We start from the raw sequence: 109,396 nt of genomic DNA on the forward strand, positions 1-109,396 counted from the left end.
GGCAGCGTGATTACACGCCGACACCGAACGGCCCAAGTACTGCGCCACCCAATGCAATCCATGGTCAGGCGCAGGCCTATCAACAATATCTGCGCGATCAGGTAAAACCCTTCATCAACGCTCGCTATCGGGCGGCCCCTGGCAGAACAATATTTCTGGGCCATTCCTACGGCGCACTGCTTGGGACGCAGATCCTTTTCACCGAACCTGGCTTGTTCAGCAGCTATATCCTCGGCAGTCCGTCTCTCTGGTACGACAAGCGACATGCCTTGAAGCTCGAAGCCAGCTACGCCAAGCAGAATCAGGACCTGAAGGCGAACGTCTATCTATATGTCGGCGCCTATGAAGCCTTGCGAAAGGGTGATCGACGCTATAACCAGACTGTGGACATGGTTGCCGACAACCGGGCGTTGGAAGCGGCGCTGCAAAGCAGAAAGTACCCGAGCTTGAAACTGAAGTCAGCGGTCTTGAACGACGAGGATCATCTCACCGTCGCGCCGCGAGGTTTTATGCAGGCGATGAAATATCTACTGCCGGCACGCTGACCCATCACATAGCGCCGAGATGTCGCTTCGAGGCTTTGCTGACAATGGCCACCCGCTGCGCGCAGCGGGTGGCCCGCTTTGGGTCGGAAGCGGGCTTTTGCGATAGCTTCGTTCCGGCCATCCCGAGACGAACCGGAAAATCAAAAGGATGATCGGAGCTTCACAAATACAAGTTCGGGGTCGTTGTCATCCAGATTTTCAATCCGACCGCTTTCGACAAAGCCAAGGCGCTTGAGCAATTGGCGCATCGCGATATTCGACGTATTTGTCGACGTGAACAATTTTCCTGCGCATTGCGACTCCAGCGCGGTCATGATTGCGGTAGCCACCCCACGGCGACGTGCCGAGACCTTGACGACGATCAGCGGGACGAAGTTGTTCTCGAAAAAGGACTTGTTCAGTACCCCGTAACCGATCAGCGCCGAAGCACCCACCGCTTCTACTGCGACCCAGCATTGGCCAGCGGCCACCGCATCGGCGATAAACACCCTCCTACCCAGTTCCCGCTTGGCAATCGGATCCTGCTCAATGATCGAATCGATGTCTTCACGAGAGGCGGGCCGGACGTTGATTTGGGAAAACATAGTGGCCACATATCAGAATGGAAGAGTGGTGAGTCTATCGTGTGAAGAATGCTAGGTCTGCGTCGGGATTAGAAGCGGTCAGCTGTCAAGGATTACTCCCGGCCAGAAGCGGCCGGTCGGCCAAGCCGGAGAATTTAGTCAATTGCGTCCGCGTGATTAGCCATCTAACAATCGCACACTTCAGCGGAAGCGTTTCCAATTGATGACGGTCATTCATCGATCAGAGCCTCTTGCACCCATCAGACCGCGCATGGCAGTGGCCAGCACCAAAAGCGCCAAGCCAGCGGCGGTCAGGGTTGCCGCCGTGTAGAAGCCGATCAGGGCCCAGTAAAGGAGGGGCTGCTCGGCTGCATAGATGTCAGGTCCTTTGCGGTTGTTGAGCACCCCGGTCTGCAGGCTTTCCACCACTTCGGTCGCTCCCACAAAGCAACCCCAGCCGATCAAGGCCGCGACGGCGAGGGCCACCATCGACGGTATGCACGGCCGTCGGCGGCTCGGGACATCCGGACGGCCCGTCATGTGCTCACTGCGTTGGTAAACGTCAGGAGGAAGGCGGTTCGGGGCGATGTCTTAGGCATGGCAGTTCGCTGATGCTGGCGGGAAAAACGACTTTACTCGAATGCCCTCTTTTGGATTTAGCGCCCGGCTGCTTCCGGCACTTCTCGATGGCCCGACAGCCGGCTACAGTCGGCCAGGAGCAGCCCCTGGCATCACCCGCTCGGCTGTCCGCATCAGGCTGATTGCAGCCGTTCGCGATCGTCCGCCCGAACGTCCTGTCTCGCCAGCAGCCGACGTCCAAGCGACAGCTCTCTCCGCCGCCTATTCGAAGTGTGGACGTAGACCTGTCCAGCGGGAACGCCGGGGTTGCACACGCTTAGCTGTGCCTGAATTGCGCTGTCGCGTTCAGCCAGTGGTCGATCAGTCCAAATCCACGGTCTTCGCCAAACTTCCTTGTGCCTCGGACCGTACCACCGAATGCTCTGTTGGACTTTCGACAGGGTCGCGCGTGCCTGTGCTGACAGTCCATCTTTTATTTTCCAACATAGCTCAAGCCGAAAGGAGCAATGGCGCGGTTTTCCCGCTGCCCTTGAATAGCCTGACTTCGCGTGGCGGGCGGTTCGCCAAAGAGATCAAGGTTTGCGCCTAGGTGGCCGCCGCTATCATGGTTCGCTGAACAATGGCGCTACGCTCAAGCGAGTATTGCGCCAAACAAGTATTTCAGTAGTTCGTCGCTGAGTTCACGGACGCGAAGCGGTGACTGTGGCAACCCGGCAGCGGTGGAGATTGTTGTGAGCCGGTCACGTAGTCTATCTCCGATCGGCGTTCTCACGAGGGCAGGATCGAGGGTTCCGAAGACCAGTTCCAGCACGAAGTGCATCGCCGCTCGGCGCTCCGACGTCGCATCTTCAAACTCGATGCGTAGCCCCTGGCCTAGTTCAGAACGCAACGCCTCTCGGAGCATAGGCATCGCCTGTTGAGCGACCACGTTAAGTCGCTCGATCACGGCGTCCACGGGCGTCGCGAACACCCATTGTTGAATCTGCAGGCCGGTTTCGGTCTCCGGGTTGTATGTGAGCGGTTGAGTCATGTTGTTGCCCCTTGCTAAGTGGCGGTCGAGATTCCATCGTTCGAGGGATTCGGTCAGGATGTTCTCCGCAGGGGATAGATCCGGACCTGTGGAATTGGCGCTGCGATAAATTCGAAAGCGGGCGAAGAAGTCAATCAGTTGGGTGCTCATCAAGGAGTTGAATGAAAGATCAGTCAAAGCGCTTGCGTCACGCAGCAACCCCAGCACATCCAACCCGCCGAGCGCCGCTTCTTTGCGCTGAAGATCGATCTTTCTATTGATGGTGGCCACTCGGGTGGCAGCGATGAGGTCACTCTCGTAGAGGTGGACATAGCTGCTGACGTGACGCTGAACGCCACATGCAATACCGAGTCTATCGGCGATGAGATGCTGCAGAACCCGAAAGACAAACCAGTTGTAGGGTACTCCCAACCATAGATCGTTCGAACGATTGAACACCGTCATCTCCAGACGGCCACGCACGCGACGCAGAGTCACCTGCGTATTGCAGGGGATGTCTTTCGAATCTAGGCCGAGGTCCTCCGGAGCGTACAAGGTCATCACGACTCGACGAGATGCAGGGCTTGAAGTCAACTCATCGATCGCCGCTTCGATCTGATCGCGCTTGAAATGATGGCGCAAGCGGTATCCATATGCGCCGTGCAAAGTTTGACCGTCGTCCGAAAATCGGTCGTAGCTTCCGATGAACTGTTTAAGAGGCTTGACGTCGTTGCGCCCTGAGACGATCCACGCTGCCTCTATTATAGCGAAGGCCGGATTCCATCCACGGCCGGATAGAAAGATGGTGCGCCCGCCACCATCCAGTTCCACGGTGACCGCCCCCAGGTCCCTGCATGGACCTGCACGCGAGACTTCGAGCGGCCAATCGTGCTGTGTCGCGAGCGCAAGCAGCCGCCAATATGCCTCGTTCGGGGAAAGGCCACGAATGACAATCACGGCGCCCCCAAAAGCGGGAAGCGTTGCCGATTCTTCTCAAGCTTCTTGAGGTACTCGGATTCCAGATCGATGCCTGTCTGCGCCGCAATCTTGATCAAGTAGATGAAGGTGTCCGTCAACTCTTCGGCTAGGGCGGCCTTGCGCTCCTCGTAGGGCGCATCCCCACGTACGACCTTCTTGAGTTCGTTGGCAAATTCGCCGACCTCGCCAACCATGCACACCACAAGATGCTCAAGCTCCTGGAGGTTGTTCGAGGAGATCGGGACGAAGAAAGGCTTGGTCACCCCGTGACCCTTGTCGAAGTCACTCTGAAGCCGCACCAGGGTTGCGAAATCCATCGACAGCTCCTATTTCAGCAGTAGCGTTTCGCGAACATTGTTGACAGCGGTCTGGAATGCCCTGATCTTCTCCGCAGTGTAAATGCCGCGAGACGCGCCTTTGCGCGACGATGCTAAGTCCTTGCACGCGTTGACTGCCTGCATCAACTGGGGCACCAGGAGCCCTCGCTTACCTTCAATGCTGGCGTGCAGACGCGCGTTCTTTTCTATTTGGAAGATGCCAAGCAGCGTTGCGAGTCCCACTTCCGACACCGCGGTCGTCGACCGCGCCACCTCCCCAAGCAGCGTGTCGAGCTCGCGCACGTCACCTTCTTGCATCAAGATTAAGAGTTTAGGCATGAACATTACATTAATCTTGGGTCGTCTCAGTGCCGCGGCTGGGACACTGCGAACGTATGCGTGGAAGGCAAATATGTGCAGATGGACTTTTTCTATCGCCGGAAGCTCTTTGCAGATATCGACGAGATTCTGCCGAATCTCCTCCAGATTGATTCTCAGAAAGTTGCTGACCTCGAGTGCTCGAAAGGTCGCAGTGCAATACAAAACCTCCTTCTCGATCGAGCACTGAAAGGTCAGAAATGACGGTATCGGATTGTCGCCGGATTTGCTGATGTCCTTCTGCGCCAGCAATGAATAGAGCGCTCGATTGCTGGTGGGCTTGTGTTGGAGTTCGTCAACGATGTGTTGGATGCCGTCGCGATAGTACTCTGCATGCGTGAAGTACATGTCGGCCGCGGGGGTCGCTTGACGCCACTGTGCCGCCTCCACGGTGACGTCAGTCATCTTCACACTCTCCAGATCCGACGCGGGGATATCGACGGTCCAATGCCAGTTGAAGACTTCCTTGTTCGCGGTCTTTTCTACGCTGCCCAACATGTCGGCGTGCGCAGCATAGAGTCCATTCTCGTCCATCACAGTTCCTTGGCGTTTATCACAATTTCTTCGTGGATTTCCTGTGGAGGCCGAGTTGCATCAAGCACGAGTTTGCGGCCGGGATAGCCATCAATAATGCGCTCATAGTTTGCCGCGACCTGCGCAAGTTTGTCAGGCGTTTCGTAGCTGTCCAGCGTCGTTCGGGACTGCAGTCGGCGCAACGACTCGGCGACAGGGTTGCGCAGGTAAACCAAGAGGTCCGGGTTCGGGAAATCTCGGTTCAGCCGCTCAACTAGCGCCCAGTCCTCTTCGCGAGTGCAATGATAGGCGTAGGAGGAGAAGAAGTACCGCGTGCTGATCACGGTCGTTCCGCGCTCGAGTGTCGGCATCACGCCGTCCCATTCGTTGTAGAGATGGTCGAAGCGGTCTGCGGAGAACAGATGGGCCATCTGCTGATCAAACCGCTCCGATGCCTGAGCGAAGCGCAGCCGCCCCTTGAAAGCTTGACGGATCATCTGACCGACGGGACCGGCGGACGGCTCCGAGGTCAGATGGCATCGATGACCCTCGTTAACGAGGCGCCTCTCGAGCAAATTTGCCTGAGTCGACGTACCCGAGCCATCCAGGCCTTCGAAAACTATGAATTTCGCGTTCTGCATTTTTTGTTCGACTCAACAATTCTTGATGGATCTCAAAAGGTTGGGCGCGTCCTTGGAGATCGCATAGTGCTCGGAGGTGACCCGCTTGGACCCGTCGATACGGTAAACGGTCGCGCCGTTGACGAATCCCGGCGTGATATACCTGAACGAACCGACGCCGTGAACCTTCATCGAACCCACTCCCATGCCGAGTTCGAGAAGTGCGTGCTGGTGCCCATGCAGGACAAGCGAAAAGCCACGCTTGGCCAAGCGAGTGAGAACGTTGTAGGCGTTCCGGGTCGTGGAGGTGTCTTCGCGCGAAAACGGAATCAAATGATGGTGCAGCACGGCGACTCTAGGTAAATCGTGAATGGGAGTGGCATCCATGTCGGCAAGAACCGCTTCCATCTTTGTCAGGTCAACCAGTCCGAACTCAATGTCTCCGTGGTAGGCGCTGTTGATCAGCAAAAAGTCGACTCCAGGGAAAGTCAAACGGCGGCACGAGTCAGTACTGAACGCGCAACGCTTGTCACGGCGCAAGCTCGCGCTCCAAGCGTCAAAGGTCTCGAAAGGGGAAATGCTCGTTGCGTCCTTCACGACGTCGTGGTTTCCCGGGCACAGGATGACCCGATCGCGCAGAACCTTCGCCTCGTCAAAGACCTGAAACAGTGCGTCTCGTGCCTCCGCATAACCCTGAGCTTGACCCTTGAACGAGATATCGCCGGAAAGAACAACAAAGACATCAGGGCCAGCCTTGTGGAGCAAATCCAAGAGGACTTGTCTCACTTCCTGGCGACTTAGAACACCTTTCGGATCTCCGAAGTGCGGATCGGAGATGTGCAAAAGAGTGGTCGTCATACGAACGCCTCATCGCCTTCCGCGGGGCGGCGAGAAGGCATCGAGGTAGGAAATCCATTGGGGAAGGGCGTCATAGTCAAGGCGCGAAGAGGGGCAGCATAGGAAAAGCGTTAGAGTAACGCATGTTCCGGGGTGTCCTCCGGCGCCTGCATCATATGAGATAACCCATGACCAGCGCGCACAGTCCCAGGGAGGGTTTCGCGCTTTTGACTATCCAGGAAAGGCGATTATCCGGCAACCAGTTAGCGGGTCCTTAGAGCTGTCAGTAACCGCTCGCGAGCGTGTTGCGGAGTTCTCTCACACGGCAGCTAGCGCTCATGTATCTGCAGCAGGCCCTTGTTTGCACGCGCCTGCAGCAGACGGTCATTTTTGAAGACCGTCGCTGCCACGCACCAGGGCGAGCAGTGGCTGAAATTGGCGAAGAAATCGCACTCTGTCAACGGCGGCTTGCACCCTAGGCATCAAGCACATCGTCGCTAAAGACGAATCCTTCTATTACGACTCTCAGACTGACTGCGAGTGTCGTCAGGTGATGACAGAGTACCGCACCCGAGTCAGCACAGCCGCAGCAATGGCCTTCGGTGCGCGCGCAGCGTCGGCAAGGTCGATCCACATCGCGCAGGGCTACATGAGCAACGGAAATCCGTCAAGCACCTGTCGTTGGGCAGGGTGGGCATGAACAGCTGCAATCGCTGCAAGCAGCCATGGGCCAGGCTGGCTCCAACGGCTGCGATGGGTCGTAATCGGCCACTCACTCAGCGGCGGCTTTCAGCCCCCAAGCGGACGTTCGTTGCGCCGGATCTACTCCACCTTTGCAATCAGGCGAGTGCTTTGAGCGCTAGCCGGCGGCCCTTGCGGCGATACCACCACGTCAGCCCCGCCCATGCCAGTGCCCAAACGGCGAGGATCGCAGCGATGAAGGGCCAGAAAATGAAAGTGGAGACGTCGTCCCAGCCGGGCGCGGTACGCTTGAGGCCGATGGGCGCGCTGATTTCCAGTTCGATTTGCTCACCCTGAAGCGCCGGCCCGACCTCTTCCACCGTGAAGGTCAGGTGCGAAGTTCCCTTTGCCAGCTTGGGGAAGGGCGCTGCGGTCTGGGGCAGCGCACCGTCGAAATGGCTTTCAGGCCAGAGCTTGCGGTAGAAATGCGCCGCGCTGGCGGCGCTGCGCGGGGCCGCGGCCATCACGACGTTCAGCCCCGCGCCATCGCGCACACGAATCCGCACCGGCTCTCCGGGGTTGATGAAGCCGGGCGCGCCCACACGGCGGGTGTAGTCGCCCAATTCGGGCCGCTCGCTGCCGGTCGGGCCGCCGAAACGCGCCTCCATCCATAGGGGCGCTTCACGGATGCGGTAAACCTCGGCGTGTGCCGTCTGTCCGGCCGTAAGCGTGATCGGCGTTAGCGTCGCCTCGGCGGAAGGCACATACCGCAGCATGCCCAGCGCAAACCACGCCATGGCGGCCAGCCAGAATACCCCGCTCACCACCAGCGACATCTTGCAGATTGTGCGCCACATATCCTGCTATCCGGAATTTTCCAGCGGGAAAGCGTACCCGATTTCAGGCGTGAGATTTCGACGCCATACCGGTCCGGACCCGCACCGTAGCCCGCTGACCGCCGCTATACCCTGACAAGAAAATGGCCGGCCAACATCAATGACCCTGCGCCTATACCTCCGATGCGCCCTCGGCCTACAGGAACCCGATCCATCTGCCCGCTACCAGGCAGCCAGTCCATAGCAGCAGCGAGGCGGCGGCCTGGCAGCGCAGCGCGCCGGAAGGGCGGCCGCCCTGTAATACCTTGTCCCATGCTTTGCTCCGGCGCACGAACCAGGCGTTGATTGCGCCCGCGCCCAACAGGCCCATCTTCACTACAAATGCCGGATTTTGCAGGTATTCCTGCCCCCGCACGGTGAACAGCGTGGCGCCGGTCAGTACGGCCAGCGCAAGGCCAGCCGTGGCCGTGCGCGCCAACACAGGCGCCAGGAGCGCCAAGGAAGTGGGCTTGAGGACGCCGAGCAGCCGCAGGTCCAGCGGGACGATCGAACCGATCAACAGGCCGATGGCGCCGATATGGGCGGCGTTGACCAGAAGATAGAGCGTTGCCGACTGTCGCAGCCACAGCGTCGGCGGGAGGGCCGTAAGCTGTTCCAGGGCCAGGCGAAGCGGTTCGGGCATGGCTGAGGGCCGTGGGGTTCAGGGCTTTTTAATGCGGGAGGGATAGATGTCGTAGGTCTTGCCGCCCACCATGATCTGGACAGCCTTCATACGTTTGTTGCCGGCGTCCTGGTCGCGGTTGCCAATGGCGGTGATGGCGTCGCCCGGCTTGGCGGAACCTTCGACGAATCCCGCTTCCTTCGTCTGGGTGGGATTGCCCAGTTCGACCACCCAGACACCGTCATTGGCTCGCACCTTCAACGTGGGATGGGGCGGCGCGACCTGCACTTGCTCGACCGTGCCCTGCAAGGTCATCTGTTCGGATTCCGCCCAAGACCAACCGTGATGCGCCATGGCCGCGGGGGCCACTGCCGACAGCGCGGATAGCGCCAGCCCTGCCAATAACACGCGTTTGGATAGCTTCATGTCGATGCTCCTGGATTGCGGTTGGGCGGTCGCCATGGCCCGGCGCTGCGGCGTGGCGGCCAGTGAACCAAGCATAGCAGCGGGACAGCGGTTCCTGCCACGGTGGGCAGCGGCTATGCCTGACCCGCGTCGGACAACGTCCGCGCCGTGCGCCAAGCCAACGCAACACGCGCCGGCGCCTCAGTGCGTCAGCCGGCCGCCGCTGACCATCCAGCGCGTTCCAAACCGGTCCACCAGCGCCCCATACGCCTCGGCCCAGAATGTTTTTTGCAACGGCATGGTCACATTGCCGCCATCTGACAATTGCTCGAACACGCGTTGCGCATCCGACACCGTGGGGTAGGCCAGCGACAGCGCCATGCCTTTCTTGCCGGGATAAGGGTGCCCGGCCGTGGCGTCGCTGCCCATCAGGGTTTGTTCGTCCAGCGCCAGCCGCGCGTACATGATGCGTTCGGCGTCTTCGGCTGACAGGGCGGGCATGGCGGCGTCGGCGGGGGCGTCGGCGTAGCGGATCATGGCTTCGATCCGGCCGCCCAGGACGCGTTCGTAGAAATGCAGCGCGTCGGCGCAGTTGCCGTCGAAGCTGAGGTAGGCGGAGAGTTGGGGCATGATGTCTTCCTGGTGGGGCAGGGCAGGCGCCGGGGCAGCCGTTGCCGATCTATGATGGAAGGCCCGACTCGTGATGCCGAAGGAGCCTGTCCATGCAACAAGGTAGCTGCCACTGCGGACAGATAGAATTCGAAGTCGATGGTGACGTGTCGCAGGTGCTGGAGTGCAACTGTAGCCACTGTAGCCGCAAAGGCTATCTGTTGTGGTTCGTGCCGCGCGCCGTTTGGATTCGGGGCCAGCCCCCAAGGCGAAGAAACCGCGGCGGTGAACGCGCGCTGCCTGGAAACCGTGGACATCAATGCGTTGACGCGCATTCCCTGCGATGGCCGCCATGCGTGAAATCCCCCATCTGAAACCGGAATAACGTAAAGGAACCCACGCATGAGCACAGTCAAATTGCTGTCGGACGAAGAGGTCCGCAAAAGCCCCGAGGCGTGGGCGGTGTTCGAAGACATCCGCGCCACGCGTAAATCCGATTTCGTGAACAATTTCTGGCGCGCGCTGGCCAACGACCCGGCGCAGCTGCGGCGCGTGTGGGCGCAGCTAAAGCAGGTAATGATGGCGGAGGGCGAACTGTCGCCGCTGGTGCGCGAAATGATCTACATCGCGGTGTCCACGGCCAACGGGTGCTCTTACTGCGTGCATTCGCACACGGCGGCGGCCAAGGCCAAGGGCATGACCGACGGCCAGCATGCCGAACTGCTATCGGTGATTGGCATGGCGGCGCAGACCAACGCGATGGTGACCGCCATGCAGGTGCCAGTGGACGCCGCTTTCCAGGTCAAGTCTTAACAGGCCCCAGGAGGCAGCCATGGCGCTGATCCCGCTGTTCCCCTTATCCAACGCGCTGTTTCCCGCCGGCGTGCTGCACCTGCGGATTTTCGAGGTGCGCTATCTGGATATGATCCGCCGCTGCATCGCGGAAGGCAGCGAGTTTGGCGTGGTGGGGCTGCTGGCGGGCAGCGAGGTCCGTTCGCCGGAGGGCGTCGAGACCCTGGCTCCCGTCGGCACGATGGCGCGCATCGCGTCGTGGGACGCGCCGATGCCGGCGTTGCTGCAGGTGCGCTGCATCGGCACCGGGCGTTTCCGGCTGCTTTCCAGCGAGGTGGCAAAATACGGTCTTTGGATGGGTGGCACCGAGCCCATCGCCGACGATCCGCCCACGCCCGTGCCGACGGCCATGCAGGCCAGCGCCGATGCGCTGGGCCGGCTGGTGGCGCAATGGCAGCAAGACGGCGTGCCCACCGAAAGGATGCCTTTGGCGCCGCCGTACCGGCTGGATGACTGCGGCTGGGTGGCGGATCGCTGGTGCGAGCTGCTGCCATTGCCGCCGGACGACAAGGCCCGGCTGTTGGGCCTGACCGACCCGGTGGCGCGGTTGGCGGCCATTCAGGACTTGCTGCGCGGCCAGGGGCTGGCATAGCGGGTTGCCTGTCGGAAACGCCGGGCGAGTAACCTTTTTGGACATCATGGATATCAGGATTGACGAGGGCCTGCGCGCCTATATAGACCCCTTGACCGAGGACGAGCACGAGGCGCTGGAACGCAGCCTGCTGGCCGAGGGCTGCCGCGACGCGCTGGTGCTGTGGGGCGATCTGCTGGTGGACGGGCACAACCGCTACGCCATCTGCCAGAAACACGGCATCGAATTTCAGACCCGCCAGAACACCACGTTCAAATCGATCGAAGACGTGCATTTGTGGATGATCGAAAACCACTTGGGCCGGCGCAGCGTGTCGGACTTCCAGCGGGGCGTGTTGGCGTTGCGCAAGAAGGAAATCCTGCTGTCGCGCACGCCGCCCGAAGGTAGCGCGGCCCCGCAGGCCGCATCGCCTGACGCGGCGGCGGCCGACGGTTCTCCGCCTTGGGACGAGGATGCGTCGGGCGCCGATGCGTCGGGCGCCGCTGCGTCGGGCGCCGAAGGCGGGCCTCGCCTGCCGCCGAACATCTCGTGGACCCCGCCCGTGCCCAGCCGCCAGGCGTTGGCGCGCGCGGCGCGCATCAGCAGTAATACGCTGGGCCAGATCGAAAAGATCCAGAAAGACGCCGCGCCCGAACTGGTGCGCGCGGTGAAATCGGGCGCGATTTCCATCAACGCCGCCGCGGCGGTGGCGTCGTTGCCGCCCGAACGCCAGGCGGCGGCCGTGGCCGGCGGCAAGAAAGAACTGCAACAGGCCGCGCGCGAAGTGCGCCTGGCCAAGGCGCCGCCGCCCCGCGAAGCCCCACCCGAGGTGCCCATTGAAAGTATCGCGGACCTGCCGGCCGAAGTGGCGCGGCTGCGTGGCGTACTGGCGCGTTTGACGGATGAGCGCGACCAGTTGAAGAAGAAGGTGATGCACCTGACGATCGCGCTGGCGGAAGCCCGCAACGGCGGCAGCGCCGGCGACGATTAAGAAGGAATGCCGGGTGCATGCACGAATAAGGGATAACCCTTATTCGTGTTATGTACGAAAAAAATTCGTGGATCGTTGGGAATTTATATCGTTTTGAGGAAAGGCGTGGCGGGCTTTGTAATGCATGTTCGCTTAATCGCTTCACGCATTCACTCCTGACTTCCTTATGACTCCCATCGGTTACCGCATTCTTTCCCGGCCCGCGCCGGCCGTCGACGCTGACGTGCTGGCGGGCTTTGCCGGCATCGGCTCGGCTCAGATCAGCGACTGCATGAATCGCCTGTATGGCGTGTCGGGCCTGCGCCCGTTGCATGCCGGCACGCGCCGCACCGTGGGCCAGGCCTTGACCGTCAAGACCCGTCCCGGCGATAACCTGATGATCCACAAGGCGATTTCGCTGGGTGGCGCGGGTGACGTGATCGTCGTCGACGGCGCTGGCGACACCAGCAACGCGCTGGTCGGCGAACTGATGATGATGGACGCGCAATCGCGCGGCGTCGAAGGCTTCGTTATCGACGGCGCCGTGCGGGACCTGGACGTCTTCGCCCAGGGCGAGTTCGGTTGTTTTGCGCGCGCCGTGTCGCACAAGGGACCGTACAAGGATGGCCCCGGTGAAATCAATGTGCCGGTGTCCGTGGGCGGGCAGGTGGTCAACCCGGGCGACGTGGTCGTGGGCGATGCCGACGGCGTCGTGGTGATCCCGGCCGAATTTGCGGTGGCCGTGCTGGCGCTGGCGCAAAAGAAGGAAGCCGACGAAGCCGTGGCCAAGGAAAAGCTGCGCGCCGGCACCTACACCAAGCCGTGGCTGGAAAAGACCCTGGCCGAGAAGAGGGGGGCGGCAAAATGAGCATCGTCGCCGACCGTATCAAGCGCATCAAGCTGTCGCCCAGCGTCGCCGCGCGCGCCATCATCGCCGAACTGCGCGAACAAGGCCGCCGCATCATCGACCTGACGATCGGCGAACCGGATTTCTCGACGCCCGAGCATATCCGTCTGGCGGCAACCGCGGCCATGAACCGCGGCGAAACCAAGTATCCGCCCGCCCAGGGCACGGTCGCCCTGCGCCGCGCCGCAAGCGTCCATCTGCGGGAAGCGACAGGGGTCGACTACCCCGTGGCGCGAATCATCGTCAGCACGGGCGCCAAGCAGGTGATCTTCAATGGGCTGGCCGCCACCTTGAACGAGGGCGACGAGGTGCTGATCCCCGCGCCGTTCTGGGTGTCGTACCCGGACATGGTGCTGGTCAACGGTGGCACGCCGGTCGCCGTGCAGACGTCGCCCGCTACCGATTACAAAGTCACCCCGGAAGCGCTGGAGCGCGCGATCACGCCGCGCACCAAATGGCTGATGATGAACGCGCCCAGCAACCCGACGGGATCGGTCTATACGGCCGATGAGTTGCGCGGCCTGACCGACGTGCTCAAGCGCCATCCGCACGTGTGGCTGATGACCGACGACATCTACGCGCGCCTTAACTTCACGGGCGAGGCCACCGTCCATCCCTTGCAGGTCGCGCCCGAGCTGGCCGCCCGCACGCTGGTGGTCAACGGCGTGTCCAAGGCTTACGCGATGACGGGCTGGCGCATCGGTTACGGCGCCGGCCCCGACGAATTGATCAAGGCAATGGCCATCCTGCAGTCGCAAAGCACGTCGGGCGCATCGTCCGTCAGCCAGGCGGCGGCGCTGGAGGCGTTGTCGGGTCCGCAGGATTGCGTGGCCGAGTTCGCCCGCGTGTTCCGCGAACGCCGCGACCTGGCGATCGCCGAATTATCCGGCGCGCCGGGCTTGGCGATTGTCGTGCCGCAAGGCGCGTTCTATGTCTTTCCGGATTGCTCGGGCCTGCTGGGCAAGAAGACGCCCGCGGGCGATGTGATCGCCACCGACACCGACCTGACGCATTACCTGCTGCGCGAAGCGGGCGTGGCGGTCATCGATGGCCATGCCTATGGCGCGCCGGGTACCTTCCGGCTGTCGTTCGCCGCATCCCTGGACGATATCAAGCAGGGATGCGCGGCCATCCGTGAAGCCTGCGCCAAGCTGGCCTGAGGCCACGCCGCGCCTTTCATTCCAGTACGACCACCACACAAACAGACAAGGGGAATCAACCATGAAACGTCACTCTCTCTTCGCGGCCTGCCTGGGGCTGGCCACGTTGGCGCTGGGCGCCGTTGCCCAGGCCGACCAGGTCGACGACATCAAGGCGCGCGGCGAACTCGTCTGCGGCACGCTTGGCACCTCGCAGCCGTTCAGCTTCCAGGACGGCGCCACGCGCCAATTGGTGGGCTATGACGTGGACGTGTGCAAGCTCGTGGCCGACAAGCTGGGCGTCAAGGTCAATTACAAGCTGCTGTCGGTGGCGGCGCGCGTGCCGGAACTGAACGAAGGCCGCGTGGACATCCTGGCGGCCAATCTGGGCTATTCGCCCGACCGCGCCGAGCAGATCGCGTTCAGCCACGCTTACTACGTCAGCCCGCAGAAACTGTTGGTACGCAAGGACTCGGGCCTGGACTCGATAGAGGCCCTGAACGGCCGCCGCATCGGCGCTACCAAGGGATCCAGCTCGGAGCGCGAGATCAAGCGCATCCTGAACAAGTCGCAGGTCATCGGCTACGGCGACAGCTCGGCCACCTATCTGGCCTTGCAGCAAAAGAAGGTGGACGCGCAGTTCGCCTCGGAACTGGTGCTGGTGCGCCTGGTGCTGCAAAGCCCGCCGACCGCGCCCGTCAGCGTGATCGCCAAGTCGGTGTTCGACGAGCCGTGGGGCCTGGGCGTGCGCAAGTCGGAACCGCGCTTTCTGCAAACGGTGAACCAGGCGCTGGACGAAGCAGAAACCTCCGGCGCGGCCGCCACGCTGTTCAACAAGTGGTTCGGGCCCGATACGCCGTACAAGCTGGAACGCAGCTTCAAGATCGGCCCCATCGCCGGCTAGGCTGTCGGAGATCGATCGCTTTATGAGCCTACTTGACGCTTCCCAATACCAGCTGCTGCTAAGCGGCATGGTGGTCACCGTGCAGCTGTTCCTGGTTGCCTGGGTCATGGCCTTCACCATTGCGGTGACGCTGGTGGTGGTGCGCGCCACCAACCTGGCGCCGTGCCGCTGGGTGGTGGACGCTTATGTGGAATATCACCGTAACGTGCCGCTGCTGGTGCAGGTGCTGTTCTGGTATTTCGGCATGCCCGAATTGCTGCCCGAAGGCTTCCGGATGTGGCTGTACGAGCACAACGCCGAGATGTCGCTGGCGGCGATCGCGCTGGCGCTGGGGTCGGCCGCCTACATCGCGGAAGACATCCGCAGCGGGTTGCGCGCCATTCCCGGCACGCAGTTCGAAGCGGCCCGCGCGCTGGGCGCCAGCTACCTGCAATGCATGCGCTTCGTGATCGTGCCGCAGGCCGTGCGCATTTCGATCCCGCCGCTGGTGGGCCGGGCGCTGCTGCTGTTCAAGAACACCAGCGTGGCAATGGCGATCGGCGTGATGGAGCTGACTTATCAGGCGCGCGAAATTGAAAACGAGACCTACCGCACGTTTGCCACGTTCGGCGCGGCGACGATCATGTACCTGCTGGGATCTTTCCTCATCATGGCGGTCGGGTCGCGCATTTACGCCCGTTATCGTCTGAACCGCGGAGGCCACGGTGCTTGATCTGCTCTTGCAATACTGGCCGACGCTGCTGGTCGGGCAATATCCCAACGGTCCGCTGGGCGGGTTGGCGCTGACGCTTATCCTGGCGGCGCTGGGCCTGGCGATGTCGATGCCGCTGGCGCTGTTGATCGCGCTGGCCCGGGTCAGCCCGTTCGGCTGGCTGCGCGTGGCCAGCAAGGCGCTGGTCAACGTCGTGCGCGGCATGCCGTTGTTGATGCTGATCTTCTGGGCCTACTTTGTGGTGCCCAAGCTGACCGGGCAAGTCGTCAGCGGCTTCTGGACGCTGATCTTCGCATTGGTGGTCTACGAAAGCGCGTACCTGTCGGAAGTGATCCGCTCGGGTATCGAGGCGGTGCCGCGCGGCCAGATCGAGGCGTCGCGCTCACTGGGCGTGGGCTACTGGACGACGATGCGCAAGGTGGTCTTGCCGCAGGCGCTGTTCAACGTGCTGCCCAGCATGACCAGCCAGTTCGTGTCCACCATCAAGGAAACGTCGTTGGGCTACGTCATCAGCGTGAACGAACTGACCTTTGCGGCCAATCAGGTCAACAACCTGGTGCTGACCCAGCCGCTGCAGGTGTTCGGCATCCTGGCCATTATCTATTTCCTGGTGTGCTTCAGCCTGAGCCGCGGCTTGAGCTGGCTGGACCTGCGTATCCGCCGCTCGCGCGCCATGGCTTAGGGCCGTTAACACCAAAAGAAGCCAAACATGATCAATCTTGAAAAAGTGAACAAGTGGTACGGCGCGCATCATGTGCTGAAAGACGTGGACCTGTCGGTGGCGCGCGGCGAAGTGCTGGTGGTGTGCGGGCCGTCGGGGTCGGGCAAGTCCACCATGATCCGCACGATCAACCGTCTGGAACCGATTGAAAAAGGCCGCATCCTGATCGACGGCGCGGACATCTACGCCAAGGGCGCCAACCTGAACGCGCTGCGCCAGAAGATCGGCTTCGTGTTTCAGCAATTCAATCTGTTCCCGCACATGAGCGTGCTGGAAAACGTGATTTTCGCACCCGTCAACATCCGCAAACAGCCGCGCAAGCAGGCGGTGGAGCTGGCGCGCGCCCTGCTTGAGCGGGTGGGGCTGGAACACAAGATCGACGCCTATCCGGGGGCGTTGTCCGGCGGCCAGCAGCAGCGCGTGGCGATCGCCCGCGCGCTGGCCCTGCAACCGCCGGTGATGCTGTTCGACGAGCCCACCAGCGCGCTGGACCCGGAGATGGTGGGCGAGGTGCTGCAGGTGATGAAGGGGCTGGCCAAAGACGGCATGACGATGGTGTGCGTGACCCACGAAATGGGGTTTGCGCGCGACGTCTGCGACCGGGTGGTTTTCATGGATGGCGGCGAGATCCTGGAAATGGATACGCCCGAGCGCTTTTTCAGCGCGCCATCCCATCCGCGCGCGCAGCGCTTCCTGGCCGACATCCTGCATCCGCGCGGCTAAGGGCGCGGCGGACGCGGCGGCGATGGTAAGGTTAGGGGTTCCCATGCGTTTTGCCTCGACCGCCGCGATGTACACCCTTAAACAGCTAGAGGCCTTTTACTGGAGCTCCGAATTGGGCAGCTTCAGCGCGTCGTCCCGCAAACTGCACACCACGCAGTCGGCCGTGGCCAAGCGGGTGGGCGAACTTGAAGCCTTTGCCGGGTCGCCGCTGTTCGAGCGGCGCGCCAAGAAATTGGTGATGACCCCGCAGGGCCGCAAGCTGTTCGAACTGGCCCGTGAAATGTTGGACCTGAACAGCCGCATCGTGCAGAACATGGCCGATCCGGCCAGTTTCGAAGGCGTGGTGCGGCTGGGCGTGACCGAACTGGTGGGCATGACCTGGCTGGCGCGGCTGATCAATCAGATCAGCCAGCGCTACCCTCGCGTGCAATTGATGCCCGAGATCGACGGCGGCATCACGCTATACGAAAGGCTGGAACAAGATCAGATCGACCTGGCCATCATGCCCGGGCCGTTCTGGAGCTATCAATACGATTGCACCCATTTAGGCGCGGTCACCAATGTGTGGATGGCCAGCCCCGCGCTGGACATCGATTTTTCGGCCCGCCTGACACCGCAGGACCTGGCGCCGTATCCGGTGATATCGCAACCCACGAACTCGGCCTTGTCGCATCTGTACGACGCGTGGTTCGCGGAACAGGGCCTGCCGGTCAAGCGCGTGCTCACGTGCAACAGCTTGGGGATGATGGCGCAGCTGACGATGCTGGGGCTGGGCATCAGCTACCTGCCCGGCGCGTATTTCGCGCCGCTGGTCGAGCGCGGCGCGCTATGCCGGCTGGATGTGCGGCCAGACCTGCCCACCATCAATTACTACGCCGTGCATAAGAAGAACATCGTCAACCCGATTGTGTCGCGGGTGATCGATATCGCGCGCGAGGAATGCGCGTTCGAGGTGGCGGGGGCGTTCTTGCCCCATGTGCCGCCGGCCGCGTTGCGGCGGCAAGCATAGGCGGCAGGCCGGCGGGCGCCGGCCCCAAGGCGGGCTTAACCGCAGCGGATCGCCGTCATGACGTCCTTGTCGTCCACGATCAGGTTCAGGCGGGTCGCGTTGTATTCCATGGTGACAAGCTGGCCGGGGCGCAAAATGCGCGCGGTGGCGCTGCCGCTGCGCGTGCGCAGGTCTTCCATGGCCGACGGGGTGGCCTTTTGGCCGATCTGCGATTGCAGGGCGGTGGCGTCGCATGTTTTGCCGCCGCTTGTGGCGCCGGGGATGTTGGACGACGAGCCATAGGACGATCCGCCGTAGGTGGCACCGCCGGACGACCCCGATGAGCTTGACGCGCTAGAGGAGCTGGAGGCTGCCGGCGCGCGACTGGACGAGGATGACGTCCCGGTATTGGCGCATGCGCTCAGGCTGGCAACCAGCAGGAAAGGGATCAGCTTGCGGATCATGTAATGCTCCTTACAACTACGCGACAAAAAAAGCCATGATAGACCAGCCGGAGCGGCCTGTAATCAGGAGCCTTGGGGCGCCTGCATGCCGGGCATCGCGGGCAGGCGATCGGCCAGGAACTGGATCAGCAGCCGGGCCCGCAATGGCTGGTAGCGGCGCGAGGGGTAAATCAGGAACGCTTCCTGTGGCGCGCCGCTCCATTTGGGCAAGACGCGCAGTAATTGGCCGTCGGCTACCAGGTCCTGCACCAGCCAGGCGGGGCACAGGCCCACGCCGGCGCCCATCGCCAGCGTTTCCCGGATGGCCAGGGCATTGTTGACGCGGTACCGTCCCTGCGTCTGGACGCTGGCACGGGTGGCGCCCTGGTGCAGCTCCAGGGTGTCGCCAGCGGGCAGCCACGCGAACCGGACGTAGTCGTGGGCCGCCAGGTCCTCGGGCGTGCGGGGTTTGCCATGGCGGGCCAGATAGGCAGGCGCCGCGACCAGATGGCGCGGCGACAGGGCGACTTTGCGGGCGATGGCGTTGGGCGGCAGGTCGCCGCCCAGGCGCAGCGCCACGTCTACGCCTTCTTCCACCAGGTCGACGAAACGGTCGTTCAGGATCAGTTCGACCTGAATGTCGGGATAGGCGTCCAGGAATTCCCGGATCAACGCATTCAGCCGGAACTGGCCCAACGCGACGGGCGCGTTGACGCGCAGGAAACCGGCGGGCTGCTCGGTCTGGCCTCGGGCGTCGGCCACGGCCTCGGCGTATTCCTCCAGCACCCGGTTGGCGCGTTCGTAGAAGCGCTTGCCTTGTTCGGTGGGCACGACGCGTGTCGTGCTGCGTTCCAGCAGGCGCACGCTCAAGTCTTTCTCAAGCGCCGCGACGATCTTGCTGAGCGCGGGCTGGGTCAGACCTTGTTCGCGGGCGGCAGCGGACAAGGTGCCAAGTTCCACGGCGCGGACGAAGGCCCGCATGGCGCGCAAGGTATCCATAGGCTGGGCATTCCATTTTGGAAGAAGCGGTATGCATTGTAGGGGTCTACCTGCTTTTTCGGGAAGAACCTATCGTGACGGCATCCCTGTTTACCGCTTCCCGTCCTCAAGGAGATGCCATGAAGTCCGCCATGAACCGTCATTCGTTTTTCCGCGCCGCGAGCCTGGTTGCGGCCAGTGTTGCGTGGATGCCATCCGCCACGCAGGCGGCCGCGTCGGCGCCCGCATCGCAAGCCGCCTGGGTCAGCTCATGGTCCGCCAGCCCGCAGCCGTTATGGGACGCATCGTTCGTGCTGCCCACCGGTATGCCCGCGCAAGTTGCGGACCAGACACTGCGCGAGACCGTCAAGATCAGCCTGGGCGGCAAGCGCTTGCGCGTGGTGCTGTCCAACCGCTACGGCACTCAGCCATTGGTGATCGGCGCGGCCCGTGTGGCAAAGGCGGGAGCGGGGTCGGCCATCGACCCGGCATCGGATCGGGCGCTGCGTTTTGGCGGCCGGCTGGGGGTGACGGTCGCGGCTGGCGCCCAGGTGGTCAGCGACCCCGTGGACTTGCCCGTGGCCCCGTTGAGCGAGCTGGCCGTCAGCACCTATTTCCCGCAGCCCACCCCCGTTGCCACGTTCCATTGGGGCGCGCAGCAAACCGCCGCGTGGGCAGAGGGCGACGTCAGCGGCGCGTCCGCCTTGCCGGGCGCCACCGCGTTGCAGGGGCGCGCGTTCCTGGCGGGGATCTGGGTGGAAAGCGTTGCCAATACGCCCGTCGTGGTGGCGTTCGGGGATTCGTTGACCGATGGCAACGGCTCCACGCCCGGTGCCAACCGCCGTTGGCCGGACATCCTGGCCCGCCGGCTGGCGCCGCAGGGCGTGGGCGTCGTCAATGCGGGCATTTCGGGTGCGCGGGTGTGGGGCGACAAGATGGGCGTGAACGCGATGGCCCGCTTCGAGGCCGATGTGTTGGCGCAACCCGGCGTGCGCACGGTAGTCGTGCTGATGGGCATCAACGATATCGGTTGGCCGGACAGCGGTTTCGCGCCCGACGATGCGCCGATGACGGCGGCCCGGCTGGTGGAGGGGTATCGGCAATTGGCCGAGGCGGCACGCGCCCGCAACGTGCGCATCGTGGGAGCGACCATCGCGCCCTATGAAGGTTCGTTGCACGGCACGCCGCTCGCGGACCATTACAGCCCGGCCAAGGATGCGGTGCGGCGCGAGGTGAACCAGTGGATCCGCGATAGCGGCGTGTTTGACGCCGTGGTGGATATGGACGCTGTGCTGCGCGACCCGGCACACCCCGCGCGTCTGTTGCCGGCCTATGATTCGGGCGACCACCTGCACCCCGGGGACGCGGGTTACCAGGCGATGGCGCAGGCGTTGGATGACGGTATTTTGTTCGGCCGGTGAACCGCTCGTTGATGCTGCGGCCGGTCAATGGAAGTTGCGGCTGTGGGTGGCCAGTCCGCCCAGCAAGTCGGACAGGTCCACCAGCCGCTGCGCGATCAGGTGACGCACGCCATCCACGCTCTGCCAGGCGCCGTAGACGCCCAGCAGCTTGGCGCCCAGCAATTCGCGGCGCTGGCGTTCGATCAGTTCAGGCCGCACGACCACGTTCACGGGGCCGGTCTCGTCTTCCAGCGTGACGAAGATCACGCCTTTTGAGGTTTGCGGCCGCTGGCGCACGGTGACGATGCCGCAGGCGCGCGCCACGCGCTTATCGGGATAGCCGTTCAGGACGTCGGCCGGCTGGAAATTGCGGGCCGCCAATTGGTTGCGCAGCAGCGCCACCGGATGGGTATGCAGGGTCAGGCCCACGCTGCGGTAATCGGCCGCGACGGTCTGGCTTTCCGACGGCGCCTGCAGCCGCGGCGCCTGGGTTTCCTGGATGGCGGCATCGCGCAGCAAGTCACGGCTTTGCACGCTGGCGGCGGCTTCCCAACTGGCTTGGCGCCGATGGCCCGCCAGGGTGCGCAGCGCATCGCCCGCAGCCAGCGCGTTCAAGTCATGGCGGTTGAGCGCGGCGCGCCGGGCCAGGTCGGCGGTGTCGGCGAAAGGCGATTGGGCGCGCGCGTCCTCGATGCGCCGGGCGGCGTCTTCGCGCATGCCCTGGATCAGGCTCAAGCCCAGGCGGACGGCGGGACGCGGGGCGTCGGGGCCAGGGGCATGCGGACGGGCGCTGCGCCGGGCGCCAGGGTGGCCGTCCGGCAAGGCCTCCAGCGCGGAGTCCCAACCGCTGACGGTGACGTCTGCGGGCAGCACGCAGACGCCATGGCGGCGGGCATCCTGCACCAGTTGGGCGGGCGCGTAGAAGCCCATGGGCTGGGAGTTGAGCAGGGCAGCCAGAAAGGCTTCGGGTTCGTGCCGCTTCAGCCACGAACTGGAATACGCCAGCAGCGCGAAGCTGGCGGCATGGCTTTCCGGGAAGCCGTACTCGCCAAAGCCTTCCACTTGCCGGAACAGCGCTTCCGCGAAGTCCAGCGTGTAGCCGTGAGCCAGCAGGCCGCCCACCAATTTGACGCGGAATTTGTCCACGCCGCCCTTGCGCTTCCAGGCGGCCATCGACCGGCGCAACTGGTCGGCTTCGCCCGGCGTGAAGCCCGCGGCCACCACGGCAATCTGCATCACCTGTTCCTGGAAGATGGGCACGCCCATGGTCCGGCTGAGCACGCCGCGGACTTTTTCGCTGGGGTAGGTTACTTCTTCTTTTTTCTGGCGGCGGCGCAGATAGGGGTGGACCATGCCGCCCTGGATCGGGCCGGGCCGCACGATGGCCACCTGCACGACCAGATCGTAGTATTGACGCGGCCGCAGGCGGGGCAGCATCGTCATCTGCGCGCGTGATTCGATCTGGAACACGCCGACGGTGTCGGCGTCGCAGATCATATCGTAGGTGGCGTCGTCGCCTTCGGGAATGTCCTGCAGCGTCAGCGGCTTGCCACGGCGCTGGCCGGCCAGTTCCAGGGTGCGGCGCAGCGCCGACAGCATGCCCAGCGCCAGCACGTCCACCTTCAGCAGTTTCAGGGCGTCCAGGTCGTCCTTGTCCCATTGCACGACGCTGCGGTCTTCCATGGCGGCGTTTTCGATCGGCACCAGGCGCGACAGTTTCCCGCGTGAAATCACAAAGCCGCCGGGATGCTGGGACAGATGGCGGGGAAAGCCCATCAGAGTCTGGGCCAGCGACGCCCATTGGCGGGCGACCGGGGATTCCGGGTCCAGTCCGCAGGCGCCCAGCGTGCGCAGCATTTCCTTCTTGCCGTCCCACCATTGATGGGCGCGCGCCACGGCGTCGATGACGCCCAGGTCCACGCCCAACGCGCGGCCGGTATCGCGCAGCACGCTGCGCGGCCGGTACGAGATGACCACGGCGGTCAGTGCGGCACGCTGCCGGCCGTACTTGCGGTAGATGTACTGAATGACCTCTTCGCGGCGCTGGTGTTCGAAGTCCACGTCGATGTCGGGGGGCTCGTTGCGTTCCTTGCTGATGAAACGTTCGAACAGGTTGTTGCCGCGCACGGGGTCCACCGCGGTGATGCCCAGGCAGTAGCAGACCGCCGAGTTGGCCGCCGAGCCGCGGCCCTGGCACAGGATGCCTTCGTTGCGGGCGTACTGCACGATGTCGTAGACGGTCAGGAAATAGGCTTCGTATTGCAGGTCGGAGATCAGGTCGAGTTCTTTTTCGATCTGTTCGGTCACGATGTCTGGCACGCCGGCGGGAAAGCGGCGGGCCGCGCCCGCCAGGGTTTCCTGGCGCAGGTAGGTAGCCGGCGTGTGCCCGGGCGGCACGATCTCGTCGGGGTATTCGTAGCGCAGCTCGTCCAGGGAAAACGCGCAACGGCGCGCCACCGCCAGCGTTTGCGCCAAGGCCTCCGGCGGATACAGGTTGGCCAGCCGCATGCGGGTGCGCAAGTGCTGTTCGGCGTTGCCGGACAGTTCGTAGCCGCATTGGGACACCGGCTGGCGGGTGCGGATGCCGGTCAGCGTGTCGTGCAGCGGCTTGCGCGACCGCACGTGCATTTGCACCTGGCCTACCGCCACGATGGGCAGGTCCGCCGCGTTCGCGGCGTTTTCGATGGCGGCGCGGTGCAGGTCGTCGCGCGACTGATACAGCAGGTTCAGGCCGACCCAGGCGCGGTGGGGAAAGACGCGCGCCAGCCAGCGCGCCTGTTCGGCCAGGCGGTCGGCGTCGGTGCCGTAGGCGGGCGTCAGGATGGCCAGGCATTCGGGCAGGTGGCGCAGATGCGCGTAGCCTTCCGGCGGATCGGTCAGGTCTTCCGGCGCCAGCCGGTATTCGCCTTTAGGCGCGCGGGTGCGGGCCAGCGTGATGAGTTCGGACAGATTGCCGTAGCCTTCGCGGGTCTGCGCCAGCAGGGTCAGCCCCAGCGGCGCCGCGTCGGGGGCGGCGCGCAGCTGGAAGGTGGCGCCGATGATCAGCGGCAGCTTCAGGGCCTTGGCTTCCATGTGTGCGCGCACCACGCCCGCCAACGAACATTCGTCGGTTAGCGCCAGCGCGGCGTAGCCCAGTTCCGCGGCGCGCGCGACCAGCTCTTCCGGGTGCGAGGCCCCTTGCAGGAAAGAAAAGTTCGACTGGCATTGCAGTTCGGCATAGCCGGGCAACGCCGCGGGCGGGGCGGACGGATCGGGGGCGTCGAAGGCGTCGTCGTGCATGATGCGGACGGCTTCAGGCGTACAGCCCGTGCAGGAACCAGCGCGCGTGCTCGGCGTCGCGTTCGCGGTAGATCCAGTAGCGCGCGGCGGCGGCGTCTTCGGCGACGAAGTAGTCACGCACGGTCAGGGCGGGGTCCCACCAGCCGCTTTCGATGCGCTCGGGGCCGCGCATCAGCCGCAGCGCCTGGCCGCCGTATTGCGGGCGATGGCCGGACAGCTTCAAGGGCAGCGGCGTTTCCAGCAGCCAGAACGGGCGGTCCAGCAAGGTGGGCAAGGGCGTGGGGGCTTGGGGAGGCGCCAGCGCGTCGCCCCAGGCATTGGCGGCTTCGGGGCGGTGGTCGGCGGCGGGCTGGGCGTGGCGCACCTGGTCGCGGCCCAGCCGTGCCACCAGCAGGTCCAGCAGCCGGGCGTGGTCGGCCGCCGTGCCGCCGGGTTCGGGAAACAGGGTGGTGCTGGCGGCAGGCTGCTCTACCGTGTCGGGCGCTTGCAGCGCCACGGCGATGACGGGCGCTTCCAGGGTGAAGTGGTTCAGTTTTTCGCGCAGCAGGTGCAACAACTGCGGCGCCTGCCAAACGGGTTGGGCCAGCGCCAGCTCCAGTTCGGTGGGCGGGCGGGCGTGGCGGCCGCGTTCATGTTCCATGCTGAGCACCACGCGCCGCACCGCCAATTGCCGGGCGGTCAGCCAGCCGCCCAGTTGTTCGGCCAGCCGGCGCGCCACCGCCAGCACGGCATCGGTGTGTTCGACATAGTCCGTAAGTTCCAGGCGCCGCGAAAACTGGTGGGGCGGTTCGATCCAGCGGTAGAGTTCTGGCGTCTGGCCATAGGCGGCGTCCAGGGCCTGTAGCAGTTCGGGCGTGCTGCGCCGTTGCAGGCCGGCGCGCGGCAGGGCGCGCAGGTCTGCCAGCGTGTGGCAGCCGATGTCGTCCAGCCAGTCGCGGCGGGCCTGCGCCTGGGGCAGCAGCGCCAGCGGCAGCGCGTCCAGCCGGCGCGTCAGCGTGGGTAGCGTCAACGTGCGCCGGGGCGTGCGGCGGCCGGGGCGGTGCGCCAGCAGCCAGGCGCCCATGGCGGTGGGCGCCATGCCCAGCGCCACGCGCAGGTCCAGGGCCTGCAAGGTGGCGCGGATGCGCTGGCTAAGCGCGCGCGGCCCGCGAAAGAACATCAGGCTGGCGCCCACATTCAGTAGCACGGTGTCGTTGCCAACCAGGGCGACTTCAGGGGTGTATTGCAGCAAGGCCAGCGCCGCGCCCAGCAGGGCGTCGGCTTCGGTTTGGGGCTGGCGCGGCAGCAGTTCGACCTGGGGGGCGATGGCCGCCGCGCCGGCGCGGCGCATGCCCGCCTTGACGCCTGCCTGGCGGGCGGCGGGGGTGAGGGCGGCAACGCGTTCCTGGTCCAGGACGGCGAACGCCTGCTCCTCAAGCGGCCAGTGCGGGCGTAGGGCGTCCAGCGGCAGGCAGCGCAGGAATACGGCGATCCAAAGGCGCATGGCGGGGGAAAGAAGGCGTAAGGACGCCGGGCTCCAGGGCAACATGCAGCGGCTTGTCGCAGACCGGTCCCCGGCGTTTCAGGATATGGACGGATAATCCGCCCGGCGCGGGCGCAAGCGCCAGCCGCAAGGGGGCGGGCGTGGCGTGCTGCGCCGCGCTGGCCGGGCGCACGGCGATAAACAGCAAGTCGCTGGCTTGAGCCGCCAGATGCAGGCGGCGCAGGGATTCGGGACGAACGTGTGGCAGCCAGCAGATCAGGGCGCCGCAACTGCCGTTCTTTAGGATCTGTTCCGTGGCCCATAGCGTGTCGACGGGCTTTTGCGGCGCCACCCACAGCAGTTGGCGGGGATCCAGCCGCCAGCTCATCCAGCTGGCGATGTGAGGAACGTGCGGCGGTTGCACCAGGGCGATGGGCCGGCGCGTTTCCAGCTGGGCCAGCGCCGGGCGCAGCAGGCGGATTTCGCCGATGCCGGGGTGTGGGGTCAGCAGTTCGATCAGCGAGCCCAGCGGCCAGCCGCCGTCCGGCAGCTGCGCGGAAAGCGCGGCGTGCCCGGTGGGCAGGTTGCGGGCGGCGCCTTTGGCCATCTGGGTGGCGCGCCACAACGCGGGATGGATACGTTCAGGGGACTGCATGGCGGGGGCCGGTTCAATAAGCACAAAAAGGGGGCGGGGAAACCTGGCAAATCGTAGAATGACTGTATGAATATACAGTATTGTAGCCGCCTTTGATGCCGCCGTGCTTTGCGGCGTACCGCTAGCCGCGCCTGCGCGTTACCCCTCCCGCCGGCCTTGCCGCAGCCCCGCGGCGCGCCTGGGCGCTATCCCAGCGCCGCGCTTTCGGGCGCTGGCGCCGTGGGCCGCGCGGCGCCGGCGTCTTGATCCAGCCCGTAGAAACGCATGTCCCCGTACCTGACCCAGCGCGACCGCTTCACCACGCGATGGCCGATCCACAACGCCAGAAACATCGGAATGGCCAGATAGGTCGAGACCACTCCGATCCAGTCGATGCGTTCTTCCAGGAAGGCCTGGTAATTCTGGCCCAGCGTCACCACCAGGCACAGCACGAAGGCTAGCAGCGGACCGAACGGGAACAGGCCGGCCTTGTAGGGCAGGTCGGCCGTGTCGTAGCCATGTTTCACGTAGCCCTGGCGGAACCGGTAGTGGCTGACCGCGATGCTCAGCCACACGATGAATTCCGTCATGCCGGCAAAATTCAGCAGCCAGATATAGACGGCCTTCGGGCTATACACCACGCTGAACAGGCACAGGCAGGCCAGCGCCGTGGTGGCCAGCAACGCATATAGCGGCACGCCATTGGCGGTCAGGCGCTTGAAGACGGCGGGCGCCTGGCCTTCCGCGGCCATGTTGAACAGCATCCGCGTGGCGGCGTACATGCCAGAATTTCCCGCCGACAGCACGGATGTCAGGATCACGGCGTTCATCACCGTGGCGGCCGACAGCAGCCCCGCGTGCTGGAACACCAGCGTGAAAGGGCTGACGGCGATGTCTTCGACCTCGTTGCGCAGCAATTGCGGGTCGGTGTAGGGGACAAGCAGGCCGATGATCAGGATGGCCAGCACATAGAACAGCAGGATGCGCCAGAACACGTTGTTGATGGCGCGCGGCACGTTGCGGCGGGGGTTTTCGGATTCGCCCGCCGCCACGCCCACCAGTTCCGTGCCTTGGAAGGAATAGGCCACCACCATCGCCACGCCGACCCAGGTGGCCGCATTGCCCACGAAGGGCGCGTCGCCGATGGCCCAGTTGGCCAGGCCGACCGGGTCGCCGCTATGGATGATGCCCACCAGCATGCCCAGCCCCACTGCGATGAAGCACAGGACGGCAACGACCTTGATGATGGAGAACCAGTATTCGGCTTCGCCGAAGCTGCGGGCGGAAAACGCGTTCAGCCCGAAGGTCAGCGCCAGGAAGGCGACGCTCCATATCCAGCCTGGCGTGTCTGGCAGCCAGTACGCCATGACCAATTGGGCGGCCACCACGTCCACGGCGACCACCGTGGCCCAACTGATCCAGAAATTCCACCCCAGCGCAAAGCCGAAGCCTGGGTCCACATAGCGCGACGCATAGGTGCAGAACGAGCCCGACACGGGCATGAAGGTGGCCAGTTCGCCCAGGCTGGTCATGATGAAATAGACCATCAGGCCGATCACCAGGTAGACCATCAGGGCGCCGCCCGGTCCGGCTTGGGCGATCGCCGCGCCAGAGGCGACGAACAGCCCGGTGCCGATGGCTCCGCCCAGCGCTATCATCGTAAGGTGGCGCGCCTTGAGCACGCGGTGCAGCTGATTCTGGCTCGCCGGCGTGGCGCCCGAGTCGGTGGTCGGTGTTTGCATTACAGGGGTGAAAGAGGGCCGTTGCGGCCGCAGTCCGGCTTGACGCCAATGGGTCGTCCGCGTTAAGCCGCGCATTTTACAATGCTGTCATCAGGGCGTAGCCCAACGGCCTTATGCCAGCACGGAGCAGTCTCATGGCGTCTTCCAGTTCTCTTGAATTTCTTCCCGAACCCGGCGTCGACGTGCGCCAATTGTTCATTCTGCTGCACGGCGTGGGCGGTTCGCCCGAAAATCTGCGGCCCATGGCCGAAGCGGTGCGCGTGGCGTTTCCAACGGCGGCGGTGCTGGTGCCCGAAGGGTTCGAGCCCTTCGACGGCGGCGCGACGGGCCGGCAGTGGTTTTCGGTGCGCGGCGTGACCGAAGACAACCGTCCCGAGCGTGTAGCCAGGGCCATGCCGCCCTTGGAAGCCTATGTGCGCCAGGCGCAGGCCCGCTTCAGCCTGCTGCAATCCGACACGGCGCTGGCCGGTTTTTCGCAGGGCGCCATCATGGCGCTGGAACTGGTGCAGGCCCACGATGGCATGGCGGGGCGCGTGATCGCGTTTTCCGGCCGCTACGCGCAATTGCCCAAGACCGCGCCCCAATACACCACCATCCATCTGCTGCACGGCGCCGATGATCCGGTCATGAGCGCGGCCCACATCCAGGCCGCGCAGGCCCGGCTGGAAGAACTGCATGGCGATTCCACCATCGATATCGCCAGCCACGTCGGCCACGAACTGCATCCGGCGCTGGTCCAGCGCGCCATCGTGCGTTTGCAGACCTGCGTGCCGCTGCGCGCCTGGGAAGCGGCGCTGGGCCTGAACCAGACACCGCCCGACGGCGCCACGCTGCATTGACGGGGGGCCAGGCCCCGTTGCCGCGCAATTGGCTGCGTAGCGGCCAGCGCGCGAACCCGCGCTGACAGCGCGGCCCGCGTCGAAGACGCCTTACTTCTCCCAGCCGCCGCCCAACGCCAGAAAAACGGCGATCTGGTCGCTGCTGAGTTCCGCTTGCGAGGCGGCCAGCGCGCTTTCGTTGGCGGCCAGCGTGCGCTCGGCGTCAAGCACGGTCAGGTAATCGGTCTTGCCGTACTGGAACAGCTGGCGCGCTTGCGAGGCGGCTTCGGCGCTTTGGTCGCGGGCGGCGCGCAACGAGGCATCCCGATCCAGTTGGCGAGCATAGACGACCAGCGCACTTTCGGTTTCGCGCAGCGCGTTCAGCACCGTGGCGTCAAAGCGCGCCACCGCGGCCTTGGTGTTGGCCTCGGCTTCGGCGATGCGGGCCTGCACCGCGCCGGTATTCGGGATGGTCCAAGAGATCAGCGGACCCACGCTCCAGCCGAAGGTGCCGCGGTCGCCCAACATGGAGGCCGGGCCACCCGATGCGCCGGACAGGCCCAGCGTGATCTTCGGATACAGGTCGGCCGTGGCCACGCCAATGCGCGCCGTGCTGGCGGCCAGCGCCCGTTCGGCCTGGCGGATGTCCGGGCGGCGACGCAGCAGGGCAGCGCCATCGCCCACGGGAATGGTGGCGGTCAGCCGGGGCGCGGCGGCGCATTGCAACAGCGATGACGGAATCTCGCTGGGCGTCTGCCCCGTCAGCGCAGCCAGGCGATACAGCGCGGTGCGTTGCTGCGACTGGAAGGGCGGCAGGTTGGCCTGCAGTTGTTCCAGCTGGCTGCGGGCGCGGGTCACGTCCAGCGTGGTGCCGCGTCCCGCGCGCTGCAGCCGGCTGACCGCGTTCAGCGATTCCCTCTGCACCTGTACCGAATGCTGCGCCGACGCCAACTGCATGCCCGCGGCGCACAGGTTGGCATAGGCGCGCGCGGTCTCGGCCGCCACGGTGACGCGGGTGGCGTCGTAGGCGGCCTGCGCGGCTTGCGCGTCGCCGCTGGCGGCTTCGATGGCGCGGCGGATCTGGCCAAACAGGTCCAACTGGTACGACACGCTGGCGCCGGTCGAGTACGACCAGCGGCTGGGTGGGTCGACGCCCGGCTGCAGTTCTTGCAAGCCCGACACGTGGCCAAAGGTAGGCGACGCATTAACGCCGATCGTGGGCTGCTGCTGCGCCTGGGATTCCTGCACGGCGGCTTGCGCGCGTTCCAGATTGGCGCTGGCCACGCGCAGGTCCGTGTTCGCCGACAGCGCTTTTTCGACCAGGCCGTCCAGCACCGGGTCGTTGTACAGGCGCCACCAGTGGCCTGACACGGCTTCCTGCTGGAACACGCCGGCCTGCGCTTCGACGAAGGCGCCCTGGGCGGCCGGCCGCTGCACGACCGACCCGGCGGGCACCTGATAGTCAGGGCCCACGGTGGTGCATCCGGCCAGCGCAAAGGCCAGCATCAGCGGCAGGAAGTGTTTGGTGTTCATGGCAGTACGGCTTGGCGTCGAAAGAATGGGTTGAAAGTGGGACGGGGCGTGGAGCGGCGAAGTCAGGTCGGCTGGCGCGCGTCTGCCGCTGCCTGCGCCGGCTTCGGATCCACCGAAACGGTAGCCGTCTGGCCGGCCACCAGGCGCACGCCGTCGGGCACGTTGTCGATCTTCACGCGGACCGGGATGCGTTGCGCCAGGCGCACCCAATTGAACGTGGGGTTCACGTTGGGCAGCAGGTTGGCGCCCGTGCTGCGGTCGCGGTCGGCAATGCCCATGGCGATGCTCTCCACGTGGCCGCTGATGCGGTGCGAATCGCCCATCAGCGTCACCGTGACGGGGTCGCCTTCATGGATGCCGGGCAGCTTGGTTTCTTCAAAATAGCCTTCCACGTAGAAAGACCCGGCGTCCACCAGCGCCATCACGCCGCGGCCGGCCGAGGCGTAGGATCCGGCGCGCAGGTCCAGGTTGGTGACGCGGCCGTCGCTGGCCGCCACCACGCGGCTGCGTTCCAGATTCAGGCGCGCGGTGTTTAATTGCACCTGGGCCTGGGCCAGCGCGGCTTCGGTCTGCTGTACCTTGGTCTGGCTTTGTTCGACGGCTTCGGCCGCCACCAGTTGGCCCAGCGAGCGGTTGCGCCTGGCGTCGCGCAAGGCCTGGTCGTGCGCGACCTGCTGCGAACGCACCGAGGCCTGGGCCTGATCGAACGCCAGCTGGAAGCGCGCGCGGTCGATTTCAAACAGCAGGTCGCCGGCCTTCACGTCCTGGTTGTCGTGCACGGGCACGCTCGTCACCAGGCCCGAGACGTCCGGCGCCACCTGAACCACATAGGCCTTGACGCGGCCATCCCGCGTCCAGGGTTCGACTTCATAGTGCACCCAGAGCTGCCAGCCGGCGTAAGCGGCGGCGGCGACGACGACGGCCGTCACCGCGAACTTGCCGATAGCAGCAGGGCGAAGGGCATTGGGGAGTTTCATACCTATCTCTGGAGAAAATAAGGGGATATCAGGGAAACGCCATACAGCAGCACCACGAACAGCGCCAGGTCGAACAGCGCGGGGTGCCACACCAGGCGGTACAACCCGGCGCGGGCCAGCACGCGGCGCACGGCCCAGGCCACGCCCAGGGTGACCATGCCCAGCACCAGCAGCCATGGGAAGTAAATGCCGTAGAGATTGAATTCGCCGATCATGATGCGTGGCCCTCCCGTGTGGGGTGGGCGGGTTGGTAGTCGGGCGCGTCGGGGAAGAAGGCGCGGCGGATGCCCACCAGCGCCACCACGGCGCGGTCGCGGGCGGCCAGGCCTTGCGGCGTGGCGGCTACGCTGGACAGGGCGCGGTCGATCTGCGCCAGGAACTCCGGCGTCTTTTCTCCGATGCGCCACGATGAACGGGCACGGAAAAATTGCGCAAGGCTATTCAGCACGGGCTGGATCGTGGGCTCGGCCATCGGTAGATGGCGGCGCGCGCGTTGCAGTTCCGTGATGTCGCGGCCCACGCGCAGGTCTTTCAACGCGTCGGCGGCGACCAGGTCGTCCGGGCGCTTCGCAAGCGCCAGGCGTGGCTGCAACAGGCCGATGCGGTCCAGCATGCGGGCCGCATAGGTATGGCGCGACGGCGCGCGCGGCGAACTGGCCAACGTCGCCAGTTCCTTCCAGTTGGCGGCCTGGATGCGGCGGGCGCTCCAGTCGGCGCTGACCGTGCGGAAGATGGCGGCGATGATGGCCGCGGTGGCCACGCCCATGCACTGCGCCACTTGCGTATCGATGAAGGACACCACGTCGGCGGTATTCGTGTCTTGCAGCGCCATCGTGCCCAGGAAGCCGAACAGCATGGCCATCGCCTTGCCGGTGCTGGCGGGCCGCGCGATGAAGACGCCCAGCACGAACGCGGTGGGCAGCATCGAAAGCGCCAGCATTTCAAACGAATGGATGGCGGGCATGATGCCCAGCAGGTACAGCGCCGACAAGGGGATGGAATACACCGTGTAGGTCAGGAACTGCATGATCCCCGGCACCGGGTTGTCTTGCGACGCGAAGAAGCAGCTGAAGATCGCGGCCATCATCGCGGCGGTGGCGCCGTTGCTCCAGGCCGTGCCTATCCAGAAGGCGCAGCACACCGAAATGGCCACGCCCGCAGCCAGCGCCGACAGCAGCGCCATGCCGTGGTCGCGGTGCAGCGCGGCGTTGGGATCGCGGGCGGGGCGGGCGGTGCGCATCGGGGCCCGCAGCGGCGCACCTTGCAGGCCGGCGTGGATCTCGCGGCGCAGGGCCAGGCATTCGTCATAGGTGTCGATCAGTTCGCGCAGCCGCGTCATCAGGCTGGCCAGCAAGGCGTCGCGCCATGGGGAGCGGCTGTCGATGGCGGGCGTCAGCCGCGAGACGGCGGCGCGCAATTGCACCGCGGTCTCGTGCGAGGCCTGCGCGCCGGCATTGATCCATTCGGAAATGTCATGCAGCAGTGCGGAAACGGGTTCGGGCAGGGGCTGGTCGTTCGCCTGCAGGGCGCGCAGGCGGTCTTCCACCGCGGACACGGCCGGCGTCAGCGCCGAGATCTGGTCCTGCATGGCGCGCACCGCGCCGGCCGTCCAGCGCAGGTTGCTGGTGTCGAACGGCACGTGCGTGGAAAACAGGCGCAGCTGCGTGATGTCGTTGGCCAGCACGCGGCGGTCGCGATCGCGCTGTTCGGCGTTCTGGCCGCTAAGTGTGTCGTGCATCCAGTTGCGGGCGTCGCGCACGGCCTTGTCCAGTTGCAGGGTCAAGGCGGGCGCCAGGCCGCGAGGCAGCACGATGCTGTGAACCAGCGTGGCGCAAACGATTCCCAGGCTGATCTCTTCGACACGCGCGAGCGCCGTGTCGAACACCAGCGACGGGGCCGTCACGCTGGGAAAACCGATCATCGCCGCCGTGTACCCGGCCAACATGAACAGGTACGACCGCGGCGTGCGGTCCAGCACCGACATGTACAGGCAGGCGCCCACCCACATCACCATCGCGGCAGTCATGACGACGGGCGAATTGGACAGCCGCGGCACCATGTAGACGGTGGCGGCCGAGCCGGCGAAGGTGCCGACCAGGCGGTACAGCGCTTTCGAGCGCACCGCGCCCGACCAGGGCTGCGCCACGACATAAGCGGTGGTCATCGCCCAGAACGGACGCGGCAAACCAATGCTGTAGGCCAGATAAAGCGCCATGATGGCGCTTAGGTAGCTCTTTAGCGAAAAGATGGTTTCGCGGACGTTCGGCAGTTTCACGGTTGGTCGTCCTGCGGTTGGCCTCCGGCGGCGCCGCGGCCCAGCGATACCTTCAAGGCGTCGAAGACGCGCAGGCAGGCTTCCAGGTCGGCTTCGCTGACGCCGTGGAAGAGGCGGCGGCGCAGCTCCACCAGCACGTCCTCGACTTGCGCGCGCAACGCATTGCCGGCGGTGGTCAAGTGCAGCGTCTTGGCGCGGCGGTCATGGGCGTCTTCGCGGCGCTCCATCAGGCCGGCGGCCACCAGTTGGTCCAGCACGCGCACCAGCGACGGGCCTTCGACGCCCAGGGCGTCTGCCAGCGCGCCCTGGCGCACGCCGTCGCCCAGGCGGCCCGCCAAAATGACGGGCCAGGCCGTGGCTTGCGACAGGCCGTAGTCTGCCAGCGCCTTGTCGGCGGCGCCGCGATAGGCGCGCGACAGCACCATCAGGTTTGCGGTGGTGGCCATGAGTTGGGAGTCGGAAGGAGAGTTCATGGAATAGATTGTATCCTATCTATTAGCTTACTAATAATTGAAAATGGCGAATGTCTCCATTGATTTTTCCAATTGGCTAGATAGGGGGTCGGCTTTCCATCAGTGGAAAACGGGGCGGCAACGGGAGCGCTGGCGCGGCGCGGCGGCCGCGCCCCAGGCATTAGCCGTTGCAGTCCGCCCAGCAGTTGGGCGTTTCGTACAGGCGCACGCGGGTCAGGCGCAAGTCGGCCCCGTAGTGGCCGTGATACTGCGGCGCCAGCGTGTCGAACACGATCTGGGCCAGGTTTTCAGCGGTGGGAATGCGGTCCAGAACCACCGTCTTGTGGTCCGGCAGGCTATCCAGGAAGCCGCGCACGGCCGCGTCGCCTTCATAGACCAGGAACGCGTGGTCCCAGACGTCCACGATGTGAGTCTTGGCGATGTGCTTGATCTCGGAGAAATCCATCAGCATGCCGTTATCGGATTCGCCGGGCGCCTGCACGACATCGCCCGTCAGGGTGATTTCCAGCACATAGCGGTGGCCGTGCAGGTTGCGGCACTGGCTGCGGTGGTCGGGAATGCGGTGGCCGGCGTCGAACTCCAGCCTGCGGGTCACGGAAATCATCGCGTGCTCCGCAAGGCGTCGGGGTAAATCATGGAATGCCTATGTATTTGTGGGTCTGCAAACTCAGCCGCCATTGCGGATGCTGCATACAGTACTGGACGGCTTGCTCGGTGTTGGCCGCGCGCGCGGGGCCATCCATGGGTTGCAGGAAAAAGTGCTCGAAATCCAGGTGCGCGAAGGTTTCGGGCAGGGCGTTGGATTGCGGGTAGACCAGCTTCAGTTCGTCGCCGCGTTCGATGACGATGGGCGCGGTGCCCTTGGGGCTGACGCAGATCCAGTCGATGCCGGCCGGAGGCTTGACGGTGCCATTGGTTTCAATGGCCACGGTGAAGCCGCGGGCATGGACAGCCATGAGCAGCGGCGCATCCAGCTGCAGTAAGGGTTCGCCGCCGGTGAAGACCACGTAGCGGTCTTGCGTGCCGGGGCCCCACGCAGCGGCGATCGCGTCGGCCAGCAGGTCAGCGGTGGTGAACTTGCCGCCGCCTTCGCCATCGGTGCCGATGAAGTCGGTGTCGCAGAAGGTGCAGGCGGCGCTGGCGCGGTCGCTTTCGCGGCCCGTCCAGAGATTACAGCCGGCAAACCGGCAAAATACCGCCGCGCGGCCTGCATGGGCGCCTTCGCCTTGCAAGGTCTTGAAGATTTCTTTGGCGGAATAGGTCATAAGGGGTAATGGCGGGGTGCGGGTGGCCGGGCGCCGTAATAGTCGAGCAAAAGCGCACTATTTTACTTGCAGCGGCGCCAACGCGCCGAATGTCCCCGCGCGGTGCAGGTTTTGGGCTGCGGCCGCGTCAGCCGAAGACCGGGCGGAAGAAGCTGCGTTCGTAACTGACGATACAGCGGGTTTGCGTCGCGTAGGCATAGGCCTGCTGGCATTCGGCGTCTTTCAGGGAATCTTGCCGATAGGTTTCGTAGGCGGCCAGGCTGGGAAAGGAAAACAACGCCAGCGCGATATTGTTGGCGCCTTCCGACGGCATGAAATAGCCGTGATGCGTGCCGCCGAACCGCTCGACCAGCGGAATCCACATTTTCGCGTAGGTTTCGAACTCGGCGATCGCATTGGTGTCAATAACGTAGCGCAAGTAGCAGGTGATCATGGGGACGGGCTCGTAGGCGGGGTGGCACGTTGGCGGGATGCCTGCGTGCAAGCCGGCGCATTGTAGCGACGCCCCCGCCCGGCCATCAATGGACCCGCACGCCTTGCGTCACCCGCTATGGCTCAATCTTGTAGACTGCCGGCCTATGTTCCACATCCAAGATTCCCTCTATCTGGACGAGCGCGACCTGACGTTCACCATGATCCGCGCCCAAGGGGCGGGCGGGCAGAATGTCAATAAGGTTTCCAGCGCCGTCCATCTGCGCTTTGACGTCCGCGCGTCCAGCCTGCCGCCGGACGTCCAGGACGCCGTGTGCGCCGTCAGCGACCACCGCATCTCGAAAGAAGGCGTGATCGTCATCAAGTCGCAGTCGTTTCGCAGCCAGGAAAAAAACCGGGCCGAAGCCATTGAACGCCTGATCGGCATGGTGCGCTCGGCGCTTCAGGTGGACAAGCCGCGCCGCGCGACCAAGCCTACCCGATCCTCGCAGCGCCGCCGCGTCCAGCGCAAGGTTCAGCATGGCGAGGTCAAGCGCCTGCGCGGGCGCGTGCAGGGAGACTAAGGCCAATAGCCCCGTGCGCCGCAGGGGCATGACTATATATCGAACAACATCGATATAAGATTCGATAAATTGCGATATACAAATATGACCGCATCCCCCTCAATCCCCGATCAGACCGGCGCGCAACCCGGCATCGACGCCGACGCCATCCTCAAGGCGCTGGCGAACCCGGTGCGTCGCGACATCCTTGCCTGGCTGAAGACCCCGCACGCGCATTTCGAAGAGCGCCCGGGCCACAGCTTCGAGCATGGGGTGTGCGCAGGGCACATCGATCACCGCTGCGGCTTGTCGCAGTCGACCGTGTCGTCGCACCTGGCCGTCTTGCAGCGCGCGGGCCTGATCTCGGCGACCAAAGTGGGGCAATGGGTCTTTTTCCGTCGCAATGAACCCGTCATTGCCGCGTTCCTGCGGCAATTGAACCAGGATATGTAGTCAGCCCTACACGTTGCGCCCATTGCCCGGGCCGAAGGATTTTGCATGAGCTCCCTGTTTGAACCCCTGCGCGTCGGCGACCTGACGCTGCGCAACCGCATCGTCATGGCGCCGTTGACCCGCCAGCGCGCAAGCGAAGGCCGCGTGCCCAGCGACTTGATGGTCGATTACTACACCCAGCGCGCCGACGCCGGCATGATTCTGACCGAAGCGACGTCTGTCACGCCGCAGGGCGTGGGCTATGCCGACACCCCGGGCCTCTGGTCCACCGAGCAAGTCAAAGGCTGGCGCAAGGTCACGTCCGCCGTGCATGACAAGGGTGGCCTGATCGTGGCCCAGCTATGGCACGTGGGCCGCATTTCCGACCCGGTCTTCCTGAACGGCGAACTGCCTGTCGCGCCCAGCGCCATCGCTGCGGGCGGCCATGTCAGCCTGGTGCGTCCGAAGCGCGCTTACGTCACCCCGCGCGCGCTGGAAACGTCCGAGATCCCGGGCGTGGTCGAGGCCTACCGCCACGGCGCCAAGATGGCCCAGGAATCCGGATTCGACGGCGTTGAAGTCCACGCCGCCAACGGCTACCTGCTGGACCAGTTCCTGCAAGACAGCACCAACCTGCGCACCGACCAATATGGCGGTTCGCTGGAAAACCGCGCACGGCTGTTGTTGGAAGTGGTGGATGCCTGCATCGCAGTCTGGGGCGCGGGGCGGGTGGGCGTGCATCTGTCGCCGCGCGGCGACTCACACACGATGGGTGATTCGGATCCGGCGGCAACCTTCACCTATGTGGCCACCGAGCTGGGCAAGCGCGGCATCGCGTTCATCTGCGCGCGCGAACACGAAGGCGAAGACAGCCTTGGCCCGACATTGAAGGCGGCGTTCGGCGGCGTCTATATCGGCAACGAAGGCTATACGCGGGAATCCGCCGAGGCCGCTATCGACGCGGGCCGCGTCGATGCCGTGGCGTTCGGCGTGCAGTACATCGCCAACCCCGATCTGACCCGCCGCTTCAAGCTGGACGCCCCGCTGAATGCGCCGGAGCCGTCCACGTTCTATTCGCAGGGCGCAGCCGGCTACACCGACTATCCGGCCTTGCCGTAATCGGTCTGCCGCCGCGCGCAACGCCCGGCGGCCCTAGAACACCGTGCGCATCGGGTATGTGAACAAACCGAAGTGCGCGGCGTTCAGGCCCAGGTGCGCCAGCACCGCGGCGGCTAGCCCCCCGTAACGGTATGCCGTGCCGTAGGCCGCGCCCGCCAGGCCGGCCAGCAATATCCACTGCCAGCCGCCGGCGTAATGCGCGAGGCCGAACAGGACGGCGGCCACGGCCACGGCGGCGCGGCCGCCCCAGGCATGGCGACGCCAATGCATGGCCAACTGCTGCTGCACATAGCCGCGGAACAGGGCTTCCTCGGCCAGCGTGACCAGCAACGCGTTGTTGACCAGCCAGATCCAGCCGGTGTCCGGCCATTTGGGCGCCCAGCCCACCACGCCAAGCGCCAACGCGGCGCCCAGGCATGCCAGCATCGCCGCAGCCAGCGCCAGCGCGGCAGCGGCCATCGTGCCGCGCGCGCTGGCGCCCGCCATGGGCGGCGCCAACGCCAGGACTACCCAGAACGCCACCAGCGGCTTGTCCAGATTCAGGTACATGCCGAATGGCACCGCGTCGGGGCTGAGCGCCGCGGGCGCGATGACTTGCGGATTGTGGAAGCCGGGCAGCAGATGCAGAAAAAGCGCGGCGGCCAATGCCACGAACAGGGCGTGGCCGGCCGCGCGAGCGGCAGCGCCGGACGTCGGCCGCACCCATGCCGCCGCGATCAACAGCAGCGCGGGCGCCATCAACGCCACCGGATCGATCAGGCCGTCCGCCCATGCCCAGGTCCAGGCAACGGCAAGGGGCGCCAGCGCCCAGCGGCGGGTGGCGGGCGGCCAGAGCAGGGCAGCGGAAAGAAAGAGCGCGGACCAGGGCGACAGAAGCGGCATTGGAATAGGGCGGGCTGACGCAAAGCGCAAAGTGTAAGCGCACCCGCTTGCCCCAACCGGGGTTTCAGGCGACGATGCCGCTCTCGGCAGCGCAAAGCCGCTGCGCCCCCTGGCGGACTCGCGGTCCGTCTATCCACCCGGAGCCAAACAATGAAAATGATCGCGTGGTTGATGTTGGCGGCGGCGATCCTGCCGTTCGTCTCGACGATGGTCGCCAAGGCGGGCGGAAAGAAATACGACAACAACGATCCGCGCGCCTGGCTGGCGCGTCAGGAAGGCTGGCGCGCGCGCGCCAACGCCGCGCAAATCAATACCTTCGAAGCGCTGCCGTTCTTTTTCGCGGCGGTGCTGTTCGCGCTATATACCCAGGCGCCGCCCGCGCATGTGGCGACGCTGATGGCGTGCTGGCTGGGCGTGCGCCTGGGTTATCTGGCCATGTACCTGGCGGGGTGGGGCGCGTTGCGTTCGCTGGTCTGGGCGATCGGCGTGGGCTTCGTGATCGCCATTCTGTTTTCCGGCGTGTAAGCGGCTGCGGTGGGGCCGGCTTCAGGCCGGTCCAAACCGCGCGCCAACCGGACGCCGCCTACTTCCATTCGAAGACGGCGCGCGCGGTTCCCGTGGCTTGCACGGTGACCTGGCGCTCTTGAGCCTTGCCCTCGTAAGTGGCCAAGATCTTGTAGGCGCCAGCGGGCAGCTTCACCAGCATGTACGGGCCGTCGGCCGTCGTCTTCAGCACTTCCTTGCCTTGCGCGTCGTGGATGGCGACCCCCACGCTGGCCACGTAGTCCGCCTTGCCGTCGCGCTGGGCGGCGAATGTCAGCGCCAGCGGATAGTCGCCGGCGGCCGCCTTCATGGCTTCCGATTCGTCGATGCCGATCCCGCCGCTGACGTACTGCACCGCGCCCTGGTGCTTGACCGGGGGCAATGCCGCCCGGGCGGTCGAGAGGACGCCTGCGATGGCCATGCTGCCCACCGCCATCATGGCGGCCAGCGTGCAGCGTTCAATGCGTTTGTTCATCATGTTCTCCTGGAGGGGATGACACGGGTTTCGACCGGCGTGCAGGCGCCAAGTTCGCGCGCCTAGCCGCATTCGGCAAGCATATCGCCGGAAAAACCACCCTGCCAGGTGAACGCCAGCCGGCTTTCGCCGCTGATCGATCCGTCCGGGGCGAAGCGCCTTTCCTCAAGCTGGCCCACGCCGCCCGCATGTAGCGCTAGTACGCTGGAACTGCGGGTGCCATAGTTGGGGCTGACGATGAACGGGCTGCTCAATAGTCTTTCGCGATCCCGCGGCAGGCCGGTCGCCGGAAGTTCATCGTCTTGGGCGCCCTGGCGGTCCGCCAGCGCGGCGAACAGCGCTGGCATGTCGGGCTGCCGTGCATGCGCCAGCACGGCGGTGAACGCGGCCTTGGTGCGAGCAAGCTTCGGCCACGGAGTGTCCAGCAGGTGGTTGGACAACGCGTAGATGCCGGGCGGCAGCGCGCGCGGGGCGCCGTCGCGGTTACTGAGATACCAGGCCTGCCGCGCATCGCCCACGATCAGATTGAAGCCGTTGTAGGCCTGGCCGGCGTCGTGGACGCGGGCCAGGTATTCCCCGGGCGCCTCGCCGCCGCGCAGGAAGTCCTCGACCAGCGCGCCGCGCGAAGGCGCCGCGTCCAGGTGCCGGCCCGGTTCACGGAAATTCGTCACGAGTGCAAAGCGGCCCCGCGTGGTGGCGCCCATCCACGTGCCACCCGCCAGGCCGTCGCGGCCGGCATAGACCTCTGGCGCATCGGCCCATTGCGCCGCCGGATGCGTCAGGCGGGCGTGGAATTCATCGCGGTTGGCGGCGATCAGGACGGGGATGCCCGGCAAGGCATGCAGGGCCAATACGGCAAGACACATGGTTCAGACCTGGTGGATAGGGTGTTTGGGGGCGCCGGCACCGGGCGCGGCGGCAAAATCCGGACCGGCCAGCGTGGCGCGCAGTGTTTCGATTTCGGCGGCCACGTCGGCCAGCGCGGGCGACGGCGCGGTGATCGTGTCGGCGGATACGGCCGCGCCATGTTCGACTGCGACGCTCATGGCGTGCAACGTTTCGGCCAAGGCGGCCACCTGGGCGGCGCTGGGCGCGGCCTGGCCGGCGGGCAGCGACCACGCCGTATCCGAAATCGCGTTCGCCACGCGTTCCAGCGCCACCTCGACGGGCCACCACGCCAACGCGCGCCGGCTGACCAGGCGGGGTTCGGACAGGCCGCGCTGCAACGCGATGCGCAGGTCGGACAAACGGGCATAGGCGCTGGCGCGCAGGCTGTGCCGGCTCGCGGGCGTCGCCTGGAAGACCGTGTTCAGGTAGGCGGCCAGCGTGTCCATCGCGGTGGACACGGCATGGTCCAGGTTGTGGCGTTCGATGCGGATCCACGGCAGGTAGCCCACCAGCAGCACGATGCCGGCGGCCACGCCCACGTCAATCAGCCGCGCCAGCGCGATGGCCCAGGTGCCGGGTTGCAGCGCGCCGATCAGCAGCATCAGGATGGGCACGAGAATGGCCGAAAACAATCCGTAATTGCGGCGGATGGACCAGGGCAGTAGCGAGGCCAGGAATGCCACTGTCAGCAGACTGGCCATGCCGCTGCGGTCCACGGCCAGCACGGTGGCGCTGATGGCCACCCCGACCACGCTGCCGCCGCAGCTTTGCAGCGCCCGCGCAAAGACCGACCCAAAGTTGGGTTTGAAGATCACCACCACGATCAGCGGCACCCAATACGACCGTGGCAACGCTGCCGCCAGCGCCACGGCCTCGGCCGCGATCAGGCACAAGCCCAGCCGGATCAGATAACGCACCGTGGTGGGGCCAGGGCGGTAGGTGCGGGCCAACACGCGCCAGGGCGTGCGTGGGCGGGCAGGCGCCAACGCGCTCAAGGGATCGATGTCGGGCGGCCTGGCGCCGTCCAGCAACGGCAGCGCCTGCGCCAGTGCGTCCGCCAGCTGCGGCATGTTTGCAAGCCGCAACGCCTCAATGTCGTCACCGGGGGCGGGATCGGCGTCGTTTTCCACGCGGTCGGCCAGCCGGTTCATGACGCGGGCGCAGGCAGGCGGCAGCACGCGGCCCGCGCGCGCCAGCGACAAGGCGGCGTTGGTCAGGGGCGTGCAGGCCTGCAGTTGCGCCGCCAGCCGGGATAGCCGCGGCGAGGGCCCGGCGGCGCGGCCACGGGCGGCCAGCACGGTATCGTAGGCGGTGGTCATGGCCGCTTCCATGTCGCGGCGCGCCGCCATGGTGCGCGAAGTACCGATGGCGGCGAACATCGCGGCCAGCTTGCGATAGGCCAGCGCGACGGCGGCGCGTTCGGGCGCGATGGGGTTCACGACCCAGCCCGACAGGGTCAGCGCCAGGCCGAACAGCCCGCCAGCGCCCACCAGCACCGACGGCATCCAGGTCGGCAGGGGCGAAGTCAGGCTGGCGCCCACGATGACATACACCGCGAATTGCAGCGTCGCCACGGCGGCGATGTTGTTGAAGGTACCGATCAGGCTGGCGATCAGCACCAGCACGGTCATGGCGGCCGATGTCAGCAGGCCGTGTCCGGCCACCAGGTTGCCCAGCAGGTAGCCCAACGCGCCGCCAAAAACAGTCGAGCCGATGGACAGCGCCCGGTTGCGGTAGGGGCCGCCGTTGTCGCCGGTAATGGCGGGCAGCGCGCCCAGGGCCACCAGCGCGGCGGCCGCGCTCTGGTCCAGCGCCAGCCCCACGGCCGACGGCAGGCCGATGGCCACCGCGGCGCGCAGCGCCACCCAGCGGCTGACGGGCGACGGCTCCATATGCGCCAGGCTCATCAGCCATCGCATGTTCGACGTGCGCGCGCCTGGGCGGGTCAGGGGGCGGGACACGGCGGCCTCATGGCGGGCGGGTCAGGCCTTGATCAGGGAAGCGACTTGCGGCGCGGCCAGCCGGAAGTAGTCTTCCGTGTTCAGCAGGATGGATGCGTCCAGGCGTCCGGCGTTGAAGACGATTTCGTCGTGGCGGTCGCGCAGCGTCGGATCCACCAGCAGATGCAGGTCGGGATTGAAGGAAAACGGGGGAATGGCGCCGATCTCGCAGCCGGTCAATTCGCGCGCGAGATCCTGCGAGGCCAGCGATGCCTTCTTGCCGCCGGCCGCGCGCGCGATCGCGTCCAGGTCGGCCTGCTTGTCGGCGGGAAACACCGCCAGCACGTTCTTGCGCTGGTTGGACGAGATCTTCACGCGGCATACCAGCGCTTTGGCGCCTTGGCTGACGGCGGTGCCGCGGATGGCGGCGACTTCGACCGAGCGGCCGGCCGCGGGGTGTTCGATCAGGCGGTGGCGGGCCTGATGCAGGGCAAGCAGCGCTTGCAGGCGTTCAAAGACTTCCATGTCGGGGTGGCCAAGCTGAGTGGGGCGGCGCCGGGAGTCGACGCGGCACACATCGCATGATACGCCGCGCGCCCGCGCTCAGATCTCTCCGGTGAAGGCGTACCCCCACCCCCAGACGGTGCGGATCGGCAGCTCGATGTTTATGTCTTGCGCCTTGCGCCGCAAGCGGCTGACGACCACGTCGGTACGGCGGATGGACTCGCGGCCCGCTTGCGGGTCGATGCCTGGGGGATCGCTGCGCGGCAACCGCTTGTCGGCGGATGCGGTCAGTTTCAGCAGGAATTCGCGCTCGGCCAGCGTCAGCGCCAGGCGCCCCCCTTGCGGGCTGACGAGCGTCCAGGCCGCGTCCTGGAATTGCCATTTGCCGGCGGCATCGCCGGACGCCGCCACGCTGGGCGGGCGCGGTTCAGCGTCGATGGGGGCGCGGCGGCCCGACGTGGCGGGCACCCGCCGCACCAGCGCCTGCAACGCCGCGGCGATTTCCGCCGTGGCCACGTCGGGTTGGAAGCAGGCGTCCGCGCCGCAATGTAGTCCCAGAATGCGGTTTTCCGGAGAATCGAAGGCGGAGACGGCGACGATGCCGGCGGTCGTGTCCATGGCGCGCAGACCGGCGACTGCCATGCAGAGATCGGACAATTCGGCCTCCATCACCAGCAGGGGCGTGCGCCGCGCCTGGAAAAGCCGAAACAAACCGTTGGAGTCTTCGCAGCGGCGCGGTGAGAATCCCATGCCCGCCAGCGCGTCGCTGCGGCGAACGCGTTGGGCGGGATCGGGCGAGAAGACGATCAGGTCTAGTAGGTCATTCATGAATCGTAGTGATCTGTGCAGCTGGGGCGCTTGCATGATGCTACGGATACATCGAATTCCTAAACCTCGCACAACACCCGTTTCGTACCCGAATTCTCAGACATGATCAGGGCACGTCTGTTACGCGCTCGCCCGAAGGGCCCGCCGCAGGCGGCGTGGCGGGTTCATTCCACCAGCCGCCGCCCAGCGCTTGCAGCAGCGCGGCGGTATCCGCGTAGCGCGCCGCATCGGCTTCGGTGCGCGCGATACGCGTCTGCAATAGCTGGCGCTGGCTGTCCAGCAGGCTCAGATGGCTGATGCCGCCCGCCCGGTAGCGGCCTTGCGCGATGCGGTCGGCTTCCGCAGCGCGGCGCCAGGCGTCGTCGTAGGCCTGGTAGGCCTCGGCGTCCGTCTGCACGGCGCGCAAGGCATCCGCGACCTGACGGAAACCGTCCAGCACGGTTTGCCGGTACGCGGCCGCGGCGGCATCGTAGGCGGCCTCGGCCGACCGTTTGCGGGCGCGCAGTTCACCACCACGAAACAGCGGTTGCACCAGGCCCAGCCCCAGGTTCCACACGTTCACGCCGTCGGACAAATCACCCGCCCGGGTGCGTTGCGAGCCGAAGCTGGCCGTCAGGGTGAACTGGGGATACTGGTTGGCCGTGGCCACGCCGACATCCGCCGACGCCTTGTGCCATAGCGCTTCGGCCGCCAGGATGTCCGGCCGCTGGCGCGTCAGCGCGGACGGCAAGCCGGTGGGAATGCTGGCGGGCAGCGTCAGGTCCGCCAGGCGCAGCGGCGCGATGCGCAACGCGGCGGGCGGCTGACCCAGGTACACGGCCAACTGGTGCGTCACTTGCGCCAGCTGCTTGTCCAGCGGCGGCAGGGTGGCCCGCGTCTGGGCGACCAGCAGTTCCTGGTTGCGCAGGTCGGCCTCTGCGATGCCGCCGGCCGCCAGCCGCTGCCGCATGATGTCCTGCTGGCGTAACTGCGCATCCAGCAATTCACGGGTGGCGGCCAGGCGTTCCGACAGGTCTGCTTGCCGGATGGCCGCCGTCACGACGTTGGCGGCCAGCGACATGCGCGCGGCCTGTAATTCGTGCGCCCGGTAATCCACCTGCGCCGCCATGCCCTCCAGCGCCCGGCGGTTGCCGCCGAACAGATCCAGCGTGTAAGACACGTCGATCGACGCGTTATACAACGTGAATGGGGGCGGCGGTTGGGTAATCGGCACGCCGTAAGCGGACGGATCCACCTTCTTGCGCGCCACGGACACGTTGGCGTCGACCGACGGCAGCAAGCGTCCGCCGGTTTCGGCGTTCAGGTCCTCGGTCGCTTGCCGCAGGCTGGCGCGGGCTTGTTCCAGCGTCGGATTGGCGTCCAGCGCGTGGCGCACCAGTTGGTCCAGCGCTTCGGAATGGAACAGCTGCCACCATTGCGCGGGAATGTCGGCGCCCGCCTGCAATTGTTGGCCGCCGGCCGCGCCCGCCTGTTGCGGCGCGGTGTAGGCGGCCACGTCGGGCGCGGCCGGCGAGGTGAAGTCGGGCCCGACCGTGCAGCCCGATACCAGCGTGAACAGGCTTACGGCGGCCATCGCCAAGCGGCGGCAAGGCAGCGAACGGGAATCAAAATGCGGTAGGGCAAGGCGGGGCATGGCGCGTCAATCCAGGGTTCGGCGGTAGAACTTCACGGCGGCGGTCATGACGACAACGGTGAACAGCATCAGCGGCCAGATGCTGGGCCAGAGGTCCCACCAGCCGTTGCCTTTGAGCAGGATGCCGCGGATCAGCCGGTTGAAGTGTGTCAGCGGCAGCAGATTGCCCAGGTACTGCGCCCACATGGGCATGCCCTGGAACGGAAACATGAAGCCGGACAGCAGCATGTTGGGCAGGAAATAGAACATGGTCAGCTGCATGGCCTGCAACTGGTTCTGCGCCAGCGACGACAGCGTGATGCCGACGGTGAGGTTGGCGGCCACGAACAATAGCGCCGCCAGGTACACGGACAGCAGGCTGCCCAGGATCGGCACATGGAACACGAAGCGCGCGGCCAGCAGGATGATGGTGGCCTGGATCAGCCCGATCGCGATGTAGGGCACGATCTTGCCCGTCATCACCTCGATCGGGCGCACGGGCATCGACAGCAGGTTCTCCATCGTGCCGCGCTCGCGTTCGCGCGTCATGGCAAGGCCGGTCATCATCACCAACGTCATCGTCAGGATCACGCCCATCAGCCCGGGCACGGTGTTGTATTGCGAGATCTGCTCTTCGTTATAAAGCCGGTGTACGCGCACGTCGAAGGCCGGCTGTCCGCCGGCAAGCCCGGCCAGCGGCCCGGTCAGGTCTTTCTGCGTCACGGCCTGCGTCAATTGGGTGGCCGCGCCGATCGCCATGCCGGTGGCCATGGGGTCGGTGGCGTCGGCTTCGATCAGCAGGGCAGGGCGTTCGCCGCGCAGCAGCCGACGCGAAAAATCGGGCGGTATCGTCACGACGAACAGCACACGGCCCTGGGCCAGCGCGGCGCGCCCGGCTTCCTCGTTGTCCAGTTCTTCCGTGATGTGGAAGTAGTCGGACGACTTCATCGCCGCGATGAAGCTGCGCGTGAACGGGCTGTGGTCGGCCGTGATGACGGCCGTGGGCATTTGCTTGGGGTCGGTGTTGATGGCGTAGCCGAACAGGGCCAGCTGCATGATGGGCAGGCCCACGATCATGCCGAAGGTGATGCGGTCACGGCGCAGTTGCAGGAATTCCTTCAGCACCATGCTCCACCACCGCGCCCACGAGAAACCTTGCAGATGACGCATCATGACGGGCTCGCGAAGTTGTCGGTGGACCGGTTCATCAGGTAGATGAAGACGTCTTCCAGGCTGGTGTCGATGCGCTCCAGCCGCAAGTCCTGGCCATCGATGGCGTTGCGCAGCGTGCGTTCCAGCAGCCCGGCGTCCTGGCCGCTGACGTGCAGCGCCGACCCGAACGCCACGGTCTGATCCACGCCGGGCGCGCCGCGCAGCCGCTGGCCCAGCGGCACGAGGTTATGGCCGTGGATGGCCCAGGTGGTCAGGCGCTGTTCGGCGATCACTTCTTCCGCGGTGCCTTGGGTCAGCAACCTGCCATACGAGATATAGGCCAGCTTGTGGCAGCGCTCGGCCTCGTCCATGTAGTGCGTGCTGACCAGCACCGAGATGCCGCGCGCGGCCAGTTCGTGCAGTTGTTCCCAAAAGTCGCGCCGCGCCGTCGGATCCACGCCGGCCGTGGGTTCGTCCAGCAGCAGCAGGCGAGGCTCGTGCAGCAGGCAGGCCGCCAGCGCCAGCCGCTGCTTCCAGCCGCCCGACAGCGATCCCGTCAATTGGCTGGCGCGGCTGTGCAGCCCCAGGTCTTCCAGCGCGCGGTCCACCGCCTCCTTGCGGTTCGGCATGCCATACATCCGCGCAACGAAATCCAGGTTTTCGCGGATCGTCAGGTCGTCCCAGTAAGAGAACTTCTGCGTCATGTAGCCCACGTGCCGCTTGATCTCGGCGCTTTCGCGCAGGATGTCGTAGCCCAGACAGGTGCCGCTGCCCGAATCCGGCGTCAGCAGGCCGCACATCAGGCGGATACAGGTGGTCTTGCCGCTGCCGTTGGGCCCCAGGAAGCCGAAGATCTCGCCTTCGCGCACGCGCAGCGATACGTCGTTGACGACGTGCTTGTCGCCAAAGTGCTTATTCAGCCCGTGCACGTCGATAACGGCGGCGCGGGCGTCGCGATCGGCGCTGGGGGACTCGGCGGCGGTAGAGTCTGGCGCGATCATGGCAGCGTGGCCTCGACGGGCTGGCCCGGATGCAGCCGCGTGGCGACGTCCTGGGTCGGCCGGGCTTCTACCATGTAGACCAGCTTGCTGCGGCTTTCGCGGCTGTAGATGACGGGCGGCGTGTACTCGGCCTGGTTCGACACGTAGTCGATGCGCACCGGTATCGGGTCGCCGCAGCCGTCGCAGCGCAGGCTGGCCGGCTGGCCGACCTTCAGCGATCCCACCACCGTTTCCGGCACGAAGAACCGGACCTTGATGTTGCCGGGCGGCAGCAGGCTGACAACGGGGCTGCCTGCGGGCACCCATTCACCCACGCGGTACATCGTGTCGAAAACCTGTCCCGCCGCCGGGGCGCCCAATTGCTTTTGCGCCAGGGTCCATTCGGCCTGGGCCAGCGTCGCGCGGGCCGCATCCACCTGCGCGGCCTGGGCGCGCCGCTGGTCTTCGCGCCCGGGCAGGGCGGCGACTTCCAACTGCGCCCGCAGTTCGCGCACGCGGGCGGCGTCCGACTGCGCCTGTTCACGGCTGTCGTCCAACTGCGCCCGGGCGATGCCGCCGATGCGGAATTGCGCGTTATCGCGCTGCAGCTGCGCCGCCGACCGGCGGCTGGCGGCTTCGGCCTGCGCCAGCTGGGCGCGGCTGACGTCGACTTCGGGCGGCCGCTTGCCGGTGGCGATGTCTTGCATCTGCGCGGTGGCCGCGGCCAACTGCGCGCTGGCCTGATCGCGGGCGGCGCGCTCCCGCGTGGCCTCCAGCGTGAACAGCGGCGCATCCGCCGACACTTGCTGCCCGCGTTTGACCGACAACGCATCCAGCCGGCCGGCCTCGGACGAGGCCACGTAAACGTAATCGCCTTCCACGTAGCCTTGATAGAAGGGGGCGGGTTCCTTGCCGCAGCCTGCCAGCAGCAGGGTCAATAGCAAGGCCAGCGGCGGAGTCGCCCGGCGGGCCCAGCGTGGCAGGTCTGACGGCAAACGAAGTGAAGCGGGACGGGTTCGCATGGTCGGCATCTTTCAGGCAGAGGCGGAAGGCGGGGAGGGCGGCAAGAACAATCCGCCGGTCAGCATGGCGATGGCGTGCGCGGCAATCGCGTCGGTATCGATAGCCTGCGCTTGCGCGTCGCCTTGCCAGATGCGGCGCCACAGGCTGGAGGTGGCCAACGGCAGCAACGTCAGCCCCAGAATGGACAAGAACACCAGGCGAGGTTCGACGCCCGGCGTGACGGCGCCCAGACGCTGCGCCCGGCCGATCAGCCCGGCAAAGGCCTGCAAGCGTCCGGACGGCAGATGCGGCAGCACGCGTTCGCGCAGCTGGCCGCCTTCATTGACGACTTCATGCATCCACAAGGCCGGCAGCCAGGGCCGTTCGGTGGTGCTTTGCACGATCCGGTTCACGATTTCCACCAGATAGCCGCGCGCGGCGGCCGCTGGGTCTTGATTGGCGTCCGGGTCCCAGGCCAACGGCACCGGCGCCCAGACGTAGCCGATGACCGGCAAAACCCGCTCTTGCACAACGGCGTCGATCAGTTGGTCGCGGCTTTTGAAGTAGTAGTGCACCATCGCCGGCGTCACGGCGGCGCGCTGCGCGATGTCGGCAATGGTGGTGGCGGCCACGCCTTGCGCCGCGAACAGACCGGTGGCGATGTCGAGCAATTGCGCGCGCATGGCGGCGTTGTCGGGGCGTGCGGGGCGGCCAGGGCGACGGGGAGTGGGAAGCGATACAGGGCACATGACGCATAGTTTAATTAAGTATTTAATTAATTAAAAGACGGCGCATCGGCAGGGTTACCGGGCAGGGCGGGGAACAACGATGGTGTAATGGTCCGGTTCCCCAACTTGCCACCCGGGTTTTGCCCGCAAGGCCCGGGCGGCTTCCTGTAGGAGGCTGGACTTCATGCCGCAATCACCGTCGATCAATCGCCGTATCGTGCTGGCCTCGCGCCCGCACGGCGAACCCGCAGACAGCGATTTCCGTCTGGAAACAAGCGACGTCCCGCAGCCCGGCCCCGGCCAGGTGCTGCTGCGCACCGTGTATCTGTCGCTGGACCCCTATATGCGTGGCCGCATGAGCGATGCGCCGTCCTACGCCGAACCCGTGCAGATCGGCCAGCCCATGGTGGGCGGCACCGTCACGCGCGTTCAGGCGTCCAACCATCCGGACTATCAGCCCGGCGAATGGGTGCTGGCCCAATCCGGCTGGCAGGATTTTGCCGTGTCCGACGGCGCCGGCCTGCTGCGCCTGGGCGCCAACCCGCAACATCCTTCCTATTCGCTGGGTGTGTTGGGCATGCCCGGTTTCACGGGCTACATGGGCTTGCTGGACATCGGCCGGCCCAAGGCGGGTGAAACCGTGGTGGTGGCGGCGGCCAGCGGCGCGGTGGGCGCGGTGGTGGGGCAAATCGCCAAGATCCACGGTTGCAAGGTCGTGGGCATTGCGGGCGGCGCCGACAAATGCCGCTACGTCGTCGACGAACTGGGTTTTGACGACTGCCTGGACCACAAAGCGCCGGACCTGCCCGGCCGGCTGGCGCGCGCCGTGCCGCAAGGCATCGACGTCTACTTCGAGAACGTGGGCGGCGCGGTGTTCGATGCCGTCCTGCCGTTGCTGAACCCGCGCGCCCGCGTGCCGGTCTGCGGGCTGATCTCGGCCTACAACGCCACCAGCCAGCCCGAGGGGCCGGACCGCCTGGCGCTGTTGATGCGCACCATCCTGACCAAGCGGCTGACGTTCCAGGGTTTCATCATCTTCAACGAATACGCGCACCGCTACGGCGAATTCCGCGAGGCGATGGAAGACTTGATCCAGCAAGGCCGCATCAAATACCGCGAGGACGTGGTCGAAGGGCTGGAAAATGCGCCGCGCGGCCTGATGGGGCTGTTGAAGGGCGAGAACGCCGGCAAGCGCATCGTGCGCGTCGGCCCGGACGAATAACGCCACGCAACGGAGCGCAACATGAAAATCCTGATCGTGCTGACTTCGCATGACACGCTGGGCAACACCGGCCGCAAGACGGGCTTCTGGCTGGAAGAGTTTGCCGCGCCGTACTACGCCTTCGTCGATGCGGGTGCCGCGGTGACGCTGGCGTCGCCCCTGGGCGGCCAGCCGCCGCTGGACCCCAAGAGCGATGATCCCGACGCGCAGACCGATGACACGCGGCGTTTTCGCCAGGACGTCGATGCACAGCGCCGGCTGGCGTCGACCTTGCGGCTTGCCGACGTGCAGGCCGCCGACTACGACGCGGTGTTCTACCCGGGTGGCCACGGCCCGCTATGGGACCTGGCGGAAGACGCCAAGTCGGTGGGCCTGATCGAGACCATGCTGGCGGCCGGCAAGCCCGTGGCCGCGGTGTGCCATGCGCCCGGTGTGCTGCGTCACGCCAAGACGGCCGACGGCAAGCCGCTGGTGCAGGGGCGCCAGGTCACCGGTTTTTCCAACGCGGAAGAGGCAGCGGTGCAATTGACCGATGTGGTGCCGTTCCTGGTCGAAGACGAACTGATTCGGCTGGGCGGCTTGTACCGCAGTGGGCCGGATTGGCAGCCGCATGTGGTCAGCGACGGATTGCTGGTGACGGGCCAGAACCCGGCGTCTTCCGTGGGCGTGGCGCAAGCGCTGCTGGAACGGTTGAAGAACTGACATCTGATGGGTCGGGATTGCTGCGCAGTGTGTCAGAATCGCTACTTTCTGACACACTGCGCGCCGTTCCGCTGCAACGCCGCGCATCTTCCTGATGCCCCCAGACGTACCCGAATACCCCGTTGGTTCCTGCGAGGCCGCGCTGTTTGCAGCCATGCAGGCGCGTGACCCGGCCACTGGCCGACATTGCGACCGGGTGGTCGCGCTGAGTGTGACGCTGGCACAGGCCTGCGGCCTGCCCGAATCCGAGCAAGCCGCCGTGGCCGTGGCCGCCAGACTGCACGACCTAGGCAAGATCGGCACGCCCGACCGCGTGCTGTTTTCCCCCAAGCGCCTGGACGCCGACGATTGGGAAATCATGAAATCGCATGCCGCCATCGGCGCCGACATCATCATGCAAAGCGCGATGCCGCAACGCGACCTGATCGCGCATGCCGTGCGCCATCATCACGAACACTTCGACGGTTGCGGCTACCCGGCAGGCTTGTCGGGGCACGATATCCCGCTGCATTCGCGCATCATTTCGCTGGCGGATTCCTACGATGCGTTGGGCGACACGCGGCCCTACCATCCAGCGCGTTCGCACGCCGAGATCATGCGCATCCTGAACCGCGAGGCCGGATCCAAGTGCGATCCGGACCTGCTGCGGCTGTTCGAAGCGATGATATTGAAAAGCCCCTTGCGCGTCCCGTAGGATGGGTGAAGCGCGAAAATCCCTAACCAAGAACCCAACTATCCAGCGCGCGCAACCCATCAAGCAGCGCCAATTTCTTGGCAGGATCCAGCCACAACACGACCGTCGCCTGGTGGCTTGCTGGCGAGGGAACTCCAGACACCCGTTGCCGGCACCGGCATCCGGCGCCGAGTCCCCAACCCGCCGAGCCATTTACAGCCGAGCCATTTACGTTAGCCGGTAGTTGGCCGCGACCACGGCCAGGCTCTGCAGCGTCCGCTGCTGCCAGGCGGCGTCGTGGCCCAGTTCTTCGGCCAGGATGCGCGCCACTTCCGGCGCGGCCAGCATCGCGGCCTCGCTGTCCAGGAACAGCGCGCGGTTGCGGCGGGCCAGCACGTCTTCGGCGCTGCGCGCCAATTCGAAACGCGCGGCGAAACGCACATGCGCTTCGGACAGCCCGCTGGCGTTGACCAGCATGCGGTCCGCGCCGGGCAGCGCCTTCAGGATGGCCAGATCGCTACCGTAGTAGCTGTCGGGCGTGCCGGCGTGTTCCTGCGAAGGCGCCAGGCCAGAGGCGCCGTGCAGCGGCAACGATTCGGTGCGGCAGGTGGCTTGCGTCAGCAACTGGTGCTGGATGGCAGTGTCCACCACGTCCTGCGCCATGCGCCGGTACGTCGTCCATTTGCCGCCCGTCACCGTCACCAACCCGGCGTTGGACACCAGGATGGTGTGTTCGCGGGACAACTGCTTGGTCGACGCCTCGCCGGTGGCCTTGACTAGCGGGCGCAGGCCCGCCCAGACGCTGGTGACGTCGTCGCGCGTGGGCTTGCGGCTGAGGTAGCGCGCCGCCGTGCCCAGAATGAAGTCCACGTCCTGGGCGCCGGCTTCGGGATCCAGCGGCAGGTCGTCGCGCGGCGTGTCGGTCGTGCCCACGATGGTGTGGCCATTCCATGGCACGACGAACAGCACGCGGCCGTCATCGGTCTTGGGAATCAGGATGGCGCGATTGCCGGGCAGGAAGTCGCGCGGCAAGGTCAGGTGCACGCCCTGGCTGGGCGCGACCATGGTCGGCGCATTCTTGTCTTCCATGCGGCGCACGGCATCCACCCAGACGCCGGTGGCATTGATCACGCAACGGGCCCGCAGCGTGAAGCTGGCGCCGCCAATCACGTCTTGCGCCGTTACGCCGTCAACCTTGCCATTGCTGGTGGTCAGGCCCGTGGCGCGCACGTAGTTCACCGCCGTGCCGCCCAGGTCGAAGAGCGTGCGCATCAGGCTCATGGCCAAACGTGCGTCGTCGAACTGGCCGTCGTAATACAGCACGCCGCCCTTCAGGCCGCGGCCATTGACGCTTTCCGCCAAGGTCGGCGCGTTGGCCAGCGTGTCACGGCGCGACAGCCAGCGGCTAGGCGCCAGGTTCAGCTTGCCGGCCAGCATGTCGTACATCTTCAAGCCGATGCCGTAGAAGGGCTGGTCAATCCAGTTGTACGCGGGCACCACGAAACCCAGCGGCCACACCAGGTGCGGCGCGTTGCGGTTGAGCAGGCCGCGTTCATGCAGCGCTTCGCGCACCAGGCTGACGTTGCCTTGGGCCAGATAGCGCACGCCGCCGTGCACCAGCTTGGTGGCCTTGCTGGAGGTGCCCTTGGCAAAATCGGCGCCTTCGATCAACAGCGTGCGGTAACCGCGCGAGGCGGCATCGACGGCGGTGCCCAGGCCCGTCGCGCCGCCGCCGATGACGATGACGTCCCAGGAAGGCGTGTTGTCCAAGGTGGCCAACAGGCGGTTGCGGTCGGGCGGAGTGACGTTGGCGAGCGGTTGGTTCATAAGTCGTTGCGGCGGGGCCGCCAGGTAAAAGCGTGGTTGTCGTGTGCGGGCGGTCGGAGGCGGGCGGTAGGGACGGGGCCGGCGCGCCGGTTCAGGCGTGGGGTGCCGCAGGGTTCGTGGAGGCCGTGGCGCCACCCGATGCCGCGGCTGCCGGCCCCCCGGCCGCCGCGTTCGGCGCCGCCGCCACTTCGCAGCGCACGCCGGAATCCAGCAGCACTTGCGCCAGCGGCTCTTGCGGATGCGCGTCGGTGAAGAAGCGGTCGATTTGCGAAATGTGCGCCAGTTCCACCATGGCCTGGCGTTTGAATTTGCTGCTGTCGGCCGCCAGCCAGACTTCGCGCGACTGCTCGATGATGGTTCGCGCCACGCGCACCTCGCGGAAGTCGTAGTCGCGCAGCGTGCCGTCGGCTTCGATGCCCGAAATGCCGATCAGTCCGATATCCACCTTGAACTGCCGGATGAAGTCCATGGTGGCTTCGCCGACGATGCCGCGGTCGCGCGAACGCACCACGCCGCCCGCGACGATGACTTCGCAGTCGGGGTTATCGGACAGGATGTCCGCCACGTGCAGATTGTTCGTAATGACGCGCAAGCCGCGGTGGCGCAGCAGGGCGCGTGCGATGGCCTCGGTGGTGGTGCCGATGTTCAGGATCAGCGAACAGCCGTCGGGCACGGCGCGGGCCACGGCTTCGGCGATGCGCTGCTTGCCGGCTGCATGCAGGCCCTGGCGCTTGCGGTAGGCGATGTTCTCGATGGTCGAGGCTTCGATCCGCACGCCGCCATGAAAGCGCGACAGCAGGCCGGCTTCGGAAAGGATGTTCACGTCGCGCCGCACGGTCTGCAGCGTGACGTCAAAGCGTTTGGCAAGCTCTTCGATCGATGCCGAGCCCTGGGCCCGCACCATTTCGATCAAAGCGCTTTGTCGTGGATTCAGTGTCATGGACGAATGATAAAACAACAAAAGCGAAAAATAATGCCGCACTGCAAGATTGTTTTTTGTTCGCTTCTTGAGTAAAACGCACAAAAAACGAAAGCCATCTGAAAGAGTATGCTCATCCTGTTGCGCGCATTCGCGCACGGGCAGGGCGCTGTACCGAATACCGAAGTCCATGTGAAAAATAGGGACATATAAGTAGGTAGAGGAGACTAGATGCAGCTGACCTTGGACAGGATTGGTTTGCGGGCCGGCTCGCAGACGCACCTGACTCCCATGAGCCTGGCCCCGGTTCCGGGCGCCATGACGGTACTGCTGGGGGCGACCCTGGCCGGCAAGACGTCGCTGATGCGCATCATGGCGGGGCTGGATCGCCCGACCGAGGGCCGCGTGCGGGTCGACGGCGCCGACGTGACCGGCGTGCCGGTGCGCCAGCGCAATGTCGCGATGGTCTACCAGCAGTTCATCAACTACCCGTCCATGTCGGTGTACGACAACATTGCGTCCCCGTTGAAACTGCGCGGGGACCGCGACATCGGCGAAAAGGTCCGCGCCATGGCGGCGCGCCTGCATATCGACCATCTGCTGCAACGCTACCCGTCGGAACTGTCCGGCGGGCAGCAGCAGCGCGTGGCGCTGGCCCGGGCCCTGGTCAAGGACGCGCCGCTGATCCTGCTGGACGAGCCGTTGGTCAACCTGGACTACAAGCTGCGCGAAGAATTGCGCGAAGAACTGTCCGAACTGTTCGCCGAAGGGCGCTCCACCGTGGTGTATGCCACCACCGAGCCGGGTGAAGCGCTGTTGCTGGGTGGCCACACGGCGGTGCTGGATGCGGGCGAACTGCTGCAATACGGCCCCACCGCAGAGGTCTTTCACCGGCCCAATTCGATCCGGGTGGCACGCGCGTTCAGCGATCCGCCCATGAACCTGTTCGCCGCGCGCCGCACGGACGCGGGCTTCGTCCTGGAAGGCCAGATGGCGGTGGCGCGCCACTTGCCGCCGGGCACGGGCGCGGACCTGACTGCGGGCCTGCGCGCCGGGGCGCTGGACGTTGCGCCCCGTCCGGGCCACATCGGCTTGGCTGGCGTGGTGAAGTTGGCTGAGATATCCGGGTCGGACACCTTCGTCCACGCCGAAACGGCGGCGGGCAACGTCGTTGCGCAGTTGCCCGGGGTGCACCGGTACACGCTGGACCAGCGCGTCGAGCTGTATTTCGACCCGGCGCAGACCTATGCCTTTGGCGCCGATGGCGCGCTGCTGGCCGCGCCTGGGCAACCTGCTGGCGCGGGGGAGGCAGCCTGATGGCGCAAATCGAACTGGACCTGTCGCACTCCTACGTGGCCGACCCCAAGACCGACGAGGACTACGCGCTGCTGCCGCTGAAGTTCACGTTCCGCGACGGCGGCGCCTATGCCTTGCTGGGGCCGTCCGGCTGCGGCAAGACCACCTTGCTGAATTGCGTGTCGGGCTTGCTGCGGCCATCGCATGGCCGGATCTTGTTCGACGGGCAGGACGTCACGGCCAAGACCCCGCAGGCGCGCAACATTGCCCAGGTGTTCCAGTTTCCCGTCGTGTACGACACGATGACGGTGGCGGAAAACCTGGCGTTTCCGCTGCGCAACCGTGGCATCGCGCCGGACCGCATCCGCGAACGCGTGGGCCGTATCGCCGAAATGCTCGAAATGTCAGCCGTGCTGGACCGCCGTGCCAGCGGTTTGACGGCCGACGCCAAGCAGAAGATTTCATTGGGCCGCGGCCTGGTTCGCAGCGACGTGTCGGCCATCTTGTTCGACGAGCCGCTGACCGTCATCGACCCACAGCTGAAATGGGAACTGCGGCGCAAGCTCAAGGAAATCCACCACGAATTCAACTTGACGCTGATCTACGTGACCCACGACCAGACCGAAGCGTTGACCTTCGCGGACCAGGTCATGGTGATGGCGCGCGGACGCGCCGTACAGGTGGGCAGCGCGGACGACCTGTTCGAACGGCCCGCCCACACGTTCGTCGGCCACTTCATCGGCTCTCCCGGCATGAACTTCCTGCCCGCGCAGTGGCGCGACGGCGCATTGATGGTTGGGCAAAGCCGCATCGGCGGCGCGCCCGAAGCCTTGGGCGTCAAGCTGGCGGGGGCCGGCCCGGTCAAGCTGGGGGTGCGCCCCGAATACCTGCGCGTGACCGATGCCGGCGCGGCCGGCGCGGTACCCGTGCGGGTGGACCGGGTGCAGGACGTCGGCACCTATACCTTGCTGGTGGGCGACTTCGAGGGCGTCCCGGTGCGGGCCCGGCTGGGCAGCAATGTCGTGCCGACCGCGCCCGGCGGCACGGTCTGGCTGTCGGTGCTTAACCCGCATACCTGCTTCTACCGCGACGAGGCGCTGATTCCATGAAACCCATCGATCACCGGGCCTGGTTCCTGGTCTTGCCCGTGGTGCTGTGCGTGGCGTTTTCGGCCATCCTGCCGCTGATGACCATCGTCAACTATTCGGTGCAAGACATCATTTCCCCCGAACGCCGCGTCTTCGTCGGTACGGAATGGTTCGCCGCGGTCCTGCAAGACGAGGAGCTGCATGGGGCCTTGTTCCGGCAGATCGGCTTTTCGCTGGCGGTGCTGGCCATCGAGATCCCGCTAGGCATCCTGCTGGCGCTGTCGATGCCGGCCAGCGGCTGGCGCGCCTCGGCCGTGCTGGTGATCATCGCGCTGTCGTTGCTGATCCCGTGGAACGTCGTCGGCACCATCTGGCAAGTGTTCGGCCGCACCGACATCGGCCTGCTGGGCGCCACCTTGTCGTGGCTGGGCGTGGACTACAACTACACCGGCAACGACGTGGATGCCTGGGTGACGGTGCTTGTCATGGACGTCTGGCACTGGACGCCGCTGGTTGCGCTGCTGTGCTATGCGGGCCTGCGGGCCATTCCCGACGCCTACTACCAGGCCGCCCGCATCGACGGCGCATCGCGCCTGGCCGTGTTCCGCTACATCCAGCTGCCCAAGATGCGCGGCGTGCTGATGATCGCGGTGCTGCTGCGCTTCATGGACAGTTTCATGATCTACACCGAACCTTTCGTGCTGACGGGCGGCGGGCCGGGCAATGCCACCACGTTCCTGTCGCAGTACCTGACGCAGAAGGCCGTGGGCCAGTTCGACCTGGGGCCGGCTGCGGCATTTTCAATTATCTACTTCCTGATCATCTTGCTGCTGTGCTTCATCCTCTACAACTGGATGCAACGTGCGGGCACGGCTGGCGGCGTTGACGAGGAGCGTGCCAATGCGTGATCAATCGACCTGGTGGCGTTCCGCCTTCCTGATCCTGTACCTGGTGTTCGCCATCCTGCCGCTGTACTGGATGTTGAACATGTCGTTCAAGACGAACACGGAAATCGTCAGCACCCTGACCCTGTGGCCGCGCGACTTCACCGTCGAGCACTACCGCACGATCTTCACGGATCCGGCCTGGTATTCGGGCTACATCAATTCGCTGATCTACGTGGTCATCAATACTGTGATCTCGCTGGCCGTGGCGCTGCCTGCGGCCTATGCGTTTTCGCGCTACCGCTTCATCGGCGACAAGCATGTGTTCTTCTGGCTGCTGACCAACCGCATGACGCCGCCCGCCGTGTTCCTGCTGCCGTTCTTCCAGTTGTACAGCTCGTTCGGGTTGATGGACACGCATCTGGCCGTGGCGCTGGCGCATCTGGTCTTCAACGTGCCGCTGGCCGTGTGGATCCTGGAAGGTTTTATGTCCGGCGTGCCGCGCGAGATCGACGAAACCGCCTATGTCGACGGCTATTCCTTCCCACGTTTTTTCCTGACGATCTTCCTCCCGCTGATCAAGTCGGGCGTGGGGGTGGCGGCCTTTTTCTGCTTTATGTTCAGCTGGGTGGAACTGCTGCTGGCGCGCACGCTGACGTCCGTCAACGCCAAACCGATCGTTGCCACCATGACCCGCACCGTGTCGGCGTCCGGCATGGACTGGGGCGTGCTGGCGGCGGCCGGCGTGCTGACCATCGTGCCCGGCGGCATCGTCATCTGGTTCGTGCGCCACTACATCGCGAAGGGCTTCGCGATGGGCCGGGTGTAGCGTCAAGGGACCCTAGGAGGAACGCCCATGTTCAGCTGGATGGTCTGGACCACTCCCGTCGCCGTGTTCTTCACCTGCATCGTGCTGATGCTGGTGGGCATGACGGTCTGGGAATTGAAGTCGCCCACGGTCGAACGCAAGGGCTTCCTGCCGTTGCGCACCACCCGGGGCGACAGGCTGTTCATCGGTCTGATGGCCGCAGCCTGGCTCAACCTGGCATTTCTAGGGTTTGGGCAAAAGGCCGTGGAATGGTTTTCGCTGGATGAGCCGCCATCGGTGTGGATCAGCTTCGTGCTGTCCATGCTGCTGTTGGCCTTCATCATGAGGAAAGGCTGAAGGGGCGTTTCGATCCCTCACTTGGTTCAAGGACTACGGGCCCGCATCTTCCCCGGCCAGAGGTCCGCAGCAATAGATGGGGAAGGCCATTCGAGGAGACAGGTCATGAAATTGCGCATGCACGCCATGGCGGCCGCTATCGCCCTGATCGGAACGTCAGGGGCATGGGCCGGCGAGCCGGAAGCGAAGAAGTGGGTGGATTCCGAATTCCAACCATCGACGTTGTCCAAAGACCAGCAGATGGCGGAAATGAAGTGGTTCATGGACGCCGCGGCCAAGCTCCGTGCCAAGGGCGTCAATGAAATCAGCGTCGTATCCGAAACCATCACCACGCACGAGTACGAATCCAAGACGCTGGCCAAGGCGTTCAGTGAAATCACCGGCATCAAGGTCAACCACGACTTGATCCAGGAAGGCGACGTCGTCGAAAAGCTGCAGACCTCGATGCAGTCGGGCAAGTCGATCTACGACGGCTGGATCTCGGACTCGGACCTGATCGGCACGCATTACCGCTACGGGGCCATCCTGCCGTTGTCCGATTACATGGCCGGGGCGGGCAAGGAATGGACCAACCCGAACCTGGACATCAAGGATTTCATCGGCACCAAATTCACCACCGCGCCCGACGGCAAGCTGTACCAGTTGCCCGACCAGCAATTCGCCAACGTCTACTGGTTCCGCGCCGACTGGTTCGCCCGCCAGGACCTGAAAGACAAGTTCAAAGCCAAGTACGGGTACGAGCTGGGCGTGCCCACCAACTGGTCCGCCTACGAAGACATCGCCGACTTCTTCTCTAACGACGTCAAGGAAATCGATGGCAAGAAGGTCTATGGCCACATGGACTATGGCAAGAAGGACCCATCGCTGGGCTGGCGCTTCACCGACGCATGGCTGTCCATGGCCGGCGCCGCCGACCGCGGTTTGCCCAACGGCATGCCGGTGGACGAATGGGGCATCCGCGTCGCCGACGACAAATGCACGCCGGTGGGCGCGTCGGTATCGCGGGGGGGCGCCACCAACAGTCCGGCTGCCGTCTATGCGCTGACGAAGTACATCGACTGGATGAAGAAGTACTCGCCGCAGCAGGCCATGGGCATGACCTTCTCGGAATCCGGCCCGGTTCCGGCGCAAGGGCAGATCGCCCAGCAGATCTTCTGGTACACGGCGTTTACCGCCGACATGACCAAGAAGGGTCTGCCGGTCGTCAACGCCGACGGCACCCCCAAGTGGCGCATGGCCCCGTCGCCCTACGGCCCGTACTGGAAGGACGGCATGCAGAACGGCTACCAGGACGTCGGGTCATGGACGTTCTTTAAATCCACCAATCCCGACAAGATGGCCGCGGCGTGGCTGTATGCGCAGTTCGTCACGTCAAAGTCCGTGTCCTTGAAGAAATCCATCACCGGCCTGACGTTCATTCGCGACAGCGACATCCATAGCGACTTCTTCACCAAGAACGCGGCGAACTACGGCGGCCTGATCGAGTTCTACCGCAGCCCCGCCCGCGTGGCATGGACCCCCACGGGCAACAACGTGCCGGACTATCCGAAGCTGGCGCAACTGTGGTGGAAGAACGTGGCCACCGCCGTCACGGGCGAAAAGACCCCGCAAGCCGCGATGGACAACCTGGCCAACGAAATGGACCAGGTGATGGCGCGCCTGGAACGGGCAGGCATGGCGCAATGCGCGCCGAAGCTCAACGCCAAGAGCGACCCGGGCAAGTGGCTGTCGGATCAGCACGCGCCCTGGAAGAAACTGGCCAACGAGAAACCCAAGGGCGAAACCATCCCTTATGAAAAACTGCTGGCGGCCTGGAAGGAGGGCAAGGTCCGGTAGGGGTGAGTCATTGCCGAGGGTAAGCCATTGCTGATCGGCAGGGTGCAGGTAGCGCGAGCGAATCGCGCTACCTGCACGGATCAACAACGCGCGACATTCATACCAGAACGGTCCTGGCCGTCTGTAAGTTGCCTATCGCCTATTCCATCACCAGCGAGCGATGCACGCACACGCCCGCCATCACCCCCGATGCGCTGGCAAGCGTCGCGTTGCTCATCGGAATGGCAGCGTCGCCCGCGGCGTACACGCCCGGCACCGTCGTCTGCCTGAATTCGTCGCTGCGGATCACCGGGCCCATTGGGCCGTCGTCGAACGCGCAGCCCAGTTGCATCGCCAAGGGGCTGGCCATATGGGTCTTGCTGGCCACGAACAGCGCGTGCACCGCCATGCGCCGCCCGTCGGCGAGTTTGACGGCGTCCAGCGCGGGCGCCGTGCCCATGAGTTCGACGATGGGCGTGCGTTCGATGCGCACGCCGCGCTTTTCCAATCGCGCCGCCTGTTCCGCATCGGGCTCGAATTCGGCTTGCGTGAAATACGTGGTGGGTCCCCAGTCCGGCAGCAACATTGCCTGATGCGCGGACATCGGATGGGCGGCCAGCACCCCCAGCGGGCGGCCGGCCATTTCATAGCCGTGGCAATAGGGGCAATGCAGCACGGTCAGCCCCCAGCGTTCCTGCAGCCCGGCCATCGCGGGCAATTCGTCGCGCAGACCGATCGCCAGGATCAGGCGCCTGCCCTGGACTTCGTGTCCGTCGGCCATCGTCACGTGCAACTGGCCCGCGTGTTCGCATGCGCCAACCGCCTGGCCGTCCAGGAATTTGACAGTGGGGTATTGCGCCAACTGGTCGCGTGCTTCCAACAGGATGTCGCGGGGCGGTTTGCCGTCCTGGCCCAGGAAGCCGTGTGCGTGGGTGGCGAACCGGTTTCGGGGCAGGCCGCCGTCGATCACCAGAATGCGCCGGCGGGCGCGGGCCAATTGCATGGCGGCGGACAGGCCGGCAAAGCTGCCGCCCACGATGATGGCGTCGTAAAGCATAGGGAGATTCCTGTTCAGGCTAGTCAAGATACTTATTAAGTTGCATGATAATTCGAATTCAGGATCTCAAGCAACTTATCAAGTTTCTTATGTCGCGATGCGCGGATCTCCGGATGTCACCCAAGCCGACCGCCGGTGTATTCTCGATGCCATGCCACGCCCGCGAACCCGCTGCGGCCGTGCAAAAAACAAAACGGGCGGCGCCCATCCCGCGTCAGCCCGCCTTGCATCCCAGGAGACGAAAAGCATGTTGTTGACGGAAGAACAGCTCAGCATTCAGGAAATGGCGCGCCGCTTCGCCGCGGAACGGCTGGCGCCCAACGCCGAACGCTGGGACCGCGAACATCATTATCCCGCCGATGCCATCCACGAGATGGCGCAACTGGGCTTCTTCGGCATGCTGGTGCCAGAAGAATGGGAGGGCAACGCCAGCGGCTACGTGTCGTATGCCGTGGCATTGGAGGAGATCGCCGCCGGCAATGGTGCGTGTTCCACCATCATGAGCGTGCACAATTCGGTCGCCTGCATGCCCATCCTGAAATTCGGCACCGATGCGCAAAAAGAGCAGTTCCTGCGGCCCCTGGCCACGGGCGAACACATCGGCGGTTTCGCGCTGACGGAACCGCAGGCGGGGTCCGACGCCAGCAGCCTGCGCACCCGCGCCCGCCGCGACGGCGACGACTACATCCTGAACGGCGCCAAGCAATTCATCACGTCGGGCAAAAGCGGCCAGACAGTGATCGTTTTCGCGGTGACGGACCCTGACGCCGGCAAGCGCGGCATTTCGGCGTTCATCGTGCCGACGGATACCCCGGGATATCAAGTGCTGCGGGTGGAGGACAAGCTGGGCCAGCACGCCTCGGACACCTGCGTGATCGCCTTTGAAGACATGCGCATCCCCGCCGCGTACCGGCTGGGCGCCGAGGGCGAGGGCTACAAGATCGCGCTGTCCAACCTGGAAGGCGGGCGCATCGGCATCGCGTCGCAATCCGTGGGCATGGCGCGCGCGGCGTTCGAATGCGCGCGCGATTACGCCCGCGACCGCCAGGCCTTCGGCAAGCCCATCATGGAACACCAGGCCGTCTCGTTCCGCTTGGCCGACATGGCGACCCAGCTCCACGCGGCGCGCCAGATGGTGCTGCATGCCGCGGCATTGCGCGAGGCGGGCAGGCCGGCATTGACCGAGGCGTCGATGGCCAAGCTGTTTGCCTCCGAGATGGCCGAAAAGGTTTGCTCGGCCGCCATCCAGACGCTGGGCGGCTACGGCTATCTGAAGGACTTTCCGGTCGAGCGCATCTACCGCGATGTGCGCGTGTGCCAGATCTACGAGGGCACCAGCGATATCCAGCGGCTGGTCATCGCGCGCGGCCTCTAGCAGGCGCGGCGACGTTACGCATCGCGGCGGTGCCCGCCGCGTCGGCGACGTCGCGCCCACAACGCGTACACCACGATATTGCCCACGATCAGCAGCGCGGCAAGCACGATCTGCGTCGTCCGGGTGATGCCTTCGGGGTAGATCAGGCCCAGCACATAGTGTTCAATGAAACCGCCGGCGTATCCCTGCTGGCCGGCATGCTGCCGCAGCGACACCTCAAGCGGCGTCAGCGGGCAGATCCACCCCATGCCGATCACCATGGCGCCCCAGGCCAGCGCCGGCAGGTGCCAGTATGCGACGCGGGGTCGCCACAATGCCAACAAGCCGCCGAACATGACAAAGGCGACGAAGAGGCCGTGCGCGACAAGCACCAGGTCGGCAAGGATACGGTAGGTCATGGAAGATTCTCGGCGAGTCCAGGGAAACCGGCCCGTGCAGCCGGACTCGCATTTAATCGTAAGCCCGCGAACGCCGGTCGGGAGTTTGGCAACAAAGCACGACGCTTGGTGTCGGAATAGAATGCCGGCGTTGATATACCGCGAAGGCAAAGACGATGGGCCAAACGATAGCAGGGCGGATTCAAGCCGCCGAAGAGGAATTGCGCCAGGCTATGCTGGCTTCCGACGTTGAGGCGCTGGAGCGTTTGCTGGATCCGGCACTGCTGTACACCAACCATATGGGCTGGAGCTTCACCCGGGAAGACGACCTGGACGCGCACCGGTCGGGCATGCTGAAGATCCATGGGCTGGAGTTCTCTGAACTGAATATCCTGCCGCGCGCGGAATGCGCCATCGTGTCGGTGCAGGCGCGGATCTCTGGCAGCTATAACGGCGTGCCGGCCAACGGCATGTTTCGATTCATGCGCACCTGGCGCCGGACGCGGCGTCCGGCCAATGGCGCGTGATCGCGGCCAGTTCCGTGATGGTGGTGTGACGCCCGCCGGCGGCGATCAGACTTTCAGGTCGCGCAGAAGCTTGGCCAGTTCAGGCGCCGTCATCAGCGATACGCCTTGCGACTTTGCGTACTGCCACGCGTTGTCGGACACGTCGCCCAGGGCGATATAGATCGCTTCGCGGGCGCCGCGTTTTTCGCGCGCCGCCTGCAATTCGCGTAGCGGATCGACGCCCACGCGGGCAGCTTTCCAGCGCTTAGCGCTGACGATGGCCACATGGCCGTCCTTGCTTAGCGCAAAGTCGGCGCCGGGCGTCTGCAGGCGCTGCACCTCGCAACCGTCGCGCTGGAAACCCGCTTCAACCGTGTTGGCGAAATCAGCCCAGGACATGGCCGCGGCGGCTTCCGCCACCGCCTGCACGCGGGTGTCCGAGGGCGCCCGCAGCTGTTTGTAGGCGGCCATGATGGAAATGACCGCGAACGGCACCGCCGCAAAGACGCCCATCGCCGCGAAGTCCCGCGGCAGAGCGGCGAACCCGCCCACGCACAGCAGCACGGCCACGCCAGCGCTCATCCACCACGGCGAACGCAGCAGGACGGCGAAGATCGAGTTCTGGGACATCTTGAGTTTCATGGCGGCTCGCGGCGTTGCGGTGTCGGGCGGGGCAGGGGTCAGGCGTTGTCGGCGGCCGTATCGGCGGCGCGCACCACGATGCGGACATCGCCGCAGGCGACGATCTGGCCGCCGCGGATCTTGGCGGTCTTGCGGGTTTCGATGACGCCGCCCACGCTGACCAGGCCGTCCGCGACCATCATCTTGCCGGCGCCGCCGCTATCACAGACACCCGTGGCTTTCAGCAGTTGATTGACTTCAATGTAGGGGCTGCCGTCGGCAAGCGTGAATTCGATGATGGGCATGGAGGGCGTGCGTGGATTCAGTTTGGGAAACGATCAGCGCCGGGGCGCGTGGGCCCGGGCGTCGGGCCGTGTCAGGCGGGGCCGCCGCCAGTGTTGTCGGGGGTGGCCGGCGGCGCTTCGGGCACGGTGGGGGCAGCGGGGCGCGGGGCGCTTTCCGCGCGCGCCATCCAGGCGATCAGGGACGAGCGCATGGCTTCTTCGACCGACATCTGGATCGGTTGCACCCAGTCTTGCGGCACGAACACGGTGTAGCCGCCGATCATATAGCCCATCGGCAGGTAGACGGCCACGCGGTCGCCCTGGGTGAAACCTTCGGGCAGCCCTTCCACGCTGCGGCGGGTGACAAGGCCCACCAGCTCCAGCTGCTGGCCGGGCACGCGCAAAATCACGACCTGCTGCGCGGTGTTCTTCGAGCTGGGCGAGAAGTAGTCCGCAAAGCTCTTCAACGACGAATAGATGCTCTTGACCACCGGCAGGTTGGTGAACGGCATTTCAACCACGGTCAAAAAGCGCTGCACGCGCTGTTTCGACACCAGGTAGCCAATAGCCAGAATGCCCAGGATGCCCAGCGCCAGACCCATGCCCGGCACGTAGAAGCCGCCGATGAAGGGGCGCAAGAAGGTCAGCGCTACGGCTTCCGTCCAGGCCAGGAAGATGTACAGCAGATACAGGGTCAAGGCCAGCGGCAGGACGGTGATCAGGCCGCGGAAGAAGTATTTATAGAGACGATTCATAAGCAGTCGTAAAGAATTAGGGTCTGACCAGGCTTGCCGGCGCGGGTCGGAGGGCCGCCAGCATAGCAGCCGGCGCGCGCGGATTCGGTAATAAACCGCATCTTGCCGGGGCTATCCTGGGCACGGAACCCGCCATGCACCGCCTATCGGTCGACGGGCAGGTACAGGGTTTCCTTGATTTCCTCCATGACCACGTAGCTGCGCGATTCCGCGGAGGCGGGCAGTCGTTTGAGGATTTCGCCCAGCAGGCGGCGGTATTCGTTCATTTCCGTCAGACGCGCCTTCACCAGATAGTCGAAGTCGCCCGAAACCAGATGGCACTCCATGACTTCGGGCACATACAGCAGCTCTTTCTTGACCTTGTCGAAGACATCCCCGGATTTGGCCGACAACTTGATTTCCAGGAAGACAAGCAGGTTTTTGCCCAACGCGGCCGGGTTGACGCGCGCATGGTAACCCGTGATGACGCCTTCGCGCTCCATGCGTTTGATGCGGTCCGAGCAGGGGGTGGCGGACAGGCTCACCCGCTCGGCCAATTCGGTGACCGAAATGCGGCCTTCGCGCTGCAGGATATCCAGGATTTTCAGGTCGATTCGGTCTAGGTCGCGCATTTCACTTTTGGCGATCAAAAAACAGGGGTGCGCCCGAGAAAAGCACTGGCGAATAATAATAATCAGTGCTTTTCACTGCCAGGAGGCTCTTAGACTACCGAAAATCCTGCGTAAATCCAAATACGGAAAGAATCATGCATGTCATCGTCCTCGGCAGCGGCGTTATTGGCACCACGACCGCATACTATCTGGCCCGTCAGGGCGCCCGGGTGACGGTCCTGGACCGCCAGCCGGCCGCCGCCCAGGAGACCAGCTACGCGAATGCTGGCCAGGTGTCGCCGGGCTATTCCACGCCCTGGGCCGCGCCCGGCATCCCGCTAAAGGCCATCAAGTGGCTATTCCAGAAACACGCGCCCCTGGCGATCCGGCTGGACGGCAGCCTGTACCAGCTGAAGTGGATGGCGGCGATGCTGGCCAACTGCTCGGCCGACCGCTATTCGGTCAACAAGGAACGCATGCTGCGCCTGGCCGAATACAGCCGCGATTGCCTGCGCGAACTCCGCGCGTCCACGGGCATCCACTATGAAGAGCGCACGCGCGGCACGTTGCAGTTGTTCCGTACCGACGCCCAGCTGGAAGCCGCCCGCCGTGACATTGCCGTGCTGGAAGAAGTGGGCGTGCCTTACGAACTGCTGGACCGCAACCGCCTGGTGACGGCCGAGCCCGCCCTGGCGCGCTCGATCCACAAGCTGGCTGGCGGCTTGCGCCTGCCGAACGACGAAACCGGCGACTGCCGCCTGTTCACGGCCCGCCTGGCCGAGATGGCCGCGGCGCTGGGGGTGGACTTCCGCTACAACCAGACCGTGTCCGGCTTGAACATCGAGGGCGGCCAGGTCAGCGGCGTGCGCGTGGCCGGCGACATCCTGACGGCCGACCGCTACGTGGCCGCCTTCGGCAGTTACACCCGGGGCTTCCTGGAACCGCTAGGCCTGGATCTGCCGGTGTACCCGGTGAAGGGCTATTCGTTGACCATTCCGCTGAAGGACGAGGCCGCCGCGCCGGTATCGACGATCCTGGACGAAACCTACAAGATCGCCGTGACGCGTTTCGACGAGCGCATCCGCGTGGGCGGCATGGCCGAACTGTCGGGCTTCGACCTGCGTCTGAAGGACGCACGCAGGAAGACGCTGGAATTGGTGGTCAATGACCTGTTCCCGGATAGCGGCCATGTTGCCCAGGCCGAGTTCTGGACGGGCTTGCGCCCGATGACGCCGGACAGCACACCGGTCGTCGGCCCGACCCGCTACGGCAACCTTTTCCTGAACACCGGTCACGGCACGCTGGGTTGGACCATGGCGTGCGGTTCCGGCAAGCTGGTGGCCGATCAGGTCATGGGCCAGCGCCCGGAAATCCGCACCGATGGGCTGGGGCTGTCGCGCTATGAGCGCCGCGGATCGTCCCGCACGCCGCTGGTGCTGGACGGCAACCGAGCCTGATCCGGTACTGCCGCGCCCCTTATCGGGCATCGGCCCAAAGCCATGCCCGCAACGGCCCTTCCTGCGCAACATGCGGGCAGGGCCGTTGTTTGTTTTGAACCTGGCGGCTTGTGCCAAAATCGGCCCATGATCCATTTCCTGCACACTGCCGATTGGCAGATCGGCCGTCAGTACGGCCAATTCGAAACCGACGACGCCGCGTTGCTGGCCGAGGCGCGTTTTGACGTCGTGGCGCGCATTGCGGCGCTTGCCGCCGAACGCGGCGTGGACGCCGTGCTGGTGGCCGGCGACGTGTTCGATACGCAAGGCGTGTCCGACCGCACGATCCGCCGGCTGTTTGCCGCCATGGCGGCTTACGCCGGCCCCTGGGTAATGATCGCCGGCAACCACGATGCCGCGTTGGCCGATAGCGTCTGGAGCCGCGCGATGCAGCTGGGCTGTATTCCCGCCAATGTGCAGGTGCCGTTGCGCACCCACGTCGTGGACTTGCCCGCCATCAACCTGGCGGTGCTGGCCGCGCCGCTCACGCAGCGCCACACCTATGACGACGTGACGCAGGCTTTCGACACGCTTGAGACCGCCGCTGGCCGCGTGCGCGTTGGCCTGGCCCATGGCAGCGTCGCGGGCCGCCTGCCCGACACCATCGACGCCACCAACCCCATCGCGCCCGACCGCGCGGCACGTGCAGGGTTGGACTACCTGGCGCTGGGCGACTGGCATGGCTGCCTGTCCATCGACGCGCGCACCTGGTATGCCGGCACACCGGAACAAGACCGTTTTCGTGGCAATGAACCCGGCTACGTGCTGGATGTGCGCATCGACGGCCCGGGCGCCGAGCCCGTGGTCGAACGCGTGGCCACGGGCAAGTACCGCTGGTCCGCCTGGACGGAAACCGTCAGTCTGCCGACCGACGCGCAGGCGTTGGCGGAACGGCTGGCGGCGCTGCGCGCCGAAGACGTGCTGCGCCTGGACGTGCAGGGGCACGTCAACCTGGAAACATGGGACGCGCTGCAACGCGCCGTGGATCAGGCCGCCGCGCAAGTACGGGCGCTGCTGCCCGATCTGTCTGGCTTGCGGCTGGAACCGGATTTGGCCGATTTGGCCGAGCTGGGGGCTAGCGGTTACGTCGGCGACGTCGCGGCCCAGTTGCAGGCCTTGCAGGCCGATCCCGCGCAATCCGCGGTAGCGGGCGAAGCGTTGCGGCTGCTGTTGCGGTTCCAGCGCGAAAGCGCCGCGCAAGGGGCTGCCAAATGAAGCTCTCGCGTATCGCACTTGAAGAGTTCCGAAAATTTCGCCAGCCGATGGTGCTGGACGGCCTGCAAGACGGCTTGAACCTGTTTGTCGGCGCCAATGAAGCCGGCAAGAGCACGGTGGCCTCCGCCATCCGCGCCGCGTTCCTGGAACGCTACAGCACCAGCAAGGTCGCCGACTTGGCCCCGCGTGGGGAATCCGGCGCACGGCCCTCCGTCGAACTGGCATTCACGCACGCGGATCATTCCTATGTGTTGAAAAAACAATTCCTGTCGCGCGCCCGTTGCGAACTGCTGATCGATGACGGCGCGCAACGGCTGGACGGCGAGGAAGCCGAAAATGCGCTGGCCGCCTTGCTGGGCTTCGAACTGCCGGGGCGCGGCCAAAGCAAGCCCGATCTGGCCGGCATTCCTGGCCTGCTGTGGATCCAGCAGGGTGATGGGCACAATCTGCAAGAGGCCGCCGGCCATGCGGGCCCCCATCTGCGCGAAGCCCTCACACAACTATCCGGCGAACTCGCGGCCAGCGACGGCGACCGGCTGTTCGAGCGGGTGTCCTCCGAGCGCGCTGCCTTGCTGGATGCCCGTAATGGCCGTCCCAAGGGCGCCTACAAGGATGCCGAGGACGCCTTGGCGCGTGCCATCGCCGAACGGGACGACTGCGCGCAGGCCATGGCCCAGCTCAATACCGATGTGGACCGTCTGGCGGAATTGCGCCGCGACCACGAACGCGCGCAAACCGATCAACCCTGGAAGGACTTCGAGACCAAGGCCGTCGAGGCCCGGGCCCGGCTGGCCGCGTTGGCGAAGGAACGCGAAGCCTTCGAGGGCTTGCGGCGCGAGCAAAGCCAGGCCGCGCAAACCCTGGCCCTGTTGCAAGATCAGGTACGGCGCGACCAGCAGGACGACGCCGATTACCAAGCGCTGGTTCAAGAAGCCCAGGCGGCCCGTGCCCGGGTCGACGCGGCGCAAGCCCCGCTGGCCCGCGCCCGGGACCAGCGCGAAACCCACGTGGCTGCGGTCGACGCGGCCCGCCTGCGCGTGGCCGCTGCCCAAGCCGTGGCCGACCGCGGCGACCTGGAGCGCCAACTGGCGCAACTGAATGCCGAAGTCCAGCGGTTGGACGACGCGCTGAAAGCCGTCACCACGCTAATCGAACAGGGCTCGACGCTGAAGGCGGAAGCCCTGCGCATCGAAATCGCGGATGCGGACATCGATGCGCTGCGCAAAAGCGAGCGTGAACTGGCCAACCTGCAACTCCGCCAGCAAGCCATCGCCACGCGGCTGTCGTACCAGCTGGAAGCGGGGCGGGCGGCCACGCTGGACGGGCGCCCGCTGGCCGGGGCGGACCAGGTTCTGTTGACGTCCGCCGCCGAACTGGACCTGCCGGGCGTTGGGCGTTTTCGCATCGAGCCGGGCGGGCAGGACTTGCCGGCGCTGCAACGCGAACTTGCTGGCGTGCAGGCGGCGTGGGCCGCCTTGCTGGAGCGGCTGGGCGTCGCGGCATTGGCCGATGCCGAACAGCGCCACGCCCGCTTTACGGCATTGCAGCGCGAACTGGACGGCATGCGCAAGACGCTGGCCATCCATGCGCCCAAGGGCGTGGATGTGCTGCGCGGGCAGCGCGACGACGCGTTGGCCCGGCGCGTGCCTTTGCAGGAACGCCTGGCCAAGCTGCCGCCAGTGACGGGCACGGCGCCGGATCAAGACGACTTGCCCGCAGCGGTGCAAGCGCTGCGCGAAGCCGAGGCGGTGGCCGCGCAGGCCGACGCGTCGCTGGCGGCCGCCCAGCGGGCACTGGACGCGGACAGCGCCCGCGCGCAACTGCTGGAGGGCCAGGCGGCGGCGCGTGGCGCCGAATTGCAATCGCCCGAGCGTGCCGTGCAACGGCAGGCGCGCGCGGGCCGGCTGGCCGAAGTACGTAGCGGCCACGACGAGCTGGATCGCCGCGTGCGCGAGGCACAGGCGGCGTTGGCCGCGCATCGTCCCGAACTGGTCGAGCAAGACGTTCAGCGCTATGAGAAGTCAGCGGCCATCGAACGCGATGCGCAGCACAAGCGGCACGGCGAGATCCTGCAGCTGCAAGGCAAGCTGGACCAGGCGGGCGCTCAAGGCTTGGGCGAACGGTTGTCCGAATCCGCCGCGGCGTGCGAACGGTTGACACGCCGCCGCGATGATTTCACGCGCCGCGCGGCCGCGCTGGACCTGTTGTTGACTTTGCTGACCGATAAGCGCGCCGCCGCCACGCAACGGCTGCAGGCGCCCTTGGCGCGGCGCTTGAACCATTATCTGGCCTTGCTGTTTCCCGAGGCCGCGTTGCGCCTGGACGATGCGCTGCTGCCCACTGCGTTGCGCCGCGGCGACGGCGAAGACCTGCTTGAAGCGTTGAGCTTCGGCACGCGTGAGCAACTGGGCATCCTCGCCCGGTTTGCTTATGCCGACCTGCTGCGCGAAGCCGGGCGGCCCACGCTGCTGGTGCTGGACGACGCGCTTGTCCACACCGACGATGCGCGGCGCGATTTCATGAAGCGGGCGCTGTTCGATGCCGCCACGCGTCACCAGATCCTGATGTTCACCTGCCACGGCGACGCATGGCGGGACATGGGGGTCGAGCAGCGGCGGATCGGCGGGGCCTGAGACCTGGCCTGATCCGCTTGACGAGGCAAGGGCAGAACGATAGGCTACGCAAATGCCTCATTCCATGCCCTTCGCCGATTCTTGCGCCGCTGCCTCCGCAGCCGGCCGTCGTGCGCGCGGGCGTTCCGGGCATGCCGGTTTCATCTCTCCAGTTGTTTCCCCTGTCATCTCCGCCGTCGTTTCGGCTGGGGTATCGCCGCCTGTCTCGCCGCCTTCCGGCGGTGTCTCGGGCGCCTACCCGCCTTCGGCGGTCGTGTTCGGCTAACCGCCAAACCGACGCTCCCGTCCCTTTTCCCTTCTCAGTCCGCCTGACCGGTTGACGCGCATCGCGTCCGTCATGTTCGGCTGATTTGCGCACGTTCGCCGCCAACGGCCTGCGCGCGCAGGGCGGGAGCCTGTTCATACCCTGACAGGTGAAACTCATGTCTTTTGATCGATCCACGTGGACCGCCTACGGTTCCACTACCTTGTTCGTGCTGCTGTGGAGCGGCGGCGCTATCTTCGCCAAATGGGGGCTGTCGCACGCCTCGGCGTTCGGCTTCCTGCTGCTGCGCTTCATCCTGGCCCTGACCGTGCTGCTGGCGATCTGCCTGTGGCGCAAACGCTGGCTGCCCGCACCGGCCACGCGGCTGACCGTGGCGCTGACGGGGCTGCTGCTGATCGGCGGCTATTCCATCTGCTATCTGCTGGCGCTTGACCACGGCATTACGCCTGGGGTGCTGGCCACGTTGCTCGGCGCGCAGCCCATCCTGACGCTGGCGTTGATGGAACGGCGTTATTCGCCCGCGCGGCTGGCCGGGTTGTTCCTGGCGCTGTGCGGCCTGGTGATGGTGGTGTACCAAAGCATCGGCATGGCGCGCTTCTCCGTGGCGGGCATGGCATTCGCCTTTGCCGCGCTGGCCAGCATGACCGCGGGCGCCATCCTGCAAAAGCGCGTGAAACAGGCGCCCATGGACGTGATGCCGCTGCAGTACGCAGTCAGCCTGGCGCTATGCCTGCTGTTCGTGCCGTTCCAACCGATCCGAGCCGACTGGGCCGTGGGGTTCGTTCTGCCTTTGGTCTGGATGGGGCTTGTGATCTCGGTGGGGGCGACGCTGCTGTTCTACCGCATGATCCAGGCCGGCAACCTCGTTAACGTCACCAGCCTGTTCTACCTGGTGCCGGCCGGCACGGCGGCGCTGGACTACCTGATCCTGGGCAACCGTCTGTCCATGCTTAGCCTGGCGGGCATGGGGGCGATACTGCTTGGCCTGATGCTGGTGTTGCGCTATCCGGCGGCGGCCGTCAAACCAGCGCGGGATAAGCCGCCGACTGCCAAGCCGGCCGCGTAGCGCCAGGCGCCGCGTCGCCGTCTTCGGCCCCGTCCTGCCCCACCCAGTGACCACTGACAAGTTGGGCGGGACGCGTCCGCGCGGATACGCGGGCGCAGACGGGCCAGGCGTCCAGCCGGACGCTCAGCCCCGCGTAGACGCCGTGGCCGTCGCCGGCCTGAATGGCGCCATCGGCCTGCACGCCTTCGCCGGCGCGGATCGAGCCATCGGCGCGGATGTCGCCGCCGGCAATCATGCCCCAGCCCGACGCCAGATGATCGCCGCACTGGATCGAGCCGCCGGCCTGGATGCCGCAGGCGGCATTGATTTCTTTGTCTGCCCGCACGTCGCCGCCGGCCTTGATGCCTTGGCCGCATTTGATGGCGCCTTGTGTCTGCACGTCCTGGCCGGCATGCAGGTGGCCCGTGACGGCCAGATCCTGGCCGGCGCAGATGTCCCACTTGGCGCGCACGTTGCCCGTGCAGTCCAGGCGGGTGGCGGCTTCGATGCCCCAGTCGGCCGAAATGTCGCCGCCCGCGCGCAGGTTGCCGCCGCTGGCGATATTGGCGGCCGCAGTAATGTTCTCGCCGGCCATGATCGTTTCGCCTGCCCGGATGCCGCCGCCGGTGACGATGCTGCGGCCCGCTCGCACGACGCTGTCCACGGTGATGCCCATGCGGACTTCCAGCGTCCCGGCGAACACGATGGCATTGGCATCGACGGCGTCCAGTTTCAGCACGGCGTCGGTGGGGCCGAATTGATCCAGCAGCCAGCAAGCGTCGCTGACGCGGCCGTCGGCCACCAGCGCGTCAAGCACGGCCTGGTAGTCCCCCTGTCCGTTGTGGTCGCGGATGAACCATTTGTAGCCGCCCGCGCAAGGGTTCTTGGCTTTGACGAATTTCTTGGTAAGTTGCATGGCGCTTAAGGCGTGATCGTTGCGTGGCACGGCCGCCGGCGGCTAGGGCGGGCGGCGAAGGGTCGGGCGCGGACACCCGGCCACGCGGCAGGGCGTTCGCCAGCTCGGACGGGCGGCGCCTGCGCGGGATGTGCGCAGGCCACCGGCGGCGAGTCGGAACAGGAGAGGGGGAAAAGCGGAAGCGCCGGGCGATTAGCCGGGCTTGGAGCGCGCGTAAGCGGAACGCGCGGCGACTTCCTGCGAGCTCAACAGAGTCGAGCGCAGGGCGCAAAGGACGCAGGCAGCGGGGGGGATGGGAGAAAAATCGGATCGCACGGGGCCAGATGCTAACACCCGCGCGATCCTAGTCAAGTAGGCAAGGCCGGCCCGTTTGAAGGCGCAGCCTTGCCCAAGGTCTGAATCAGTTCGTCGACACGATGTTGCGTTCCTTGGCGATGCGCTGGCGCAGCTCCAGTTCCCGCTTGATCTGTGCGGCGTACTCGGCGGGCGTGTTGCCGTCCACCAACGAACCGCCATCCGCCAGGCGCTTGACGATCTTCGGGTCTTTCAGCGCCTTGACGGCGGCGTCGTGGACGCGATCGACCACGGCTTGCGGCGTGCCGGCGGGCGCCACCAGTCCGTACCAGGCCATGTTGTCCATTTCGGGCAGGCCGCCTTCCTTGAAGGTCGGGACGTCCGGCAGGGCGGGCAGGCGCTTCGGCGCGGCCACGGCCAAGGCCCGCAGCTTGCCGGCCTGGATGTGGGGCATGGACGAGGGCAGGTTGTCGAACTGGGCGTTGACCTGGCCGGCAATCACGTCGTTCAGGGCCGGGCCCGACCCGCGGTACGGGACGTGGACCATGTCGGTCTTGGTCAGCGACTTGAACAATTCACCGTCCAGGTGGCCGATGCCGCCCGCGCCGGACGACGCGTAGCTGTACTTGCCAGGGTTGGCCTTCAGCAGCGTGATGAACTCCGCCAGCGTCTTGGCGGGTACGGCCGGGTTGACCGTCAGCACGTTCGGCACGTTCACCAGGTTGGTGATCGGCGTGAAGTCCTTGATCGGGTTGTAGGGGTTCTTCGGGTTGGTGGCCGGATTCGTCGCCATGGTGCTGACCGTGGCCACGCCCAGCGTGTAGCCGTCGGGCGCCGAGCGCACCAACGCATCGGCGCCGATCGAGCCGCCGCCGCCGCCGCGGTTTTCCACCACGACGGCCTGGCCCAGCTCTCGGCCCAGGCCTTCAGCCACGATGCGGGCCACGATGTCGGTCGTGCCGCCGGCGGCGAAGGGGACGATCAGGCGGATGGGCTTGTTGGGGTAGGGGTCGGCGGCCTGGGCGCCGGAACTAAAGCAGACGCCTGCGATGGCGGCGGCCAGAATGGCCTTGGCATGAGACAGCACGGTCAAGAGTCTTCTCCATATTTTGTTGTTCCGAGCCGGCCGGCTTCTTGGGCCGGCGTCGGTGAAGCGCGCTTTGCCGGGATGCAGGCCTAGCCGACGCTTCGTGGGCGCCATTCCACACAGGAATCCCCCTACGGTCAACTCAGGATTCTCCCTGCCCCACGCGGAAAATATTTTTCAGGTGACGGGCGGCTGTCCGAAGAACGCGTCAGATAGACGAAAATGTCATGTCTGACAACAAGATGAACGTCCGTCCATTCCCTGTCATTGCGCAATCATTGCGCAGTCATCATGCTGTCATTAGACGGGTACATGCATAAATCTCTGCATAACTTACAAGAATCTGATATTTTTCGGATGAGATTCTTGGCCGGTCTTGCAAGAAAGCTATTGCGTTTGTTTCCATCTGCGCCGTTCAATGGGCGTTGGTTGATGTCCCCGCGGGGCAACGTGTAGTGCAGCGACGCACCGGGCCAGGGTTCCGTCCGTTTTTCAATCCCCGGTCTGTTTCGTCTCTCGCCGCCATGTGCCAGCGGGAGGGGGCCCGGACATTCTCGGAACGCCATGTCGCTGATCCTGATCCTCGCTCTGCCGTTTGCCGGCAGCCTGTGCGCCGCGCTGCTGCCCTCCAACGCCCGTAATGCCGAGGCGTGGTTGGCCGGCCTGATCGCCCTGGCCTGTGTGGTTCTGATTGCCAGCCTGTACCCGGAAGTCGCCAATGGCGGCGTGGTCCGGTTCGACATGCCGTGGGCGCCCGCCCTGGGTCTGCAATTCACCCTGCGCATGGACGGCTACGCCTGGTTGTTCGCGTTGATCGTCTCCGGCATGGGCGCGCTGGTGGTCTTGTATGCGCGCTATTACATGTCGCCGGAAGACCCGGTGCCGCGCTTTTTCTCATTTTTCCAGGCGTTCATGGCCGCCATGCTGGGTGTGGTGCTGTCGGGCAACCTCATCCAATTGGTCATGTTCTGGGAAATGACCAGCCTGGCGTCGTTCATGCTGATCGCTTATTGGCATCACCGCCTGGATGCGCGCCGTGGCGCGCGCATGGCGCTGACGGTGACCGGCGCGGGCGGGCTTTGCCTGCTGGCCGGGGTGCTGATTCTTGGCCATATCGTCGGCAGCTACGACATGGACCGCGTCTTGGCGGCGGGCGACCTCGTGCGGGCCGATCCCTGGTATCCGGCCGTGCTGGTGCTGGTGGCGCTTGGCGCCCTGACCAAAAGCGCGCAATTCCCATTCCATTTTTGGCTGCCCAACGCCATGGCGGCGCCCACGCCGGTGTCCGCCTACCTGCACTCGGCCACGATGGTGAAGGCCGGGGTATTCCTGCTGGCGCGTTTCTGGCCGGTGCTTTCGGGAACCGACGAATGGTTCTGGGTCATTGGCGGCGCAGGGCTGATCACGCTGGTATTGGGCGCGTATGCCGCCATCTTCCAGCAAGACATGAAGGGGGTGCTGGCCTATTCCACGATCAGCCATCTGGGTCTCATCACGTTGCTGCTGGGGTTGAACAGCGAACTGGCGCTAGTGGCCGCCATCTTCCACATGATCAACCACGCCACCTTCAAGGCGTCGCTGTTCATGGCCGCGGGCGTCGTCGACCACGAAACCGGCACTCGCGACCTGAGCCGGCTGTCCGGCCTGTACAAGGCCATGCCGATCACCGCCACGCTGGCGATGGTGGCGGCGGCTTCGATGGCGGGGGTGCCGCTGTTGAACGGCTTCCTGTCCAAAGAGATGTTCTTCGCCGAGACCACCTTTGTCAGCGGCGACCGCCTGACCCAGATCGGCCTGCCGCTGATGGCCACGATTGCGGGCGCCTTCAGCGTGGCCTACTCGTTGCGTTTCATCCTGCAGGTCTTTTTCGGCCCGCCGGCTACCGACCTGCCGCGCGCCCCGCACGAACCGCCGCGCTGGATGCTGTTCCCCAGCGCGCTGCTGGTGTTCATGTGCCTGCTGGTGGGGGTGTTGCCCGGCTTGACGGTCGGCCCGTTCCTGGCGACCGCGGCGCAAAGCATCCTGGGCGACAAAATGCCGGAATACAGTTTGGCCGTCTGGCACGGCCTGAACCTGCCCTTGGTGATGAGCCTGGTTGCCACCGCGGCCGGGGTGTTGCTGTACCTGGTGCTGCGCGTGCATCAGCGCGCCAACCCGGGGCGCGTGCCATTCATTTACCGTCTGGATGGCCGCCGCACCTTCGAGTCGCTGCTGGACGGCTCCAGCGTCGCGGCCGCCTGGCTGCTGCGCTGGGTGGCGTCCTCGCGCTTGCAGGTGCAGATGCTGCTGATCGTGCTGGGCACGCTGTTCGTGGCGTGGCTGCCGCTGCGCGCGGGCGGATGGCTGGAAGGCACGGGCCGCATGGCGCCGGTCGACCCCGCTTTCGCGCTGATGTGGCTGGTGGGCGGCGCCTGCGCGCTGGGCGCGGCGTATCAGGCCAAATACCACCGGCTGGCGTCATTGGCGCTGGCGGGCGGCGCGGGCTTGATCACTTGCCTGACCTTCGTGTGGTTTTCCGCGCCCGACCTGGCACTGACCCAACTTTCCGTTGAAGTGGTCACCGTGGTGCTGCTGCTGTTGGGTCTGCGCTGGCTGCCCCGCCGGATCGCGAAGGACGACGAAGAAACCCTCAAGGCCACGCTGCGCGCCCGGGGCCGCCGTCTGCGCGACCTGCTGATGGCCACGGCCGCGGGCGCCGGCATGTCGGCGCTGGCCTACGCGGTGTTGGTGCGCCCGCAAGGCGACACGATTTCGTCCTATTTCGTGGATCGCGCGCTGCCCGACGGGGGTGGCACCAATGTGGTGAACGTGATCCTGGTGGACTTCCGCGGTTTCGATACTTTTGGCGAGATCACGGTGCTGGGCATCGTGGCGCTGACGGTCTACGCGCTGTTGCGCCGGTTCCGTCCGGCCGCCGAAAGCGCCGACCTGCCGCGTCAGCAAAAAGACCAGGACGGCGGGGTGCCGGCGGCGCCGGACATCAAGTCGCTGCTGCCGGAAGGCTCCATGATGGTGCCGACGGTGCTGGTGCGCCTCTTGCTGCCCACCGCCGCGCTGATTTCGGTGTACTTCCTGCTGCGTGGCCACAACCAGCCGGGCGGGGGCTTCGTCGGCGGGCTGATTTTCGCAACGGCCGTCATCCTGCAATACATGGTGGGCGGCGTGTACTGGGTGGAGTCGCGCAGTCGGCTCAACCCGCAGAACTGGATCGGGATCGGCCTGTTGGCCGCCGGCATCGCGGCCGTGACCGCGTGGCTGGCGTACAAGCCGTTCCTGGCCGCGCTGGCCTGGGACGTGGCATTGCCGCTTGTCGGCCACGTCCATCTGTCCAGCGTGCTGCTGTTCGACTTGGGCGTGTACATGCTGGTCGTGGGCTCCACCGTGCTGGTGCTGGTGGCGCTGGCCCACCAATCGCTGCGCGCGCAACGCAAGGCCGCCGCCGAAATCCAGGCGGCCGCCGCACAAACAGGGGAAGCCTGATGGAATTGATCTATGCCGTCGCGATCGGCGTGTTGGCGGGTTCGGGCGTCTGGCTGCTGCTGCGGCCGCGCACCTTCCAGTTCATCATGGGCCTGTCGCTGGTTTCCTATGCTGTGAACCTGTTCATCTTCGGCATGGGCCGGCTTACGTCCGGGCGTCCGCCGGTAGTGGACCCCGCCATGGCGCATGACCCTTCCTGGTACGCCGATCCGCTGCCGCAAGCGCTGGTGCTGACGGCGATCGTGATCGGTTTTGCCACCACGGCGCTTTTCCTGGTTGTGTTGCTGGCCTCGCGCGGCCTCACGGGTACCGACCACGTTGATGGACGGGAGTCCCAATCTTGAGTTTCTGGCTTCAACACCTTCCTGTACTGCCCATCATCACGCCGCTGCTCGCGGGCGCGGCGATGCTGTTGCTGGCCGATACCAGCCGCTACGCGCGGGGCACGATTTCGATGGTCGCCACCTTGGCCCAGCTGGCTGCCGCCATCGCGCTGCTGGCGGTGGCCGGTGGCGGCGTGCCCGGCGTCTGGCCCGGCGGGGTAGGCGTCTACCTGGTGGGCGATTGGCCCGCGCCGTTCGGCATCGTGCTGGTGGTGGACCGGCTGGCCGCCGTCATGCTGACATTGACCGCCGTGTTGGGGCTGGCCACGCTGACGTATGCGCTGGCCCGCTGGGATCGCGCCGGCGTCCACTTCCATTCGCTCTTCCAGTTTCTGCTGATGGGCCTGAACGGCGCCTTCCTGACAGGCGACCTGTTCAACTTGTTCGTCTTCTTCGAAGTGCTGCTGGCGGCGTCTTACGGGTTGCTGCTGCATGGGTCGGGCGTGGCCCGGGTTAGCGCCGGCCTGCAGTACATCGCCGTGAACCTGGTGGCGTCGTTCCTGTTGTTGATCAGCATTGCACTGATCTACGGCGTGACCGGCACGCTGAACATGGCCGACCTGGCCTTGCGCGCCGGCAACCTGACGGGCGCCGAACGCATGCTGTTCGAGGCCGGCGCCGCCATCCTCGGGGTGGCGTTCCTGGTGAAGGCGGGCGCCTGGCCGCTGAACTTCTGGTTGGTTAAGGGTTATGGCTCGGCCGGCGCGCCGATCGCGGCCATGTTCTCCATCATGACGAAGGTCGGCATCTATGCCTTGCTGCGCATCGGGTCGCTGCTGCTGCCGTCCGGCGCGCCGGCGGCATTCAGCCTGGACTGGATGTTCGCGGCCGGCCTTGCCACGCTGCTGTTCGGCGCGTTGGGCCTGCTGGCGACCCAGCAGCTGGAGAAGATGGTGGGCTATTGCGTCATCGTGTCGGCCGGCACGTTGCTGACGGCGCTGGGCATGCCCGGCGTGACGCTGACCGGTCCCGCGCTGTTCTACCTGATCAGCTCCGTGCTGACGACGGGCGCGTTCTTCATGTTGGCCGAACTGATCGAGCGCACGCGCAGCTTCGGGGCCAACGTGCTGGCCGTGACCCTGGACGCCTTCGACCTGGACGATCCCGCGCCGGTGAACCGGTCAGACGACGTGGTCGGCGTGGCAATTCCGGCGGCGATGGCATTCCTGGGGCTGGCGTTCATCTGCTGCGCGCTGCTGGTGACCGGGCTGCCCCCGCTGTCGGGTTTCGTGGCCAAGTTCTCCTTGCTGTCGGCCGCCGTGTCCGCCGCGACGGAATCCGCGCCGCCGTTGGACGCATGGATCCTGGTGGCCGCGGTGCTGGTCTCGGGCCTGGCCGGTCTGGTGGGCCTGGGCCGCACCGGCATCCGCGTGTTCTGGGCCAGCGATGATCGCAGCACGCCGCGCCTGCGCGTGATCGAAGCGGGTCCGGTGGCCGTGCTGCTGTTGCTGTGCGTGGGCCTTGCTGCGGGCGCGGGCCCCGTATCCGCCTATCTGGACGACGCGGCGCGCTCGCTGGATCAACCCAAGTCGTATATCGACGCCGTCATGTCCGCGCAGACCGTCCGCGGCGCCAAGGGAGGAAGCTGATGCGCCGTCTTTACTTCCTTTTCCTGCCGGTTTTCCTGTTCGTCTTGTGGCTGGTGCTGAACGAAAGCCTGTCCGCGGGCCAGATCGCGCTAGGCGCGGCGCTGGCGCTGTGGTTCACGTGGGCGGCCTCGCGCCTGCGGCCGTTGCATGCGCGGCCGCGCCGCCTGTGGAAGGCGGTGCCGCTGTTCCTGCGCGTCACGAAGGACATCATCAAGTCCAACATCGCGGTGGGCAAACTGATCCTGAATCCGCGCCCGAATGATTTTTCACCCGGGTTCATCATGATCCCGCTGACCATGCGCGATCCGCACGGCCTGGCGATGCTGGCTTGCATCGTCACCTATACCCCGGGCACGGTCTGGGTCGACCTGACGCCCGACCACCGCCTGAAGCTGCACGTGCTGGACCTCCAGAATGAAGATGACTGGATCAAGCTCGTGCAGGAGCGCTACGAGCGCCCCTTGATGGAGATGTTTGAATGACTATGAATTCCGCACTGTATTGGGCGGCGTCCTTTGCCCTAGTGTGTTTCGCGCTGGGCATGGTGTTCGCCGCCATCCGCCTCTTGCGCGGCCCCACCGCGCAAGATCGCGTCCTGGCGCTGGACACGCTCTACATCAACGGCATGCTCACCATGCTGGTGTTCGGCATCCGTTCCGGCGCGTCGCTGTATTTCGATATCGCGTTGCTGATCGCGTTGTTCGGATTCGTGGGGTCCACGGCAATGGCCCGCTTCCTGTTGCGTGGCGAGGTGATCGAGCCATGATCGAAACCGCCATCCCTCTGTGGGCCGGCATCCCGGCGTGCATCCTGCTGGCGCTGGGCGGCTTGCTGGCGCTAACCGGATCGGCCGGCTTGTTGCGGTTCCGCACTTTTTACGCGCGCATCCATGCGCCCACGCTGGGCAACACCCTGGGGTGCGGCTGCGTACTGACTGCGTCCATCCTGGTGTTCTCGGCCTTGTCCGCGCGCCCGGTGTTCCACGAAGTGATCATCACGCTGCTGCTGGTCGTGTCGTCGCCCGTCACGGCCATGCTGCTGATGCGCGCGGCCACTTATCGCAACCGGTTGACCAAGGCCGATGCCGACCTGGATGCCCGCTGACACCGGTAACAACCGCCACCGCATGTGAACGCACCCCGCGATGTTGCACTGCGACAGGCGGCGGAACAGGGGCCAGGCGCCCCGGTTTGGTGTGGCGCACGCGCGTCCTCGCGAAGGGGGCGCTTGATACGTAACCTTACGAATTCAAGTTGCTGGACATGTCCCCGACGCCGCATCGTGGGATAGTGGTTGGAAGCAAGCGGCGGGACGCGCAGCTGGTCTTGGCCGCTTACGGTTCAATTCTTTTCAAGGAGCTGGCCATGAACGTACGACCCATGCATACCAAACGCCTTGCAGCAACCCTCTGCGCGGCGGGCTTGATGTTGGCCGCGGGCGCGGTCCACGCGGCAGATGCGATCGGCCGCGCCGCCATCCAGTCCCAGTATGAACAGGACGTGGCAAAGTGCAAAAGCGGCAACACCAATCAGGACCGCGCGACTTGCATGCGCGAGGCCGGCGCCGCGCGCGATGAGGCCAATCGCCAGAATCTGAAGGAAGGCAGCACCAACCAGCATCAGCAAAACATGGTCGACCGCTGCAACCGCCTTCCCGCAGCGTCGCGCCAGGACTGCTTGACGCAGATGAGCTCGCCCACCAATGTGCGCGGCAGCGTCCAGGGCGGCGGGGTGCTTCGTGAAACGGTGATCCAGGTGCCGGCCGGCGAAGTTCCGCCCGCCACCACGGCGCCTGCGCCGGGGATGGCGCCCGCGCCGGGAACGATGCCTGCGCCGGGAACCACGCCTGCGCCGGCCCCTGGCACCATGAACGCCCCGATGCGCCAATAATGGCCGGATAGGGCCGGGGAGAGCGCACAGCCGTCGCTACATTCAGGCAAAATGGCGGCTGTCGCGCGTTTCTCGCCCTAATTCCGTCCTTTATTCACGCATCCCATGTCCGATGTCATCGCCCTGATTTTCGATTTCGACGACACGCTGGCCTCGGACAGCACGTCCGGCTTCCTGGAGAGCATTGGCGTGGACACGGCCTCGTTCTGGAAAGACGAGGTGGATCCGCTGCTGTCCCAGCAAGACTGGGACCCGGTTCCCGCTTACCTCTATAAGATGATCCAGCTGTCGCAGGCAGGCACGCATGGGCTCATCACGCAGCAGCGTCTGAAAGAATGGGGCTCGCGCCTGGAACTGCACGACGGCGTGCCGACGTTGTTCCAGCGCTTGCGAGCGGCGGTGCGCGCCGAACAGCCGCAGGTGCAGCTGGAGTTCTACCTGATCTCAAGCGGCATTGGCGACGTGGTGCGTTCCACGCCCATCGCGCATGAATTCACCGAAATCTGGGCCTCCGAATTCGTCTACGGCGATGACGGCGGCATCGCGTTCCCGCGCCGCATCGTCAGCTTCACCGACAAGACGCGCTATCTGTTCCACATCCAGAAGGGCATCATCGGGCGCGATTTCCGCAACAAACCCTTCGAGGTCAACCGCAAGGTGCCCGAAGACCGCCTACGCGTACCGTTCGACCAGATGGTGTTCGTCGGCGACGGCTACACCGATATCCCGTGCTTCTCGCTGATCCGCCGCGCCGGCGGCTTCGCGTTCGGTGTCTGGGACCCGAAGCATCGCGACAAGCGCAGCCGGGCCTGGGGCTTCATCGAAGAAGGCCGGGTGTCCAACTTGAACCAGGCGCGCTACGACGAGCAGGCAGAGCTGTATCAATGGCTGGAAGAGGCCGTGACCAGCCTGGCCGGCCGCATCGCGCTGAAGTCCCGGGTGTACCGTGGTTGAGGCCGGTCCGCTTGCGCCCGTGCCGCCCTGGACCGAAGAAGACGCCCGCTACATCCGCTTGGCGCTGGAAGAGGCCCAGGCCGCTTACGACATCGGCGAAGTGCCCGTGGGCGCGCTGGTTGTGTCAGCCAAAGGCGAGATCCTGGGCCGCGGCTATAACCGCACCATCATCGACCATGACCCGACCGCCCACGCCGAGATCGTCGCATTGCGCAGCGCGGCGAGGCAGCTGGAAAATTACCGTCTGCCGGGCATCACCGTATACGTCACGCTTGAGCCCTGCGTCATGTGCATCGGCGCCATGCTGCACGCGCGGCTTGCACGTGTCGTGTTCGGCGCCTATGACCCCAAGACCGGCGCCTGCGGCAGCGTGCTGGACGTCGGGTCGGTTCCGAAACTCAATCATCACACTTCAGTCACCGGCGGCGTGCTGGCGGAACCTTGCGGCGACCTGCTGCGTCGGTTCTTCCGTGAACGCCGCGCCAAGGAATCCATCGCATGAACACCCCCAACGCCGCCAAGGCGGGCACGAAAGCAGCCGTCGGCAAGACGGCCGGCAAGGCCGCCTCCAAGCCAGCAGCAAAGCCTGCTGCAAAAAAGACGGCTGCAAAGGTAGCAGCAAAGCCAGTTGCAAAGACGGCTGCAAAGGCAGCGGCAAAATCGGCGATCCCGGCGGCCGCCCACGATCGTGGCCCTCACGGTCCCGCCTGCGACGACGATTGCAGCCACGACCACAGCCAGGACCACGGGCACAGCCACACGCTGCCGGACGCCCGGGGCATCTACCTGATTTCGCCGTCCTCGGCCGTGCGCGACCCGGCCACGGTAGAACTCGCTTGCGAACGCTTGCAACAGCAGGGTTTCAAGACCGCGGTTGATCGCAGCGCCTACGCCGAGCACCAGCGTTTTGCGGGTACCGACACGCAGCGCCTGGCCAGCCTGGCGCGCGCGGTCAAGCAAAAGCTGCCCATCGTCATGGTCACGCGCGGCGGCTACGGCATCGGCCGGCTGCTGCATCAGATTGACTGGAAGGCGATGGCCGACAGCGGCAAGCGCTTCGTCGGCATGAGCGACTTCACCGCCTTCAGCCTGGGCCTGCTGGCGCAGACGGGCGCGGTCAGCTATACCGGCGCCACGGCGGTGGCCGACTTCGGCGGCAAGAAAGTCGACGACCTGACGGAAGCGTTGTTCGGCGAAGTCATGCGCGGCGAACTCGAAATCCTCAGTTTCGAAACGCAAGACGCCGACCCGGTCGATGCGCGCGGCATCCTGTGGGGCGGCAATCTGGCCATGCTGACGTCGCTGCTCGGCACGCCTTACTTCCCGAAAATCCGCGGCGGCATCCTGTTCCTGGAAGATGTAGCCGAGCATCCCTATCGCGTCGAGCGCATGCTGATCCAGCTGTGGCAGGCCGGTGTCCTGGCTAAACAGAAGGCGATCGTGCTGGGGCGCTTCTCGGATTACAAGCTGGCGCCGCATGACAAGGGCTACGACCTGCACGAAGTCGTTGCCTGGCTGCGCAAGACGGTCAAGGTGCCTGTCATCACGGGCTTGCCTTACGGCCATGTGGCCACCAAGGCTACCTTGCCGATCGGGCAGAAGGTGGGCATCGCCACCGAAAAGGGCCTGGCGCATCTGGTGCTGGACGAGCACCACCACTGATCATCGCCTTTGGCGATTCGCCCCCGGCATCCGGCCCCGGCCGGCGCCGGGGGCGTTTTCATTCGGGCCAAGCTTTAAAAATCGGGGCCGCAGCCCCGTTTGCTACACTATCGGGTTTCTCCGCATGCGTCTTCGGACGCCCTCAGACTCAAATACACCGTGATATCCACAGCCAATCTCACCATCCAGTTCGGTCCCAAGCCCCTTTTCGAGAACGTCAGCGTCAAGTTCGGGGAAGGCAACCGGTACGGGCTGATCGGGGCCAACGGGTCCGGTAAGTCTACGTTCATGAAGATCATCGGCGGCGACCTCGAATCGTCCGGCGGGAACGTCTCGCTTGAACCGGGCGTGCGCCTGGGCAAGCTGCGCCAGGACCAGTTCGCGTTCGAAGACCTGCGCGTGCTGGACGTCGTCATGATGGGCCACACCGAGATGTGGGCCGCCATGTCCGAACGCGACGCGATCTACGCGAATCCGGAAGCCACCGAAGACGACTACATGCGCGCGGCCGACCTGGAGGCCAAGTTCGCCGAGTACGACGGCTACACCGCCGAAGCACGCGCTGGCGAATTGCTGCTGGGCCTGGAAATCGCCGTGGACCAGCACAACCTGCCCATGCGCGAAGTCGCCCCGGGCTGGAAGTTGCGCGTGCTGCTGGCGCAGGCGCTGTTCTCGAACCCCGACGTCCTGCTGCTGGACGAGCCGACCAATAACCTGGATATCAACACCATCCGCTGGTTGGAAAACGTGCTCAACGGCTACCAGAGCACGATGATCATCATCAGCCACGATCGCCACTTCCTGAACCAGGTGTGCACGCACATGGCCGACGTGGACTACGGCGAGATCCGCATCTACGCCGGCAACTACGACGACTACATGCTGGCCTCGACGCAGGCGCGCGAGCGCCTGGTGTCCAACAACGCCAAGGCCAAGGAACGCGTCGCCGAATTGCAGGACTTCGTCCGCCGCTTCGCCGCCAACAAGTCGAAGTCGCGCCAGGCCACGTCGCGCCTGAAGCAGATCGACCGCATCAAGGCCGACCAGGTCGTGGTCAAGCCGTCGTCGCGCCAGAACCCGTACATCCGGTTCGAACAGAACAAGGTCATGCACCGCCTGGCCGTCACCGTCGAAAACCTGACCAAGGCCTACGACGCGCCGGTGATCACCAACTTCTCGGCGATGGTCGATGCCGGCGAAAAAATCGCCATCATCGGCGCCAACGGCGTGGGCAAGACCACGTTGCTGCGCCTGCTGGCCACCGAGTTGCAGCCGGACTCCGGTTCGGTCAAGTGGTCCGACAACGCCGACCTGGGCTACATGGCGCAGGACGTCTCGGACCAGTTCCTGCAGACCGACATCAACCTGCTGGACTGGATGGGCGACCATCGCCAGCCCGGCGATGACGACCAGTCGATCCGCTCGGTGCTGGGCCGCCTGTTGTTCTCGGCGGACGATCTGCCCAAGGCGCCCAAGGTGCTGTCCGGCGGCGAAAAGAACCGCATGACCTTCGGTCGCCTGATGCTGGGCCGGCACAACGTCATGCTGCTGGACGAGCCGACCAACCACTTGGACATGGAATCGATCGAATCCCTGCAGTTCGCGCTGGAAAAGTACGAAGGCACGCTGGTCTTCGTGTCGCACGACCGCGAATTCGTGTCGGGCCTGGCTACCCGCGTGATCGAAATCCTGCCCTCCGGCGAGATCATCGACTACCGCGGCGGCTACGAAGACTATCTGGAATCGCGCGGCATCGAAGCCTGATTTTGCGGCGTTGGTCAAGCCACCAGGGCGGTGGCTTGCATGCCGTCAGTCCCACTGATATAGGGCAGGTTGCTCATGTCGGTGCTGCTGCCCATCAAGCCGACGATGGCCGGCGCGCTACGCTGGTACGGCACGTGGGTGACCCGGAATCCCAGCTTGCTGACGGCGTGCTCGCCCGCCAGGTACGTGATGTTGCCGGTGCCGGCCGACCCCATCGTCAGCTTGCCCGGCTTGTTCTCGACGATGATGGGCGCGCCGCTGGCCTTGCCCATTTCCTGCGCGCCCAATCGGGCGATCTGGTCGGGGGCGCCGCCCGGCGGATAGGGCACCACGAATCTGATGGGGCCGTCCTGGGCGATGGCCGGCGCGCTTAGCACGCCGGCCAGCAGGGCGGGCAGCAGGGTGTGCAGCAAGCAAGCGCCGCGTGCGGCTGTCGTGAAAATGCGCATGGTGTTGTCTCCGTTAAGGGCGATGGCGTTCAGACGACGCCTCGGGCTTTCAGCTCGGCAATGCGCGAGACGCTCAGGCCCAGCCGGTCGCGCAGCACGTCGTCGGTGTGCTGGCCCAGTTCGGGCGCCGCGTGCCCCGATGCAATATGGCGTGCGCTATGATCCGGGTAAACCCTGGTGCAAAGCGCGCCCACCCCATCTTTCCAATTCATGTCCCCCACACCCCACACCACGCCCGAGGGTCAGCCCATCGGGACGTTCGCGTTGACCGCGCGTATCGTTTCCATCGCCGTCTTCACCTTCATCTGCTACTTGGCCATCGGTTTGCCGTTGGCCGTATTGCCGGGCTACGTGCATGGCAATCTGGGCTACGGGTCCGTGCTGGCCGGCCTGGCCATCAGCGTGCAGTACGTGGCGACGCTGCTCAGCCGCTCGCACGCGGGCCGCATGGCCGACACGGTGGGTCCCAAGCAAACGGTTGTGATCGGCATGATCGCGTGCGCCGCCAGTGGGGTCTTCCTGCTGTTGGCCTATGCCTTCGAACGCAGCGGCTGGCTCAGCCTGACGGCCATCATCATCAGCCGCCTGGCGCTGGGGTTCGGTGAAAGCTGGGTGGGCACGGGGTCGGCTACCTGGGCGATCGCCCGGGTCGGCCCGTTGCATACCGCGCGCGTTATCTCGTGGAATGGCATCTGCACCTATGGCGGCCTGGCGCTTGGCGCGCCCTTGGGCGTCCAGCTGGAAAAGGAATGGAGCATGGGCGCGCTAGGCGGCATGGTGCTGCTGCTGGGGTTGGTGGGCCTGGGACTGGCGGTATCGCGCGCCGCCGTGGCCATCGTCGGCGGCCACCGGATGGCGTTCAAGAACGTGGTGCTGCGCGTGTTTCCGCATGGTATGGCGCTGGGGTTGGGCTCCGTGGGCTTCGGCACGTTGGCCGCGTTCGTGGCGCTGTACTACGCCAGCTTTTCGTGGGACGGCGCGGCGCACGCGCTCAGCGCCTTCGGCGGCGCATTCATCGGCGTGCGCCTGTTGTTCGCGGGGACCATCACGCGATTTGGCGGTTTCCGCGTGGCCCAGGTGTCGTTCCTGGTGGAAGCGGCCGGGCTATTGCTGCTGTGGCTAGCCCCTAATCCGGCAGCGGCGCTGCTGGGGGCGGCGTTGACCGGCTGCGGGTTCGCGTTGGTGTTCCCGGCGATCGGCGTCGAAGCGGTGGCGCGCGTGCCGGCGGGTAGCCGCGGCGCGGCGCTCGGCGCGTATTCCGCGTTCCTGGACCTGGCCTTGGCGGTAACGGGACCGATCGCCGGCTACATTTCCAGCGGTTATGGTTATCCGCCCATCTTCCTGGCGGCCGCCGCCGCCGTGCTGGCCGGCTTCATGATCGCCTTCAGCCTGCAGCGGCATGCCATGCGACTGCAAACCACGGCGTAAGCCAGGGCTATTCCAAGCTCTACATAACCAAAAGAAGTTAAGACATTCAATATTGATCGTTTGAATTCATATAACGAATTGTTAGATTAGGCCTCGTTCCCCACGCGCGCCCACGATTCGTTCCATGAACCTCACCTTCGATCACGTCCACAAGCACTTCGGCGACCTGCCCGTCGTGGATGGTTTTACCAGTGAAATCAAGGCCGGCGAGCTGGTCGCGCTGGTTGGCCCGTCGGGCTGCGGCAAATCCACGTTGTTGCATTTGGCGGCCGGGCTGGAAAAGCCCACGCAGGGCAGCGTGCTGGCAGACGGCCAAGCCGTCGGCGGCCCGCACCCCAGCCGCACGCTGGTGTTCCAGGAACACGCCCTGTATCCCTGGCTGACCTTGGAAGACAACGTGGCGCTGGCCCTGGAATTCCAGAACACGCCCAAGAAGCGCGCCCGCGAGGCCGCCCGCCATTGGCTGGCGCGCGTCAGCCTGGGCGGCTTCGAGCACTATTACCCGCATCAGGTATCGGGCGGCATGCGCCAACGGGCCGCGCTGGCGCGCGCCTTCATCGCGCAACCCAAGACGATGCTGATGGACGAGCCGTTCGGCGCGCTGGACGCGCTGACTCGCCTGAGCCTGCAAGACGTGCTGCGCCAGTTGATCGCCCAAGAAAAACCCACCGTGCTGCTGGTCACGCACGATGTCGACGAAGCCTTGTTCCTGGCCGATCGCATCGTCGTCTTCAGCCCGCGCCCGGCGCGCGTATTGCGCGAATTCAACCTGGCGCACCGCGAAAAAACGCACGACCTGTCGGATCTGGCCGCTGAAAAGCGCGAGATCCTGCGCCTGCTGGGCATCGCGGTGGACGGTTCGCAGGCGCACCCCGACCTGGCCCTGGCCGCCTGACCGGCATTTCCATTCCAGGCGGCGCCGTGGCGCCGCCGACCTTGAATTCCCTGGAGCTCCTCTCATGAAATTGAAGCAATGGCTGACCTTGCCGCTGGCCGCGGCACTGCTGGCGGCGGCCCCCGCAATGGCTGCTGAAAAATTCCGCGTGGGTTACCTGCGCGTGATGGACGACGCGCAGGCGATCGTGGCGCAAGAGGGCGGCTTCTACAAGAATGCGGGCCTGGATTCGGAACTGATCGAATTCAAGTCGGGCACGGACCTGATCAAGGCGATCGTCGGCGGCCAACTGGATATCGGCGTGCTGGGCTTCACCAACGCGGTGGCCTGGGCTTCCAAGGGCGCCGATCTGAAAGTCGTGGGCGGCGCGCAGCAAGGCTATCACTCGCTGATCGTGCGAGACGATTCCGGCATCAAGGATATCGCTGGTCTGAAGGGCAAGACGCTGGCCTCGCAAGCCGAAGGCAGCACCGCCGACGTGGTACTGAAAGGCGTTGTGCTCAAGCAGGGCAACCTGTCCGCGGACGACGTCAACGTCATGGGCGTAAGCCCGGCGGTGGCGGTTCAATCGCTGGTGGGCAAGCGCGTGGATGCGGCCTTCCTGTTCGAACCTTACGACCGCATCGCGCAACTGGTCGCGCCCGTCAAGCAAATCTACGAAGTGGGCCAGGCCTGGCCGTTTCCGTGCATGGTCGTGATCACCTCGGGCGAAACGCTGGCCAAGCGCAAGGATGACGTCTGGAAGGCGCTGGACGCGCAGAACCAGGCCATTACGCTGTTGCAGAAAGAGCCCGCGCAGGCCTCCAAGCTGATCGCCTCGTACTTCATCGCCGAGCCCACGCTCAAGACCTTGCATCGCGGCGAACTGCCGCGCGAAACCGTCATTGCCGAAGCCATCAGCACGCAGGTGTTCACACCCAAACTGACCAGCAAGGACACCGCGCGCATGCAGGAAATCGCCGACATCCTGCAAGCCCAGGGTTCGCTGAAGACGCGCGACGGCAAGCCGTATGACGTGTCCAGCATCGTCGACCTGTCCTGGCAAGAGGCGCGCAAACTTTGAGCTCGTCTACCCGAGTGACCGGCGCCCGCAAGCATCTTGCGGGCGTTTTGGGCGTCCTGTTCATTCTTGCCTTGTGGCAGTTGGCGGCCTTCGCGCTGCCTGATTTCCTGATGCCGGGCGTGCCCGCCGTCGTCGAGCGCCTGTTCGAAGACCTGGGCAAGCAATCATTCCATCAAAGCCTGTTGGGCACGCTGGGCCGGTTGGGCGCGGGCTACGGCCTGGCGCTGGCGGCGGGGATCGGCTTTGGCCTGGTGGCCGCGGTGCTGTTTTTCTTCCGCGAAGTGCTGCGCAGCGCCATCGTCATCCTGCAATCGATCCCGTCGATTGCGTGGGTGCCGCTGTTCCTGATCGTGATGGGGTTTGGCAACACACCCATCATCGTCGTGGTTGCGCTGTCGGCCTTCTTCCCGGCCGCGCTCAGCGTGATGAACGCCACTGAATCCGTGCAGCGGGTGCACGTGTCCGCGGCGCGCGTCATGGGCGCCACGCGCTGGGGGCTCGTCAAGCGGGTTTATCTGCCGGCCGTGATGCCTGAACTGATCACGGGGGCGCAACTGGCGTTCGGCAATGCCTGGCGCGCGTTGATTTCGGCGGAAATGCTGATCGGCTTTGGCAAGGGTCTGGGCCGTTCGTTGGCGTATTCGGGCGAAATCGCCGACATGACCGGCGTCATGACCAATATTCTGGTCATCGCCGTGCTGGCCGCGCTGATCGATCAGTTCGTGCTTGAAAACCTCAAGCATCGCCTGCTGCGCTACCAGTACGTTTAAGCAACGGAGCCCAGCATGATTCGCCGGATTCGCCTTGCCGCCCTGACTGCCTGCCTGCTGTTCGCGGGTTTGGCCCAGGCGCAAGACGGCGGGTTCGCCGCGGCCCATGCGCGCGGCGAATTGCGGGTGGGCGTGCCGTATCTGGCGGCACCGCCCGCAGCTGGCGCCAAGATCCGCACGCCGCATGGCCTGGATGCGCAGATGGCCGACAAGCTGGGCCAGCGCGTGGGGCTGCCGGTGCGCCTCGTGCAAGTGCCGGCCGGGCAGGCCGCCGCGGCGCTGGCCGCCAGCCAGGTCGACGTGGTGCTGGCCGATGGCGCGGACGGTCAACCGCAAGCGGTGGCCGTGCAGGCCACCGGCTATGGCGCTCGCCCCAAGGCGCTGATCCGCAGCGACACCTCGTGGCGCAAGCCCGCCGACGTGCGGGGGCGTAGCGTCTGCATGGCCGAAGCCGCAACCGACGCCCGGGCGTTGGCCGAAAGCTGGGGCGCGGTGGTGCGCACGTACCGCGTGCCCTCGGACGCGCTGGTGGCGGTACGCGAAGGCAGTTGCGATATCGGCTTGGTCGACGATGCGGTCTGGGAACCCCTGGTGCGGTTCCCGGAGTGGAAGAGGTTCTCGTCCACGCTGGCCGCCGATGGCGCCCGACGTGAACGCGTGTGGCTGCTGCCGGCTGGCGATACCGCTGGCCGCGCCTTGCTGGCCGACGAGATGCGGGCTTGGGACCGCGCCGGCGCCTGGAAGGCGATGACGGCGAAATGGGCGCGTGACGTCGCTTTCGACGTCTATCTGGACCAGGAAGTGGCGGACTGCCACGGTTAGAACGGTGTTGCCCCAGCACTTACAATGCCGGGCATGACGCACACGTTGACCGCTCCCTGCTCGTATCAGGAAGACATCAAGAAAAGCCGCTTTGCCGCCTACGCCGCGCCAGTCTCCTCGGTGGACGAGGCGATGCGCTTCTTCGCGGAACACAGCGACGTCGAGGCCACCCATAACTGCTGGGCCTACCGTATCGGACAGGAATACCGGTTCAATGACGACGGCGAACCCGGCGGCACGGCCGGGCGTCCCATCCTTCAAGCGATCGAAGGGCAGGGCATGGACCGCGTGGCCGTCCTGGTGGTGCGCTGGTACGGCGGCATCAAGCTGGGGGCGGGCGGACTGGTACGGGCATATGGCGGGTGCGCGGCGAATTGCCTGCGCTTGGGCGAACGGACCGAAATCGTGGACCTGGCCACCGTCAGCTGCGCATGCGGCTTTGCCGAATTGGCGCTGCTGAAATCGCGCCTGGCGCAAGCCGGCGCAGTCATCCAGCAAGAAGAGTTCAACGAAGACGGCGTGGCGCTGCGCTTCGTGGTGCCTCGGACCGTAGCGGGTGACCTGGAGGTCACCGTCGCCAATATCACACGGGGGCGCTCGGCCTGGGAGCTGGTGTCGTGACCCGGCCGTGATGGCGCGCCAGAACAAGAAAGGGGCCCTTGATCGGGCCCCTTTTCACGGTTACGCGTTCTGGCTGTCTTGCGCCGCGGCGATTTCCTGATGGACCTTTTCCATGTCCACCTCCTTGATCTTGGCAAGCAGTTCGTTCAACTGGCCGCCCGACAAGGCGCCGGGTTGCGAGAACAGCAGAACCTTCTCACGGAAGACCATCAGCGTGGGAATCGAACGGATGCCCAGGGCGCCGGCCAATTCCTGCTCTACGTCGGTGTTCACCTTGGCGAACGTGACGTCGGTGTGCTCGGTCGCGGCTTGCTCGAAGACAGGAGCAAAACCACGGCACGGGCCGCACCAGGGAGCCCAGAAGTCGACGATCAGGGTGCCGTCCGGAGTGATGGCGTCCTGGAAGCTGTCTTTGGTGAGTTCAACAATACTCATTTTGGATCCTTGCCGCGGTAAGCAGCGTAAAAAGGCCTCCCCGCCAGGCACGCTTTGCATGCTTGCTGCCCCAATGCGGTGCATGTTGGCCTTGGGGCGGCCAGGCGGCAAAAAAGGCGGTGTCAGAGACCCGGGGTATGCCTGTCCCGGGGCTGATTTGGCGACGCTTCGGGTGCCATGCGCTCTAAGGGCAATAGTAGAGCCGCCGATGGCGGCGTCGCAATGGTTGGCGCTATGGAGAGCGCAGACAGTGGCCGTCAGGCCGCAGTTTTTGTCGGGACGCCGGCCTCGTTCTTCAACGAAGCCACAATTTCGAAGCTGCGCAGGCGGTCGGTGATGTCGAAGAAGTCGGACACGATCATGACTTCGTCGGCCTCGGTTTCGGCCACCAGCGCTTCCAGCCGGCGCTTTACGGTGTCGGGCCCGCCCACGATGGCGGCGCCCAGTCTTTGATTGACCGCTTCACGCTCCCATTCGTTCCATAGCCCGTCCATGCTATCGACGGGCGGCTGCAGTTGCAGGCGATGGCCGCGCACCAACGACAGGAACTTCAGCTGTTGCGTCGTGGCCTGGCGCTGGGCGGCTTCGTCGGACTCGGCCGCCACCACCGGCACGCCGATCATGGCGTAGGGACGCGATAGCGTCGCCGACGGCTTGAACAGATGCCGGTACAGGCGCATTGCCGCCATGCCCTCGGGCGAGAAATGGCCCGCGAACGAGAACGGCAGGCCCAATTCGGCGGCCAGGCGCGCGCTGAAATCGCTTGAGCCCAGCAGCCAGATCGGAATATCCAGGCCTTCGCCGGGGATGGCGCGCACGGGTTGATTGGGGCGCGATGCGGCCAGGAAACCTCGCAGTTCTTCCACCAGCGCCGGAAACTCCAGGCCGCTGCGCGGTCCGCGGCGCAGGGCATGCTGCGTGGCGCCATCGCTGCCGGGCGCGCGTCCCAGGCCCAGGTCAATGCGGCCGGGGTATAGGGTTTCCAGCGTGCCAAACTGTTCGGCGATGATCAGCGGGGCATGGTTGGGCAGCATGATACCGCCCGAACCCACCCGCAACGTATTGGTGTGGCCGGCTACGTGCCCGATCAGGACGGCCGTTGCACTGGATGCCACGCCATTGATGTTGTGGTGTTCGGCCAGCCAGAAGCGCTTGTAGCCCAGGCGCTCGACATGCTGGGCGACGGCCACCGTGTTGCGGAAGGCATCGGCCGCGTCACGGCCTTGCACAATAGGGGCCAGGTCCAGGACCGAAAACGGAATGCGCGCGAGCGTGCTCATGCGGATATCTCCGTACAGAGGGCGGAACAGGCCGGCAACGCGGCGTCAAAACAGGTAAGGCGCAAGGTGAACTCCATATACCGTAATACATGGGGAGTGTATCGGCGAATTCAACCGGCCACGGCAGCAACCTTATGGCCGGGCGGGTTGTATTGGCAGGAGCTATCGCCGCCATTGAGAGGGCCCACGCCAACAAAAAGCCGCCACGGCAGGGCGCCGGGCGGCTTTTCGGGCTGGCAATGCCGGAACGGCTTATTCAGGGAAGAATGCGTAGCGGATCACGAACAGCACCGCTACCAGCCACGTGGCCGGATGCACGTCGCGGACCTTGCCGGTGGCGGTCTTCAGCACCACATAGCTGATGAAGCCGAAGGCGATGCCGTTGGCGATCGAATACGTGAACGGCATGACCAAGGCGGTTAGGGCGGCCGGCGTGGCCTCCGTGACTTCGTTCCAGTCGATGTCGATCAGTTCACGCATCATCAGGCCGGCCACGTAGAGCAAGGCGGGCGCCGTCGCGTAGGCTGGCACGGCGCCCGCCAGCGGCGAAATGAACAACGCGGCCAGGAACAACAGCGCGACGACCAGCGCGGTCATGCCGGTGCGGCCGCCGGCCTGCACCCCCGACGCGCTTTCGACGAAGGCGGTGGTGCTGCTGGTGCCCAGCGCGGAGCCGGCGACGATGGCGGTGCTGTCGGCGAACAGCGCGCGGCCCAGCCGGTTGGGGCGGCCTTCCGGCACCAGGCCGGCGCGTTTGGCCACGCCCACCAGCGTACCGGTGGCGTCGAACACCTCGACCAGCACGAACACCAGAATCACATGCACGAAACCGCTGTGCAGCGCGCCCAGGATGTCCAACTTGAGGAACGTGGGCGCCAGGCTCGGCGGGGCCGAGAAAATGCCCTTGAACTCGTTGTAGCCCAGCGCCATCGACAGCACGGTGACGACGATGATGCCGATCAGGATCGCGCCGCGCACGCGCAGCGCATCCAGCGACGCAATAATGAAAAAGCCCAGGATCGCGAACAGCGGGCCGTGGGTCGTCAGGTTGCCCAGAGAGACCTTGGTGGCCGGGTGGGCGACGACGATGCCGGCGCTGGATAGCGCGATAATGGCAAGGAATAGCCCGATGCCTGCCGCGATCGCGCTGCGCAGCGAATGCGGAATGCCCTTCACCAGCCAGACCCGGATGCCCGAGATCGTCAGGATCAGGAAGATCACGCCCGAGATGAACACGGCGCCCAGCGCCTGCTCCCAGGTGTAGCCCATGGTCTTGACGACGGTGAAGGCGAAGAAGGCATTCAGGCCCATGCCCGGCGCCATCCCGATCGGCCAGTTGGCGACCAAGGCCATCACCAGCGACCCTAGCGCAGCCGCCAGGCACGTCGCGACGAAGACGGCATCGCGGTCCATGCCGGTGGACGACAGGATGTCCGGGTTGACGAAGATGATGTATGACATCGTCAGGAAGGTCGTCAGACCGGCCACGATCTCGGTACGCGCGGTGGTCCCGTGTTCACGCAGCTTGAATAGCTTCTCCAGCATTCGAGTCCCCAGTGTGTTTGCAGGCTTGTAGGTTGTTGTGGGCGGGTGCCGGCTGGCCCCGCGATTTCATAAACAGGCGTATTTTCGCATCAGTTGTAAACTCTGCCGCCATGATTATTCTCGGCTTTGAAAGCTCCTGCGATGAAACCGGTGTCGCAGCCGTTTGTACGGAACGGGGACTGCTCGCGCACGCGCTGCATACCCAGATCGCCATGCACCAGGAATATGGTGGCGTGGTGCCGGAACTCGCTTCGCGGGACCATATCCGCCGCGTCGTGCCCTTGACCCGCCAGGTGCTCGAAGAGGCCGGCCTGCAGATGTCCGACATCGGCGCCGTCGCCTACACAGCCGGCCCGGGGCTGGCAGGCGCGCTGCTGGTCGGCGCCAGCGTGGCGCAGTCTTTCGCCTGGTCGCGGCATTTACCCGCCATCGGCATTCACCACCTGGAAGGCCACCTGCTATCGCCCATGCTGGCCGATCCGCGGCCCGACTTCCCGTTTGTGGCGCTGCTGGTATCCGGCGGTCATACGCAGCTGATGCGCGTGGACGGCGTTGGCCGGTACGAACTGCTGGGCGAAACGCTGGACGACGCCGCAGGCGAGGCCTTCGATAAATCGGCCAAGCTGATGGGGCTGGGCTATCCCGGCGGTCCGGCCCTGGCCAAGCTGGCGGGGCGCGGCGACGCGTCGCGCTTCGAGCTGCCGCGTCCGATGTTGCACAGCGGCGATCTGGATTTCAGTTTCAGCGGTTTGAAGACCGCCGTGCTGACCCGGGTCAAGGCGGCCGAAAAAGAAGGGGGGCTGGATGACCAGGCTCGCGCCGATCTGGCGGCGGCCACGCAGGGCGCGATCGTCGACGTGCTGGCCGCCAAGGCCATCAAGGCGCTGAAGCAGACCGGCTTGCGCCGGCTGGTGGTGGCGGGCGGCGTTGGCGCGAACCAGCTGCTGCGCGCCAAACTGGCCGCCGCGCTGAAACCGTTGCGCGCGCAGGCTTACTTTCCGCCGCTGGAACTGTGTACCGATAACGGCGCGATGATCGCTTTCGCGGCCGCCGAGCGGGTCAAGGCGGGCTTGGTGACGCTGGACCCCGATGCGCACAGCTTTACCGTCAAGCCGCGTTGGGACCTGGCGGACATCACGCAATGAAAACGGGCGGCCCGGCCGCCCGTTTCATCATGAACCCGTCCTATTTTTTCTTGCCGCCGCCGATCTTGCTTTCCGTGCCCTGGATCAAGCGGGTGATGTTCGCGCGATGACGATAGAACAGCAGCACGCCAATCACCGCCAGCGCCACGCCCATGGCCGGTTGCGCATACCAGGCAAGCCCCGAGCCGAACACGTAGTACACCGGGGCGAAAAACGCCGCCACCAGCGAGGCCAGCGAAGAATAGCGGAAGAAGACCGCGATGATCAGCCAGGTAGCCGCGGTGGCCACGGCCAGCCAGGGTTGGATCGCCACCAGCACGCCCAGCGCCGTCGCCACGCCCTTGCCGCCCTTGAATCCCAGGAAAATGGGGTACAGATGGCCGATGAAGGCAGCCAGGGCCACTAGGGCCAGGCCGGCGGGGGCAATGCCGGGGGCCAACTTTTCAGCCAGCCATATCGCGAACCATCCCTTTGCGGCGTCGCCCAGCAAGGTCAGCGCGGCCGCCGTCTTGTTGCCGGTGCGCAGCACATTGGTGGCACCGGGGTTCTTGGACCCGTAGCTACGGGGGTCTTGCAGCCCCATCAGCTTGCTGACGACGACCGCGAACGGCACGGAGCCGATCAGGTAAGCCAGCACGATGAGCGCAGCGGTGAACACCAGGGAGGGTTCGGTAATCGCCATGGAAAGGGAGTCCGTTGTTGTCGTAATGGCGCGGATTCTACCGCGCCGGCCGCCGCCCCTGGCTACGGGTTATCGAGCGTGGCGCCGACGCCTCGCCGGACAGGCATCGGCAAGACCGACATACAGGGTGCGGCCGCGGACGGTACAATCCGACACGTCCACCCGCGTTTTATTTTCTTTCGGATGCACAATGCGAATTCTGGTTTCGAACGACGATGGTTACTCGGCCCCTGGGCTCGAAGCGCTGGTAGCAGCGCTGCAAGGCTTGGGCGATTTAACCGTCGTCGCGCCCGAGACCAACCATAGCGGCGCCTCCAACTCCCTGACGCTGAACCGGCCCTTGTCGGTGCGCACGGCCTCGAACGGCTTCATCGCCGTCAGCGGAACGCCTTCCGACTGCGTCCACGTGGCGCTGACGGGGCTGATGGACACGCGCCCGGACCTGGTCGTGTCCGGCATCAACAACGGCGCCAACATGGGCGACGACACCTTATATTCCGGCACGGTCGCCGCCGCCAGCGAAGGCTACCTGTTCGGCATCCCGTCGATTGCGTTCTCGCTGGCCGAAAAAGGCTGGGAACACATCGATTCCGCCGCGCGCGCCGCCCGTCTCGTCGTCGAGCGGCATCTGGCCCAGCCTTTGGCGGCGCCGGTGTTGCTGAACGTCAACATCCCCAATCGACGTTTCGAAGACCTGCACGGCTTCGCGGTCACCCGCCTGGGCAAGCGGCATCCGTCGCAGCCCGTGGTGCGCACCACCACGCCTTACGGCGACACCGTCTACTGGATCGGGCCGGTGGGCCTGGCGGCCGATGCCGCCCCGGGCACGGATTTCCACGCGGTCGAGCAGGGTGCCGTGTCAGTCACGCCATTGCGCCTGGACCTGACGCAGCACAGCCAACTGGACGAAATCCGCACGTGGGCAGAGCCGCTATGCGCAAACGCATAAGCCAGCCTGACGTCTCCCAGGCGACGCCGGGGCGCCCCGGTCCGGTCCGCTACGACTCGGGCCGGCTTAGCCCTGGCGTCACGCCCGCCAATAGCAACACCCGCATTTCCGCCGCCACGTTGCCGCGCCAGGCCCAAGCGCCCGTGCCCGCTGCCGGCGGCAATCTGGGCCTGAACTCCGAACGTCTGCGCCAGGCGATGGTGCAGCGCCTGCGCGGGCAGGGCATCAGCGATGAACGCGTCCTGAACGCCATGTCCGCCGTGCCGCGGCATCTTTTCGTCGATGAGGCGTTGGCCAGCCGCGCCTATGAAGATGCGGCGTTGCCCATCGGCCATTCGCAAACCATCTCGCAACCTTGGGTGGTGGCGCGCATGATCGCCGCCGTGTGCGAAGACCGCACGCCGACCCGCGTGCTTGAAGTGGGCGCGGGTTGCGGCTATCAGGCGGCGGTGCTTGCGCAGTTCGTGCGCGAGGTCCATTCGATCGAACGCATTCGCGGGCTCTACGAGCTTGCGCGCGAGCATCTGCGCGCCTTGCGGCTGACCACGCGTATCCGTCTGATCTACGGCGATGGCACGTTGGGCCTGCCCGGAGTGGCCCCGTTCGATGCTATCGTTGTGGCTGCCGCTGGCTTGGCTATTCCGCAAGCGCTGCTTACGCAGCTTGCGCCGGGTGGCCGCCTGATCGCTCCCGAAGGGGGCTCGAACCAGCGCTTGGTGCTGATCGAACGCACCGGCGCAGCCAGCTGGAAACGCACTGAATTAGAGGCCGTGCGCTTTGTGCCGCTACGCGCCGGAATACAATCTTGAGCAAACAGGAGAAACGTATGCTCAACGGGCAGTTGCAACTGACCGATATGACTAAGGGCGCGTCCATGACGCGCCTGCGCCGCCCGCTCTTCGTCGCGGGGGCGCTCAGCTTGGCCATCTTGGCCGGCTGCGCATCGAAAGGAACTCGTGCACCGGTGGTCGACATGACCGGCGGGCAACCCGCGCCATCGGCTCAGCCCGGCGGCAGCTATGTGGTCAAGCCGGGCGACACGCTCTATAAGATCGCCCGCGCCAACAACGTGGATATCGAAAGCGTCAAGCGCTGGAACAACCTCAGCGACCCTAACCAGATCTCGGTCGGCCAAGTGCTGAAGATGTCCGGCGGGTCGGGCGGGGGCGCGCAAACGGCGCCTGTCGCCAGCGCCAAGCCGCAACCGCGGCCGCTGGATCAGCCCGAAGCGCCGGTCGCATCGCTGCCGCCGCCGGACTCGTCGGCCACGCCGGCGCCCGCGCCGGTCGAGGTCAAGCCTTCGCCCCGCGCGGCGGACGCCAGCGTCATCAATTGGGCATGGCCCGCCAACGGCGCGATCGTCCAGACGTTCAACGCCAGCAGCAAAGGCATCGACATTTCCGGCGCCCTGGGCGACCCGATCACCGCTGCGGCGGACGGCCTGGTCAAGTACAGCGGCAACGGCGTGCGCGGCCTGGGTAACCTGATCATCGTTGAACACCAGAACGGCTTCATCACCGCTTACGCGCATAACCGCGCCTTGCTGGTGAAGACCGGGCAGAACGTCAAGCGCGGCGCCAAGATCGCCGAACTTGGCCAGACCGACACGACGTCGCCGCGCCTGCACTTCGAGATCCGCCGCCAAGGCACGCCCGTCGACCCGATGCAGTACCTGCCCGCCAAATGACGCCTACCCTGGTATTCGACCTTGAAACCATCCCCGACGCCGATGGGCTGCGCAAGCTTAACGGCTGGGGCCCCGAGGTTCCAGACCAGGAAGTCGTCGAACGCGCGCTGACGGCGCGACGCGAAGCCGTCGGCCACGACTTCCTGCCGCTGCATCTGCACAAGGTCGCGGTGGTGGGATGCGTATTCCGCGACGACCAGGGGTTCCGCGTCAAGACACTGGGCCAGCCCGATGATCCCGAGGCCGCCTTGCTGGCGGGATTCTTCAAGACCATCGAACGCTACACGCCCAAGCTGGTGAGCTGGAACGGATCGGGTTTCGACCTGCCCGTCCTGCACTACCGCAGCCTGATCCTGGGTGTGCCCGCGCCGCGCTATTGGGACATGGGCGAAGAAGATCGCGACTTCAAGTTCAACAACTACATCGCCCGTTACCACACGCGCCACCTTGACTTGATGGACGTGCTGGCCAAGTACAACGGCCGCGCCAACGCGCCGCTGGACGACCTGGCCAAATTGTGCGGCTTTCCCGGCAAGCTCGGGATGGACGGCAGCAAGGTCTGGGAGGCCTGGAGCACAGGCCGCGCCGACGAAGTCCGCGCCTATTGCGAGACCGACGTCGTCAACACGTGGCTGGTGTATTGCCGCTTCCGCTTCTTGCGTGGCGAACTCGACCGCACCGCCTACGACGCCGAAATCGCCCTGGTGCGCGATACGCTGTCTGCCAGCGACGCGGCGCACTGGAAGGAATACATGGCGGCCTGGGACGCGAACTGACGCGTTCAGCAGGTTTGGCATGCACGAAGCACGGGGCCTGACGGGCCCCGTCTTCACATCTGGCGGATGCGCAATCGACTGAAACATGGACGTCGGGGACGAAACCCGGTTGAAACCAGGCTGACCCCACAATGGCCTCGCTTTCTTCACTTTCAGGAGACACAACATGTCCCGATTCGCTATCCGCTCCAATTTGGCCGCTCTTGCATTTGTCGCCGCGACGGGCGGTCTGGTAGCCGGTTCCGTCATGGCCGCGCCGCCGCCTGCCGCCGACGGCGGTCCGGCAGCCATGCACCATGGTGAACGCGGTGAGTTTCACAAGGGCATGCGCGACGGCCTGTTTATTCCCGGCATCGGCCCGGTCTCCAAGGCGCAGCTGGACCAGTTGAAGCTGGACGACAAGCAGCAAGCCTTGTTCAAGACCGCGCAGGACGGCCAGCGCAGCCTGCACGAAGCCATGCGCGCCTCGGGCGGCAAGCGCCACGATCTGCTGAAGTCCCAGTTGGATAGCGGCAAGCTGGACCCGCGCGCCCTGATGGCGCAATCGGACCAGACGCGCGACCAGTTCCGCGCGCAGGGTCAGCAAGTACGCGATCAGTGGCTGGCTGTCTGGGATAGCTTGAACGATACCCAGCGCGGCCAGGTGACCAAGCTGGTCAAGGAGCGTGAAGCCAAGATGCAGGAACGCCACGCCAAAATGGAAGGTCGCCATGGCGGCAAGGGCAGGGGGGCGATGCCTGCCGCTCCGGCTGCTGGCGATGTCGCTCCGCCGCCGGCGCCGGCAGCCAACTAAGTCCGCAGACCCGGACACGCCGACCTAACCTGCCCACATGCGGCGCCAGACGGCGCCGCTGCCTGAACGGCGAACCCCGGACGCGCTCTCGCGCGATCCGGGGTTTTTTCTTTTATGGCGCGGCGAAAGCGCGAAGGCCATTCCGCGACGCCGCCCCAGCATGGCGCGGATTCCCCAACTTGGGGCAGGGCAGTGAGCCGCCATGCGGCGCCTGCACGCTTGTGGTGCGTCGCGGCCGTGGGTCAACGGGCAGCCGGCTACTTGTCACCTTCCTGAAACCTGGCATGGACATTGCTTAGAACAAAGGAAGCCGGTAACCACCGCTGCAAAACCGGTTAGAGGGATGCGCCACGCGGCCATCCTCCTCCTCGTTAAATCCGATCAGGACTCCGCACCATGAAGAAGACGTTGCTAGCCTTGCCTTTTGCGCTTGCCGCTTGTTTCGCCTCGACTGCCCAGGCTGAACCGACCGATCTGGGGGGCGGTTTTTCTCTTAGCGGCAACGCCACCATTGCCAGCGACTACCGGTTCCGCGGTTATTCGCAGACCGACTTCCGCCCGGCGGTGCAAGTGGGCGTCGACTTGACCCATAGCTCAGGCTTCTACCTGGGCAATTGGAACTCCAACGTATCTGACTTCGTCTTCACCGACGGCAATCTGGAAATGGACTTCTACGGCGGCTGGAAGGGCGACGTCGGTGGCGGGTTCACGCTGGACGCCGGCGTGCTGCATTACTACTACCCGGGCTCCAGCTCGCCGAAGGGCGGCAACTACAACAACACCGACCTCTACCTGGGCGCCTCCTATGGCAACTACTCGCTGAAGTACTCGTACACGCCCAGCGACTTCTTCAGCACGCCGGACAGCAAAGGCACCTGGTATCTGGACGGCACGGCCACGTTCGATCTGGGCGACGGCTGGGGGCTGCTGGGGCATTTGGGCTATCAGAAGCTGAAGAACCAATCGAACATGGACGGCGATTCGATCGGCCATTACGTCGACTACAAGGTCGGCGTGACCAAGGACCTGAAGGGCTGGGTGCTGGGCCTCGCCGCTGTCGGGGCCACCAAGGACAACTGGCTGCCCACCAAGTACGGCCACCCGTCGGGCCGCCTGGGCGCCGTCTTCTCGGTATCGCGCGCGTTCTAATGAAATCCGTGGCGGCGCCTTGAAAACGCGCCGGCCTTTTGGGGGATTGATGGAGACTGCCTGATGGGCAGTCCCCATCAATTCCCCTTTTTTTCGGCTGCGGGGCGTTGTTTGCCGTCAGCTTTGCCTTTGTGTGCGTGACGCGGTTGCTTCTGCCGCCGAAGGCCCCCAAAGCGCCCGATTCTCCTCCCACGTTGCGAGAAATCCGATAATTGCCTTTAATGGTCGCGCGAACGGCGTTGCGCAAAGGTATATTTGCGCGGTGTCGACCCTTGCCGCCGTGGTGGCGGCAAGCTATTCAAGGAGCTTTGAGCGCAGTGACCATCGATTTCGAAGAATCAATAAAGCCTTTTTCCTGGATGGAGTACGAGGGCAGCTTTTCAGTCATCCTCACCGTTGGGGAATACAAGGAAGAGGTCTTCCGCCGCCGCAGGCAAGAGGGTTTTGTGGGTTCGGGCTACGACTGGACGTCATTGGCGCTGGTCTTCCTGAATGAAAAAAAGCCCGAGCTTGCTGAACAGATTGATTTTGATCCCGAAGCGGACACGTTCTGCGCCTATTCTTCCGACAGCGAAGCCCTGAAGACCTTCATCATCGGATTCAAGGCCGCGTGCGAGGACTGGAGACTGATCCAGGACCTGTTCTCGCGGGCGGAGCTGGACTGAGTCCGGGCCGGCGGTGGGCGAGCCAATGATCGAAACGCGCTTGCTGCGGCAATTCGTCGCCGTGGCCGAAACGCTGCATTTCAATCGCGCCGCCCAGCGCCTGCACATGGCGCAGCCGCCGCTCAGCCAGGCCATCCGCCGGCTGGAAAGCGAGATCGGCGTCACGCTGTTTGAACGCACCAACCGCAGCGTGGCATTGACGCCGGCGGGCGCCGCATTTTTGGACACCGCGCGGCGCATGCTGGCCTCGCTTGAGGAAGGCGTGGCGCACACGCGCCGAGTAGCCCAAGGGATGGACGGGCACTTGACGCTGACCTTCATCAATATCGCGCCCTACGCCTTGTTGCTGCGCGCGTTGCGCGATTTCCGTAGCGCGTGCCCGGCGGTCGCGTTCACGCTGCAAGAGGCCACCACGCATGAACAGGTCCAGGCCCTGGAGGCCGGACGCGCGGACATCGGCTTCATGCGCGTGCCCGGCGCCACGACGCCCAGCTTGCGGTTCAAGACCTTGTTGCGCGAGCCCATACAAGTGGCGCTGCCCGCCGCGCATGCGCTTGCGGCCGAAGCGGTCGTGCCGCTTGCCGCCCTGAAAGACGAACCATTCGTGGCGTCGCCCCGGCGTTTGGGGCAGGGGTTTCACGATCAATTGATCCAACTGTGCCAGACGGCGGGCTTCGTGCCCCGCGTGGTACAGGAGGCCCGGCAGTTGCAGACGGTGGCGGCGTTGGTGGCGGCCGGTTTCGGCGTAGCGTTGCTGCCCGCGTCGCTGGCCCAAGCGGGGCGCGAGGATATCGTCTTCCGGCCCCTTGCCGCCGACGCGCCCGCGCCCTTGCAGTCTTTGGATCTACTGATTGGCTGGAATCCGGAACGCGCATCGCCTGTTCGCGATCGCCTGATCGATGCGGTGCTACGCACGCTCGGGGTCCCGAATGAAGATTCGACAAATTAAGACTCTATCCGTCTTATTAAGCGATAAATAATATATTTTACTGTCGTGTGCAGGCACCCTAAGCTCGGGGTCCGTTCTTGTCGAGTTCAGCCTGCCATGCCCGTCGCCGTCTATATCTTCTCTGTCTGCACATTCGCATTCGGTTTGTCTGAATTCGTTGTTGCCGGCCTGGTGTCGGCGATGGCCGACGGCTTGCACGCCAAGATCGAGGCCGCCGGGACGGCGATCGCCGCCTACGCGTTGGGCGCCGCAATCGGCGCACCCCTGATCCCCGCGCTGGTCGCCCATTGGCGCGACCGCCGCACCTTGGCGTGGTCCATGGCCGTGCTGGCGGTGGGCAGCGTCGCAATGAGCGTGGCCGGCACGTTGCCCGTGTTGCTGGCCGTGCGGTTCGTGGTGGGGCTGGCCCATGGCGCCTTCATGGCGGTCGCCTCGGATGCCGCTACCCGGTTGGTGGACGAGGCGCGCGCTGGCCGGGCCGTGGCCGTCGTGTGGATCGGATTGACGCTGGCGCTGGCCTTAGGCGTGCCGCTGGGCACTTTCCTGGGTAGCCTCTGGTCCTGGCGGGCGGTTTTCGCCGCCATCGGCGTGCTGGCCCTGGTCGGGTTGGCGGGACTGCTGTGGTGCATGCCGGGCAAGGAAGCGCCTGGCGCGCGCGCCGCCGGCGCGGCCGGCATGGGCGCGGGCCTGCGGGCCATCGCCCACCCGCAGATGGTGATTGCCGCCGGCGTGGGCGCGCTGGTCAGCGTGGCGACATTCAGTTTCTTCACCTTCGTTTCGCCGTATCTACTTCAGGTGACCGGCGCAGACGTGCCGCGGCTGAGCGTGGCCATGCTGCTGTTTGGCGCGTTTTCCATCGCGGGCAACCTGCTCGGCGGCTTCCTGGTCGACAAGATGGACGCGGACCGCGCGGCGCTGCTGGCGGCGGCCGGGCTGACGGCGACGTTGCTCGCCCTGTATGGGTTCCGGCAATCCGGCTGGGCGGTCGTGGTGCTGGCCGGCGCGTTGGGGTTGGTGTTCTTCTGCATCGTGACGGTGCTGACGCTTCGGCTGCTGAAGCTGGCGCAACGTCATGTGCCCGAATCCACGGCGGTGGCGGCTGGCCTGAACATCGCATCGTTCAACCTGGGGACGGCGGTGGGCGGGGGGCTGGGCAGTCTGACCATCGCCTGGGCGGGCCTGCCCGCGTTGCCGCTGGCGGGCGCGGCGGCGGCCGTGGCCGCAATGGTGGCGTTGTGGCTGCAATCGGCAAAAGCGTCGGACCGTTTGGCGGCTTGAGTCCAGCAGGAATCCCATGTGGAACAGGCGGGAAACGAGGCGTATCGAAGACCATTTTCCTGAATGCCTGGAGTCCTTCTACAATATTGGGTTGCGTGTAATTCTGGACTGCGTGAGATGTCAGACGTTTTGAGTATCGAGTCCCTGGACCTGGAAGCCAGGGGGATCGCCCGTCGCGACGGGAAAGTGGTTTTCGTGGAAGGGGCCCTGCCGGGCGAACGGGTCACCACCGTGACGCTGCGCCGCAAGCCGTCCTACGAGATCGCCCGCGTGGACCAGGTAATGCGCCCCTCGTCGCAGCGGGTCGTGCCGCGCTGCCCGCATTTCGGTGTCTGTGGCGGCTGTGCCATGCAGCATCTGGAGCCCAGCACGCAAGTGGCCATCAAGCAGCGCTCGCTGGAGGACACTTTCTGGCATGTCGGCAAGCTGCGTCCGGCGCTGATCTTGCCGCCGCTGCAGGGTCCCACCTGGGGTTACCGCTACCGCGCCCGCCTGTCGGTCCGGGTCGTGCCGAAGAAGGGCGGGGTGCTGGTGGGTTTCCACGAGCGTAAAAGCAGTTATGTGGCCGACATGCGCGAATGCCACGTGCTGCCGCGCCACGTCAGCGATTTGCTGATGCCGCTACGCGCCATGATCGCCTCGATGTCGGCGCCGGACCGCATGCCCCAGATCGAAGTGTCGCTGGGTGAAGGCGTGACAGCGCTGGTGCTGCGCCATCTGCTGCCGCTGACCGACGGCGACATCGCCATCCTGCGCGCCTTCGCCGCCCAGCACAACGTGCAATGGTGGCTGCAGTCCAAAGGTCCCGAAACCGTCCATCCGATGGAGCGCGAACACGGCGACACGCTTGCCTACACCATGCCGGAATTCGGCCTGCGCATGCCGTACCGGCCTACCGATTTCACGCAGGTCAACCACGCCATCAACCGCGCAATGGTGTCGCGCGCGTTGAAGTTGTTGGACGTGCAGCCGACCGACCGCGTGGCCGACCTGTTCTGCGGATTGGGCAACTTCACCTTGCCGCTGGCCACGCAAGGGCGCGAAGCCGTGGGCGTGGAAGGCAGCAAAACGCTGACCGACCGCGCGTTCGACGCCGCCTCGCGGCATGGCCTGGGCGACCGCACTAGCTTCGCCACGCTAAACCTGTTCGAGGTGGACGCGCACTGGCTGCGCAGTCTGGGTTACTTCGACCGCATGTTGATCGATCCGCCGCGCGAAGGGGCGCATGCGGTGTCGCAAGCCTTGGCGGAATTGACGGCCGAAGAGCGGCCCCGACGCATCGTCTACGTGTCCTGTAATCCGGCCACGCTGGCGCGCGATGCGGCCATCCTGGTGCATGAGGGCGGATATGTGCTCAAGAGCGCCGGCGTCATCAACATGTTCCCGCATACGGGCCACGTCGAATCGATAGCGGTCTTTGAGTCGCTGGATGCCGCCGGCGTGCTGGAAGTGAAGGAACGCGCTCGTCTGCGCGCCATCCAGGCCGCGGCGGATGCGGTGGCGGCGGGAGCCGCCAAGGCCGCCGCAGCAGCAGAAAAGGCAGCCGCCAAACAAGCGGCGACCGATGCGTACCACGCACGCGTGGCAGCGGAAGCCCAACAAGCGTCCGAAGACGCGTCCACACAGACCGCCGAACAAACCGCCGTGCAAACCGTTGGGGAAACTGCGGGGCAAGCCCAGGGCTGATCCCGGGCGCCGGGCCGGGCGAGTCTCGGCCCGGGATGGCCGTTTGGCGCGTCTGGCCGGCCTGCCGTTAGTGCGAGCGTCCCAGATTTTCAAGGATCGGGCAGTCGGGCCGGCCGTCGCCATGGCAATTGTTCGCCAGATGCTTCAGCGTGCCGGCCATTTCGCGCAACGCTTCGGCCTTGCGCTCCAGCTCCTGTACATGGCCCAGCGCAATGCGCTTGACGTCGGCGCTGGCGCGGCTGCGGTCCTTCCACAGCGCCAGCAGCTCGTTCATCTGTTCGACTGAAAACCCCAGGTCCCGCGCGCGGCGCACAAAGCGCAGCGTGTGCAGGTCGTGGTCGTTGTAGACGCGGTAGCCCGCGTCCGTGCGCACTGCCGGGCCGATCAGACCGATGCTCTCGTAGTAGCGGATCATCTTGGCGGAAATGCCAGAGCTCTTCGAAGCTTCTCCGATGTTCATGTCAGGTTCCTTGGGCTGGCTGGCACGGTGCAGGCACGCGTGCGGGTCTTGATTCAACGTGGAATTTGCAGTGTTAACTTTCCCATTATGGGAAGGTCAAGGAGTATTTTACGCTTGACCTTGCCATTATGGGAATGTTTAAGCTGCCGGACATGATGTGCAAAAAGTTGCCCATCAGCCTGACATTTCCGGAGAAAAACCATGAGCATCGAATTCCAAGTGCCCGACATGACCTGCGGCCATTGCGTGAAAACCATCACCGGCGCGGTGAACGAAGCGGCCCCGGGCGCGACGGTGACGGTAGACCTGCCGACGCATCGCCTCACGATCACCGGCACCGACCAGGCGGACAAGCTTGAAGCCGCCATCCGCGACGCAGGCTACGCGCCGACGCGCCTCTGATGTCAGCCGCCGAAAGGCCGGGTATGATAGATCCGGATTTTCGGCGGTTCTTTCTCAATTGCTAAAACCTATCGATCGATTTAATTTATTAAATTTGATTAATTAATAGCTAAGATTTATCATTCTTTCCATGGTGGTTAAACAAACCCCGCTACCCAAGGAGAGATTGAATGCTGCAAAACCGCGAAGGCCAACGTGTTCCGAACGTAACGTTCCCCGTCCGCGAGGACAACACGTGGAAGAAGGTCACGACCGACGATCTGTTCAAGAACAAGACGGTTGT

General features: G+C 65.4%; 115 protein-coding genes (2 of these 115 running past the window's edge). 62 read left to right on the forward strand and 53 right to left on the reverse strand.

The window, feature by feature from the left end:
* Positions 1-545: the 3' portion of an alpha/beta hydrolase gene (locus ACI0FO_RS22215; RefSeq protein ID WP_416030213.1), read on the forward strand. Its footprint begins 382 nt before the window's first position; the window shows 545 of its 927 coding nt (coding positions 383-927); its start codon lies beyond the left edge, outside the window; its stop codon occupies positions 543-545.
* 140 nt (positions 546-685) lie between these two features.
* Here ACI0FO_RS22215 and ACI0FO_RS22220 read toward each other — a convergent pair whose 3' ends face one another.
* The 11 genes from ACI0FO_RS22220 to ACI0FO_RS22270 form a co-directional block, all read right to left on the reverse strand.
* Positions 686-1,129 carry a GNAT family N-acetyltransferase gene (locus ACI0FO_RS22220; RefSeq protein WP_416030215.1) on the reverse strand — a complete coding sequence of 148 codons (444 nt, stop codon included), beginning with the start codon at positions 1,127-1,129 and terminating at the stop codon, positions 686-688.
* 213 nt (positions 1,130-1,342) lie between these two features.
* Positions 1,343-1,597 carry a hypothetical protein gene (locus tag ACI0FO_RS22225; protein ID WP_416030217.1) on the reverse strand — a complete coding sequence of 85 codons (255 nt, stop codon included), beginning with the start codon at positions 1,595-1,597 and terminating at the stop codon, positions 1,343-1,345.
* Positions 1,598-2,318: 721 nt separating this feature from the next.
* On the reverse strand, positions 2,319-3,653 hold the full coding sequence (locus ACI0FO_RS22230; protein WP_416030218.1) for a thymidylate synthase: 1,335 nt from the start codon (positions 3,651-3,653) through the stop codon (positions 2,319-2,321).
* Entirely contained in the window at positions 3,650-3,991 is a 342-nt protein-coding gene (locus tag ACI0FO_RS22235; protein WP_416030220.1) for a MazG nucleotide pyrophosphohydrolase domain-containing protein, read from the reverse strand. The genes ACI0FO_RS22230 and ACI0FO_RS22235 overlap by 4 nt, the downstream gene beginning before the upstream one ends.
* Positions 3,992-4,000: 9 nt before the next feature.
* Complete coding sequence (locus ACI0FO_RS22240) at positions 4,001-4,903, reverse strand: hypothetical protein (protein ID WP_416030222.1); 903 nt, start codon at positions 4,901-4,903, stop codon at positions 4,001-4,003.
* The gene (gene tmk / locus ACI0FO_RS22245; protein ID WP_416030224.1) at positions 4,903-5,523 is read right to left on the reverse strand and encodes a dTMP kinase; all 621 of its coding nucleotides are present in this window, start codon (positions 5,521-5,523) and stop codon (positions 4,903-4,905) included. Before tmk ends, ACI0FO_RS22240 begins: the two co-directional genes overlap by 1 nt.
* A 12-nt stretch (positions 5,524-5,535) precedes the next feature.
* Positions 5,536-6,360 carry a metallophosphoesterase family protein gene (locus tag ACI0FO_RS22250; RefSeq protein WP_416030226.1) on the reverse strand — a complete coding sequence of 275 codons (825 nt, stop codon included), beginning with the start codon at positions 6,358-6,360 and terminating at the stop codon, positions 5,536-5,538.
* 818 nt (positions 6,361-7,178) lie between these two features.
* Positions 7,179-7,877 (reverse strand): hypothetical protein, encoded by a 699-nt coding sequence (locus tag ACI0FO_RS22255; protein WP_416030228.1) that lies wholly within the window; start codon positions 7,875-7,877, stop codon positions 7,179-7,181.
* A 175-nt stretch (positions 7,878-8,052) separates the two neighbouring features.
* Positions 8,053-8,538 carry a DUF6644 family protein gene (locus tag ACI0FO_RS22260; protein WP_416030229.1) on the reverse strand — a complete coding sequence of 162 codons (486 nt, stop codon included), beginning with the start codon at positions 8,536-8,538 and terminating at the stop codon, positions 8,053-8,055.
* Between the two features lie 18 nt (positions 8,539-8,556).
* Complete coding sequence (locus tag ACI0FO_RS22265) at positions 8,557-8,943, reverse strand: DUF6152 family protein (RefSeq protein ID WP_416030231.1); 387 nt, start codon at positions 8,941-8,943, stop codon at positions 8,557-8,559.
* Positions 8,944-9,123: 180 nt separating this feature from the next.
* Positions 9,124-9,552, reverse strand: a complete 429-nt coding sequence (locus ACI0FO_RS22270; protein ID WP_416030233.1) for a VOC family protein — start codon at positions 9,550-9,552, stop codon at positions 9,124-9,126.
* A 381-nt stretch (positions 9,553-9,933) separates the two neighbouring features.
* Here ACI0FO_RS22270 and ACI0FO_RS22275 point away from each other — a divergent pair, with 381 nt between their 5' ends.
* The 10 genes from ACI0FO_RS22275 to ACI0FO_RS22320 all read left to right on the forward strand — a co-directional run bounded on the left by ACI0FO_RS22275 (position 9,934) and on the right by ACI0FO_RS22320 (position 18,039).
* The gene (locus tag ACI0FO_RS22275; protein WP_416030235.1) at positions 9,934-10,344 is read left to right on the forward strand and encodes a carboxymuconolactone decarboxylase family protein; all 411 of its coding nucleotides are present in this window, start codon (positions 9,934-9,936) and stop codon (positions 10,342-10,344) included.
* A gap of 19 nt (positions 10,345-10,363) precedes the next feature.
* Positions 10,364-10,975 (forward strand): LON peptidase substrate-binding domain-containing protein, encoded by a 612-nt coding sequence (locus tag ACI0FO_RS22280; RefSeq protein ID WP_416030237.1) that lies wholly within the window; start codon positions 10,364-10,366, stop codon positions 10,973-10,975.
* A 46-nt stretch (positions 10,976-11,021) separates the two neighbouring features.
* The gene (locus tag ACI0FO_RS22285) at positions 11,022-11,945 is read left to right on the forward strand and encodes a hypothetical protein (protein ID WP_416030239.1); all 924 of its coding nucleotides are present in this window, start codon (positions 11,022-11,024) and stop codon (positions 11,943-11,945) included.
* Positions 11,946-12,111: 166 nt separating this feature from the next.
* Entirely contained in the window at positions 12,112-12,792 is a 681-nt protein-coding gene (locus ACI0FO_RS22290) for an RraA family protein (RefSeq protein WP_416030241.1), read from the forward strand.
* A complete protein-coding gene (locus ACI0FO_RS22295; protein ID WP_416030243.1) occupies positions 12,789-13,991 on the forward strand; it encodes an aminotransferase class I/II-fold pyridoxal phosphate-dependent enzyme in 1,203 nt (400 codons plus the stop codon). The genes ACI0FO_RS22290 and ACI0FO_RS22295 overlap by 4 nt, the downstream gene beginning before the upstream one ends.
* Before the next feature lie 61 nt (positions 13,992-14,052).
* A complete protein-coding gene (locus tag ACI0FO_RS22300) occupies positions 14,053-14,874 on the forward strand; it encodes an ABC transporter substrate-binding protein (protein ID WP_416030245.1) in 822 nt (273 codons plus the stop codon).
* Positions 14,875-14,896: 22 nt separating this feature from the next.
* The gene (locus ACI0FO_RS22305) at positions 14,897-15,586 is read left to right on the forward strand and encodes an amino acid ABC transporter permease (RefSeq protein ID WP_183013395.1); all 690 of its coding nucleotides are present in this window, start codon (positions 14,897-14,899) and stop codon (positions 15,584-15,586) included.
* Complete coding sequence (locus tag ACI0FO_RS22310; protein ID WP_054421595.1) at positions 15,579-16,268, forward strand: amino acid ABC transporter permease; 690 nt, start codon at positions 15,579-15,581, stop codon at positions 16,266-16,268. The genes ACI0FO_RS22305 and ACI0FO_RS22310 overlap by 8 nt, the downstream gene beginning before the upstream one ends.
* A gap of 27 nt (positions 16,269-16,295) precedes the next feature.
* Positions 16,296-17,030 carry an amino acid ABC transporter ATP-binding protein gene (locus tag ACI0FO_RS22315; protein WP_416030248.1) on the forward strand — a complete coding sequence of 245 codons (735 nt, stop codon included), beginning with the start codon at positions 16,296-16,298 and terminating at the stop codon, positions 17,028-17,030.
* A 43-nt stretch (positions 17,031-17,073) separates the two neighbouring features.
* Positions 17,074-18,039, forward strand: a complete 966-nt coding sequence (locus tag ACI0FO_RS22320) for a LysR family transcriptional regulator (protein ID WP_369868269.1) — start codon at positions 17,074-17,076, stop codon at positions 18,037-18,039.
* Positions 18,040-18,074: 35 nt separating this feature from the next.
* Here the strand turns inward: ACI0FO_RS22320 and ACI0FO_RS22325 are convergent, their stop codons facing one another.
* A complete protein-coding gene (locus ACI0FO_RS22325) occupies positions 18,075-18,482 on the reverse strand; it encodes an I78 family peptidase inhibitor (protein WP_416030250.1) in 408 nt (135 codons plus the stop codon).
* 63 nt (positions 18,483-18,545) lie between these two features.
* The gene (locus ACI0FO_RS22330) at positions 18,546-19,460 is read right to left on the reverse strand and encodes a LysR family transcriptional regulator (protein ID WP_416030252.1); all 915 of its coding nucleotides are present in this window, start codon (positions 19,458-19,460) and stop codon (positions 18,546-18,548) included.
* Positions 19,461-19,579: 119 nt separating this feature from the next.
* Between ACI0FO_RS22330 and ACI0FO_RS22335 the strand changes: the two genes are divergently transcribed.
* Positions 19,580-20,860, forward strand: a complete 1,281-nt coding sequence (locus ACI0FO_RS22335) for an SGNH/GDSL hydrolase family protein (protein WP_416030253.1) — start codon at positions 19,580-19,582, stop codon at positions 20,858-20,860.
* Between the two features lie 24 nt (positions 20,861-20,884).
* Here ACI0FO_RS22335 and ACI0FO_RS22340 read toward each other — a convergent pair whose 3' ends face one another.
* From ACI0FO_RS22340 to ACI0FO_RS22355, 4 genes are all read right to left on the reverse strand, one after another.
* Entirely contained in the window at positions 20,885-24,118 is a 3,234-nt protein-coding gene (locus tag ACI0FO_RS22340) for an error-prone DNA polymerase (protein ID WP_416030255.1), read from the reverse strand.
* 13 nt (positions 24,119-24,131) lie between these two features.
* Entirely contained in the window at positions 24,132-25,601 is a 1,470-nt protein-coding gene (locus tag ACI0FO_RS22345) for a DNA polymerase Y family protein (protein WP_416030256.1), read from the reverse strand.
* Positions 25,531-26,235, reverse strand: a complete 705-nt coding sequence (gene imuA, locus ACI0FO_RS22350) for a translesion DNA synthesis-associated protein ImuA (protein ID WP_416030258.1) — start codon at positions 26,233-26,235, stop codon at positions 25,531-25,533. The genes ACI0FO_RS22345 and imuA overlap by 71 nt, the downstream gene beginning before the upstream one ends.
* A gap of 185 nt (positions 26,236-26,420) precedes the next feature.
* Positions 26,421-27,956, reverse strand: coding sequence for an amino acid permease (locus ACI0FO_RS22355; RefSeq protein ID WP_416030260.1), 1,536 nt, complete (start codon positions 27,954-27,956; stop codon positions 26,421-26,423).
* A gap of 134 nt (positions 27,957-28,090) precedes the next feature.
* Between ACI0FO_RS22355 and ypfH the strand changes: the two genes are divergently transcribed.
* Positions 28,091-28,795: an esterase gene (gene ypfH, locus ACI0FO_RS22360; RefSeq protein WP_416030264.1), complete on the forward strand. Its 705-nt coding sequence runs from the start codon at positions 28,091-28,093 to the stop codon at positions 28,793-28,795.
* A gap of 90 nt (positions 28,796-28,885) precedes the next feature.
* Here the strand turns inward: ypfH and ACI0FO_RS22365 are convergent, their stop codons facing one another.
* From ACI0FO_RS22365 to ACI0FO_RS22400, 8 genes are all read right to left on the reverse strand, one after another.
* Complete coding sequence (locus tag ACI0FO_RS22365; RefSeq protein WP_416030266.1) at positions 28,886-30,307, reverse strand: efflux transporter outer membrane subunit; 1,422 nt, start codon at positions 30,305-30,307, stop codon at positions 28,886-28,888.
* Positions 30,308-30,369: 62 nt separating this feature from the next.
* Entirely contained in the window at positions 30,370-31,284 is a 915-nt protein-coding gene (locus ACI0FO_RS22370; protein WP_416030267.1) for an efflux RND transporter periplasmic adaptor subunit, read from the reverse strand.
* Positions 31,285-31,286: 2 nt separating this feature from the next.
* A complete protein-coding gene (locus ACI0FO_RS22375; RefSeq protein WP_105556825.1) occupies positions 31,287-31,499 on the reverse strand; it encodes a DUF1656 domain-containing protein in 213 nt (70 codons plus the stop codon).
* On the reverse strand, positions 31,496-33,559 hold the full coding sequence (locus ACI0FO_RS22380; RefSeq protein WP_416030269.1) for an FUSC family protein: 2,064 nt from the start codon (positions 33,557-33,559) through the stop codon (positions 31,496-31,498). Before ACI0FO_RS22380 ends, ACI0FO_RS22375 begins: the two co-directional genes overlap by 4 nt.
* Entirely contained in the window at positions 33,556-34,032 is a 477-nt protein-coding gene (locus ACI0FO_RS22385) for a MarR family winged helix-turn-helix transcriptional regulator (RefSeq protein ID WP_416030271.1), read from the reverse strand. The genes ACI0FO_RS22380 and ACI0FO_RS22385 overlap by 4 nt, the downstream gene beginning before the upstream one ends.
* 160 nt (positions 34,033-34,192) lie before the next feature.
* On the reverse strand, positions 34,193-34,636 hold the full coding sequence (gene queD, locus ACI0FO_RS22390; RefSeq protein WP_105556828.1) for a 6-carboxytetrahydropterin synthase QueD: 444 nt from the start codon (positions 34,634-34,636) through the stop codon (positions 34,193-34,195).
* 28 nt (positions 34,637-34,664) lie between these two features.
* On the reverse strand, positions 34,665-35,297 hold the full coding sequence (queE, locus tag ACI0FO_RS22395; protein ID WP_416030272.1) for a 7-carboxy-7-deazaguanine synthase: 633 nt from the start codon (positions 35,295-35,297) through the stop codon (positions 34,665-34,667).
* A gap of 127 nt (positions 35,298-35,424) precedes the next feature.
* Positions 35,425-35,730 (reverse strand): NIPSNAP family protein, encoded by a 306-nt coding sequence (locus tag ACI0FO_RS22400; RefSeq protein ID WP_416030274.1) that lies wholly within the window; start codon positions 35,728-35,730, stop codon positions 35,425-35,427.
* Between the two features lie 145 nt (positions 35,731-35,875).
* Here ACI0FO_RS22400 and arfB point away from each other — a divergent pair, with 145 nt between their 5' ends.
* The 3 genes from arfB to ACI0FO_RS22415 all read left to right on the forward strand — a co-directional run bounded on the left by arfB (position 35,876) and on the right by ACI0FO_RS22415 (position 37,822).
* Positions 35,876-36,292 (forward strand): alternative ribosome rescue aminoacyl-tRNA hydrolase ArfB, encoded by a 417-nt coding sequence (gene arfB, locus ACI0FO_RS22405; protein WP_105556830.1) that lies wholly within the window; start codon positions 35,876-35,878, stop codon positions 36,290-36,292.
* An 84-nt stretch (positions 36,293-36,376) separates the two neighbouring features.
* Positions 36,377-36,724 (forward strand): ArsR/SmtB family transcription factor, encoded by a 348-nt coding sequence (locus ACI0FO_RS22410; RefSeq protein WP_416030277.1) that lies wholly within the window; start codon positions 36,377-36,379, stop codon positions 36,722-36,724.
* A 45-nt stretch (positions 36,725-36,769) separates the two neighbouring features.
* Positions 36,770-37,822, forward strand: coding sequence for an alkene reductase (locus ACI0FO_RS22415; RefSeq protein ID WP_416030279.1), 1,053 nt, complete (start codon positions 36,770-36,772; stop codon positions 37,820-37,822).
* A 33-nt stretch (positions 37,823-37,855) separates the two neighbouring features.
* Here ACI0FO_RS22415 and ACI0FO_RS22420 read toward each other — a convergent pair whose 3' ends face one another.
* Entirely contained in the window at positions 37,856-38,704 is an 849-nt protein-coding gene (locus ACI0FO_RS22420; RefSeq protein ID WP_416030281.1) for a CPBP family intramembrane glutamic endopeptidase, read from the reverse strand.
* A 150-nt stretch (positions 38,705-38,854) separates the two neighbouring features.
* Between ACI0FO_RS22420 and ACI0FO_RS22425 the strand changes: the two genes are divergently transcribed.
* Positions 38,855-39,229 (forward strand): MAPEG family protein, encoded by a 375-nt coding sequence (locus tag ACI0FO_RS22425; protein ID WP_416030283.1) that lies wholly within the window; start codon positions 38,855-38,857, stop codon positions 39,227-39,229.
* 58 nt (positions 39,230-39,287) lie between these two features.
* Here the strand turns inward: ACI0FO_RS22425 and ACI0FO_RS22430 are convergent, their stop codons facing one another.
* The 10 genes from ACI0FO_RS22430 to ACI0FO_RS22475 all read right to left on the reverse strand — a co-directional run bounded on the left by ACI0FO_RS22430 (position 39,288) and on the right by ACI0FO_RS22475 (position 49,311).
* A complete protein-coding gene (locus tag ACI0FO_RS22430; RefSeq protein WP_416030285.1) occupies positions 39,288-39,722 on the reverse strand; it encodes a carboxypeptidase-like regulatory domain-containing protein in 435 nt (144 codons plus the stop codon).
* Positions 39,723-39,784: 62 nt separating this feature from the next.
* Entirely contained in the window at positions 39,785-40,588 is an 804-nt protein-coding gene (locus tag ACI0FO_RS22435) for an NRDE family protein (RefSeq protein ID WP_416030287.1), read from the reverse strand.
* Positions 40,589-40,591: 3 nt separating this feature from the next.
* On the reverse strand, positions 40,592-42,571 hold the full coding sequence (locus ACI0FO_RS22440; protein ID WP_416030289.1) for an FUSC family protein: 1,980 nt from the start codon (positions 42,569-42,571) through the stop codon (positions 40,592-40,594).
* A 21-nt stretch (positions 42,572-42,592) separates the two neighbouring features.
* Positions 42,593-43,075 carry a YbaK/prolyl-tRNA synthetase associated domain-containing protein gene (locus tag ACI0FO_RS22445; protein WP_416030291.1) on the reverse strand — a complete coding sequence of 161 codons (483 nt, stop codon included), beginning with the start codon at positions 43,073-43,075 and terminating at the stop codon, positions 42,593-42,595.
* Between the two features lie 78 nt (positions 43,076-43,153).
* Positions 43,154-43,882, reverse strand: coding sequence for a DNA-binding response regulator (locus ACI0FO_RS22450; RefSeq protein WP_416030293.1), 729 nt, complete (start codon positions 43,880-43,882; stop codon positions 43,154-43,156).
* Between the two features lie 106 nt (positions 43,883-43,988).
* Entirely contained in the window at positions 43,989-45,515 is a 1,527-nt protein-coding gene (locus tag ACI0FO_RS22455) for an efflux transporter outer membrane subunit (protein WP_416030295.1), read from the reverse strand.
* Positions 45,516-45,521: 6 nt separating this feature from the next.
* A complete protein-coding gene (locus tag ACI0FO_RS22460) occupies positions 45,522-46,667 on the reverse strand; it encodes an ABC transporter permease (RefSeq protein ID WP_416030297.1) in 1,146 nt (381 codons plus the stop codon).
* The gene (locus tag ACI0FO_RS22465) at positions 46,664-47,647 is read right to left on the reverse strand and encodes an ABC transporter ATP-binding protein (protein ID WP_416030299.1); all 984 of its coding nucleotides are present in this window, start codon (positions 47,645-47,647) and stop codon (positions 46,664-46,666) included. The genes ACI0FO_RS22460 and ACI0FO_RS22465 overlap by 4 nt, the downstream gene beginning before the upstream one ends.
* Positions 47,644-48,648 carry an HlyD family secretion protein gene (locus ACI0FO_RS22470; RefSeq protein WP_416030301.1) on the reverse strand — a complete coding sequence of 335 codons (1,005 nt, stop codon included), beginning with the start codon at positions 48,646-48,648 and terminating at the stop codon, positions 47,644-47,646. Before ACI0FO_RS22470 ends, ACI0FO_RS22465 begins: the two co-directional genes overlap by 4 nt.
* A gap of 12 nt (positions 48,649-48,660) precedes the next feature.
* A complete protein-coding gene (locus ACI0FO_RS22475; protein WP_416030303.1) occupies positions 48,661-49,311 on the reverse strand; it encodes a TetR/AcrR family transcriptional regulator in 651 nt (216 codons plus the stop codon).
* A 229-nt stretch (positions 49,312-49,540) separates the two neighbouring features.
* On the opposite strand from ACI0FO_RS22475, the gene ACI0FO_RS22480 reads away from it, so the two are divergent.
* From ACI0FO_RS22480 to ACI0FO_RS22490, 3 genes are all read left to right on the forward strand, one after another.
* Positions 49,541-50,578, forward strand: coding sequence for an NADP-dependent oxidoreductase (locus tag ACI0FO_RS22480; protein ID WP_416030305.1), 1,038 nt, complete (start codon positions 49,541-49,543; stop codon positions 50,576-50,578).
* Positions 50,579-50,599: 21 nt separating this feature from the next.
* A complete protein-coding gene (locus ACI0FO_RS22485; RefSeq protein ID WP_416030307.1) occupies positions 50,600-51,280 on the forward strand; it encodes a type 1 glutamine amidotransferase domain-containing protein in 681 nt (226 codons plus the stop codon).
* A 94-nt stretch (positions 51,281-51,374) separates the two neighbouring features.
* Positions 51,375-51,974 carry an HD-GYP domain-containing protein gene (locus ACI0FO_RS22490; protein WP_416030309.1) on the forward strand — a complete coding sequence of 200 codons (600 nt, stop codon included), beginning with the start codon at positions 51,375-51,377 and terminating at the stop codon, positions 51,972-51,974.
* Between the two features lie 207 nt (positions 51,975-52,181).
* On the opposite strand, the gene ACI0FO_RS22495 is transcribed toward ACI0FO_RS22490, so the two are convergent.
* On the reverse strand, positions 52,182-53,780 hold the full coding sequence (locus tag ACI0FO_RS22495; protein ID WP_416030311.1) for a glycerol-3-phosphate dehydrogenase/oxidase: 1,599 nt from the start codon (positions 53,778-53,780) through the stop codon (positions 52,182-52,184).
* 91 nt (positions 53,781-53,871) lie between these two features.
* Positions 53,872-54,720 carry a DeoR/GlpR family DNA-binding transcription regulator gene (locus tag ACI0FO_RS22500; RefSeq protein WP_416030313.1) on the reverse strand — a complete coding sequence of 283 codons (849 nt, stop codon included), beginning with the start codon at positions 54,718-54,720 and terminating at the stop codon, positions 53,872-53,874.
* A gap of 210 nt (positions 54,721-54,930) precedes the next feature.
* On the opposite strand from ACI0FO_RS22500, the gene ACI0FO_RS22505 reads away from it, so the two are divergent.
* From ACI0FO_RS22505 to ACI0FO_RS22530, 6 genes are all read left to right on the forward strand, one after another.
* Positions 54,931-56,016 (forward strand): ABC transporter ATP-binding protein, encoded by a 1,086-nt coding sequence (locus ACI0FO_RS22505; protein ID WP_416030315.1) that lies wholly within the window; start codon positions 54,931-54,933, stop codon positions 56,014-56,016.
* Entirely contained in the window at positions 56,016-57,104 is a 1,089-nt protein-coding gene (locus ACI0FO_RS22510; protein ID WP_416030317.1) for an ABC transporter ATP-binding protein, read from the forward strand. The genes ACI0FO_RS22505 and ACI0FO_RS22510 overlap by 1 nt, the downstream gene beginning before the upstream one ends.
* Positions 57,101-57,991, forward strand: coding sequence for a carbohydrate ABC transporter permease (locus tag ACI0FO_RS22515; protein WP_315846041.1), 891 nt, complete (start codon positions 57,101-57,103; stop codon positions 57,989-57,991). Before ACI0FO_RS22510 ends, ACI0FO_RS22515 begins: the two co-directional genes overlap by 4 nt.
* Positions 57,984-58,796 carry a carbohydrate ABC transporter permease gene (locus ACI0FO_RS22520; RefSeq protein WP_416030320.1) on the forward strand — a complete coding sequence of 271 codons (813 nt, stop codon included), beginning with the start codon at positions 57,984-57,986 and terminating at the stop codon, positions 58,794-58,796. Before ACI0FO_RS22515 ends, ACI0FO_RS22520 begins: the two co-directional genes overlap by 8 nt.
* A gap of 27 nt (positions 58,797-58,823) precedes the next feature.
* On the forward strand, positions 58,824-59,132 hold the full coding sequence (locus ACI0FO_RS22525) for a DUF2160 domain-containing protein (RefSeq protein ID WP_105556852.1): 309 nt from the start codon (positions 58,824-58,826) through the stop codon (positions 59,130-59,132).
* Positions 59,133-59,237: 105 nt separating this feature from the next.
* Positions 59,238-60,968 carry an ABC transporter substrate-binding protein gene (locus tag ACI0FO_RS22530; RefSeq protein WP_416030322.1) on the forward strand — a complete coding sequence of 577 codons (1,731 nt, stop codon included), beginning with the start codon at positions 59,238-59,240 and terminating at the stop codon, positions 60,966-60,968.
* Positions 60,969-61,107: 139 nt separating this feature from the next.
* On the opposite strand, the gene ACI0FO_RS22535 is transcribed toward ACI0FO_RS22530, so the two are convergent.
* Positions 61,108-62,004, reverse strand: a complete 897-nt coding sequence (locus ACI0FO_RS22535) for an NAD(P)/FAD-dependent oxidoreductase (RefSeq protein ID WP_416030324.1) — start codon at positions 62,002-62,004, stop codon at positions 61,108-61,110.
* 247 nt (positions 62,005-62,251) lie between these two features.
* Here ACI0FO_RS22535 and ACI0FO_RS22540 point away from each other — a divergent pair, with 247 nt between their 5' ends.
* Positions 62,252-63,379 carry an acyl-CoA dehydrogenase family protein gene (locus ACI0FO_RS22540; RefSeq protein WP_416030326.1) on the forward strand — a complete coding sequence of 376 codons (1,128 nt, stop codon included), beginning with the start codon at positions 62,252-62,254 and terminating at the stop codon, positions 63,377-63,379.
* Between the two features lie 14 nt (positions 63,380-63,393).
* Here the strand turns inward: ACI0FO_RS22540 and ACI0FO_RS22545 are convergent, their stop codons facing one another.
* Positions 63,394-63,777 carry a DUF2784 domain-containing protein gene (locus ACI0FO_RS22545; RefSeq protein WP_416030328.1) on the reverse strand — a complete coding sequence of 128 codons (384 nt, stop codon included), beginning with the start codon at positions 63,775-63,777 and terminating at the stop codon, positions 63,394-63,396.
* A 155-nt stretch (positions 63,778-63,932) separates the two neighbouring features.
* On the opposite strand from ACI0FO_RS22545, the gene ACI0FO_RS22550 reads away from it, so the two are divergent.
* Entirely contained in the window at positions 63,933-64,283 is a 351-nt protein-coding gene (locus ACI0FO_RS22550) for a nuclear transport factor 2 family protein (protein ID WP_416030330.1), read from the forward strand.
* Between the two features lie 45 nt (positions 64,284-64,328).
* On the opposite strand, the gene ACI0FO_RS22555 is transcribed toward ACI0FO_RS22550, so the two are convergent.
* The 4 genes from ACI0FO_RS22555 to ACI0FO_RS22570 all read right to left on the reverse strand — a co-directional run bounded on the left by ACI0FO_RS22555 (position 64,329) and on the right by ACI0FO_RS22570 (position 66,533).
* Complete coding sequence (locus tag ACI0FO_RS22555; RefSeq protein WP_416030332.1) at positions 64,329-64,904, reverse strand: restriction endonuclease; 576 nt, start codon at positions 64,902-64,904, stop codon at positions 64,329-64,331.
* Positions 64,905-64,942: 38 nt separating this feature from the next.
* Positions 64,943-65,188 carry an RNA-binding S4 domain-containing protein gene (locus tag ACI0FO_RS22560; RefSeq protein ID WP_416030334.1) on the reverse strand — a complete coding sequence of 82 codons (246 nt, stop codon included), beginning with the start codon at positions 65,186-65,188 and terminating at the stop codon, positions 64,943-64,945.
* Positions 65,189-65,259: 71 nt separating this feature from the next.
* Entirely contained in the window at positions 65,260-65,922 is a 663-nt protein-coding gene (locus ACI0FO_RS22565; protein ID WP_105556860.1) for a DUF502 domain-containing protein, read from the reverse strand.
* A gap of 143 nt (positions 65,923-66,065) precedes the next feature.
* On the reverse strand, positions 66,066-66,533 hold the full coding sequence (locus tag ACI0FO_RS22570; RefSeq protein ID WP_416030336.1) for a winged helix-turn-helix transcriptional regulator: 468 nt from the start codon (positions 66,531-66,533) through the stop codon (positions 66,066-66,068).
* Positions 66,534-66,667: 134 nt separating this feature from the next.
* Here ACI0FO_RS22570 and ACI0FO_RS22575 point away from each other — a divergent pair, with 134 nt between their 5' ends.
* The 4 genes from ACI0FO_RS22575 (at position 66,668) to ACI0FO_RS22590 (ending at position 73,187) form a co-directional block, all read left to right on the forward strand.
* Positions 66,668-67,969, forward strand: a complete 1,302-nt coding sequence (locus ACI0FO_RS22575) for a D-amino acid dehydrogenase (protein WP_416030338.1) — start codon at positions 66,668-66,670, stop codon at positions 67,967-67,969.
* Between the two features lie 126 nt (positions 67,970-68,095).
* Positions 68,096-69,223 (forward strand): metallophosphoesterase family protein, encoded by a 1,128-nt coding sequence (locus tag ACI0FO_RS22580; RefSeq protein ID WP_416030340.1) that lies wholly within the window; start codon positions 68,096-68,098, stop codon positions 69,221-69,223.
* Entirely contained in the window at positions 69,220-71,856 is a 2,637-nt protein-coding gene (locus ACI0FO_RS22585) for an AAA family ATPase (protein ID WP_416030342.1), read from the forward strand. The genes ACI0FO_RS22580 and ACI0FO_RS22585 overlap by 4 nt, the downstream gene beginning before the upstream one ends.
* Before the next feature lie 422 nt (positions 71,857-72,278).
* A complete protein-coding gene (locus ACI0FO_RS22590) occupies positions 72,279-73,187 on the forward strand; it encodes a DMT family transporter (protein ID WP_416030344.1) in 909 nt (302 codons plus the stop codon).
* Here the strand turns inward: ACI0FO_RS22590 and ACI0FO_RS22595 are convergent.
* Together ACI0FO_RS22595 and ACI0FO_RS22600 are read right to left on the reverse strand one after the other, a co-directional pair.
* Positions 73,141-74,082, reverse strand: a complete 942-nt coding sequence (locus tag ACI0FO_RS22595) for a hypothetical protein (RefSeq protein ID WP_416030346.1) — start codon at positions 74,080-74,082, stop codon at positions 73,141-73,143. The genes ACI0FO_RS22590 and ACI0FO_RS22595 overlap by 47 nt on opposite strands.
* A 400-nt stretch (positions 74,083-74,482) precedes the next feature.
* A complete protein-coding gene (locus tag ACI0FO_RS22600) occupies positions 74,483-75,469 on the reverse strand; it encodes a Bug family tripartite tricarboxylate transporter substrate binding protein (protein ID WP_416030348.1) in 987 nt (328 codons plus the stop codon).
* A 558-nt stretch (positions 75,470-76,027) separates the two neighbouring features.
* Here ACI0FO_RS22600 and ACI0FO_RS22605 point away from each other — a divergent pair.
* The 11 genes from ACI0FO_RS22605 (at position 76,028) to ACI0FO_RS22655 (ending at position 87,184) form a co-directional block, all read left to right on the forward strand.
* On the forward strand, positions 76,028-78,943 hold the full coding sequence (locus ACI0FO_RS22605; RefSeq protein ID WP_416030350.1) for a monovalent cation/H+ antiporter subunit A: 2,916 nt from the start codon (positions 76,028-76,030) through the stop codon (positions 78,941-78,943).
* Entirely contained in the window at positions 78,943-79,287 is a 345-nt protein-coding gene (locus tag ACI0FO_RS22610; protein WP_006227452.1) for a Na+/H+ antiporter subunit C, read from the forward strand. The genes ACI0FO_RS22605 and ACI0FO_RS22610 overlap by 1 nt, the downstream gene beginning before the upstream one ends.
* Positions 79,284-80,915 (forward strand): monovalent cation/H+ antiporter subunit D, encoded by a 1,632-nt coding sequence (locus ACI0FO_RS22615; protein WP_416030352.1) that lies wholly within the window; start codon positions 79,284-79,286, stop codon positions 80,913-80,915. The genes ACI0FO_RS22610 and ACI0FO_RS22615 overlap by 4 nt, the downstream gene beginning before the upstream one ends.
* Positions 80,915-81,397 carry a Na+/H+ antiporter subunit E gene (locus ACI0FO_RS22620; protein WP_416030354.1) on the forward strand — a complete coding sequence of 161 codons (483 nt, stop codon included), beginning with the start codon at positions 80,915-80,917 and terminating at the stop codon, positions 81,395-81,397. Before ACI0FO_RS22615 ends, ACI0FO_RS22620 begins: the two co-directional genes overlap by 1 nt.
* Positions 81,398-81,399: 2 nt before the next feature.
* The gene (locus ACI0FO_RS22625; protein ID WP_416030418.1) at positions 81,400-81,681 is read left to right on the forward strand and encodes a K+/H+ antiporter subunit F; all 282 of its coding nucleotides are present in this window, start codon (positions 81,400-81,402) and stop codon (positions 81,679-81,681) included.
* Positions 81,678-82,019, forward strand: coding sequence for a monovalent cation/H(+) antiporter subunit G (gene mnhG, locus ACI0FO_RS22630; RefSeq protein ID WP_416030356.1), 342 nt, complete (start codon positions 81,678-81,680; stop codon positions 82,017-82,019). Before ACI0FO_RS22625 ends, mnhG begins: the two co-directional genes overlap by 4 nt.
* Before the next feature lie 260 nt (positions 82,020-82,279).
* A complete protein-coding gene (locus ACI0FO_RS22635) occupies positions 82,280-82,804 on the forward strand; it encodes a hypothetical protein (RefSeq protein ID WP_416030358.1) in 525 nt (174 codons plus the stop codon).
* 105 nt (positions 82,805-82,909) lie between these two features.
* Positions 82,910-83,758, forward strand: a complete 849-nt coding sequence (locus ACI0FO_RS22640; protein WP_416030360.1) for an HAD family hydrolase — start codon at positions 82,910-82,912, stop codon at positions 83,756-83,758.
* On the forward strand, positions 83,751-84,260 hold the full coding sequence (gene tadA / locus ACI0FO_RS22645; RefSeq protein WP_310028928.1) for a tRNA adenosine(34) deaminase TadA: 510 nt from the start codon (positions 83,751-83,753) through the stop codon (positions 84,258-84,260). The genes ACI0FO_RS22640 and tadA overlap by 8 nt, the downstream gene beginning before the upstream one ends.
* Positions 84,257-85,420 carry an LD-carboxypeptidase gene (locus ACI0FO_RS22650; RefSeq protein ID WP_416030362.1) on the forward strand — a complete coding sequence of 388 codons (1,164 nt, stop codon included), beginning with the start codon at positions 84,257-84,259 and terminating at the stop codon, positions 85,418-85,420. The genes tadA and ACI0FO_RS22650 overlap by 4 nt, the downstream gene beginning before the upstream one ends.
* 159 nt (positions 85,421-85,579) lie before the next feature.
* A complete protein-coding gene (locus tag ACI0FO_RS22655) occupies positions 85,580-87,184 on the forward strand; it encodes an ABC-F family ATPase (protein ID WP_199196783.1) in 1,605 nt (534 codons plus the stop codon).
* 14 nt (positions 87,185-87,198) lie between these two features.
* On the opposite strand, the gene ACI0FO_RS22660 is transcribed toward ACI0FO_RS22655, so the two are convergent.
* Together ACI0FO_RS22660 and ACI0FO_RS22665 are read right to left on the reverse strand one after the other, a co-directional pair.
* The gene (locus tag ACI0FO_RS22660; RefSeq protein ID WP_416030365.1) at positions 87,199-87,633 is read right to left on the reverse strand and encodes a tripartite tricarboxylate transporter substrate-binding protein; all 435 of its coding nucleotides are present in this window, start codon (positions 87,631-87,633) and stop codon (positions 87,199-87,201) included.
* A 29-nt stretch (positions 87,634-87,662) separates the two neighbouring features.
* On the reverse strand, positions 87,663-87,845 hold the full coding sequence (locus ACI0FO_RS22665; protein ID WP_416030367.1) for a hypothetical protein: 183 nt from the start codon (positions 87,843-87,845) through the stop codon (positions 87,663-87,665).
* Between ACI0FO_RS22665 and ACI0FO_RS22670 the strand changes: the two genes are divergently transcribed.
* The 6 genes from ACI0FO_RS22670 (at position 87,844) to ACI0FO_RS22695 (ending at position 93,232) form a co-directional block, all read left to right on the forward strand.
* Positions 87,844-89,061, forward strand: coding sequence for an MFS transporter (locus ACI0FO_RS22670; protein WP_416030369.1), 1,218 nt, complete (start codon positions 87,844-87,846; stop codon positions 89,059-89,061). The genes ACI0FO_RS22665 and ACI0FO_RS22670 overlap by 2 nt on opposite strands.
* A 124-nt stretch (positions 89,062-89,185) precedes the next feature.
* Complete coding sequence (locus ACI0FO_RS22675) at positions 89,186-89,956, forward strand: ABC transporter ATP-binding protein (RefSeq protein ID WP_416030371.1); 771 nt, start codon at positions 89,186-89,188, stop codon at positions 89,954-89,956.
* Between the two features lie 64 nt (positions 89,957-90,020).
* Positions 90,021-91,019, forward strand: a complete 999-nt coding sequence (locus ACI0FO_RS22680) for an ABC transporter substrate-binding protein (protein WP_105560164.1) — start codon at positions 90,021-90,023, stop codon at positions 91,017-91,019.
* On the forward strand, positions 91,016-91,789 hold the full coding sequence (locus ACI0FO_RS22685; protein ID WP_105560163.1) for an ABC transporter permease: 774 nt from the start codon (positions 91,016-91,018) through the stop codon (positions 91,787-91,789). Before ACI0FO_RS22680 ends, ACI0FO_RS22685 begins: the two co-directional genes overlap by 4 nt.
* Positions 91,790-91,804: 15 nt before the next feature.
* Positions 91,805-92,611: a transporter substrate-binding domain-containing protein gene (locus ACI0FO_RS22690; RefSeq protein ID WP_416030374.1), complete on the forward strand. Its 807-nt coding sequence runs from the start codon at positions 91,805-91,807 to the stop codon at positions 92,609-92,611.
* Between the two features lie 33 nt (positions 92,612-92,644).
* Entirely contained in the window at positions 92,645-93,232 is a 588-nt protein-coding gene (locus ACI0FO_RS22695) for an IMPACT family protein (protein WP_416030375.1), read from the forward strand.
* 60 nt (positions 93,233-93,292) lie between these two features.
* Here ACI0FO_RS22695 and ACI0FO_RS22700 read toward each other — a convergent pair whose 3' ends face one another.
* The 3 genes from ACI0FO_RS22700 to ACI0FO_RS22710 all read right to left on the reverse strand — a co-directional run bounded on the left by ACI0FO_RS22700 (position 93,293) and on the right by ACI0FO_RS22710 (position 96,492).
* Entirely contained in the window at positions 93,293-93,667 is a 375-nt protein-coding gene (locus ACI0FO_RS22700) for a thioredoxin family protein (protein WP_006222300.1), read from the reverse strand.
* 257 nt (positions 93,668-93,924) lie between these two features.
* Positions 93,925-94,947: an LLM class flavin-dependent oxidoreductase gene (locus tag ACI0FO_RS22705; protein WP_416030377.1), complete on the reverse strand. Its 1,023-nt coding sequence runs from the start codon at positions 94,945-94,947 to the stop codon at positions 93,925-93,927.
* Between the two features lie 252 nt (positions 94,948-95,199).
* Positions 95,200-96,492, reverse strand: a complete 1,293-nt coding sequence (locus tag ACI0FO_RS22710; protein WP_105560160.1) for an NCS2 family permease — start codon at positions 96,490-96,492, stop codon at positions 95,200-95,202.
* 110 nt (positions 96,493-96,602) lie between these two features.
* On the opposite strand from ACI0FO_RS22710, the gene tsaD reads away from it, so the two are divergent.
* Positions 96,603-97,637, forward strand: a complete 1,035-nt coding sequence (tsaD, locus tag ACI0FO_RS22715) for a tRNA (adenosine(37)-N6)-threonylcarbamoyltransferase complex transferase subunit TsaD (protein ID WP_416030380.1) — start codon at positions 96,603-96,605, stop codon at positions 97,635-97,637.
* Positions 97,638-97,677: 40 nt separating this feature from the next.
* Here the strand turns inward: tsaD and plsY are convergent, their stop codons facing one another.
* On the reverse strand, positions 97,678-98,319 hold the full coding sequence (gene plsY / locus ACI0FO_RS22720; protein ID WP_416030382.1) for a glycerol-3-phosphate 1-O-acyltransferase PlsY: 642 nt from the start codon (positions 98,317-98,319) through the stop codon (positions 97,678-97,680).
* 190 nt (positions 98,320-98,509) lie between these two features.
* Between plsY and surE the strand changes: the two genes are divergently transcribed.
* The 10 genes from surE to rlmD all read left to right on the forward strand — a co-directional run bounded on the left by surE (position 98,510) and on the right by rlmD (position 108,251).
* Positions 98,510-99,268: a 5'/3'-nucleotidase SurE gene (gene surE, locus ACI0FO_RS22725; RefSeq protein ID WP_416030384.1), complete on the forward strand. Its 759-nt coding sequence runs from the start codon at positions 98,510-98,512 to the stop codon at positions 99,266-99,268.
* Positions 99,253-100,077, forward strand: a complete 825-nt coding sequence (locus tag ACI0FO_RS22730; protein ID WP_416030386.1) for a protein-L-isoaspartate(D-aspartate) O-methyltransferase — start codon at positions 99,253-99,255, stop codon at positions 100,075-100,077. The genes surE and ACI0FO_RS22730 overlap by 16 nt, the downstream gene beginning before the upstream one ends.
* Positions 100,078-100,094: 17 nt before the next feature.
* The gene (locus ACI0FO_RS22735; RefSeq protein WP_416030388.1) at positions 100,095-100,955 is read left to right on the forward strand and encodes a peptidoglycan DD-metalloendopeptidase family protein; all 861 of its coding nucleotides are present in this window, start codon (positions 100,095-100,097) and stop codon (positions 100,953-100,955) included.
* Entirely contained in the window at positions 100,952-101,731 is a 780-nt protein-coding gene (locus ACI0FO_RS22740; RefSeq protein ID WP_105560155.1) for a 3'-5' exonuclease, read from the forward strand. Before ACI0FO_RS22735 ends, ACI0FO_RS22740 begins: the two co-directional genes overlap by 4 nt.
* 166 nt (positions 101,732-101,897) lie before the next feature.
* Positions 101,898-102,524, forward strand: a complete 627-nt coding sequence (locus ACI0FO_RS22745) for a hypothetical protein (RefSeq protein ID WP_416030390.1) — start codon at positions 101,898-101,900, stop codon at positions 102,522-102,524.
* Between the two features lie 396 nt (positions 102,525-102,920).
* Positions 102,921-103,673, forward strand: a complete 753-nt coding sequence (locus ACI0FO_RS22750) for a TorF family putative porin (RefSeq protein ID WP_416030392.1) — start codon at positions 102,921-102,923, stop codon at positions 103,671-103,673.
* Between the two features lie 317 nt (positions 103,674-103,990).
* Positions 103,991-104,338: an Imm51 family immunity protein gene (locus ACI0FO_RS22755; RefSeq protein WP_416030394.1), complete on the forward strand. Its 348-nt coding sequence runs from the start codon at positions 103,991-103,993 to the stop codon at positions 104,336-104,338.
* A 25-nt stretch (positions 104,339-104,363) separates the two neighbouring features.
* Entirely contained in the window at positions 104,364-105,287 is a 924-nt protein-coding gene (locus ACI0FO_RS22760) for a LysR substrate-binding domain-containing protein (RefSeq protein ID WP_416030396.1), read from the forward strand.
* 96 nt (positions 105,288-105,383) lie between these two features.
* On the forward strand, positions 105,384-106,565 hold the full coding sequence (locus ACI0FO_RS22765) for an MFS transporter (protein ID WP_416030398.1): 1,182 nt from the start codon (positions 105,384-105,386) through the stop codon (positions 106,563-106,565).
* A 117-nt stretch (positions 106,566-106,682) separates the two neighbouring features.
* On the forward strand, positions 106,683-108,251 hold the full coding sequence (gene rlmD / locus ACI0FO_RS22770; RefSeq protein WP_416030400.1) for a 23S rRNA (uracil(1939)-C(5))-methyltransferase RlmD: 1,569 nt from the start codon (positions 106,683-106,685) through the stop codon (positions 108,249-108,251).
* 67 nt (positions 108,252-108,318) lie between these two features.
* On the opposite strand, the gene cueR is transcribed toward rlmD, so the two are convergent.
* Entirely contained in the window at positions 108,319-108,711 is a 393-nt protein-coding gene (gene cueR / locus ACI0FO_RS22775) for a Cu(I)-responsive transcriptional regulator (protein ID WP_416030402.1), read from the reverse strand.
* Between the two features lie 201 nt (positions 108,712-108,912).
* Here cueR and ACI0FO_RS22780 point away from each other — a divergent pair, with 201 nt between their 5' ends.
* Positions 108,913-109,113 carry a heavy-metal-associated domain-containing protein gene (locus ACI0FO_RS22780; RefSeq protein WP_416030404.1) on the forward strand — a complete coding sequence of 67 codons (201 nt, stop codon included), beginning with the start codon at positions 108,913-108,915 and terminating at the stop codon, positions 109,111-109,113.
* Between the two features lie 170 nt (positions 109,114-109,283).
* Positions 109,284-109,396 carry the 5' portion of a glutathione peroxidase gene (locus tag ACI0FO_RS22785; RefSeq protein ID WP_416030406.1) on the forward strand. 616 nt of this gene lie beyond the right edge of the window, so the window shows 113 of its 729 coding nt (coding positions 1-113); the start codon lies at positions 109,284-109,286; its stop codon lies beyond the right edge, outside the window.

It is taken from the genome of Achromobacter marplatensis (genome assembly GCF_049060505.1).
In the GTDB taxonomy this organism is placed as follows: domain Bacteria; phylum Pseudomonadota; class Gammaproteobacteria; order Burkholderiales; family Burkholderiaceae_B; genus Achromobacter; species Achromobacter marplatensis_A.

Bases quoted from the DNA above. Each gene is read 5' to 3' on its own strand.
- ACI0FO_RS22510 (WP_416030317.1), top strand. From the start codon at position 56,016: ATGGCGCAAATCGAACTGGACCTGTCGCACTCCTACGTGGCCGACCCC.
- ACI0FO_RS22235 (WP_416030220.1), bottom strand. From the start codon at position 3,991: ATGGATTTCGCAACCCTGGTGCGGCTTCAGAGTGACTTCGACAAGGGT.
- ACI0FO_RS22730 (WP_416030386.1), top strand. From the start codon at position 99,253: ATGCGCAAACGCATAAGCCAGCCTGACGTCTCCCAGGCGACGCCGGGG.
- ACI0FO_RS22320 (WP_369868269.1), top strand. From the start codon at position 17,074: ATGCGTTTTGCCTCGACCGCCGCGATGTACACCCTTAAACAGCTAGAG.
- ACI0FO_RS22760 (WP_416030396.1), top strand. From the start codon at position 104,364: ATGATCGAAACGCGCTTGCTGCGGCAATTCGTCGCCGTGGCCGAAACG.
- ACI0FO_RS22735 (WP_416030388.1), top strand. From the start codon at position 100,095: ATGCTCAACGGGCAGTTGCAACTGACCGATATGACTAAGGGCGCGTCC.
- ACI0FO_RS22370 (WP_416030267.1), bottom strand. From the start codon at position 31,284: ATGAAACTCCCCAATGCCCTTCGCCCTGCTGCTATCGGCAAGTTCGCG.
- ACI0FO_RS22465 (WP_416030299.1), bottom strand. From the start codon at position 47,647: ATGATCGCGCCAGACTCTACCGCCGCCGAGTCCCCCAGCGCCGATCGC.
- ACI0FO_RS22365 (WP_416030266.1), bottom strand. From the start codon at position 30,307: ATGAACACCAAACACTTCCTGCCGCTGATGCTGGCCTTTGCGCTGGCC.
- ACI0FO_RS22485 (WP_416030307.1), top strand. From the start codon at position 50,600: ATGAAAATCCTGATCGTGCTGACTTCGCATGACACGCTGGGCAACACC.
- cueR (WP_416030402.1), bottom strand. From the start codon at position 108,711: ATGAACATCGGAGAAGCTTCGAAGAGCTCTGGCATTTCCGCCAAGATG.
- ACI0FO_RS22220 (WP_416030215.1), bottom strand. From the start codon at position 1,129: ATGTTTTCCCAAATCAACGTCCGGCCCGCCTCTCGTGAAGACATCGAT.
- ACI0FO_RS22500 (WP_416030313.1), bottom strand. From the start codon at position 54,720: ATGACACTGAATCCACGACAAAGCGCTTTGATCGAAATGGTGCGGGCC.
- ACI0FO_RS22780 (WP_416030404.1), top strand. From the start codon at position 108,913: ATGAGCATCGAATTCCAAGTGCCCGACATGACCTGCGGCCATTGCGTG.
- ACI0FO_RS22595 (WP_416030346.1), bottom strand. From the start codon at position 74,082: ATGCAACTTACCAAGAAATTCGTCAAAGCCAAGAACCCTTGCGCGGGC.
- ACI0FO_RS22625 (WP_416030418.1), top strand. From the start codon at position 81,400: ATGAATTCCGCACTGTATTGGGCGGCGTCCTTTGCCCTAGTGTGTTTC.
- ACI0FO_RS22385 (WP_416030271.1), bottom strand. From the start codon at position 34,032: ATGAACTCTCCTTCCGACTCCCAACTCATGGCCACCACCGCAAACCTG.
- ACI0FO_RS22470 (WP_416030301.1), bottom strand. From the start codon at position 48,648: ATGCGAACCCGTCCCGCTTCACTTCGTTTGCCGTCAGACCTGCCACGC.
- ACI0FO_RS22250 (WP_416030226.1), bottom strand. From the start codon at position 6,360: ATGACGACCACTCTTTTGCACATCTCCGATCCGCACTTCGGAGATCCG.
- ACI0FO_RS22550 (WP_416030330.1), top strand. From the start codon at position 63,933: ATGGGCCAAACGATAGCAGGGCGGATTCAAGCCGCCGAAGAGGAATTG.
- ACI0FO_RS22490 (WP_416030309.1), top strand. From the start codon at position 51,375: ATGCCCCCAGACGTACCCGAATACCCCGTTGGTTCCTGCGAGGCCGCG.
- ACI0FO_RS22610 (WP_006227452.1), top strand. From the start codon at position 78,943: ATGGAATTGATCTATGCCGTCGCGATCGGCGTGTTGGCGGGTTCGGGC.
- ACI0FO_RS22240 (WP_416030222.1), bottom strand. From the start codon at position 4,903: ATGGACGAGAATGGACTCTATGCTGCGCACGCCGACATGTTGGGCAGC.
- ACI0FO_RS22315 (WP_416030248.1), top strand. From the start codon at position 16,296: ATGATCAATCTTGAAAAAGTGAACAAGTGGTACGGCGCGCATCATGTG.
- ACI0FO_RS22690 (WP_416030374.1), top strand. From the start codon at position 91,805: ATGATTCGCCGGATTCGCCTTGCCGCCCTGACTGCCTGCCTGCTGTTC.
- ACI0FO_RS22425 (WP_416030283.1), top strand. From the start codon at position 38,855: ATGAAAATGATCGCGTGGTTGATGTTGGCGGCGGCGATCCTGCCGTTC.
- plsY (WP_416030382.1), bottom strand. From the start codon at position 98,319: ATGGCGATTACCGAACCCTCCCTGGTGTTCACCGCTGCGCTCATCGTG.
- ACI0FO_RS22325 (WP_416030250.1), bottom strand. From the start codon at position 18,482: ATGATCCGCAAGCTGATCCCTTTCCTGCTGGTTGCCAGCCTGAGCGCA.
- ACI0FO_RS22530 (WP_416030322.1), top strand. From the start codon at position 59,238: ATGAAATTGCGCATGCACGCCATGGCGGCCGCTATCGCCCTGATCGGA.
- ACI0FO_RS22745 (WP_416030390.1), top strand. From the start codon at position 101,898: ATGTCCCGATTCGCTATCCGCTCCAATTTGGCCGCTCTTGCATTTGTC.
- ACI0FO_RS22445 (WP_416030291.1), bottom strand. From the start codon at position 43,075: ATGGAAGTCTTTGAACGCCTGCAAGCGCTGCTTGCCCTGCATCAGGCC.
- ACI0FO_RS22515 (WP_315846041.1), top strand. From the start codon at position 57,101: ATGAAACCCATCGATCACCGGGCCTGGTTCCTGGTCTTGCCCGTGGTG.
- ACI0FO_RS22705 (WP_416030377.1), bottom strand. From the start codon at position 94,947: ATGAGCACGCTCGCGCGCATTCCGTTTTCGGTCCTGGACCTGGCCCCT.
- ACI0FO_RS22225 (WP_416030217.1), bottom strand. From the start codon at position 1,597: ATGGTGGCCCTCGCCGTCGCGGCCTTGATCGGCTGGGGTTGCTTTGTG.
- ACI0FO_RS22620 (WP_416030354.1), top strand. From the start codon at position 80,915: ATGCGCCGTCTTTACTTCCTTTTCCTGCCGGTTTTCCTGTTCGTCTTG.
- ACI0FO_RS22750 (WP_416030392.1), top strand. From the start codon at position 102,921: ATGAAGAAGACGTTGCTAGCCTTGCCTTTTGCGCTTGCCGCTTGTTTC.
- ACI0FO_RS22265 (WP_416030231.1), bottom strand. From the start codon at position 8,943: ATGAAGCTATCCAAACGCGTGTTATTGGCAGGGCTGGCGCTATCCGCG.
- ACI0FO_RS22605 (WP_416030350.1), top strand. From the start codon at position 76,028: ATGTCGCTGATCCTGATCCTCGCTCTGCCGTTTGCCGGCAGCCTGTGC.
- ACI0FO_RS22545 (WP_416030328.1), bottom strand. From the start codon at position 63,777: ATGACCTACCGTATCCTTGCCGACCTGGTGCTTGTCGCGCACGGCCTC.
- rlmD (WP_416030400.1), top strand. From the start codon at position 106,683: ATGTCAGACGTTTTGAGTATCGAGTCCCTGGACCTGGAAGCCAGGGGG.
- ACI0FO_RS22275 (WP_416030235.1), top strand. From the start codon at position 9,934: ATGAGCACAGTCAAATTGCTGTCGGACGAAGAGGTCCGCAAAAGCCCC.
- ACI0FO_RS22435 (WP_416030287.1), bottom strand. From the start codon at position 40,588: ATGTGTCTTGCCGTATTGGCCCTGCATGCCTTGCCGGGCATCCCCGTC.
- ACI0FO_RS22375 (WP_105556825.1), bottom strand. From the start codon at position 31,499: ATGATCGGCGAATTCAATCTCTACGGCATTTACTTCCCATGGCTGCTG.
- imuA (WP_416030258.1), bottom strand. From the start codon at position 26,235: ATGCAGTCCCCTGAACGTATCCATCCCGCGTTGTGGCGCGCCACCCAG.
- ACI0FO_RS22660 (WP_416030365.1), bottom strand. From the start codon at position 87,633: ATGCGCATTTTCACGACAGCCGCACGCGGCGCTTGCTTGCTGCACACC.
- ACI0FO_RS22480 (WP_416030305.1), top strand. From the start codon at position 49,541: ATGCCGCAATCACCGTCGATCAATCGCCGTATCGTGCTGGCCTCGCGC.
- ACI0FO_RS22400 (WP_416030274.1), bottom strand. From the start codon at position 35,730: ATGATCACCTGCTACTTGCGCTACGTTATTGACACCAATGCGATCGCC.
- ACI0FO_RS22410 (WP_416030277.1), top strand. From the start codon at position 36,377: ATGACCGCATCCCCCTCAATCCCCGATCAGACCGGCGCGCAACCCGGC.
- ACI0FO_RS22580 (WP_416030340.1), top strand. From the start codon at position 68,096: ATGATCCATTTCCTGCACACTGCCGATTGGCAGATCGGCCGTCAGTAC.
- ACI0FO_RS22270 (WP_416030233.1), bottom strand. From the start codon at position 9,552: ATGCCCCAACTCTCCGCCTACCTCAGCTTCGACGGCAACTGCGCCGAC.
- tmk (WP_416030224.1), bottom strand. From the start codon at position 5,523: ATGCAGAACGCGAAATTCATAGTTTTCGAAGGCCTGGATGGCTCGGGT.
- ACI0FO_RS22665 (WP_416030367.1), bottom strand. From the start codon at position 87,845: ATGAATTGGAAAGATGGGGTGGGCGCGCTTTGCACCAGGGTTTACCCG.
- ACI0FO_RS22450 (WP_416030293.1), bottom strand. From the start codon at position 43,882: ATGAATGACCTACTAGACCTGATCGTCTTCTCGCCCGATCCCGCCCAA.
- tsaD (WP_416030380.1), top strand. From the start codon at position 96,603: ATGATTATTCTCGGCTTTGAAAGCTCCTGCGATGAAACCGGTGTCGCA.
- ACI0FO_RS22455 (WP_416030295.1), bottom strand. From the start codon at position 45,515: ATGCCCCGCCTTGCCCTACCGCATTTTGATTCCCGTTCGCTGCCTTGC.
- arfB (WP_105556830.1), top strand. From the start codon at position 35,876: ATGTTCCACATCCAAGATTCCCTCTATCTGGACGAGCGCGACCTGACG.
- ACI0FO_RS22340 (WP_416030255.1), bottom strand. From the start codon at position 24,118: ATGCACGACGACGCCTTCGACGCCCCCGATCCGTCCGCCCCGCCCGCG.
- ACI0FO_RS22540 (WP_416030326.1), top strand. From the start codon at position 62,252: ATGTTGTTGACGGAAGAACAGCTCAGCATTCAGGAAATGGCGCGCCGC.
- ACI0FO_RS22300 (WP_416030245.1), top strand. From the start codon at position 14,053: ATGAAACGTCACTCTCTCTTCGCGGCCTGCCTGGGGCTGGCCACGTTG.
- ACI0FO_RS22290 (WP_416030241.1), top strand. From the start codon at position 12,112: ATGACTCCCATCGGTTACCGCATTCTTTCCCGGCCCGCGCCGGCCGTC.
- ACI0FO_RS22640 (WP_416030360.1), top strand. From the start codon at position 82,910: ATGTCCGATGTCATCGCCCTGATTTTCGATTTCGACGACACGCTGGCC.
- queD (WP_105556828.1), bottom strand. From the start codon at position 34,636: ATGATTTCCGTGACCCGCAGGCTGGAGTTCGACGCCGGCCACCGCATT.
- ACI0FO_RS22695 (WP_416030375.1), top strand. From the start codon at position 92,645: ATGACGCACACGTTGACCGCTCCCTGCTCGTATCAGGAAGACATCAAG.
- ACI0FO_RS22635 (WP_416030358.1), top strand. From the start codon at position 82,280: ATGAACGTACGACCCATGCATACCAAACGCCTTGCAGCAACCCTCTGC.
- ACI0FO_RS22570 (WP_416030336.1), bottom strand. From the start codon at position 66,533: ATGCGCGACCTAGACCGAATCGACCTGAAAATCCTGGATATCCTGCAG.
- ACI0FO_RS22740 (WP_105560155.1), top strand. From the start codon at position 100,952: ATGACGCCTACCCTGGTATTCGACCTTGAAACCATCCCCGACGCCGAT.
- ACI0FO_RS22590 (WP_416030344.1), top strand. From the start codon at position 72,279: ATGTCTTTTGATCGATCCACGTGGACCGCCTACGGTTCCACTACCTTG.
- ACI0FO_RS22710 (WP_105560160.1), bottom strand. From the start codon at position 96,492: ATGCTGGAGAAGCTATTCAAGCTGCGTGAACACGGGACCACCGCGCGT.
- ACI0FO_RS22525 (WP_105556852.1), top strand. From the start codon at position 58,824: ATGTTCAGCTGGATGGTCTGGACCACTCCCGTCGCCGTGTTCTTCACC.
- ACI0FO_RS22355 (WP_416030260.1), bottom strand. From the start codon at position 27,956: ATGCAAACACCGACCACCGACTCGGGCGCCACGCCGGCGAGCCAGAAT.
- surE (WP_416030384.1), top strand. From the start codon at position 98,510: ATGCGAATTCTGGTTTCGAACGACGATGGTTACTCGGCCCCTGGGCTC.
- ACI0FO_RS22330 (WP_416030252.1), bottom strand. From the start codon at position 19,460: ATGGATACCTTGCGCGCCATGCGGGCCTTCGTCCGCGCCGTGGAACTT.
- ACI0FO_RS22460 (WP_416030297.1), bottom strand. From the start codon at position 46,667: ATGATGCGTCATCTGCAAGGTTTCTCGTGGGCGCGGTGGTGGAGCATG.
- ACI0FO_RS22420 (WP_416030281.1), bottom strand. From the start codon at position 38,704: ATGCCGCTTCTGTCGCCCTGGTCCGCGCTCTTTCTTTCCGCTGCCCTG.
- ACI0FO_RS22475 (WP_416030303.1), bottom strand. From the start codon at position 49,311: ATGCGCGCGCAATTGCTCGACATCGCCACCGGTCTGTTCGCGGCGCAA.
- mnhG (WP_416030356.1), top strand. From the start codon at position 81,678: ATGATCGAAACCGCCATCCCTCTGTGGGCCGGCATCCCGGCGTGCATC.
- ACI0FO_RS22680 (WP_105560164.1), top strand. From the start codon at position 90,021: ATGAAATTGAAGCAATGGCTGACCTTGCCGCTGGCCGCGGCACTGCTG.
- ACI0FO_RS22520 (WP_416030320.1), top strand. From the start codon at position 57,984: ATGCGTGATCAATCGACCTGGTGGCGTTCCGCCTTCCTGATCCTGTAC.
- ACI0FO_RS22505 (WP_416030315.1), top strand. From the start codon at position 54,931: ATGCAGCTGACCTTGGACAGGATTGGTTTGCGGGCCGGCTCGCAGACG.
- ACI0FO_RS22295 (WP_416030243.1), top strand. From the start codon at position 12,789: ATGAGCATCGTCGCCGACCGTATCAAGCGCATCAAGCTGTCGCCCAGC.
- ACI0FO_RS22255 (WP_416030228.1), bottom strand. From the start codon at position 7,877: ATGTGGCGCACAATCTGCAAGATGTCGCTGGTGGTGAGCGGGGTATTC.
- ACI0FO_RS22560 (WP_416030334.1), bottom strand. From the start codon at position 65,188: ATGCCCATCATCGAATTCACGCTTGCCGACGGCAGCCCCTACATTGAA.
- ACI0FO_RS22675 (WP_416030371.1), top strand. From the start codon at position 89,186: ATGAACCTCACCTTCGATCACGTCCACAAGCACTTCGGCGACCTGCCC.
- ACI0FO_RS22305 (WP_183013395.1), top strand. From the start codon at position 14,897: ATGAGCCTACTTGACGCTTCCCAATACCAGCTGCTGCTAAGCGGCATG.
- ACI0FO_RS22650 (WP_416030362.1), top strand. From the start codon at position 84,257: ATGAACACCCCCAACGCCGCCAAGGCGGGCACGAAAGCAGCCGTCGGC.
- queE (WP_416030272.1), bottom strand. From the start codon at position 35,297: ATGACCTATTCCGCCAAAGAAATCTTCAAGACCTTGCAAGGCGAAGGC.
- ACI0FO_RS22555 (WP_416030332.1), bottom strand. From the start codon at position 64,904: ATGAAACTCAAGATGTCCCAGAACTCGATCTTCGCCGTCCTGCTGCGT.
- ACI0FO_RS22415 (WP_416030279.1), top strand. From the start codon at position 36,770: ATGAGCTCCCTGTTTGAACCCCTGCGCGTCGGCGACCTGACGCTGCGC.
- ACI0FO_RS22495 (WP_416030311.1), bottom strand. From the start codon at position 53,780: ATGAACCAACCGCTCGCCAACGTCACTCCGCCCGACCGCAACCGCCTG.
- ACI0FO_RS22345 (WP_416030256.1), bottom strand. From the start codon at position 25,601: ATGCGCCTTTGGATCGCCGTATTCCTGCGCTGCCTGCCGCTGGACGCC.
- ACI0FO_RS22260 (WP_416030229.1), bottom strand. From the start codon at position 8,538: ATGCCCGAACCGCTTCGCCTGGCCCTGGAACAGCTTACGGCCCTCCCG.
- ACI0FO_RS22700 (WP_006222300.1), bottom strand. From the start codon at position 93,667: ATGAGTATTGTTGAACTCACCAAAGACAGCTTCCAGGACGCCATCACT.
- ACI0FO_RS22335 (WP_416030253.1), top strand. From the start codon at position 19,580: ATGAAGTCCGCCATGAACCGTCATTCGTTTTTCCGCGCCGCGAGCCTG.
- ACI0FO_RS22585 (WP_416030342.1), top strand. From the start codon at position 69,220: ATGAAGCTCTCGCGTATCGCACTTGAAGAGTTCCGAAAATTTCGCCAG.
- ACI0FO_RS22565 (WP_105556860.1), bottom strand. From the start codon at position 65,922: ATGAATCGTCTCTATAAATACTTCTTCCGCGGCCTGATCACCGTCCTG.
- ACI0FO_RS22280 (WP_416030237.1), top strand. From the start codon at position 10,364: ATGGCGCTGATCCCGCTGTTCCCCTTATCCAACGCGCTGTTTCCCGCC.
- ACI0FO_RS22535 (WP_416030324.1), bottom strand. From the start codon at position 62,004: ATGCTTTACGACGCCATCATCGTGGGCGGCAGCTTTGCCGGCCTGTCC.
- ACI0FO_RS22765 (WP_416030398.1), top strand. From the start codon at position 105,384: ATGCCCGTCGCCGTCTATATCTTCTCTGTCTGCACATTCGCATTCGGT.
- ACI0FO_RS22670 (WP_416030369.1), top strand. From the start codon at position 87,844: ATGTCCCCCACACCCCACACCACGCCCGAGGGTCAGCCCATCGGGACG.
- ACI0FO_RS22430 (WP_416030285.1), bottom strand. From the start codon at position 39,722: ATGAACAAACGCATTGAACGCTGCACGCTGGCCGCCATGATGGCGGTG.
- ACI0FO_RS22575 (WP_416030338.1), top strand. From the start codon at position 66,668: ATGCATGTCATCGTCCTCGGCAGCGGCGTTATTGGCACCACGACCGCA.
- ypfH (WP_416030264.1), top strand. From the start codon at position 28,091: ATGGCGTCTTCCAGTTCTCTTGAATTTCTTCCCGAACCCGGCGTCGAC.
- ACI0FO_RS22285 (WP_416030239.1), top strand. From the start codon at position 11,022: ATGGATATCAGGATTGACGAGGGCCTGCGCGCCTATATAGACCCCTTG.